98 protein-coding genes, 2 tRNA genes, 1 pseudogene and 1 riboswitch (1 of these 102 cut by a window edge) are annotated in these 114830 nt (G+C 72.4%); of the genes and pseudogenes, 41 read left to right on the forward strand and 60 right to left on the reverse strand.

From position 1 onward, the window contains the following. The 7 genes from fxsT to ACIOC1_RS06980 all read right to left on the reverse strand — a co-directional run. Positions 1–110: the beginning of an FxSxx-COOH system tetratricopeptide repeat protein gene (gene fxsT / locus ACIOC1_RS06950; RefSeq protein ID WP_355347232.1), read on the reverse strand. It extends 2899 nt beyond the left edge of the window; only the first 110 of its 3009 coding nucleotides appear in the window; it begins with the start codon at positions 108–110; the stop codon falls past the left edge of the window. A gap of 164 nt (positions 111–274) precedes the next feature. Continuing rightward, positions 275–1681: an aKG-HExxH-type peptide beta-hydroxylase gene (locus tag ACIOC1_RS06955; protein WP_355347235.1), complete on the reverse strand. Its 1407-nt coding sequence runs from the start codon at positions 1679–1681 to the stop codon at positions 275–277. Further along, a complete protein-coding gene (locus ACIOC1_RS06960; protein ID WP_401852772.1) occupies positions 1678–2895 on the reverse strand; it encodes an FxsB family cyclophane-forming radical SAM/SPASM peptide maturase in 1218 nt (405 codons plus the stop codon). The genes ACIOC1_RS06955 and ACIOC1_RS06960 overlap by 4 nt, the downstream gene beginning before the upstream one ends. A gap of 206 nt (positions 2896–3101) precedes the next feature. Beyond that, on the reverse strand, positions 3102–3521 hold the full coding sequence (gene fxsA, locus ACIOC1_RS06965) for an FxSxx-COOH cyclophane-containing RiPP peptide (RefSeq protein ID WP_401852445.1): 420 nt from the start codon (positions 3519–3521) through the stop codon (positions 3102–3104). A 122-nt stretch (positions 3522–3643) separates the two neighbouring features. After that, positions 3644–7045: an SAV_2336 N-terminal domain-related protein gene (locus tag ACIOC1_RS06970; protein ID WP_401852448.1), complete on the reverse strand. Its 3402-nt coding sequence runs from the start codon at positions 7043–7045 to the stop codon at positions 3644–3646. Positions 7046–7052: 7 nt separating this feature from the next. Then, on the reverse strand, positions 7053–8066 hold the full coding sequence (locus ACIOC1_RS06975; RefSeq protein ID WP_401852451.1) for an AAA family ATPase: 1014 nt from the start codon (positions 8064–8066) through the stop codon (positions 7053–7055). A gap of 24 nt (positions 8067–8090) precedes the next feature. Continuing rightward, positions 8091–10289 (reverse strand): serine protease, encoded by a 2199-nt coding sequence (locus ACIOC1_RS06980; protein ID WP_401852454.1) that lies wholly within the window; start codon positions 10287–10289, stop codon positions 8091–8093. A gap of 210 nt (positions 10290–10499) precedes the next feature. Here ACIOC1_RS06980 and ACIOC1_RS06985 point away from each other — a divergent pair, with 210 nt between their 5' ends. From ACIOC1_RS06985 to ACIOC1_RS06995, 3 genes are all read left to right on the forward strand, one after another. After that, positions 10500–10673: a DUF6104 family protein gene (locus ACIOC1_RS06985; RefSeq protein WP_355347247.1), complete on the forward strand. Its 174-nt coding sequence runs from the start codon at positions 10500–10502 to the stop codon at positions 10671–10673. A 908-nt stretch (positions 10674–11581) separates the two neighbouring features. Continuing rightward, positions 11582–12430 carry a DUF4097 family beta strand repeat-containing protein gene (locus tag ACIOC1_RS06990; protein WP_391161595.1) on the forward strand — a complete coding sequence of 283 codons (849 nt, stop codon included), beginning with the start codon at positions 11582–11584 and terminating at the stop codon, positions 12428–12430. A gap of 1 nt (position 12431) precedes the next feature. Then, on the forward strand, positions 12432–13421 hold the full coding sequence (locus tag ACIOC1_RS06995; protein ID WP_401852457.1) for a helix-turn-helix transcriptional regulator: 990 nt from the start codon (positions 12432–12434) through the stop codon (positions 13419–13421). A 10-nt stretch (positions 13422–13431) separates the two neighbouring features. On the opposite strand, the gene ACIOC1_RS07000 is transcribed toward ACIOC1_RS06995, so the two are convergent. Continuing rightward, the gene (locus ACIOC1_RS07000) at positions 13432–14394 is read right to left on the reverse strand and encodes a zinc-binding dehydrogenase (RefSeq protein WP_391122423.1); all 963 of its coding nucleotides are present in this window, start codon (positions 14392–14394) and stop codon (positions 13432–13434) included. A 77-nt stretch (positions 14395–14471) separates the two neighbouring features. Beyond that, positions 14472–15647, reverse strand: a complete 1176-nt coding sequence (locus tag ACIOC1_RS07005) for an NADP-dependent malic enzyme (protein WP_401852774.1) — start codon at positions 15645–15647, stop codon at positions 14472–14474. Positions 15648–16139: 492 nt separating this feature from the next. Between ACIOC1_RS07005 and ACIOC1_RS07010 the strand changes: the two genes are divergently transcribed. From ACIOC1_RS07010 to ACIOC1_RS07020, 3 genes are all read left to right on the forward strand, one after another. Continuing rightward, the gene (locus ACIOC1_RS07010) at positions 16140–17111 is read left to right on the forward strand and encodes an ABC transporter substrate-binding protein (RefSeq protein WP_355347262.1); all 972 of its coding nucleotides are present in this window, start codon (positions 16140–16142) and stop codon (positions 17109–17111) included. 109 nt (positions 17112–17220) lie between these two features. After that, positions 17221–18129 carry an amino acid ABC transporter permease gene (locus ACIOC1_RS07015; RefSeq protein WP_355347404.1) on the forward strand — a complete coding sequence of 303 codons (909 nt, stop codon included), beginning with the start codon at positions 17221–17223 and terminating at the stop codon, positions 18127–18129. Further along, positions 18129–18896, forward strand: coding sequence for an amino acid ABC transporter ATP-binding protein (locus tag ACIOC1_RS07020; RefSeq protein WP_355347265.1), 768 nt, complete (start codon positions 18129–18131; stop codon positions 18894–18896). Before ACIOC1_RS07015 ends, ACIOC1_RS07020 begins: the two co-directional genes overlap by 1 nt. Before the next feature lie 86 nt (positions 18897–18982). On the opposite strand, the gene ACIOC1_RS07025 is transcribed toward ACIOC1_RS07020, so the two are convergent. After that, positions 18983–19741 carry a methyltransferase domain-containing protein gene (locus tag ACIOC1_RS07025; protein WP_391044393.1) on the reverse strand — a complete coding sequence of 253 codons (759 nt, stop codon included), beginning with the start codon at positions 19739–19741 and terminating at the stop codon, positions 18983–18985. A 78-nt stretch (positions 19742–19819) separates the two neighbouring features. Here ACIOC1_RS07025 and ACIOC1_RS07030 point away from each other — a divergent pair, with 78 nt between their 5' ends. Next, positions 19820–20452, forward strand: a complete 633-nt coding sequence (locus ACIOC1_RS07030; RefSeq protein ID WP_401306459.1) for a CGNR zinc finger domain-containing protein — start codon at positions 19820–19822, stop codon at positions 20450–20452. On the opposite strand, the gene sodX is transcribed toward ACIOC1_RS07030, so the two are convergent. After that, positions 20356–20781: a nickel-type superoxide dismutase maturation protease gene (sodX, locus tag ACIOC1_RS07035; RefSeq protein WP_355347270.1), complete on the reverse strand. Its 426-nt coding sequence runs from the start codon at positions 20779–20781 to the stop codon at positions 20356–20358. The genes ACIOC1_RS07030 and sodX overlap by 97 nt on opposite strands. Positions 20782–20921: 140 nt before the next feature. Between sodX and sodN the strand changes: the two genes are divergently transcribed. Then, a complete protein-coding gene (gene sodN / locus ACIOC1_RS07040; protein WP_355347273.1) occupies positions 20922–21317 on the forward strand; it encodes a superoxide dismutase, Ni in 396 nt (131 codons plus the stop codon). Positions 21318–21565: 248 nt separating this feature from the next. On the opposite strand, the gene trxA is transcribed toward sodN, so the two are convergent. Beyond that, positions 21566–21901, reverse strand: coding sequence for a thioredoxin (gene trxA, locus ACIOC1_RS07045; protein WP_355347276.1), 336 nt, complete (start codon positions 21899–21901; stop codon positions 21566–21568). Next, a complete protein-coding gene (locus ACIOC1_RS07050; protein ID WP_391161600.1) occupies positions 21898–22326 on the reverse strand; it encodes a MerR family transcriptional regulator in 429 nt (142 codons plus the stop codon). The genes trxA and ACIOC1_RS07050 overlap by 4 nt, the downstream gene beginning before the upstream one ends. A 241-nt stretch (positions 22327–22567) precedes the next feature. Here ACIOC1_RS07050 and ACIOC1_RS07055 point away from each other — a divergent pair, with 241 nt between their 5' ends. After that, a complete protein-coding gene (locus tag ACIOC1_RS07055; RefSeq protein WP_401852461.1) occupies positions 22568–24592 on the forward strand; it encodes an N-acetylmuramoyl-L-alanine amidase in 2025 nt (674 codons plus the stop codon). A gap of 474 nt (positions 24593–25066) precedes the next feature. On the opposite strand, the gene ACIOC1_RS07060 is transcribed toward ACIOC1_RS07055, so the two are convergent. Continuing rightward, positions 25067–25984, reverse strand: coding sequence for a MurR/RpiR family transcriptional regulator (locus ACIOC1_RS07060; protein ID WP_355347285.1), 918 nt, complete (start codon positions 25982–25984; stop codon positions 25067–25069). Between the two features lie 127 nt (positions 25985–26111). On the opposite strand from ACIOC1_RS07060, the gene ACIOC1_RS07065 reads away from it, so the two are divergent. The 6 genes and pseudogenes from ACIOC1_RS07065 to ACIOC1_RS07090 form a co-directional block, all read left to right on the forward strand. After that, positions 26112–27056, forward strand: a complete 945-nt coding sequence (locus tag ACIOC1_RS07065) for a 1-aminocyclopropane-1-carboxylate deaminase/D-cysteine desulfhydrase (protein WP_401852463.1) — start codon at positions 26112–26114, stop codon at positions 27054–27056. Next, entirely contained in the window at positions 27053–27787 is a 735-nt protein-coding gene (locus tag ACIOC1_RS07070) for an AAA family ATPase (protein WP_401852465.1), read from the forward strand. The genes ACIOC1_RS07065 and ACIOC1_RS07070 overlap by 4 nt, the downstream gene beginning before the upstream one ends. 9 nt (positions 27788–27796) lie before the next feature. Continuing rightward, entirely contained in the window at positions 27797–28345 is a 549-nt protein-coding gene (locus tag ACIOC1_RS07075; RefSeq protein ID WP_401852468.1) for a GNAT family N-acetyltransferase, read from the forward strand. Positions 28346–28541: 196 nt separating this feature from the next. After that, the gene (locus ACIOC1_RS07080) at positions 28542–28955 is read left to right on the forward strand and encodes an anti-sigma regulatory factor (RefSeq protein WP_188283433.1); all 414 of its coding nucleotides are present in this window, start codon (positions 28542–28544) and stop codon (positions 28953–28955) included. Between the two features lie 52 nt (positions 28956–29007). Then, on the forward strand, positions 29008–29499 hold the full coding sequence (locus ACIOC1_RS07085) for a PT domain-containing protein (RefSeq protein WP_401725611.1): 492 nt from the start codon (positions 29008–29010) through the stop codon (positions 29497–29499). Continuing rightward, a pseudogene (locus tag ACIOC1_RS07090) lies at positions 29451–30212 on the forward strand (RNA polymerase sigma factor SigF); the annotation flags it as partial. The gene ACIOC1_RS07085 and the pseudogene ACIOC1_RS07090, both read left to right, overlap by 49 nt. A gap of 137 nt (positions 30213–30349) precedes the next feature. On the opposite strand, the gene ACIOC1_RS07095 reads toward ACIOC1_RS07090, so the two are convergent. Beyond that, entirely contained in the window at positions 30350–30871 is a 522-nt protein-coding gene (locus ACIOC1_RS07095) for a hypothetical protein (protein WP_401852470.1), read from the reverse strand. 48 nt (positions 30872–30919) lie between these two features. Here ACIOC1_RS07095 and ACIOC1_RS07100 point away from each other — a divergent pair, with 48 nt between their 5' ends. Beyond that, entirely contained in the window at positions 30920–31888 is a 969-nt protein-coding gene (locus ACIOC1_RS07100; protein ID WP_355347298.1) for a diacylglycerol kinase family protein, read from the forward strand. 319 nt (positions 31889–32207) lie between these two features. Further along, positions 32208–32465: a WhiB family transcriptional regulator gene (locus ACIOC1_RS07105; protein WP_031520293.1), complete on the forward strand. Its 258-nt coding sequence runs from the start codon at positions 32208–32210 to the stop codon at positions 32463–32465. A 133-nt stretch (positions 32466–32598) separates the two neighbouring features. Here ACIOC1_RS07105 and ACIOC1_RS07110 read toward each other — a convergent pair whose 3' ends face one another. Further along, a complete protein-coding gene (locus tag ACIOC1_RS07110) occupies positions 32599–34047 on the reverse strand; it encodes a histidine kinase N-terminal domain-containing protein (RefSeq protein ID WP_355347416.1) in 1449 nt (482 codons plus the stop codon). A gap of 810 nt (positions 34048–34857) precedes the next feature. Here ACIOC1_RS07110 and nagB point away from each other — a divergent pair. Then, a complete protein-coding gene (gene nagB, locus ACIOC1_RS07115; protein WP_391161610.1) occupies positions 34858–35643 on the forward strand; it encodes a glucosamine-6-phosphate deaminase in 786 nt (261 codons plus the stop codon). An 84-nt stretch (positions 35644–35727) separates the two neighbouring features. Here nagB and ACIOC1_RS07120 read toward each other — a convergent pair whose 3' ends face one another. The 4 genes from ACIOC1_RS07120 to ACIOC1_RS07135 form a co-directional block, all read right to left on the reverse strand. After that, positions 35728–37278: a glycoside hydrolase family 3 protein gene (locus tag ACIOC1_RS07120; RefSeq protein WP_355347305.1), complete on the reverse strand. Its 1551-nt coding sequence runs from the start codon at positions 37276–37278 to the stop codon at positions 35728–35730. Beyond that, positions 37275–38162 (reverse strand): ABC transporter permease subunit, encoded by an 888-nt coding sequence (locus ACIOC1_RS07125; RefSeq protein ID WP_391044377.1) that lies wholly within the window; start codon positions 38160–38162, stop codon positions 37275–37277. Before ACIOC1_RS07125 ends, ACIOC1_RS07120 begins: the two co-directional genes overlap by 4 nt. After that, positions 38159–39166, reverse strand: coding sequence for a sugar ABC transporter permease (locus ACIOC1_RS07130; RefSeq protein WP_355347308.1), 1008 nt, complete (start codon positions 39164–39166; stop codon positions 38159–38161). The genes ACIOC1_RS07125 and ACIOC1_RS07130 overlap by 4 nt, the downstream gene beginning before the upstream one ends. Before the next feature lie 91 nt (positions 39167–39257). Further along, positions 39258–40553, reverse strand: coding sequence for an extracellular solute-binding protein (locus tag ACIOC1_RS07135; RefSeq protein WP_355347311.1), 1296 nt, complete (start codon positions 40551–40553; stop codon positions 39258–39260). A 319-nt stretch (positions 40554–40872) separates the two neighbouring features. Between ACIOC1_RS07135 and ACIOC1_RS07140 the strand changes: the two genes are divergently transcribed. The 3 genes from ACIOC1_RS07140 (at position 40873) to mctP (ending at position 43662) form a co-directional block, all read left to right on the forward strand. Next, on the forward strand, positions 40873–41649 hold the full coding sequence (locus ACIOC1_RS07140) for a GntR family transcriptional regulator (protein ID WP_355347422.1): 777 nt from the start codon (positions 40873–40875) through the stop codon (positions 41647–41649). 118 nt (positions 41650–41767) lie between these two features. Then, positions 41768–42043, forward strand: a complete 276-nt coding sequence (locus tag ACIOC1_RS07145) for a DUF3311 domain-containing protein (protein ID WP_401725560.1) — start codon at positions 41768–41770, stop codon at positions 42041–42043. Next, positions 42040–43662: a monocarboxylate uptake permease MctP gene (mctP, locus tag ACIOC1_RS07150; protein WP_355347317.1), complete on the forward strand. Its 1623-nt coding sequence runs from the start codon at positions 42040–42042 to the stop codon at positions 43660–43662. Before ACIOC1_RS07145 ends, mctP begins: the two co-directional genes overlap by 4 nt. Positions 43663–43768: 106 nt before the next feature. Here the strand turns inward: mctP and ACIOC1_RS07155 are convergent, their stop codons facing one another. Beyond that, on the reverse strand, positions 43769–44722 hold the full coding sequence (locus tag ACIOC1_RS07155) for a helix-turn-helix domain-containing protein (protein WP_355347320.1): 954 nt from the start codon (positions 44720–44722) through the stop codon (positions 43769–43771). Between the two features lie 89 nt (positions 44723–44811). Between ACIOC1_RS07155 and ACIOC1_RS07160 the strand changes: the two genes are divergently transcribed. The 3 genes from ACIOC1_RS07160 (at position 44812) to ACIOC1_RS07170 (ending at position 48895) form a co-directional block, all read left to right on the forward strand. Then, positions 44812–45042, forward strand: a complete 231-nt coding sequence (locus tag ACIOC1_RS07160) for a hypothetical protein (RefSeq protein ID WP_391044369.1) — start codon at positions 44812–44814, stop codon at positions 45040–45042. 77 nt (positions 45043–45119) lie between these two features. After that, positions 45120–45265: riboswitch (cobalamin riboswitch) on the forward strand. A gap of 154 nt (positions 45266–45419) precedes the next feature. Then, the gene (locus ACIOC1_RS07165) at positions 45420–47882 is read left to right on the forward strand and encodes a ribonucleoside-diphosphate reductase subunit alpha (RefSeq protein WP_401852777.1); all 2463 of its coding nucleotides are present in this window, start codon (positions 45420–45422) and stop codon (positions 47880–47882) included. After that, a complete protein-coding gene (locus ACIOC1_RS07170; protein ID WP_355347326.1) occupies positions 47882–48895 on the forward strand; it encodes a ribonucleotide-diphosphate reductase subunit beta in 1014 nt (337 codons plus the stop codon). The genes ACIOC1_RS07165 and ACIOC1_RS07170 overlap by 1 nt, the downstream gene beginning before the upstream one ends. 93 nt (positions 48896–48988) lie before the next feature. Here ACIOC1_RS07170 and def read toward each other — a convergent pair whose 3' ends face one another. The 6 genes from def to ACIOC1_RS07200 all read right to left on the reverse strand — a co-directional run bounded on the left by def (position 48989) and on the right by ACIOC1_RS07200 (position 55497). Beyond that, positions 48989–49675, reverse strand: coding sequence for a peptide deformylase (def, locus tag ACIOC1_RS07175; protein ID WP_355347329.1), 687 nt, complete (start codon positions 49673–49675; stop codon positions 48989–48991). Positions 49676–49806: 131 nt separating this feature from the next. Beyond that, the gene (locus tag ACIOC1_RS07180) at positions 49807–50802 is read right to left on the reverse strand and encodes a hypothetical protein (RefSeq protein ID WP_188283420.1); all 996 of its coding nucleotides are present in this window, start codon (positions 50800–50802) and stop codon (positions 49807–49809) included. A gap of 192 nt (positions 50803–50994) precedes the next feature. Next, positions 50995–52329 carry an HD-GYP domain-containing protein gene (locus tag ACIOC1_RS07185; protein ID WP_401852779.1) on the reverse strand — a complete coding sequence of 445 codons (1335 nt, stop codon included), beginning with the start codon at positions 52327–52329 and terminating at the stop codon, positions 50995–50997. Between the two features lie 521 nt (positions 52330–52850). Beyond that, on the reverse strand, positions 52851–54194 hold the full coding sequence (locus ACIOC1_RS07190; protein WP_391044364.1) for an HD domain-containing phosphohydrolase: 1344 nt from the start codon (positions 54192–54194) through the stop codon (positions 52851–52853). 317 nt (positions 54195–54511) lie between these two features. After that, a complete protein-coding gene (gene rsrA, locus ACIOC1_RS07195; RefSeq protein WP_355347335.1) occupies positions 54512–54835 on the reverse strand; it encodes a mycothiol system anti-sigma-R factor in 324 nt (107 codons plus the stop codon). Beyond that, the gene (locus ACIOC1_RS07200) at positions 54832–55497 is read right to left on the reverse strand and encodes a sigma-70 family RNA polymerase sigma factor (protein WP_391044361.1); all 666 of its coding nucleotides are present in this window, start codon (positions 55495–55497) and stop codon (positions 54832–54834) included. The genes rsrA and ACIOC1_RS07200 overlap by 4 nt, the downstream gene beginning before the upstream one ends. 408 nt (positions 55498–55905) lie before the next feature. Here ACIOC1_RS07200 and ACIOC1_RS07205 point away from each other — a divergent pair, with 408 nt between their 5' ends. Next, on the forward strand, positions 55906–56505 hold the full coding sequence (locus ACIOC1_RS07205; RefSeq protein ID WP_391044359.1) for a helix-turn-helix domain-containing protein: 600 nt from the start codon (positions 55906–55908) through the stop codon (positions 56503–56505). Here the strand turns inward: ACIOC1_RS07205 and ACIOC1_RS07210 are convergent. Continuing rightward, the gene (locus ACIOC1_RS07210) at positions 56444–57151 is read right to left on the reverse strand and encodes an alpha/beta family hydrolase (RefSeq protein ID WP_355347344.1); all 708 of its coding nucleotides are present in this window, start codon (positions 57149–57151) and stop codon (positions 56444–56446) included. The two genes, ACIOC1_RS07205 and ACIOC1_RS07210, sit on opposite strands and share 62 nt — an antisense overlap. Beyond that, positions 57151–57966: an SOS response-associated peptidase gene (locus ACIOC1_RS07215; protein WP_401306498.1), complete on the reverse strand. Its 816-nt coding sequence runs from the start codon at positions 57964–57966 to the stop codon at positions 57151–57153. The genes ACIOC1_RS07210 and ACIOC1_RS07215 overlap by 1 nt, the downstream gene beginning before the upstream one ends. 108 nt (positions 57967–58074) lie before the next feature. Between ACIOC1_RS07215 and ACIOC1_RS07220 the strand changes: the two genes are divergently transcribed. The 4 genes from ACIOC1_RS07220 to ACIOC1_RS07235 all read left to right on the forward strand — a co-directional run bounded on the left by ACIOC1_RS07220 (position 58075) and on the right by ACIOC1_RS07235 (position 61945). Then, entirely contained in the window at positions 58075–58788 is a 714-nt protein-coding gene (locus ACIOC1_RS07220) for a M50 family metallopeptidase (protein WP_355347350.1), read from the forward strand. Positions 58789–59033: 245 nt separating this feature from the next. Then, positions 59034–60512, forward strand: a complete 1479-nt coding sequence (gene aroA / locus ACIOC1_RS07225; protein ID WP_391161616.1) for a 3-phosphoshikimate 1-carboxyvinyltransferase — start codon at positions 59034–59036, stop codon at positions 60510–60512. An 8-nt stretch (positions 60513–60520) separates the two neighbouring features. Then, on the forward strand, positions 60521–61522 hold the full coding sequence (rsgA, locus tag ACIOC1_RS07230) for a ribosome small subunit-dependent GTPase A (RefSeq protein ID WP_355347356.1): 1002 nt from the start codon (positions 60521–60523) through the stop codon (positions 61520–61522). 99 nt (positions 61523–61621) lie between these two features. Continuing rightward, positions 61622–61945 carry a multidrug efflux SMR transporter gene (locus ACIOC1_RS07235; protein ID WP_355347359.1) on the forward strand — a complete coding sequence of 108 codons (324 nt, stop codon included), beginning with the start codon at positions 61622–61624 and terminating at the stop codon, positions 61943–61945. A gap of 36 nt (positions 61946–61981) precedes the next feature. Here ACIOC1_RS07235 and ACIOC1_RS07240 read toward each other — a convergent pair whose 3' ends face one another. Beyond that, positions 61982–62530: a TetR family transcriptional regulator gene (locus tag ACIOC1_RS07240; protein WP_355347362.1), complete on the reverse strand. Its 549-nt coding sequence runs from the start codon at positions 62528–62530 to the stop codon at positions 61982–61984. A gap of 145 nt (positions 62531–62675) precedes the next feature. Here ACIOC1_RS07240 and hisN point away from each other — a divergent pair, with 145 nt between their 5' ends. Together hisN and ACIOC1_RS07250 are read left to right on the forward strand one after the other, a co-directional pair. Next, entirely contained in the window at positions 62676–63485 is an 810-nt protein-coding gene (gene hisN / locus ACIOC1_RS07245; protein WP_355347365.1) for a histidinol-phosphatase, read from the forward strand. 207 nt (positions 63486–63692) lie between these two features. Continuing rightward, positions 63693–64142, forward strand: coding sequence for a cyclic nucleotide-binding/CBS domain-containing protein (locus ACIOC1_RS07250; RefSeq protein ID WP_401852485.1), 450 nt, complete (start codon positions 63693–63695; stop codon positions 64140–64142). 131 nt (positions 64143–64273) lie between these two features. Here the strand turns inward: ACIOC1_RS07250 and ACIOC1_RS07255 are convergent, their stop codons facing one another. Further along, the gene (locus tag ACIOC1_RS07255; protein WP_391044803.1) at positions 64274–65725 is read right to left on the reverse strand and encodes a catalase; all 1452 of its coding nucleotides are present in this window, start codon (positions 65723–65725) and stop codon (positions 64274–64276) included. A gap of 187 nt (positions 65726–65912) precedes the next feature. Here ACIOC1_RS07255 and ACIOC1_RS07260 point away from each other — a divergent pair, with 187 nt between their 5' ends. Continuing rightward, positions 65913–66323, forward strand: a complete 411-nt coding sequence (locus ACIOC1_RS07260) for a Fur family transcriptional regulator (protein WP_355347371.1) — start codon at positions 65913–65915, stop codon at positions 66321–66323. Here the strand turns inward: ACIOC1_RS07260 and ACIOC1_RS07265 are convergent. From ACIOC1_RS07265 to ACIOC1_RS07285, 5 genes are all read right to left on the reverse strand, one after another. After that, positions 66289–67617 carry a HEAT repeat domain-containing protein gene (locus ACIOC1_RS07265; RefSeq protein WP_401306515.1) on the reverse strand — a complete coding sequence of 443 codons (1329 nt, stop codon included), beginning with the start codon at positions 67615–67617 and terminating at the stop codon, positions 66289–66291. The two genes, ACIOC1_RS07260 and ACIOC1_RS07265, sit on opposite strands and share 35 nt — an antisense overlap. Positions 67618–67892: 275 nt before the next feature. Next, a tRNA-Met gene (locus ACIOC1_RS07270) sits at positions 67893–67966 on the reverse strand. A gap of 175 nt (positions 67967–68141) precedes the next feature. Beyond that, positions 68142–70085 (reverse strand): tetratricopeptide repeat protein, encoded by a 1944-nt coding sequence (locus tag ACIOC1_RS07275; RefSeq protein ID WP_401852488.1) that lies wholly within the window; start codon positions 70083–70085, stop codon positions 68142–68144. A 249-nt stretch (positions 70086–70334) separates the two neighbouring features. Beyond that, positions 70335–70408 (reverse strand) — tRNA-Met (locus ACIOC1_RS07280). An 82-nt stretch (positions 70409–70490) separates the two neighbouring features. Further along, positions 70491–73382 carry a UPF0182 family protein gene (locus tag ACIOC1_RS07285; protein WP_355347431.1) on the reverse strand — a complete coding sequence of 964 codons (2892 nt, stop codon included), beginning with the start codon at positions 73380–73382 and terminating at the stop codon, positions 70491–70493. 132 nt (positions 73383–73514) lie between these two features. On the opposite strand from ACIOC1_RS07285, the gene ACIOC1_RS07290 reads away from it, so the two are divergent. Continuing rightward, positions 73515–74072, forward strand: a complete 558-nt coding sequence (locus ACIOC1_RS07290; RefSeq protein WP_401852491.1) for a PPA1309 family protein — start codon at positions 73515–73517, stop codon at positions 74070–74072. Positions 74073–74144: 72 nt separating this feature from the next. On the opposite strand, the gene ACIOC1_RS07295 is transcribed toward ACIOC1_RS07290, so the two are convergent. The 4 genes from ACIOC1_RS07295 to ACIOC1_RS07310 form a co-directional block, all read right to left on the reverse strand. Continuing rightward, the gene (locus ACIOC1_RS07295) at positions 74145–75218 is read right to left on the reverse strand and encodes a S16 family serine protease (RefSeq protein WP_355347383.1); all 1074 of its coding nucleotides are present in this window, start codon (positions 75216–75218) and stop codon (positions 74145–74147) included. A gap of 149 nt (positions 75219–75367) precedes the next feature. After that, the gene (locus ACIOC1_RS07300) at positions 75368–75547 is read right to left on the reverse strand and encodes a hypothetical protein (protein WP_355347386.1); all 180 of its coding nucleotides are present in this window, start codon (positions 75545–75547) and stop codon (positions 75368–75370) included. A gap of 126 nt (positions 75548–75673) precedes the next feature. Beyond that, complete coding sequence (locus ACIOC1_RS07305; RefSeq protein WP_355347389.1) at positions 75674–76153, reverse strand: molybdenum cofactor biosynthesis protein MoaE; 480 nt, start codon at positions 76151–76153, stop codon at positions 75674–75676. Between the two features lie 87 nt (positions 76154–76240). Further along, positions 76241–77344, reverse strand: a complete 1104-nt coding sequence (locus ACIOC1_RS07310; protein ID WP_355347392.1) for an SDR family oxidoreductase — start codon at positions 77342–77344, stop codon at positions 76241–76243. A gap of 167 nt (positions 77345–77511) precedes the next feature. Between ACIOC1_RS07310 and ACIOC1_RS07315 the strand changes: the two genes are divergently transcribed. Then, positions 77512–78954, forward strand: a complete 1443-nt coding sequence (locus tag ACIOC1_RS07315; RefSeq protein WP_355347395.1) for a zinc-dependent metalloprotease — start codon at positions 77512–77514, stop codon at positions 78952–78954. Continuing rightward, positions 78951–79490: an NUDIX domain-containing protein gene (locus ACIOC1_RS07320; RefSeq protein WP_391044330.1), complete on the forward strand. Its 540-nt coding sequence runs from the start codon at positions 78951–78953 to the stop codon at positions 79488–79490. Before ACIOC1_RS07315 ends, ACIOC1_RS07320 begins: the two co-directional genes overlap by 4 nt. 112 nt (positions 79491–79602) lie before the next feature. Here the strand turns inward: ACIOC1_RS07320 and ACIOC1_RS07325 are convergent, their stop codons facing one another. The 4 genes from ACIOC1_RS07325 to ACIOC1_RS07340 all read right to left on the reverse strand — a co-directional run bounded on the left by ACIOC1_RS07325 (position 79603) and on the right by ACIOC1_RS07340 (position 83446). Beyond that, entirely contained in the window at positions 79603–80364 is a 762-nt protein-coding gene (locus ACIOC1_RS07325) for an AIM24 family protein (RefSeq protein ID WP_355348694.1), read from the reverse strand. A gap of 17 nt (positions 80365–80381) precedes the next feature. Next, entirely contained in the window at positions 80382–81065 is a 684-nt protein-coding gene (locus ACIOC1_RS07330) for an AIM24 family protein (protein ID WP_188285752.1), read from the reverse strand. A gap of 6 nt (positions 81066–81071) precedes the next feature. Continuing rightward, complete coding sequence (locus ACIOC1_RS07335; RefSeq protein WP_355348690.1) at positions 81072–82712, reverse strand: TerD family protein; 1641 nt, start codon at positions 82710–82712, stop codon at positions 81072–81074. 101 nt (positions 82713–82813) lie between these two features. Continuing rightward, positions 82814–83446, reverse strand: coding sequence for a M48 family metallopeptidase (locus ACIOC1_RS07340; RefSeq protein WP_355348687.1), 633 nt, complete (start codon positions 83444–83446; stop codon positions 82814–82816). 265 nt (positions 83447–83711) lie between these two features. Between ACIOC1_RS07340 and ACIOC1_RS07345 the strand changes: the two genes are divergently transcribed. Both ACIOC1_RS07345 and ACIOC1_RS07350 read left to right on the forward strand, forming a co-directional pair. Continuing rightward, positions 83712–84905, forward strand: coding sequence for a ThiF family adenylyltransferase (locus tag ACIOC1_RS07345; protein WP_401852497.1), 1194 nt, complete (start codon positions 83712–83714; stop codon positions 84903–84905). Between the two features lie 21 nt (positions 84906–84926). Beyond that, complete coding sequence (locus tag ACIOC1_RS07350; protein ID WP_355348681.1) at positions 84927–86276, forward strand: AarF/ABC1/UbiB kinase family protein; 1350 nt, start codon at positions 84927–84929, stop codon at positions 86274–86276. A gap of 95 nt (positions 86277–86371) precedes the next feature. Here the strand turns inward: ACIOC1_RS07350 and ACIOC1_RS07355 are convergent, their stop codons facing one another. The 5 genes from ACIOC1_RS07355 to ACIOC1_RS07375 all read right to left on the reverse strand — a co-directional run bounded on the left by ACIOC1_RS07355 (position 86372) and on the right by ACIOC1_RS07375 (position 90273). After that, positions 86372–86557 carry a hypothetical protein gene (locus ACIOC1_RS07355; protein ID WP_223187396.1) on the reverse strand — a complete coding sequence of 62 codons (186 nt, stop codon included), beginning with the start codon at positions 86555–86557 and terminating at the stop codon, positions 86372–86374. Between the two features lie 105 nt (positions 86558–86662). Next, positions 86663–86911 carry a hypothetical protein gene (locus ACIOC1_RS07360; RefSeq protein WP_188283322.1) on the reverse strand — a complete coding sequence of 83 codons (249 nt, stop codon included), beginning with the start codon at positions 86909–86911 and terminating at the stop codon, positions 86663–86665. 125 nt (positions 86912–87036) lie between these two features. After that, a complete protein-coding gene (locus tag ACIOC1_RS07365; RefSeq protein ID WP_391044318.1) occupies positions 87037–87405 on the reverse strand; it encodes a WhiB family transcriptional regulator in 369 nt (122 codons plus the stop codon). A 155-nt stretch (positions 87406–87560) separates the two neighbouring features. Continuing rightward, the gene (locus tag ACIOC1_RS07370) at positions 87561–87932 is read right to left on the reverse strand and encodes a hypothetical protein (protein ID WP_355348677.1); all 372 of its coding nucleotides are present in this window, start codon (positions 87930–87932) and stop codon (positions 87561–87563) included. A 133-nt stretch (positions 87933–88065) separates the two neighbouring features. Then, the gene (locus tag ACIOC1_RS07375) at positions 88066–90273 is read right to left on the reverse strand and encodes an ATP-dependent DNA helicase UvrD2 (protein WP_401852502.1); all 2208 of its coding nucleotides are present in this window, start codon (positions 90271–90273) and stop codon (positions 88066–88068) included. A gap of 226 nt (positions 90274–90499) precedes the next feature. Here ACIOC1_RS07375 and ACIOC1_RS07380 point away from each other — a divergent pair, with 226 nt between their 5' ends. Next, on the forward strand, positions 90500–90742 hold the full coding sequence (locus tag ACIOC1_RS07380; protein WP_355348671.1) for a mycoredoxin: 243 nt from the start codon (positions 90500–90502) through the stop codon (positions 90740–90742). 95 nt (positions 90743–90837) lie between these two features. On the opposite strand, the gene nudC is transcribed toward ACIOC1_RS07380, so the two are convergent. The 4 genes from nudC to ACIOC1_RS07400 all read right to left on the reverse strand — a co-directional run bounded on the left by nudC (position 90838) and on the right by ACIOC1_RS07400 (position 100084). Beyond that, the gene (gene nudC, locus ACIOC1_RS07385; RefSeq protein ID WP_355348668.1) at positions 90838–91758 is read right to left on the reverse strand and encodes an NAD(+) diphosphatase; all 921 of its coding nucleotides are present in this window, start codon (positions 91756–91758) and stop codon (positions 90838–90840) included. A gap of 84 nt (positions 91759–91842) precedes the next feature. Further along, positions 91843–95346: a UvrD-helicase domain-containing protein gene (locus ACIOC1_RS07390; RefSeq protein ID WP_401852505.1), complete on the reverse strand. Its 3504-nt coding sequence runs from the start codon at positions 95344–95346 to the stop codon at positions 91843–91845. Positions 95347–95549: 203 nt separating this feature from the next. Continuing rightward, the gene (locus ACIOC1_RS07395; RefSeq protein ID WP_401852507.1) at positions 95550–99365 is read right to left on the reverse strand and encodes a UvrD-helicase domain-containing protein; all 3816 of its coding nucleotides are present in this window, start codon (positions 99363–99365) and stop codon (positions 95550–95552) included. A 347-nt stretch (positions 99366–99712) separates the two neighbouring features. Further along, positions 99713–100084 carry an MGMT family protein gene (locus tag ACIOC1_RS07400; protein WP_355348662.1) on the reverse strand — a complete coding sequence of 124 codons (372 nt, stop codon included), beginning with the start codon at positions 100082–100084 and terminating at the stop codon, positions 99713–99715. Positions 100085–100173: 89 nt separating this feature from the next. On the opposite strand from ACIOC1_RS07400, the gene ACIOC1_RS07405 reads away from it, so the two are divergent. Next, on the forward strand, positions 100174–103272 hold the full coding sequence (locus ACIOC1_RS07405) for a lysylphosphatidylglycerol synthase domain-containing protein (protein ID WP_401852510.1): 3099 nt from the start codon (positions 100174–100176) through the stop codon (positions 103270–103272). 114 nt (positions 103273–103386) lie between these two features. Here the strand turns inward: ACIOC1_RS07405 and ACIOC1_RS07410 are convergent, their stop codons facing one another. Beyond that, positions 103387–103977, reverse strand: coding sequence for a hypothetical protein (locus tag ACIOC1_RS07410; RefSeq protein ID WP_401852512.1), 591 nt, complete (start codon positions 103975–103977; stop codon positions 103387–103389). Between the two features lie 396 nt (positions 103978–104373). Here ACIOC1_RS07410 and ACIOC1_RS07415 point away from each other — a divergent pair, with 396 nt between their 5' ends. Together ACIOC1_RS07415 and ACIOC1_RS07420 are read left to right on the forward strand one after the other, a co-directional pair. Further along, the gene (locus tag ACIOC1_RS07415) at positions 104374–105063 is read left to right on the forward strand and encodes a hypothetical protein (protein ID WP_401852515.1); all 690 of its coding nucleotides are present in this window, start codon (positions 104374–104376) and stop codon (positions 105061–105063) included. Next, positions 105060–106163, forward strand: a complete 1104-nt coding sequence (locus tag ACIOC1_RS07420) for a hypothetical protein (RefSeq protein WP_401725631.1) — start codon at positions 105060–105062, stop codon at positions 106161–106163. The genes ACIOC1_RS07415 and ACIOC1_RS07420 overlap by 4 nt, the downstream gene beginning before the upstream one ends. A gap of 93 nt (positions 106164–106256) precedes the next feature. Here the strand turns inward: ACIOC1_RS07420 and ACIOC1_RS07425 are convergent, their stop codons facing one another. The 6 genes from ACIOC1_RS07425 to ACIOC1_RS07450 form a co-directional block, all read right to left on the reverse strand. Then, positions 106257–107159: an FG-GAP repeat domain-containing protein gene (locus ACIOC1_RS07425; protein ID WP_401852518.1), complete on the reverse strand. Its 903-nt coding sequence runs from the start codon at positions 107157–107159 to the stop codon at positions 106257–106259. Between the two features lie 260 nt (positions 107160–107419). Continuing rightward, positions 107420–108598 carry an adenylyltransferase/sulfurtransferase MoeZ gene (gene moeZ / locus ACIOC1_RS07430; protein ID WP_355348647.1) on the reverse strand — a complete coding sequence of 393 codons (1179 nt, stop codon included), beginning with the start codon at positions 108596–108598 and terminating at the stop codon, positions 107420–107422. A gap of 212 nt (positions 108599–108810) precedes the next feature. Next, the gene (locus tag ACIOC1_RS07435) at positions 108811–109743 is read right to left on the reverse strand and encodes a spherulation-specific family 4 protein (protein ID WP_401852520.1); all 933 of its coding nucleotides are present in this window, start codon (positions 109741–109743) and stop codon (positions 108811–108813) included. Further along, complete coding sequence (locus ACIOC1_RS07440; RefSeq protein WP_188283310.1) at positions 109731–110642, reverse strand: NAD(P)-dependent oxidoreductase; 912 nt, start codon at positions 110640–110642, stop codon at positions 109731–109733. Before ACIOC1_RS07440 ends, ACIOC1_RS07435 begins: the two co-directional genes overlap by 13 nt. A 167-nt stretch (positions 110643–110809) precedes the next feature. Next, complete coding sequence (locus tag ACIOC1_RS07445) at positions 110810–111733, reverse strand: hypothetical protein (protein ID WP_391052944.1); 924 nt, start codon at positions 111731–111733, stop codon at positions 110810–110812. Between the two features lie 1142 nt (positions 111734–112875). Further along, positions 112876–114609 carry a DUF3492 domain-containing protein gene (locus tag ACIOC1_RS07450; RefSeq protein WP_355348641.1) on the reverse strand — a complete coding sequence of 578 codons (1734 nt, stop codon included), beginning with the start codon at positions 114607–114609 and terminating at the stop codon, positions 112876–112878. Between the last annotated feature and the right edge of the window lie 221 nt (positions 114610–114830).

Consider the following 114830-nt stretch of genomic DNA (forward strand, 5'->3'; position numbering starts at 1 on the left):
TCGAGTCTGCTCGCGATCCACGCCGCCCAGGCCCTGTTGTAGCCCGCGTAACTGATCGTGACGATTCCCGGCCCCCGTGCTGCTGAGGCGGCGTTACGCCCTCCGGCCATGCGTGCGACTCCCTCGTGATACGCGCGTAGTGCTCTGGCGGGTCAGTGGATCGACAGTGAGCCAGGTGCGCCCGACGGCACAGGTGACTTTCGCCAGAAACTACACTGCTTTACTCCCCCGTTGACGTACGGTCATGCCGTTTCGCGCGCCCAAAGACGCCCGTTCAGACCCGCTTTCGCCGCCAGATGACCCGGGCCGTCTCGACGTACGCCGTGGCGCGCGCCAGGTGGCCTTCCGGCGGCGTGTGCCGTCCCAGCCGAGTGTGGTACGCCGCCATGGAGTTGACCAGGGTGCGGCCCTGCGGGGTCAGCCGGTTGGAGCCGAGCAGCTGCGGCAGGACGGCCTCGACCTGGAGGCGGCAGCGGCAGTGCGCGGCCCACGCGGCGTCACGCTGTGCGGGGTCCGCGGCGGCCAGTGCGACGCCGAGGTGGAAGTCGGCGAGCGCGAGGTGGGCGTACGCGCCCTGGAAGACGCCGTCGAAGGGGCGCGGGTCCTGCCGCCAGGGGGCCCAGTAGCGGGCGGTGTCGTCCGCGGTGTGCAGCGCGGTGACGCCGGCCAGGGCGAGGAGCTTGGTGTGCTGCAACTCGTGGACGAGCGCGGCGGCCATCTTCAGGCCGCCCATCGGCGTACTGCTGAGCAGCGCACCGAAGGCGTCGCCCAGGGTGGCGCTGTACTGGGCGGACGCGGCGCCGTCCAGCGGCACGAAGCAGTCGAGCAGCGCGGCCACTTCGCGGGCCCGGGTGCCGTCGCCGAGCCGCAGCCAGGGCTGGGCCTCGCGCCAGGCGGTACGCCATCTGGCCCGGTCCTCGTCGGCGAGCCGGTCGGCGGCGGACAGCCCGTACGGATTGGCGCGGCGGCCCTCCGCGCGGTACGGGTCGGCGTCGTCGATCAGCACCGGGTGACCGTCGGGGCGGTCCTCCTGCGGCCACAGCGCCTGGATCGGGCGCCAGCCGGGGGCGGCCGAGCGCCACACGCCGTCGGTTCCCCTGCGCACCTCGACCGCGTGGCGGGTGCGCTCCTCGGGGCGCAGCCAGAGCCGGTTGCCGTCGCCGTCGACCCGCATCCGGGGCGCGGCGGCGCCGGGCTTGCGCGGGGGGCCCGCGGCCGGCAGCCGGTAGCCGCCGAGCGTCGGCAGCGTCAACAGGCCGTCGCGTACCGGTACGTCGGCGCTGAAGCGCAGGCCCGCGCGGGCGGCGGCGGACGCGGCGAGCGCGCCCAGGTGCGGCAGCGCCTCCGCGGCCCGCGGCGCCTGGCCCGCCACGGTGAGCGCCCGCAGGCTGCGCTCGGCCCACGCGCCGGTCAGCGGGTAGTGCACGACGCGGCGGGCGGCTGCCGGGTCCGCGCGCTCGGCCCGCTCCAGCAGCCGCCAGTCGCCCAGCACGCGCTCGGCGGTCCCCTCGGGCAGCGACCCGGCGGGCGCGGTCCGCACGGCGTCGAGCAGCGCGCGCAGCACCAGCAGCCGCCGCCCGCGCTGGTGGCTGACCAGCAGCTCCAGCGAGTCCGGCCCGCTGCCGGTGCTGCCGAGCACCGGCAGCACCGCGTCGAGCACGGGCGCAGCGGCGGTGGTCACGGCGTCTCCCGCCGTATGCGGGACGCGGCGGGCGCCGGGGCCGCCGCCTCGGCGAGGCGGCGCGCGATGTGCCGGATGAGCAGCGCCATGTCGGCGCAGTAGACCGACGGGTTGCGGAAGCCGGAGCCCTCCCGGTAGCGGTGGACGTAGTGGCCGCCGCCGCAGACGGTGACCAGCGGGCAGGCGCGGCAGGTGGCGGCGAGGGCGGCGAGCCCGGCCTGGCGGGCGGCGACGCCGGGGTGGGCGAGCGCGTCGTCGAAGCTGTTGCGGAAGACGTCGAGCCCGGTGGCGGCGGCCCCCTCGTACGCGGACTTGAGCGAGTCGACCTGCTCGATGCTGCCGTCGGTCTCGATCACGACGGCGGTGAAGGGCTGGAGCCCGAGCCGTTCGACGGGCGACCGGAGGCCGAGCAGCAGCGCCACGCACTCCTCGAACAGCCGAATCCTGGTCTCCCGGCGCTCCGCGCCCCACCAGCGGTCGAAGACGGCGGAGAGCCAACTCCCGTACGGCGCCGGGTCGTCGGCGGACGCGGGCAGTCCCGGCGGCGGCGCGGTCCAGTTGCCGTGCGGCAGCAGCAGGTCCATCCGCGGCGGCCGGAAGGCGAGCAGCGACTCGTACACCTCGACCGGGTCGTGGGCGAGGTCGACGACGCACAGCAGTCCGCCGTACGCCTCGGGCGCGGTCTCGGCGAGCAGCCGCACCCCGGCGGAGGCGGCGGCCCAGGACGGGCGGCCCGCGTGGTCGACACGCGCGGCGTTGTGGGCGGGCAGGCCGCCGTCGAGGCTGACGCCGACGCGTATACGCGCGTCACGCAGGACGCGCAGCCGGTCGGCGGTGAGCAGGGTGCCGTTGGTCTGCACGCTGGCGTGCACGGCGCAGTCGGCGGGGACGGTGCGGCGGATCAGGTCGACGTCGGCGGCGAGCGCGTCGGCGCCGTTGAGCAGCGGTTCGCCGCCGTGCAGCACCACGGCGACATCGCGCAGACGGTGGGTCGCGGCGTGTTCCGCGATGCGTTCTGCGGTGCGCCGGGTCACCGCGTCGGGGGCGGCGCGGGGGCGGTCCCGCCAGCCGTGGTCGGGGCCCGCGTAGAGGTAGCAGTAGGTGCAGGCCAGATTGCAGCGGCTGTGCGTCTTGAGGATGAACTGCCGCAGGGGGAAGGCCCCTTCGGCCGCCGTACTGCCGGTCCGCGGCCTGTCGTCGGCCGGATGACGCACCACATCACCTCCCCCGTGTACCTCAGGCCGCCCCGTCGGCCCCAGCGGTTGTTCCCGCTGGGCGGCCGGAAGTAAACACCTCGGCAAGGAATTGGCCGTATTCGCCCTGGAGCACGGCCAAAAGCGGCGTTCCGTCAGGAGTTCACGCGATACGGGGGTACGTGGGCTGTGGTCGCGCGCGCCGGTGCCCGGTGCGCCGGGCGGCGTCAGCCGGTGGCCTCCGGCGCGCTGGGGTCGCTCTCGAAGCCCCACAGCGCCTCGCCGCCGGGACCGGCCGCGCGCGCCCGCAGATCGCTCACCAGGGCGGACAGCACCGGGTGTTCGACGGTGCGCAGCGACTCCAGGTCCAGGCCGAGCAGGTCGATGTCGGCGTCCGCCGGAATCCGGTAGGCGGGGGCGTGCTCGGGCGACACCGCCTCGGGAAGGTCCCGGTCGGAAGGTGCCCGCTCGGGGACCGCCCGCTCGGGGGCTGGCCGTTCGGGGACCGCGCGCTCGGGGGCTGGCCGCTCGGCGACCGCCCTCTCGTCAACAGCCCTTTCGTGAACGGCGCGTTCGGGTAACGCCTCGTCGTGGTGAGCGGGTTCGTCCGGGGGCCGCTCGGCCCCGCCGTACGCTCGGTCGTCCATCGTCGGCCTCAGCTCTCGTCCCGTGGTGGCTCGTGGGGGGATGCAGTTGTCGCGGCCCGGATTCGCGCGGGGTCCTGGCCGGTCGGTCCGAGGCGGCCGGACCGGGGCCGGTCGCCCCGGGCTCAGTTCGTCCGTGTCAGCGCCGCCAGCCGTTCGGCGGTCCGCTGCCGTGCCTCCTCGTCCGCGGCGCCGTCCCCTCCGTCGTCCGGCAGCCGCCGCCATTCGGCCTGCGCGGCCCGGTAGGCGTCGGCGGCGGCCCGCGGGCGCCGGGCGAATTCGTAGACCACGCCACGCCAATGATGCGCCAGCGCCGACAGCCGCACCATGGGGCCGGGTTCCGCCGACCGGTCGGCCGCCGTGCCCGCGGCCTCCGCGGCGCGGCGGTAGGCGTCGGCCGCCTGGTCGAGGCGCTCAACGCGCTGGGTGTGCGCGTAGCCCAGCCGGTGCGACTCGCCCAACTCGTACCAGATCCGGGCCACTTGCGCCGGGTCCACGGCGGGCTGCACGGCCAGGCCCAGGACGTGCTCGGCCTCGCGCAGGTCCACCAGGTCCTGTTCCGCCCGGTAGCGCAGCACCAGGGCCCGGCCGAGCATCAGCAGCCTGCCGGACAGCCTCGGGTCGCTCTCCGGGGTCTCCATCCGGCAGTCCCGCAGGACCTGCACGGCCCGGTTGACGAAGAGTTCGCCGCCGGGGAGCGCGGAGCGGCCGAGCAGCGCGTCGCCCCATTCGGCGACGATCTCGCTGTACTCGGGGCGGTCGCGCGGGGTCAGACGGCACGCCTCGGCGAACCGCCCGGCCGCCGCCTCCAGTTCACCGGCCGGGCCGCCCTCGGTGTGCCGGGCGACCCTGATCCGGCCCGCACGCAGCAGGATCGAGGCCCGCGCCAGCCGGTCGCGGGTCTCGCCGAGCGCCCGGTCGACCAGCCGCTGTGCCTCCGGCAGCCGTCCGCCGACCAGCAGATGGGCGTCGACCAGCGACAGCAGCGCGGCGGTCCGCGCTTCGAGGGCCGCCTCCTCGCGCTCCAGCGCGTCCAGTCCCGCGGCGAAGTACTCGGCGGCCTGGAGTGCGTAGACCTGCTCACGCTCCCGCTCCCCCGCCGTGCCCGCCAGCCGCAGCAAGGCGCGGCCGTGGGCGAGCGACAGCGCGCTGGGGCGGGCGTCGGACAGCGGCCAGGAGTCCGCGAACGCCTCCAGCATCCCCACGGTCTCCTGGAGCAGCCCGGCGTCGCCGCTGAGCTGCCACTGGTCCTCCAGCACCCTGACCCGCTCCAGGGTGGCGCCGAGCACGTCCTGCGGGTCGAGTCCCGGGGCGGCGCAGACCGCGCTGAACTCCCGGTCCGCGCGCCGCAGAAGCTCCAACGCGCCCCGCGTGTCCCCGTTCGCCGCCCGCTCGTCCGCGGCGGCCTGGAACACGCGGGCGCGCACCGCGCGGGCCGGTACCGAGCCCGGGTGCGCCGCGGCCGTCGCCGCCGCGTCCTGGGCCTCGCGCAGCAGCGCGGCCCCGCCGCGCAGCCGCCACAGCGTGATGAGATTCTGCGCCAGCTCGCTCCACAGGTCGGGGTCCGAGCCGCGCACCCGCTCCTCGTCCGCCGCGCGGCGCAGCAACTGCACCGCGTCCAGCAGATTCTGGACCATGCCCTCCTCGGTGAAGCGCGCGACCAACTGCCGGGCCCGCTGCACCGCGGACGACGGCAGTCCCGTACCGGCTCCCACGGCCAGCCGGTCGTGGCCGGTGTTCCCCGGCAGCGGCATGAAGCGCTCCAGCACCCGGGCGGCGACCTCCGCGAAGGGCTGCGGGGACTCGGCGACGACGGTCGACGCCTGCTCGGCGAGCGCGGTGGCGCGGGCCGCGGTGGCGACGGCGGCGTCCGCGAGCCGGTCCCCCGGCCCCTCGGTGAGCTGCGTGATGGCCAGCGCGGGGAAGTTGGGGCCGCTCTTGCCGAAACGCTGCTCGACGTACTCCGAGCAGTGCTTGAGCACCAGCAGCGCCTCGTCCCTGCCGAGCGGGCCGAGCAGCACGTCCCGTACGCCGTCGGCGAATTCGTACCAGCGGTGGTCGCGCGCGTCGTCGCCCGATATGCGCTTGAGCAGGCCGCTGAGCAGCACCTCGGACAATTCGGCGGGCCCCGAGTCGGGCAGCATCGTGCGCTGGACGAGCTGCATGACGGGCAGGAAGAGCGGGGCGGCGGCGAGGTAGACGGCGAGCTGGGCGGCGGCGGGCGAGGCGGCCGAGCGGAACCGGCCGACCAGGGCGACCGGCGGCACCGGGGACTGCCGTACGGGCGCCGGGGTCGCGGGCTGGTCGGAGCGCACCCAGCCGACGGCGGCGGGCACGCGGGCCGCGCCCGTGCCCGCCAGCAGCCGCGCCCACGCGCCCAACGCCTCGGCGGTGGGCGGCAGTACGGGCACCGGCAGCGCGTCGCCCGCGGGTGCGGCCGGCACGTAGTGGGAGGAGCCGCCGGTGCCCGAGGAGAAGCGCGGCGGCGAGGCGGGCAGCAGCCCTTCGCCGCGGTGCAGCACGCCGTACGAGACGGGCAGCCGGGTCCGGGCCCACAACCGGGCCGGGAGCGGCTGGAGTACGGCGACCGGGCCGTGTCTGGCCAGCCGGTGCAGCAGCCGGTGCGCCTGCCCCGACCGCCACAGCGGCCCCGCACAGTCGCTGACCAGCAGGGTCACCCGGCGGCCCGTGGGGTCGCTCAACTGCTCGGCGGAGCGCATCCCGACCGCCTCGGGGTCGAAGCGCCCGCTGACCGCGGGGTCGCCGTCCGGGGTGGCGTGCAGATAGCGGACCTGCACCTCGTGGAAGGCGCCGAGCCGTTCGAAGACCTGGCTCAGCTCGCGGAGCATCCGCTCCCACACGTACATCGAGGACGAGGCGTCCATGAGCAGTTGCATCGAGGCGTCACCGCGCAGCACCGGCCGGAAGACCGGCAGCAGCAGTCCGGCGGCGCGCGCGCTGTTCTCCGCGGTGGCCGACTCGTCGAGCACTTCGCGCAACGGCCGCGCGGGGCTGCGGTAGCGCTGCAACGGCCGCAGCGCCGACTGGAGTTCGAGCAGCCGGGGCAGCGTCGCCGCCTCGGGCACGGCGACCGACAGCGCGGCGGCGGCCGGTCCCGTACGCGCCCGGCCGGGGGCGCTGACGCCCGGATAGAGCTGGACGAGGCGGTCGTCGTCCGGGTCGGTGAGGCTGCGCGGCAGTACGGTGCCGCCGGGCGGGGTGGGGTCGGTGACGCCGGACAGTCCCGGGTGGTGCGCGCCGCTGCCCGTACCGGCGCCGCCGGGGTCGCGGGCCTCCCCCGCGGCGCTCGCGGGGGAGGTCGGGCGGGACCAGCGGGCCAGCCACAGCGCGTCGGCCAACTCGGTGGGTCCCGGGTCGAGTCCGGCCTCGGTCAGGGCGCCGACGACGGACGCGAGCGGGTCGGGCCGCTCGGTGGCGGTGTCGGTGTCGGTGTCTGCGGAGGGTGGTGTCCTCGGGTCGGGCGTCCTCGGGTCGGGGGCCTGCGGGTCGGGTCTCCGGGTGGCCATGGCCGGTTCACCTGGGCCGGTCGAGCCGTTGGATGAGCATGTCCGCCAACCGGCTGCGGGTGGGGGGCGCGGCGTGATGGGTGAGGAAGATCGCGTTCAACAGCTGGTCGGTGGCGAGGAGTTCGCTGCGCGACCGTTCCAGGAAGCGGGTCACCAGGTCGTCGCCGACGGTCGCCGCCTCGTCGCCGAGGTGGGCGCGGACCACGGTGGACAGCCGCTTGTGGTCGGGGCGGCCCAGCTCCAGGTGGATGCAGCGGCGCAGCAGCGGCGGCGGGAAGTCGCGCTCGCCGTTGCTGGTGAGGATGACGAACGGGAAGGCCCGGCAGCGGATGCGGCCCTCACGGAGCGAGACCTTGGCGCCGTCGTCGGTCAACACCTCGACCTGCGGCTCGCGTTCGGCCAGCCGCTCCAGCTCGGGGATGCCGAACTCGCCCTCCTCCATCACGTTCAGCAGGTCGTTGGGCAGGTCGATGTCGCTCTTGTCCAGCTCGTCGATGAGCAGCACCCGCGGCTTGGCGGTCGGCAGCAGGGCGGTGCCCAGCGGGCCGAGCCGGATGTAGCTGCCGATGCCGCCGGGCGGGGCAGTGCCGGAATTCGCCGCGATCTGGGTGTCCTGGAGGCGGGCGATCGCGTCGTAGCGGTACAGCCCGTCCTGGAGCGCGCTGCGGCTGACGATCGGCCAGTGCAGCACGCGGCCGAGGCCCAGTTCGTACGCCACCGCGTGCGCGAGGGTGCTCTTGCCGGTGCCGGGGCTGCCGGTGACCAGCAGCGGACGGCGCAGGTACAGCGCCGCGTTGACCATTTCCAGCTCCTCCGGGCTGGGCCGGTGCATCTCGGCCATGTGCCGGTACGCGCCGAGCCTGCGGGCGGAGGAACTGTCGGGCCCAGGGCCCTGCTGGACCAGTGGGCCGCCATCGAAGTCCCGCCAGGGCGGCGGCTCTGGCAGTCCGTCGATGCCGGTGTGCGGTTCTCCCGTGCCCCGGTAGATGAGCCACTCGCCGGCGGGGGTGGCGTCGGTCATCTCACTCACCTCGATACCTCGTCCTCATGGAGTCTCCAACAGCTCGTCGGTCCCCGGTAGGGGGCGAGTCGGATCGTCGTAGAGCAGGGTGATTCCCACCGACCAGAACGCCTCGGGCACGCCCGCGTCCACCGCCGCGCGCAGGACGGCGAGGGCGCGGGGCAGCCGTGCGGCCGTGCGCGCGGCGCGCACCGTACGGTTCACGCCGCGGTGGAAGTCGCCGCAGGCCGTCTCGGGGGCGACCGGTTCCCTGCGCCACACCGCGACCGGGTAGCCGGAGGTCACCAGGCGGTGCAGCTCCTCGGGGGCGGTCGCGGCGCTGCGGCAGAGCGCCGGCAGCGTGTCGCGCGCGCGGTCGCGCAGTTCGTCGTCGGCCGGGAGCGGGCCCGGCGTACCGTCGTCGCAGTCGAACAGGTCGGCGCGCGGCCGCTGTTGGTGCAGGGTGTGCCAACGGCCGTGCCTGGCCTCGGTCACCGCCGGGTCGTCGTCGGGCGGCGCGTCGGTGCGGCGTACCACGACCGGGCGTACGGCGCCGAGCGCGCGCCCGCCGGGGCCGAGCGGCCAGGTCTCGACGGGGAAGCCCACCAGGGCGCCGGGGACGGCCAGTTGCAGCGGCGCCGGGTAGCCGGGCTGGTCGCAGCGGCGGAACGCCTCGTCCAGCGGCTCGCGCAGCCGGACCGGCAGGTCGTCGAGCGCGGTGCCGCGGAAGTCCTCCTCGACGCACTCCACTTCGCCGTTCTCCGGCACGACGCAGACCCGCCAGTCGAGGCGGCCCGGCTCCCAGCCGCGCGGGATGATCTCCAGCAGGGCCTCGGGGCGGATACGGCGGTCCGGCCGGCCGCCGGGGCCCGCGTCGGCCGCGGTCGCGGTGGCCGCGTCCGCGGTCGTACCGCTGTCCGGTCCCTGATCGTCGAGGTCCGTGCCCGGGCCGCCGAAGCCGGTGCCGAGGTCGGCGCCGAGGCCGACGTCCGGGTCCGCGCCGAGTCCGGCGCCGAGGTCGCCGGTCAGGCCGGTGACCAGGGTGCCGCGGGCGCGCAGCCGGGCCTTGCGCTCGGTGACCAGGGTGTTGCGGAACAGCCGGGTCAGACCGATCGCGTCGGCGGCGGTGTCCTGCGCCCAGTGCCACAGGACGCGTTCGGCCGCCTCGTCCGCCGCGCGGGTCCTGTCGGCGGTCGCGGCCTGCACCGCGAACCGCAGCACCGCCTCCAACTCGCTGGTGCCGCGCCGCAGGTCGTACAGCAGGCCCAGGCCGTCCCGCCAGGCGCGCGGCGCGGTCGGCAGGCCCTGCGCGGGGCTGCCGCGGACCGCTCCGACGATGTCCTGGAGGCTCTTCGCGCTGGCGGGCGGCGGGAGTTGGGCGAGCATCCCGAGCAGTGCGGTGCGCTGGCCCGGGGTCAGGGCGCGGCCCGCGGCGGCGCCGATCTCGCCGTGCGCGTCGGTCCAGGTGACCTCCTGGCCGCCGACGAAGGCGTAACGGTCGGCGTGGTAGAGGTCGTGCGCCGTCATCACGCGGTGGTACAGGTCGGCGGCGGTGCCGGTGGCGGGCAGCCTGCGCAACTCCTGCACGCCGATGGCGAGTCCGCCGTCCTGGCCGGTACGGCGCGCCTTCAGCACCCCGATCACCTCGCCGCGCACGAGGTCCACGACCGGGCCGCCCGAGACGCCGTTGGGCATCTCGTCCTCATTGCCGAGCTTGAGCAGTCCGCCGCTGCCGAGCTGGCCGCTGATGGAGCAGCGGCCGTTGTACGCGACGACCTCGCCGTCCATCGGGATGTGGCCGAAGTACGCGACCTGGTTGGTGGTGTAGCCCTTGGCGGTGCGCTCGGTGAGCCAGACGCAGGGGTGGTCGACGCTGTCCAGCAGCCGGATCAGCGCGAGGTCGGGGGACGGCCAGCGGCCGGAGCCGGTGTGGCCCGCCGGTTCCGCCCACTCCACGACGCCGCTGAGCATGCGGTCGCCGTATCCGACGGAGACCTTGCGGCCGGCCGGGCCGCCGCCGTCACCGCCGCCGCCGTCATTGCCGCCGCCCTCGCCGCTCTGGGCGAGCGCGACGTGCGCGCAGGTGAGCACCCAGTTCGGCGCCACGAAGAAGCCGCTGCCCCGCAGCGGGTAGCCGGGTTCCCGGCCGTGAACGCGTACGGTCGCCTCGCTGACCAGCGGGGTCAGGATCTCGGCGGGGTCGGCGGGCTCGTCGAGCCCGCCGGGACCGCCGAACGCCGTCATCGCGCGCCCCGCCCTAATCGCGGTGCCGCGGCGGCAGCCGTCTGCGCCCCCATCCCACCCCCAGTGACTGATCGTCTCCGAAGGCTAGCCCGCGGCCAGGACCGGCGCGAGGACCTTCGGACATACTCCCTATCCTTGCGGGGTACGTCCCGTCTCGTCCCTCCCGTTCTTCCCCGTCCACCACCGTCCCACCCCGTTCCGGAGCAGATCTTGTACTTCACCGACCGCGGCATCGAGGAGCTCGCCACCCGGCGCGGCGAGGAGGAAGTCTCTTTCGACTGGCTGGCCGAGCGCTTGCGCGAATTCGTGGACCTGAACCCTGAGTTCGAGATCCCGACCGAGCGGTTGGCGACGTGGCTGGCGCGGCTCGACGACGAGGACTAGCCTCCGGCTCGGTCCTTGGTCTTTGCCTTTTCCCGCCCGCCCACCCGTGCGGGTGCTTTGTCGTCTGCGGGTGCCGCTTGTGCCTGGTCGGTGCCGGTCCGGGGCACCTCCTCGAAATGCGGCTACCTGCTCTTTGCTCATCCGGCACCGTCCCTGTCACCGCATTTCTGCGGGGGCACCCCGGCCCGTCCCCTCCCGGTACGTCGGCGTCCGCCCGCCGGTGGGGGTTGCCGGGGGAGGGGGTTCTTTCGGCGTGCCGCCCTGCGCCGGTGCCCCTCCCGGTGAGTCGGAATGCTCGGGCCCTTCCTCCAAGAGCCCAACAAAGCCCCTGCCCACCCCGCCGGAAGGCCGGGGCGCGCAGGGCCCAGACTCCCCCCACCCCCCTTCGCCCACCCGGCCGGACGGTCGGGCGCGCAGGGCCCGGGCTCCCACCCCCCTTCGCCCACCCCGCCGGAAGGTCGGGCGCGCAGGACCCGGGCTCCCACCCACCCCCTCCACCACCACCACAGCGGACCGTCAGCCGCCGACGTACCCGACCCCACCCACCCCCGCCCCGGCACCACAGCGGACCGTCGGCCGCCTCCGCACCCAGCCCACCCACCCCCTCCCGGCAACCCCCACCGGCAGGCGGACGCCGACGAGCGAGGAGGGGACGGGCCGGGGTGCCCCCGCAGAAATGCGGTGACAAGAAGGGTGCCGGATACGCGGGGCCAGGTAGCCGCATTTCGAGGAGGTACCCCGGACCGGCACCGACCCAGGCACAAGCGGCACCCGCAGACGAAGAAAACACCCGCACGGGTGGGCGGGCGGGCAAAAAAGACACCACTTGACTTGTGAGCCACGCGATATATCGTGAATGCACGAGACGCGATATGTTGCGTCCCAAGGCGCACCCGAGGAGGGGCACGATGAGCGGCATGTCGTCGGACCGGACCGTGGCGGAGCCGGAAAAGTTCGTGTTCGAGGAGCCCGTCGACACCCTCTGCGTGCGCATCGTCAACGGCGCCGTGAACGTCGTCGGCACCGACGACGGCCCCGCACGGGTCGAGGTCACCGAGATCGACGGCCCGCCGCTGAAGGTGTACCACCGCGGCGGCACCCTCACCGTGACCTACGACGACCTGCCGTGGAAGGGCTTCCTGAAGTGGCTCGACCCCAAGGGCTGGCAGCGTCACGCGGTCGTGACGCTCGCCGTCCCGCAGCACACCAAGGTCGAAGTGGGAGTCGTCGGCGCCGGCGCCGTGATCTCCGGGATCGCCGGGGAGACCAGCGTCCAGGGGGTCAACGGGGACACGACCCTCGTCGGCCTCAGCGGCCCGGTGCGGGCCAACACTGTCGCGGGTAGCGTCGAGGCCCAGTCCGTCTCCGGCAGCCTGCGGATCAACACCGTCTCCGGTGACCTCACCGTGGTCGAGGGCAGCGGCGCCGAGGTGAAAGCGGATTCCGTGAGCGGCAACATGGTGCTCGACCTCGATCCGTCCGCGGGGGCGGACGTCCGGCTCACCAGCGTCTCCGGCGAGATCGCCATCCGTATCCCGGAACCGGGCGACGCGGAGGTCGACGCCAACACCACCAGCGGCCATGTCTCCTGCGCCTTCGACGAATTGCGCGTCACCGGGCAGTGGGGGGCCAAGCGCATCACCGGCCGGATCGGTTCCGGCGGGGCGCGCCTGAGAGCCACCACCGTCTCCGGCGCCATCGCCCTGCTGCGCAGGCCGCCGCTGGAGGACGCGCCCTCGTTCCGGAAGGACATCTGACATGGCGCCCGTCTTCGCCCACGGCCGACTCCGGCTCTACCTGCTCAAGCTGCTGGACGAGTCGCCCCGGCACGGCTACGAGGTGATCCGGCTGCTGGAAGAGCGTTTCCAGGGGCTGTACGCGCCCTCCGCGGGCACCGTCTACCCGCGGCTGGCGAAACTGGAGAAGGAGGGCCTGGTCACGCACTCCACCGAGGGCGGCCGCAAGGTCTACGCCCTCACCGACGCGGGCCGCGGCGAGCTGTCCGACCGCGCCGACGAGATCGCGGGCCTGGAGGCGGAGATCCGCGAGTCCGTCTCCACACTGGCCGCCGAGATCCGCGAGGACGTCCGGGGCGCCGCCGGTGATCTGCGCCGCGAGGTGCGCGCCGCCGCGCAGGAGGCGCGTACGCCCCCGTCGCCCAAGCACGAGTGGCGCGAGCAGGCCGCGCGCGCCAAGGAGGAGAGCCGCCGGGCCAAGGAGGAGGCGCGCGACGCCCGCCGCCAGGCCAAGGCCGCGCGCGAGGAGGTCGAGCGGATCGCCCGCCAGGTCCAGGAGCAGGTGCAGTCGCACGTACGCTCCGGCGACTGGCAGGCGGGGCTGCGCGACGGTCTCGCCGAACTCACCAAGGAGCTGGGCCGGTTCGGCAAGGGCCTGGACGTACCGACCACGCCGTGGGGCGCGCCCGGTACGCCCCCGGTCTGGGCCGACGCCACGGCCGAGCCCGCCCAGGAGACGGAGAAGGAGACGGAGGAGGAGACGGAGAGGGAAGGGGACACGTCGGCGACGTCGGACGCGGACACGGAAGCGCCCGAGCCCGCGGACGACGACACCCCGCCGTCCGCCGACCCCTTCCGCGACCTCGAACGCCTGCTGGACCGCTTCCGCGACGACATCCGCGACTCGGCCCGCGACCTGGGCGTCAACGACACCCAACTGCGCGAGGTGAGGCGCCACTTGTCCGCCGCGGCGGCGCACATCGCGGCGGCCCTGCACCTCCCGCCCACGTAACGCGGACCGCTTACACGGTCAGCACGACCTTCCCGAACAGCTCCCCGGCGGCGAGCCGTTCGAAGCCCTCGCGGGCGCGGTCCAGCGGCAGTACGGAGTCGATCACCGGCCGTACGCCGCTGGCCGCGCAGAAGGCCAGCAGGTCCCGCAGCTCCTCCTTGGAGCCCATGGTCGAACCGACCACCTTCAGCTCCAGGAAGAAGATCCGGTTCAGCTCGGCGGCGGGCGGATTCTGCCCGCTGGTGGCGCCGGAGATGACGAGCGTGCCGCCGGGCCGCAGCGACTTGACCGAGTGCGACCAGGTCGCCGCCCCGACGGTCTCGATGACGGCGTCCACCCGCTCCGGCAGCCGCGCGCCCGATTCGTACACCGCGTGCGCGCCCAGTTCGAGCGCGCGTTCCCGCTTGGCCGCGTCCCGGCTGGTGGCGTGCACCCGCAGCCCGGCGGCGCGGGCCAGCACGATCGCGGCGGTGGCGACACCGCCGCCCGCGCCCTGCACGAGGACCGCGTCGCCCGGCCGTACCCCGGCGTTGGTGAAGAGCATGCGGTACGCGGTCAGCCACGCGGTCGGCAGGCAGGCCGCCTCCTCGAAGGAGAGTTCCTTCGGCTTGGGCAGCACATTCCAGGCCGGTACGGAGACCCGTTCGGCGAAGGTGCCCTGGTAGTGCTCGGTGAGGATGGAGCGGCGCTCGGTGGGGCCGACCCCGTGACCGGTCTGGCCGATCACGGAGTGCAGCACCACCTCGTTGCCGTCCTCGTCGATCCCGGCGGCGTCGCAGCCGAGGATCATCGGCAGGCTCTCCCGCCCGAGGCCCACCCCGCGCAGCGACCACAGGTCGTGGTGGTTGAGCGAGGCGGCCTTGACCGTGACGGTGGTCCAGCCGGGGCGCTCCGACGGCTCCGGCCGCTCCCCCAACTCCAACCCGCTCAACGGCTTGTCGGCGTCAATACGTGCGGCGTATGCGGCATACATGCCGTCGACCCTACGGTCGGTCCCGGCGCCCGAGGAACCGCCACGGCATGTGACGCTCCGCGCACCCCGGGCCGCGGTCAGCGGCGCGCCACCCCTTCCGCCCGCGCGGCGGCGGCGACGGCCGCGGTCACGGCGGGGGCGACCCGCGGGTCGAAGGGCGACGGGATGACGCACTGCGGCGAGAGTTCGTCGGCGACGACGGCGGCCAGCGCCTCGGCGGCGGCGATCTTCATCCCCTCGGTGATGGCCGAGGCGCGCACCTGGAGGGCGCCCGCGAAGATCCCGGGGAAGGCGAGCACATTGTTGATCTGGTTCGGGAAGTCGCTGCGCCCGGTCGCCACGACCGCCGCGTACTTGTGCGCGACGTCCGGGTGGATCTCCGGCGTGGGGTTGGCCATCGCGAAGACGAACGCGCCACGGGCCATCGTGGCGACCGCGGACTCCGGGACCGTACCGCCGGAGACCCCGATGAAGACGTCGGCGCCGTCCAGCGCGGCCTCCAACGGCCCGGTGAGACCCGCCTTGTTCGTATACGAGGCCAGCTCGCGCTTGACCGGGTTCAGGTCGTCGCGTCCGGCGTGCACGATGCCCTTGCGGTCGGTGACGGCGACGTCGCCGATGCCCGCCTCGACGAGGATCTTGGCGATGGCGACCCCGGCCGCGCCCGCGCCGGAGATGACCGCGCGCAGGTCGCCGAGGGTACGGCCGGTGAGCGTGCAGGAGTTGCGCAGCGCGGCGAGGGTGACGACGGCGGTGCCGTGCTGGTCGTCGTGGAAGACCGGGATGTCCAGCCGCTCCTGGAGCTTGCGCTCGATCTCGAAGCAGCGGGGGGCGGAGATGTCCTCCAGGTTGACGCCGCCGAAGGACGGGGCGAGCCGGACCACGGTCTCCACGATCTCGTCCACGTCGGTGCAGGCCAGCGCGATCGGCACGGCGTCGACGCCGCCGAACTGCTTGAAGAGGATGGCCTTGCCCTCCATGACCGGCAGGGACGCCTCGGGGCCGATGTCGCCCAGGCCCAGCACCGCGGTGCCGTCGGTGACGACCGCGACGACCTGGGACTTCCAGGTGTAGTCGTGCACCAGCTCCGGCTTGTTCGCGATGGCGGTGCAGACCTCGGCGACACCGGGTGTGTACGCGAGCGACAAGTCGTCGGCGTCGCGGACCGGCACGGTCGAGGTGACCTCCATCTTGCCGCCGCGGTGCAGGGCGAAGACCGGATCGATGGGGAACGCGTCGTCCGTACCGCTCATGCCGTCCGCACGGTCGGCGCCGTCCGCACTGTCGGCGCTGTCCGTACTGTCCGCGTCGGTCCGGGGATTGACGATCTCCGCTGCCACTTTTTGACCCCTTTGTCTGAATGATGAATGAGGGTACTCCGCCCGAAGGGGGTGGAGGTGGGCTCGGCGTCCGCGTCACCAGGTACGAGTGAGCAAGGTGACGGCCGACGCCAGGCGCGCCGCACGCACGCCATGGGCCCCGGATGAGGGGTGAGGACCCGTTCTACCGGAAGTCGGTTCCGGCGACGAGTGGGAATTGATCGGCATGGCCTCCGCGTGGTCCGGCCTTGGTGTGCCGGCCTGGTGGAGGCCCGGGGATCGCCCGTTATCCGATTTTGACACAACGGGAACCCTGCCCGGGGGTGTCCGGATGGCAAGATGCACAGATCACACACGGTGGCGGTACTCGATGGCGTGTGCCATGTCCACTGCACGACCCCCTCACTTCCGCAGGAGGACACAGCGATGACCGCATGTACGACCCGGCGTTCGGCCGCTCTCACTCGTCTCACCGCGGTCGCCGCCATAGCGGTCGCCGGCACTCTGGTACTGACCGGATGCGGCGACCAGACCAAGAAGGACAAGCCCGCGAACACCGTCACCCCTAGTGGGACGGGGTCCTCGGCGACCTCGGCGGTCGCCCCGCTCTTCTCGAAGCTGCCTCAGAAGTACCAGGACTCCAAGACGATCAAGGTCGGCACGGACGCCTCCTACGCGCCGATGGAGCAGACCGAGAACGGCAAGATCGTCGGCATCGACCCGGACATCGCGGACGCGCTGGCCAAGCAGCTCGGCGTCACCTTCACGTTCACCAACGGCAAGTTCGACGGCCTGATCACCTCCATCTACACCGGCCGCTCGGACATCGTGATGTCCGCTATGAGCGACACGAAGGCCCGCCAGGGCGGTCTGGACGACAAGGGCAAGAAGATCGGCAAGGGCGTCGACTTCGTCGACTACTACACCTCCGGTTCCTCCCTGCTGGTGAAGAAGGGCAACCCGAAGGGCGTCAAGTCCCTGGCCGACGTGTGCGGGCAGACCGTGGCCGTCCAGCGCGGCACGATCTACGACGACGCGTTCGAGGCCCAGAAGAAGGAGTGCGGCTCCAAGGGTCTGACGATCCAGAAGTTCGACACCGACTCCGAGGCGCAGACCCGGGTGAAGGCGGGCGGCGCGGTCGCCGACCTCAACGACACGCCGGTGGCCGCGTACATCGCGCAGAAGTCCGGCAACGGCAACGACTTCGAGGTCGCGGGCTCCCCCGCCGACGCCGGTCCGTTCGGCATCGCGGTCAGCAAGGACAACACGCAGCTCAGGGACGCGCTGAAGGCGGCCATGGACGCGATCATCGCGGACGGCACCTACGCGCAGGTGTTGCAGAAGTGGAACGCGAGCAGCGGCGCCATCGCGTCGGCCGCGATCAACGGCGGTTCCTGACGTGGCATCGGGCACACCGACCCCCTTCGAGAAACCGTCGGGCGACACCCCGCCGCAGGACGCCCCGCCCCGGGACGGGGCGCCGCGGGACGGGGCGCCGCGGGACCCGCTGCGGAAGGACACACGGCCGGCCACGCCGTACGAGGCCATCCGCGCGGTCCCGGTACGGCACTACGGGCGCTGGGTCAGCGCCGTCGTGGTGGTCGTGCTGCTGGGGTGGCTGGTCTACGCGTTCTCGCAGGGTGATGTCATCTGGGGCACGGTCGGGGACAAGGTCTTCGACCAGCAGGTGCTCAAGGGTCTGTGGCACACCGTCCTGATCAGTGTGTGCTCGATGGCGCTCGGCCTGGTGCTGGGCGTGCTCTTCGCGGTCATGCGGCTGTCGAAGAACCCGGTGACGGGGGCGGTGTCCTGGCTGTACATCTGGTTCTTCCGGGGCACCCCGGTGTACGTGCAGCTCCTGATGTGGTTCAACCTGTCGCTGATCTTCCCGGTGATCAACCTCGGGCCGATCTACAAGAACGACACCGTCGCCGTCATGACCCCCTTCGTGGCCGCCCTGCTGGGCCTCGGCCTCAACGAGGGCGCGTACATGGCGGAGATCGTGCGGGCCGGCATCCAGTCGGTGGACGAGGGCCAGACCGAGGCGGCGCACGCGCTCGGCATGACCGGCGGCAGGACCATGCGGCGGATCGTGCTGCCGCAGGCGATGCGCGTGATCATCCCGCCGACCGGCAACGAGTTCATCAACATGCTGAAGACCTCCTCGCTGGTGTCGGTGGTGCAGTACACCGAAGTGCTGCGCGCCACCTCCGACATCGGGTCCGACTCCGGCGCCGTGATGGAGATGCTGTTCGTGGCCTCCGTCTGGTACCTGGTGCTGACCAGCGTGTTCAGCGTCGGCCAGTTCTATCTGGAACGGCGTTACGCGCGTGGCTCGCTGCGGAGTCTGCCGCTCACGCCGTGGCAGAAGGTCATGTCCAACCTGTCCACCCTGCGCCGACCGAAGGTGGCCTGATGAGCGTCCAGCCGATGGTGAAGTCGGAGGCCGTCCACAAGTCGTTCGGCGCCGCGCACATTCTCAAGGGCATCGACCTGGAGGTCGCGCCCCGCGAGGTGTTCTGTCTGATCGGTCCCTCCGGTTCCGGCAAGTCCACCTTCCTGCGGTGCATCAACCACCTGGAACAGATCAACGCCGGGCGGCTGTGGGTCGACGGCGAACTGGTCGGCTACCGGCAGCAGGGCGACCGGCTGCACGAGTTGCGGGACCGCGAGGTCGCGGCCAAGCGCCGGGACATCGGGATGGTCTTCCAGCGGTTCAATCTCTTCCCGCACATGACGGCGATCGAGAACGTCATGGAGGGTCCGGTCCAGGTCAAGCGGGAGCCCAAGGCGGTGGCGCGGGAGCGCGCCGTACGGCTGCTCGACCGGGTCGGCCTCGGCGACAAGGCGGCGAACTACCCGTCGCAGCTCTCCGGCGGGCAGCAGCAGCGGGTGGCCATCGCGCGGGCGCTGGCCATGGAGCCGAAGCTGATGCTGTTCGACGAGCCGACGTCGGCGCTCGACCCGGAGCTGGTCGGCGACGTCCTCGACGTGATGCGGGGGCTGGCCGAGGACGGCATGACGATGATCGTGGTCACGCACGAGATGGGGTTCGCCCGTGAGGTGGGCGACGCGCTGGTCTTCATGGACGACGGTGTCGTCGTCGAGTCGGGTCATCCCCGGGAGGTGCTGGGCAATCCGCAGCACGAGCGCACGAGGGCCTTTCTATCAAAGGTACTGTGACGCGACGCGGGACCACAAGGGGGTACGGGCCTCGGGCCCGTACCCCCTCCGTCGTACGCCCGGCGTCAACTCCCGCGCGATCAGGGCTACTTGAGGCCGAGCACGAGGGCGTCGCTGGGCGAACTCCACACGCCCCGGGCCTCGGAGAAGCCCGCCTCGCGCAGTGTGCGCGCGTGCCATTCGAGCGGCGGGGTGTCGCCGTCGGCGTGCTCGCCGTAGATCTCGAACCGCCTGGCGGTGGGCTCGGCGAGCACCGGGTCGGCGGCGGCGAGCTGCCACCACTGGCTCCAGTCCAGGGCGCCCTCGGCCTTGGCCCGGTCCATCCGGGCGTGCCGCTGCGCGCGGTCGGCCGCGTTGAGGACGGGGGTCGCCGGGTCCGGCATGTGGTCGGCGTTGAGGAAGACCCCGCCCTCGCGCACGAGTCCGGCGAGCTGCCCGTACAGCGTCCGGAGCGCGTCGCTGTGCAGCCAGTGCAGCGCGGTCGCGGTGAGCACGGCGTCGTACGAGTCGTGCGGCAGCTTCTCGGTCCAGCGCGGGTCCTTGAGGTCGGCGGTCACGAGGGTGACCCTGTCGTCCCCGGCGAAGGAACCGGCCGCGATGGCGAGCAGCGCGGGGTCCAGGTCGACGCCGGTGCTCCTGGCCGCCGGGAACCTCCGGAGCAGCCGGTCCGTGATACTTCCGGTACCGCACGCGAGGTCCAGCACCCTGGGCGCGGTGCCGACCAGTGCCTCGACCATGTCCAGCATCACCCGAAAGCGTTCCTCGCGGTCGGGCATGTACCACTCCTGCTGGCGGTCCCAGCTCCGCTGCCAGTCCTGCCAGACACTCTCCGTCGCCACAGCCACACCAGCCTCCGTTTCGTAATACCCTGATAGCCCGTTCAGCCATTACCGAGACTAGACCGCCCCCAGTAAGGACCACAAGTGGAACTGGCTTATTACTCGGAATACGCCGTGCGCCTCGTGAACACCGAGGAGCCCAAGCGCGGCACGGACGCGCTGACCTCGGTCGAGGCCGTACGGGAGTTGATCGGCGCCGGTACGCAGGCCGCCGCGCGGGCGGTCGACGCCGATGTGGCCCGGCTGCGGGCGGTACGTATCCGGCTGCGCGGGATCTTCGAGGCCGCCGACGAGGGCGACGAGGTCCGGGCGGTGGACCTGCTCAACGCGCTGATGCTGGAGTTCCCGGTCAGCCCGCAGATCTCCGGGCACGACTATCCGGACGACGCCACGGGACGCCCCGACTGGCACATGCACCTCGCCGACCACGCGGCGAACGCCGGCGCGTCGTACTCGGCCACCGCCTGCATGGGCCTGGCCGTCCAGCTCACCACGCTCGGCGTCGACCGGCTCGGCATCTGCGAGGCCGCGCCGTGCCGCAACGCGTACGTGGACACGTCGACCAACCGCTCCCGGCGCTACTGCTCCGACCGGTGCGCCACCCGCGCCAACGTCGCGGCCTACCGGGCCCGCAAGCGCCTGGAGAACGACCGGTCGGGCCGCAGCAGCCGCACGCAGGACGCCGCCCAGGAGGCCGCCCCCGCCACCGACCGCTGAACCTCGCCCGGTGGCCGGAACCGGCCCCGCGCACGCGCCATGACCAGCTCGTCGGGCACCGCGCCGAACTCCCGGCTGTCGTTCTCGACGAACGTGTTGTCGCCCAGCACCCACCAGCCGCCCTCGCGCCGCTCCACGGCACGCTTGACGATCAGCAGGTCCTGCTGCAACGGGTGCCGCAGCACCACCACGTCGCCCTCACGCACCTGCTCGGCGCCACTGGCGATCCGCTGGATCAGCAGCCAGTCCCCGTGCAGCAGCGTGGGTGCCATCGACGGACCAGTGACCTCGACCAACTGCCACGACAGCCTGGCCCCCTGCTCCCGCATCCTGCGCCTCCTGGTTCGTTCCTCCACCGACCCCAGAGTGGCACCAGACTTTTGTCCTAAGCCACCTGGGGCACCCGAGAAAACGACTCTCCCAGGGAGTAATCTCCCACGTGGAAAGACGATCACGAGGAAGGACAGCCATGTTCACTCGCCTGTTCGCGCCCAAGGTCAAGGTCAGCGCCCACTGCGACCTGCCCTGCGGCGTATACGACCCTGCCCAGGCCCGCATCGAGGCCGAGTCCGTCAAGGCGGTCCAGGAGAAGTACCAGGCCAACGAGGACGCGGACTTCCGCACCCGTGCCGTTCTGATCAAGGAGCAGCGCGCGGAGCTGGCCAAGCACCACGTCTCGGTGCTCTGGAGCGACTACTTCAAGCCCCCGCACTTCGAGAAGTACCCGGAGCTGCACCAGCTCGTCAACGACACCCTCAAGGCGCTCAGCGCGGCGAAGGCGTCGAACGACCCGGCGACCGGGCAGAAGGCCCTGGACTACATCGCCCAGATCGACAAGATCTTCTGGGAGACCAAGCAGGCCTGACCCCCCGGTTCACCCCGGAGCGTCAACCGCCCGCGCCCGGCCGTCACCCATACGGCCGAGCGCGGGCGTTTTTCTAGTCCCCGTCATCATTCAAGAATGTGGCGTGCGCCACAGCGATGGGCTGTCACATCGTGCCGTCCGGCGCACTCTTATGTAGCGCCGGAGGAAACCGGCACGATCACAGAACGTCCCCGTCCGTCAGGTCCCCCGTACCGGCGGACGGGGGCTTTTTGTCTCGGGGCGCCCGCTCACAGGACGTCGGCCAACTCCTGGAGCAGCCGGCGCTTGGGGCGCGCGCCGACCAGCACCTTGACCGGCTCGCCCGCGCGGAACAGCAGCAGCGTGGGCATCGACATCACGCCGTACGCGGCCTGGGTCGCCGGATTGGTGTCGACGTCGAGCTGGACGATCCGCAGCCGGTGCGACTCCTCGGCGGCGATCTCGGCCAGCACCGGGGCGATCATCCGGCACGGCGGGCACCAGTCGGCGGTGAAGTCGACCAGGACGGGCAGGTCGGAGCCGAGCACCTCGGCGGCGAAGGTCGCGTCGGTGACGGCGGGGACGGATGTGGCGGTACTGGTCATGGTGAATCCCTTTCACTGACGGACAGTTCGCACATCGGCTCGGCGGCGTTCCCCACCCCGCCCGGCCCGGCCTCCAGTTCCGCGCGGGCGAGCTGGGCGGCGACCTGGGCCCGTACCCCCTGGAGCCGGTCGACGACCGCGTCCAGCTCGGCGAGCTTGCGCCGGTAGACCTCCAGCGAGGCGGCGCAGGTGTCCCCCGCCGGGTGCCCGGCGCGCAGGCAGTCCACGAACGGCCGGGTCTCCTCCAGGCCGAAGCCGAAGTCCTGGAGCACCCGGATCTGCTCCAGCAGCCGCAGATGCTCCTCGTCGTACGACCGGTACCCGTTGCCCGACCGGTCGGCCGGCGGCAGCAGGCCCAGGGACTCGTAGTAGCGGAGGGTCCGGGTGGTGGTGCCCGCCCGTTCCGCGAGTTCGCCGATGCGCATACGGACGACGTTAGACCTTGACGTACGCGTCAAGGCCAGGACGATTTCCGGCCGCGCTGGCAAAAAGTTCCAAGATTTACGTCCAGGTGGTTGCTTACTGCCAGTCCGGCTCGACAGGCTGCGCGGAGCAGTTTCTTGACGTACCCCCGACAGTTTTGCCCCGCACACCCCCGCAAACGCCCCCGAACACCCCCGGACGACAGCCCCACCACGCAGACCCACGCACACGCGAGGAGCACGGATGCACCGCCCGCTCAGACAACCGCGCAGCCGCAGAACCCTCACCGTGGCCGCCGCGCTCTCCCTGCTGGCCGGCCTCTCGGTGACCGCCGTCACCACGACCTCCGCCACGGCGGACGACCCGCGGACCGCCCGGCAGGCGGAATTCACCGCGGCGGCCCACGAGTTCGGCGTACCGCTGCCCGTACTGGAAGCCGTGTCGTTCTACGAGACCCGGTGGGAGGCACACGCCGGGCAGTCCAACGCCGAGGCCGGATACGGCCCGATGAACCTGACGAACCTCACCGCCGGGGAACTCGACGCGGACGGCCTGACCACCCAGTCGCCGCGCTACGCCGACCTGTTGAAGGCCCCGGCCGAGCACACCGCCGCCGTCGCGGCCGGACTCCTCGGCACCGACACCGCCGCCGTGCAGAGCGACGAGACCCTGAACATCCGCGGCGGCGCCGCGCTCCTCGCCTCGTACGCCAAGGGCTACGGCCACGGCAGGCTGCCGCGTGACATCGACGGCTGGTACGCCGCCGCCGCCCGCTACAGCCAGTCGACCGAGAACAAGGTCGCGCAGACCTTCGCCGACGGCGTGTGGGACACGATGCGCGCCGGCGCGACCCGCACCACGCAGGACGGCCAGCACATCACCCTCGCGCCGACCGGGCACCTGCGCCCGAACCGCGACGACGTGCGCAAGCTGGGCCTGAAGGAGGTCACTCCGCCCAAGAGCTCTCGGAAGCCGGAGTGCCCCACGTCGCTGAACTGCGACTTCATACCCGGCGCGTACACCCTGCTCGACCCGTCGGACCTGGCGGACTACGGCAGCCACGACCTCGCCGACCGTCCCCACGGCAACCTCGACGTCCGCTACATCACGCTGCACAGCACCGACGAGACGTACGACGGCACGCTCGACCTCTTCCGCGACCCGACCTACGCGGCGGGCGCGCACTACGTCGTCCGCTCGCAGGACGGCCACGTCACGCAGATGATCCCCACCAAGGACATCGCGTGGGACAGCGCGAACCGCTCCTTCTACCAGCACTCGATCGGCATCGAGCAGGAGGGCTGGGCGACGCACGGCGCGAGCTGGTACAGCGAGAACCTGTACCGCTCCACCGCCCAGCTCGTGCGCTACCTCGCGGCGAAGTACGACATCCCGCTGGACCGCGCGCACATCCTCGGCCACGACAACATCCCCGGCGGCACCGAGAGCGGCGTCGCCACCCAGCACTGGGACCCCGGACCCGGCTGGGACTGGGAGCACTTCTTCGACCTGCTCGGCGCGCCGATCCGCGCGACCGCCAAGCCGGGCAGCGCCGTCGTCGCCATCAAGCCGGGCTACGCGCGCAACAAGCAGACCACCACGTACTGCGACGACGTGCAGGGCTACAAGCAGTTCCCCGGCCCGTACCGCGCCTTCGACTGCCCGGTGACGTCCACCGACGTGCCGTCGAGCTTCGTACCGCTCCACACCGCGCCCAGCACGAGCGCGCCGCTGGTCGCCGACCCGTATCTGCACCCGGACGGCAGCGCGGGCACCACCGCGATGAACGACTGGGGCGACAAGGCACCGGCCGGTGAGCAGTACGTCGTCGCCGAGCGCAGGCCCGGCTGGACCGCGATCTGGTGGGGCGGCACCGAGGCGTGGCTCCAGGACTCCGCGCAACACCCGGCCACCGTCCCGGTGAAGGCGTCCCGCATCGTCCCCAAGGCCGGGAAGACCTCGATCCCCGTCTACACCACGGCCTACCCCGAAGCCTCCGTCTACCCGCCGGACTTCGTGGCCTTCGAGGGCGGCGTCGCCCCCCGCGCCCAGCTCGCCCGCGCCAAATACACCATCCCGGCCGGCCAGTCCTACGTCTCCGCCGGCCCCGCCGAGTACACCGACTCCTACTTCGCCATCTACTACGACGGCTCCGCCCCGTACGACCAGCACGATTTCGTCGGCACGACCAAGGTGTACGAGATCGTCTACAACCACCGCGTCGCCTTCGTGAACGCGGCCGACGTCGACGTCATCCCGGCCCACTAGCTTGGCTTGCAGCCCGCCATGTCCGAGCGCGCAGTTCCCCGCCTGGGGCGCGGGGAACTGCGCCACCAGCCCCCACCGGCCGGTGGTCCGGCCACCACCGAACTGCCCCGCCGGGGCGGGCGGTGACCTGCGGAAGCGCTTCGGCTGAGCGCGCAGTTCCCCGCGCCCCTACGGGGCGCAACCTTCCCCGCCCGGGTAAGCCGGGCTTTTCAGGGGCGCGGGGAACTGCGCGGCCAGCCCCCACCGGCCGGTGGACCGGCGACAACCAAACTGCCCCGCCGGGGCGGGCGATGACCTGCGGAAGCGTCGTGGCTGGTGGCGCAGTTCCCCGCGCCCCTTAAAGGATCGGCTCGCCCCCCAGACGAAAGACGGTGCGCCCCGTCAGGGGCGCGGGGAACTGCGCCACCAGCCCCCACCGGCGGGTGGTCCGGCGACCACCGGACTGGCCCGGCGGGGCGGGCGGCACCACCGGGGTCAGCCGGTGCGGTCGCCCTCCAGGGCGGCGTGTGTGACGCGCAGGGCGCGGCTGGATGTGTCGAAGGTGCGCTGGGCGACACAGACGAAGAAGCAGTCGACGACGACCAGTTGGCTGATGCGGCTGGCCATGGCGCCGGGACGGAACGTCGTCTCCCGGCCCGCCGAGACGAGAATGAAATCGGCGAGCCGGGCGGCGGTGGACAGCGGGTGGTTGGTGATCACCACGGTCGTGGCGCCCTCGGCGGCGGCGCGCCGCAACGGCGCGAGGACGTCACGGCTCTCGCCGGAGTGCGAGACGGCGAGGAAGACGTCCCCCGCCCCCAGGAGCACGGCGCTGGTGAGCGCCGACTGGGAGTCGCCGTGGGCGTGACAGGGCCGCCCGATACGCGCGAGCTTCTGCTGGAGGTCCTGGGCGACGAGGCCGGACGCCCCGACCCCGGCTATGTGCAGTTGCCCGCCGCCGCAGACGGCCTTCACGGCGCCCGCGAGCTGCTCGGGATCGAGCTGCGTGGCGGTCTCCAGCACCGCCTGCGACTCGGTGTGCACGAGCTTGGCGATCACCTCGGCGGGCGAGTCGTCCTCGGTGATCCCGGAGGTCAGCGTGGAGCGCGGCGCCTGCCGCGCGGCGGACGCGGCCAGCGCCAGCCGCAGCTCGGGGTACCCGGCGAAGCCCAGCGCCCGCGCGGTGCGGACGATCGACGACTCACTGGTGCCCGCCAGGGCGCTCAGCTCGGAGATCGTGCTGCGCGCGACCTGCGCCGGATCCTCCACGATCAGCGAGGCGATCCTGGCGGCGGCCGGGGTGAGCGAGGGCAGCAGCCCCCGCACCGTGGCGGTGAGCGCGTCACCGGCGTCACTGGCCGCAGTGACGCTGGCTGCTCTGGTGGCCGGTCGTCCCGGGACTTTTTCGTGCACGGGGAAAGAATGCACCGTGAATCCTCCGCGTGGGACCTGCCGGGAGGATTCTCTTGTGCCGCCAGGGGATCGTCGCGGCACCCGGCCGCCCCCGGCGAATGTCACACGTCCGGGTGACAATGTCGGCGTGACCCTTCCGCCGCCCGCCGCCCCGGAATCCACCGGCTCCGGTGCCGCCGACCCGCTGGACGCCCGGCTGCCGTCGCCGCTCGTCGAGGTGGCGGACGAACGCCTGGCCGCCCTCGGGGTGCGGCTCGCGCTCAAGCGGGACGACCTGATCCACCCCGACCTGCCGGGCAACAAATACCGCAAGCTGCGGCTGAATCTGGCCGCGGCGGCCGAGGCCGGGCACACCACGCTGCTCACCTTCGGCGGCGCCTACTCCAACCACCTGCGGGCGACGGCGGCGGCCGGTCGCCTGCTCGGTTTCCGCACCGTCGGCGTCGTGCGGGGCGACGAACTGGCCGACCGGCCGCTCAACCCCTCGCTGGCACGGGCCGCGGCCGACGGGATGCGGCTGGAATTCGTCGACCGGGCCACGTACCGCCGCAAGGCCGAGCCCGAGACGCTGGCCGCGCTCATCGACCGGTTCGGGCCCGCCTATGTGCTGCCCGAGGGCGGCAGCAACGCGCTGGCGGCCGTCGGCGCCGCCGAGCTGGGGCGCGAGCTGGACGGCGAGGCCGACGTGGTGGCGGTCGCCGTCGGCACCGGCGGCACCCTGGCCGGGCTCGCGGCCGGGCTCGGCCGGGCGGAGGCGATCGGCTTCACCGTCCTGCGCGGCGGCGGCTTCCTGGCCGCGGAGGTGCTGCGGCTCCAGGAGGAGGCGTTCGGCGGCCGACGCGGCCGGTGGCGCCTCGACGACCGCTTCCACCACGGCGGTTACGCCCGTACCACCCCCGAACTCGACGCCTTCGCCGCCGACTTCGCCGCCCGGCACGGACTGCGCCCCGAGCCGGTCTACGTGGCGAAGATGCTGCACGGCGTCCACTCCCTGGCCGAGGAGGGCGTCTTCCCGCCGGGCACCCGGGTGGCCGCGGTGATCACGGGCACCGACCCCGGAGGGACCGGATGATCATCGAGAGGGCGTACGCGCACATCCCCGCCGCCGAGGGCGACGACGAGTTCCGCGGGGACCGCTGGCCGTGGTCGGTCCCGGCCGTCGCCGGGCTGCTGCGCGACGGGCTGCGCTTCACCGCGCCCGTCACCTTCCTGGTCGGTGAGAACGGCTCGGGCAAGTCCACGCTGGTCGAGGCCATCGCCGAGGGCTTCGGCCTGGACCCGCACGGCGGCCGGGCGGGCTACCGCTACGTCTCGGACCGCCCCCGCTCCCCGCTCGGCGAGCGCATCCGCTTCGACACCACGGCGGCGGGCGGCCGGATGCTCGGCGGGCCGCGTACCGGCCGCCGCGGCTTCTTCCTGCGCGCCGAGACCGCGATGGACGCGCTCGGCCGCGAATTCCTGCCGGTGGAGTCCATGAGCCACGGCGAGGGCTTCCTGCTCGCCTTCCGGGAGCGCTTCAGCCACCCGGTGGGCCTGTACGTGCTGGACGAGCCGGAGTCCGCGCTGTCGTTCACGGCCTGTCTGCACCTGGTGGGCCTCATGCACGAGCTGGGCCGCTCCGGCGCGCAGATCATCTGCGCCACCCACTCCCCGCTGCTCACCGCGACCCCCGACGCGGCCGTCCTGGAGGTGGGCGAGCGCGGTGTGCGCGAGACGGCCTGGGAGGACCTGGCGATCGTCGACCACTGGCGTCGCTATCTGGCCGACCCCCGCGCTTACCTGCGTCACATCATCGAGCCGTAACCTGGTGGCATGATCCGCACCGCGACCCCGGACGACGTCCCCGTGATCCACGCGCTGATCCGCGAACTCGCCGAGTACGAGCGGGCGCTGGAGGAGGCGCGGGCCACGCAGGAGCAGTTGCACGCGGCCCTGTTCGGCCCCGACGCGGTGGCGCACGCGCTGATCGCCGAGGAGCCCGCGAAGCCCGTGGCGGACGGTGCGGGCGGCGGCTCAAGCGAGGGCGCGGGCTCGGACTCGGGCGCGGGCACCGTGGTCGGTTTCGCGCTGTGGTTCCGGAACTTCTCCACCTGGACCGGCACCCCCGGCCTGTATCTGGAGGATCTGTACGTACGCCCGCAGGCGCGCGGCGGCGGGCACGGCAAGGCGCTGCTGGCCGCGCTCGCGGCGGTCTGCGTGGAGCGCGGCTACGAGCGCTTCGAGTGGGCGGTCCTCGACTGGAACGAGAAGGCGCTGGGCGTCTACCGCTCCATCGGCGCCCGCCCGCAGGACGAGTGGACCGTACAGCGGCTTTCCGGCCCGGCGCTGGCCGAACTGGCCGCGCTGGCGCACGCTCGGTGAACCGGGCGGATTCTCATGCGAATTGAGTCGGCAGACCACTACCCACGGTCCGTGCTCGTGCGCTTACCATGGGTGACAGAGATACGGATACCGTACCGTTCCCCTACCGTGCGCCGTCCGGGCGACAGCGGGGTACGGATCGCGATAGCGTCGCTGCGAACCAGAGCAATCACTGTGTGCCACCGTGGAGGTGAGGGTGTCCCAGATCGCAGGCGAGCCCGGGTCGAAGGACTTCGTCGAGGTCCGGCTGCCCGCGGCGGGAGCCTATCTGTCAGTGCTGCGCACGGCCACGGCCGGACTCGCGGCACGGCTGGACTTCACCCTCGACGAGATCGAGGATCTGCGGATCGCCGTGGACGAGGCGTGCGCGATCCTGTTGCAGCAAGCCGTCCCCGGGTCCGTGCTGAGCTGTGTCTTCCGGCTCGTCGGGGACTCGTTGTGGGTGACCGTCTCCGCGCCCACCACCGACGGCAGGGCGCCGGAGCGGGACACCTTCGCGTGGACGGTGCTGTCGGCACTGGCCGGCGAGGTGGACTCCACCGTCGCCGAGGACAAGACCGTCAGCATCAGCCTCCACAAGAAGCGCGGCGCCGGTCCAGGGCTGTCGTGACTCTCGCGTGCGGGAAGACGGGGAATCGCCATGAGCGCTGAGCTATCCCGGGGTGAAGACCCCGGCACGCCCGCGGGCCACGACGAGGCGCACGACGCGCGTCAGTCGCCCGCGGTGCACGGCCGCGCCTCCGTACCGGCCCAACCCGATCCCGCGGGGCCGGCCGGGCGGCGGCACACGGCCAGGCAGCACCCCGAACCCGGCGGGGAGACCCGCACGGACGACCGTATGGACGGAATGGACGCGGCGCAGCAGGCGGAGCAGGCGGACCCCATGGAGCAGCAGGACCAGCGCGAGCAGCCGGAGCGGCCCGGACAGCCCGAGCCGCCCGAGCGACGGGACGCGCCGCCGGAGCAGCAGGCGGAGCCGGCCGGGCCCCCCTCCGCGCGCCAGGAGGCGGAGCCCCGGTCCGACGGGGAAGCCGACCAGGAGCCCGACCGGGGCTCCGACCGCGAGTCCGACGGGGAAGCCGACCGCGAGGAGCAGCGGGAGGCGCACGACCCGCACGACCGGGCGGGCGCCCGCGCCCTCTTCGTCGAGCTGAGCAAGCTGCCCGAGGGCTCCAACGAGCGGGCGGAGCTGCGCAATCAGCTCGTACGGATGCATCTGCCGCTCGTCGAGCACCTGGCCCGGCGGTTCCGCAACCGCGGTGAGCCGCTGGACGACCTGACGCAGGTGGCCACGATCGGGCTGATCAAGTCCGTCGACCGGTTCGACGTGGACCGCGGCGTGGAGTTCTCGACGTACGCGACCCCCACCGTGGTCGGCGAGATCAAACGTCACTTCAGGGACAAGGGCTGGGCGGTACGGGTGCCGCGCCGCCTCCAGGAACTGCGACTGGCGCTGACGACCGCGACCGGTGAGCTGTCCCAGCGGCACGGGCGGGCGCCGACGGTGCACGAGCTGGCCGAGCACCTGAAGATCTCCGAGGAGGAGGTGCTGGAGGGCCTGGAGTCCGCCAACGCCTACAGCACGCTCTCGCTGGACGTCCCGGACACCGACGACGAGTCGCCGGCCGTCGCCGACACCCTCGGCTCCGAGGACGAGGCGCTGGAGGGCGTGGAGTACCGCGAGTCCCTCAAGCCGCTGCTGGAACAGCTCCCGCCGCGTGAGAAGACGATTCTGCTGCTGCGCTTCTTCGGCAACATGACCCAGTCGCAGATCGCCCAGGAGGTCGGCATCTCGCAGATGCACGTCTCGCGTCTGCTGGCCCGCACGCTGGCCCAGCTCCGGGACAAGCTGCTGATCGAGGAGTAGCCCTCGCCGGGCGGGCGGCCGACGACCAGGCCCGCCCGGGCGACCGGGACCCGCACGCCCGCGAGAGACCGGCCGCGGACCGCCGGGGCGCGCGGTCCGTCAGGACGCGCGGTCCGTCAGGACGACGTCTCCGGCTGTCAGGACGACGTCCGGCTCATTCCCAGGGCGTCCGTGGTGGCCGGGTGGGCCAGGAGGACGAGGCAGGTCAGGGCGAGGGCGCCCAGGACCGCGCCGCCCGCGACGAAGCCGCCGCCGTCGCTGTGCAGCAGCGTCCAGGCGATCGGCAGCGACAGGAGCTGGATGATCAGCGCGGGCCCGCGACTCCACCGGCGGGCCTTGCGCAGCCCGTACGCGGCGCCGAGCGGAAAGCCCGCGAGGACGAGGACGAGCAGCCCGGCGAGCACGGCCTTGCCCGAGCCGCCGAAGAACATCGTGACGCCCCAGGCGAGCACGGCCAGGCCCTCCACGGCGGCGACGGCGGCAGCGGCGGTCAGCCGCAGCGGCGGCGGTCCCGCGTCCGCGTCGGCGGCGGCCTTCGCGGCGGCGGCTGCCTCCCGCTCGCGCTCGGTGGGCTGTTCGCGCATCGGCGGCACGAACTTCTGCATCTTCTCCGCCACCCGCTGAGGCGGCTTCCGCGTCTTCTTCGAGGGCTGGCTCACACCGGCCAGCGTAGCCCGCTGTACCAGACGGTAGGTACGCTGTCGACCATGCGCGCTCTCCTCGTGGTCAACCCTGCCGCCACCACCACCAGCGCGCGGGTGCGTGATGTGATCAGTACCGCACTGGCGAGCGACCTCAAGCTGGACGTCGCGACGACCGAGTACCGCGGGCACGCGCGGGACCTCGCGCGGCGGGCCGCGGAAGGCGGCGAGGTGGGCCTGGTGGTCGCCCTCGGCGGCGACGGCACGGTCAACGAGGTGGTGAACGGGCTGCTGCACCACGGCCCCGACCCGGAGGCGCTGCCGCAGCTCGCGGTGGTGCCCGGCGGGTCCACCAATGTCTTCGCGCGGGCGCTCGGGCTGCCCAACGACGCGGTGGAGGCGACCGGCGCGCTGCTGGACGCGATGCGCGAGGGGTCCTCGCGGACGGTGGGGCTCGGTCTGGTGAGCGGGACGCCGGGCACCGAGGACGAAGGGGTGCCGCCGCGCTGGTTCACCTTCTGCGCGGGTCTGGGGTTCGACGCCGGGGTGGTCGGACGGGTCGAACAGCAGCGGGAGTTGGGCAAGCGCTCCACGCACGCGCTGTATTTGCGCCAGGTCGCACGTCAGTTTCTGGCCGATCCGCACCGCAGGCACGGCACGATCTCGTTGCAACGCCCGGACGGCGAACCGGTGTCGGGGCTCGCGATGGCGATAATCTGCAACACCTCGCCGTGGACCTATCTCGGGAACAGACCGGTGTACGCCTCCCCCGGCGCGTCCTTCGACACCGCCCTCGATCTGCTGGGCGTGACAAAGATGTCCATGGCCTCTGCCACGCGTTACTCGGCGCAATTGCTCCGTTCCACTCCGGAGCGGGGACCGCGCGGGAAGAACGCGCTGGCGCTCCACGACCTGACCGACTTCACCTTGCAATCGCAGGCGGCATTGCCCTTCCAGGTGGACGGTGACCACCTGGGGCTGCGAACGAGCGCGACCTTCACAGGCGTACGCCGTGCACTGCGTGTGATTGTGTAAGTCGAAGAGCCTAAAGTCCTTTTACTCGAACGTTTAGACTGCCCTGCACCCCATGGAAGTACGGCTGTGACCGAGGCGACACCGAGGAATCCAAAAAAACTTCTCTGAAGGGGTTGTATCTCCAGCCGAGGTTTGCGAGTCTCTAGGTGGCGCTCGGGACGGTCTGACAACGACCCCCTTGAGAGCCCGAATCTTCTACCTCACTCAGCGGGACCAGCACCAGTGAAGACTGGGCGGCGTCCCGTTGCCTGCGTAGGGATTCGTGAAAGCGTTCACATTCACAAGCAACGTGCTTGTCACACAAGGAGTTGGAGCAGCCATGGACTGGCGTCACCGCGCCGTTTGCCGCGAGGAAGACCCCGAGCTCTTCTTCCCCATCGGCAACACCGGTCCTGCGCTGCTGCAGATCGAGGAAGCCAAGGCCGTCTGCCGCCGCTGCCCCGTCATGGAGCAGTGCCTGCAGTGGGCGCTGGAGAGTGGCCAGGACGCCGGTGTCTGGGGTGGCCTCAGCGAGGACGAGCGCCGCGCGATGAAGCGCCGCGCCGCTCGCAACCGGGCCCGCAACGCCAGCGCCTGACGCGCACTTACCGCTTCCCCCCGAGCCGCAGCGCGCAGCACCCACCAACACGCGCAGCACACAGCATCATGAAGGACCCCGACCTTCCAGGTCGGGGTCCTTTGCTGTGCCCTCGCGCAGGAAGGGCGAACTCTCAGCTCTCCAGGGGCAGTTCGAGGACGACGCGGGTGCCGCGCGGCTCGGCGGGGACCATGTCGAAGGTGCCGCCCAGTTCGCCGACCACGAGGGTGCGGACGATCTGGAGGCCGAGGTTGCCCGCTTCCTGGGCGTCGAAGCCGTCGGGCAGGCCCCGGCCGTCGTCCTGCACCGAGATGGTGATCCGCTCCCGCCCGCGGGTGGCGGTGACGTCCACCGTGCCCGACTCCCCCGGCCCGAAGCCGTGTTCGAGCGCGTTCTGGAGCAGTTCGGTCAGGACCATGGACAGCGGAGTGGCGATCTCGGCGGTCAGGATGCCGAACCGGCCGGTGCGGCGCGGGGTGACCCGGCCGGGTGAGATCTCCGCGACCATCGACAGCACGCGGTCGGCGATCTCGTCGAACTCGACCCGCTCGTCCAGGGTCTGGGAGAGCGTCTCGTGCACGATGGCGATCGACCCGACCCGGCGGACCGCCTCCTCCAGCGCCTCACGGGCGTTGTCGGAGTCCATCCGGCGGGCCTGGAGGCGCAGCAGCGCGGCGACCGTCTGGAGGTTGTTCTTCACCCGGTGGTGGATCTCCCGGATGGTGGCGTCCTTGGTCATCAACTCGCGCTCGCGGCGGCGCAGTTCCGTCACGTCCCGCAGCAGCACCAGCGAACCGGTGTGGACGCCCTTGGGCTTGAGCGGGATCGCGCGCAGCTGGATGACGCCGTCGCCGCCCTCGACCTCGAATTCGCGCGGCGCCCAGCCGCTGGCGAGCTTCACCAGCGCCTCGTCCACCGGGCCGCGGGCCGGGGCCAGTTCCGCGGTGGCCTTGCCCAGGTGGTGGCCGACCAGGTCGGCCGCCAGGCCCAGCCGGTGGTACGCCGACAGGGCGTTGGGGCTGGCGTACTGCACGAGCCCGTCCGCGTCCAGCCTGATCAGGCCGTCACCGGCGCGCGGTGAGGCGTCCATGTCGACCTGCTCGGCCGGGAACGGGAAGGCGCCCTGGGCGATCATCTGGGCCAGGTCGCTGGCGCTCTGCAAGTAGGTGAGTTCGAGGCGGCTGGGGGTGCGTACGGTCAGCAGGTTGGTGTTGCGCGCGATCACCCCGAGGACCCGGCCGTCGCGGCGCACCGGGATCGACTCGACCCGTACCGGCACCTCCTCGCGCCACTCCGGGTCGCCCTCGCGGACGATACGGCCCTCGTCGAGCGCCATGTCCAGCAGCGGACGCCGTCCGCGCGGCACCAGGTGGCCGACCATGTCGTCCTGGTACGAGGTCGGCCCGGTGTTCGGCCGCATCTGCGCGACGGACACATACCGGGTGCCGTCGCGGGTGGGGACCCACAGCACGAGGTCGGCGAAGGACAGGTCGGAGAGCAGCTGCCACTCCGAGACGAGCAGATGAAGCCATTCGAGGTCGGAGTCGTCGAGGGCCGTGTGCTCGCGTACGAGGTCGTTCATGGAGGGCACGCCTGTGAGCGTACCGGCCGGGGAGGGGGGTGCGGGACGAGCCGTTTTCGGAGATGATTTCGCTGGAGGGTGCATCGACTCGCCGGGGGCCTGGCGAGGAAGCGTCGCCGGGAACCGTAGACAAGGCCGAATGGTCTAGTCCACAATGAAGCGTGACACCACGCGTGGCGCGTACCGCTCGTCGAACGTGACACCTCGTGTGTCGCGTACACGCGTGGCATCAGACCTCCGTCCTCCCCGCACAGGAGGACGGACCGAGGCAAGGCGTTCTCTGCCCTGACTACGCCCTGACCTCAAGGTCGGCCCATCGCGCCGGGGGGAACCGCACACCCCGCCGGCCAGGCGCCGACGGCTGCTCCGGGCTGCGGTGCCGGCGGGGTTGAGGGTCCCCGCTGCGCACCGCGGCCCGTGGGTTTTTTCGGGGGGCTCTTTTGTGGGCGGGGGGGCTCTTTTGTGGGGGCGCCGTGGGGTGGGAGCCGTCTTTTGTGGGGGCGCCGTAATTCCCTTTTTATTGCCGCCCTCTCGCCTCCGGGCGCTTAAGCCCGGTGTCGACAGTCGATCGTGCTCGTTCGCTCGTTCCTCGCTCTCTGTGCGCGTTCTCCCTTTCAACACCGGCGCGCCCTTCGGCTCGCTGGCTACCGGCGCACCCACCTCGCGCACACGTGGCCCAGGGGCTCAGCGCCACGCGCAGCCGCACCCGAGCGGTGGCGGGCAGAGGTGCCCCGGCGCAGCGCCGACGGGGCCCTGCTCTGCTAGATTGGTCTATACCACACAAGTCCCCTCCAGAACGGCAGGCCCAGCGTGGAAGTTGTCATCGTCCCGGACGCCGCGGCAGGCGGCGAGCTGATCGCGGAGGCCATGGCCGCGCTGCTGCGCCGCAAGCCGGACGCTCTGCTCGGCGTGGCCACCGGATCCACCCCGCTGCCCATCTACGAGGCGCTGGCGGCGAAGGTCCGCTCGGGCGCCGTCGACGCGGCCCGTGCCCGCGTCTGCCAGCTCGACGAGTACGTCGGCCTGCCCACCGGCCACCCGGAGTCGTACCGCTCGGTCGTGCTGCGGGAGGTCGTGGAGCCGCTGGGGCTGTCGGAGGAGTCCTTCATGGGGCCCGACGGGGCCGCCGACGACGTGCAGGCCGCCTGCGAGGCGTACGACGCGGCGCTGGCCGCGGCCGGCGGCGTCGACCTCCAGCTCCTGGGGATCGGCACCGACGGGCACATCGGCTTCAACGAGCCCTGCTCGTCGCTCGCCTCCAGGACCCGGATCAAGACGCTCACCGAGCAGACCAGGGTCGACAACGCCCGCTTCTTCGACGGCGACATCGAGCAGGTGCCGCACCACGTGATCACGCAGGGCATCGGCACCATCCTGGAGGCCCGGCACCTGGTGCTGCTCGCCACCGGCGAGGGCAAGGCGGAGGCCGTCGCGCAGACCGTCGAGGGGCCCGTCGCCGCCGTCGTTCCCGCCTCGGCGCTCCAGCTCCACCCGCACGCCACCGTGGTCGTGGACGAGGCCGCCGCCTCCAAGCTGAAGCTGGCCCCGTACTTCCGCGCCACCTTCGCGGCCAAGCCCGCCTGGCAGGGCGTCTAGGGCCTGCCAGGCGGAACGCGAAAGAGCGCCGGACGGACTGATCGCAGTCCGTCCGGCGCTCTGTCGTGTCAGACGGAGCCCGCGTCAGACGGAGCCCACGATGGCCTCGGCGGCGGCCGTGCCGCAGACGCGCGCCGCGCCGTGGGTGGCGATGTGGAGAGCGCCGGTGGCGGGCGCCTGGGGCACGCCCATCTCCACGACGACCGTGCTTGGGCGGCGGGAGACGACCGCCGCGAGCGCCTCGGACATCCAGCGGTGCCGGTGGGCGTCGCGGACGACGACGACGATCGTACGGTCGCCGGCCTCGTCGAGGAGTCCGGCGGCGAACGCCTCGGCGCCCAGCTCCTCCACCTCGCGGCCGGGGTAGGTGCCCGTGACCGTGCCCGGCAGGAGCCTGGCGAGGTCGGCGGCGATGCCCCAGGGGGTCACGTCGCCGACCGCGATGTTGGCGACCGGCGTGAGGGCGGCGACGTAGGGCGCCTCGGTGAGCGGGGTGAACTCGGCGCGGCGGGTGATCCGCAGGGCGCGGCGGGCCGCCTCCAGGCCGATGTCGGACTCCCCTGCCGGGGCGGCGGACGCGGTCCCCTCCGCTGCGGCCGCCCGCTCGGCGGCCCACACCTGGAGGTCGCGCACCCGGGCGGCGGCGTCGGCCAGCCGCTCGGCGGGGAGGTCGCCCTCGCGCACCGCGCGCACGATGGCGTCGCGGAGGCCGAGCACGGTCTGCTCGTCGGACAGGCCGCCGCCGACGCAGATCGCGTCGGCCCCGGCGGCCAGCGCCATGACGGTGCCGCGTTCGATGCCGTAGGCGGCGGAGATGGCCTGCATCTCGATGCCGTCGGTGACGATGAGGCCGTCGTAGCCGAGGCCGCCCTGCTCGCGCGGGGCGCGCAGCAGGCCGGTGAGGACGGCGGAGCTGAGCGTGCCCGGCAGGTCGGGGTCGAGGGCCGGGACGAGGATGTGAGCGCTCATCACGGCCTTGGTGCCGGCGGCGACGGCCGCCTTGAACGGCACGAGTTCGCGGTCGCGCAGGGTGTCGAGGTCGACGTCGATGCGCGGCATCGCGTGGTGCGAGTCGACGCCGGTGTCGCCGTGGCCGGGGAAGTGCTTGACGCTGGTCGCGACGCCCGCCGACTGCATTCCCTCCACGTAGGCGGCGGTGTTGCGCGCGACCAGTTCGGGCTCGGCGCCGAAGGAGCGGACGCCGATGACCGGGTTGCCGGGGTCGGAGTTGACGTCGGCGGACGGCGCCCAGTTGAGGTTGACGCCGCACGCGGCGAGCCTGCGGCCGAGTTCGGCGGCGACGGCCCGGGTGAGCTTGACGTCGTCGACGGCGCCGAGCGCGAGGTTGCCGGGGAAGGAGGAGCCGCCGCGCGCTTCGAGGCGGGTGACGTCGCCGCCCTCCTCGTCGGCGGCCACGAGCACGTCGGGCCGTACCGCGCGCAACTGGGCGGTGAGCCGGGCGACTTGCTCGGGCGACTCGATGTTGCGGGAGAACAGCGCGACCGCGCCGAGCCCTTCGGCGAGCAGCCGCAGCACCCAGTCGGGGGCCTCGGTGCCGCGGAAGCCGGGCTGGAGGACGGTGAGGGCGTCGCGGGCCAGGACGTCCGCGGGCGTGTCGACGGTAATGACGGTCATCCCTTCACCGCGCCTGCGGTCAGGCCGGAGGCCACCTTGCGCTGGACGAACAGGAAGAAGATCACGACGGGCAGGGCGATCAGGATCGAGCCCGCCATGAGGGCCCCGTAGTCCGTACCGCGCTGTCCGGTGAACTTCAGCAGCCAGATGCTCAACGTGTACTTGTCATTGTCCTGGAGAAGTACGTAGGCGAACAGGTACTCGTTCCAGGCGGTCATCAGCGCGTAGATCGACGCGGCGACCAGGCCGGGCGCGAGCAGCGGGAGGACGACGCGGCGGAACGCCTCCATCTGGCTGCACCCGTCGACCATCGCCGACTCCTCGAGTTCCTTGGGGATGTTGACGATGAAGCCGCGCAGCATCCATACGGCGAAGGGCAGTGTGCTCGCCGCGTAGACGACGATGACGCCCCAGTACTGGTTGAGGCCGCCCATCTTGTTGAGCTGGATGTAGATCGGGATCAGCATCGAGGTGGCCGGGATGAGCTGGATCACCAGCAGCGCGATGACCAGGCCGCGGCGGCCCCAGAACTTGAACCGGCCGATGGCGTACGCCGCGAGCAGGCCGATGCCGATGGCGATCACGACGCTGCACGCCGAGATGATCACGCTGCTCTTGACGTTGTCCCAGAAGTTGGGCATGTCCATCGCGCGCTTGAACTGGTTGAACGTGACGGAGCTGGGATAGAGCTTCTGGTGGTAGCTGAGGATCTCCTGGCTCGGGCGGAGCGCGGTGATGACCATCCAGTACACCGGGAAGCCCATGATGACGGTGACGATCAGGCCGAGCACGTTCCAGCCGTTGCGCTTCTTCTTCGGAGTGCGGTAGACGACTCCGGCCGTGGGGCCCTGGGTCGCGGGGCCGCTCTTGACAGCGGTGCTCACTCGACCTCTCCGATCTTCAGAAGCTGGCGCAGGTAGTAGACGGCGACACCCGACAGCAGCAGGACGGAGACCACGGAGATGGCCGCGCCCCGGCTGAAGGAGTTGGAGATGAACGCCTGGGTGTACGCGTACAGGCCGAGCGTCTGGTAGTCCTGCTCGGGCTGGCCGCCGCGCATCAGCAGGATCTGGCCGAGCACGCCGAAGTCCCAGATCACCGACAGGGTGCTGGTCATCACGAAGACCGGCTTGATGATCGGGAAGGTGACGTAGCGGAAGATGCCGAAGCCCTTGGCGCCGTCGATCCGCGCGGCCTCCTCCAGTTCCTTGGGAACCTGGGTGAGCGCCGCGTGCAGGCTGATGGCGATGAAGGGGATGGCGCCCCAGACGACCAGGACGGCGATGATCGCCATGCCGGTGGTCGGGTTGAGGAACCAGTTGTGCCGGGTGTAGTCGACGCCGGGCAGCCGGGTGAGGAGCTGGTTCACCAGGCCGTAGTCGGAGTCGAACATGAACTTGAAGACCGAGGTGGCGACCAGCAGCGGCATCGCCCACACGGCGATCATCACGCTGCTCATGGTGACCCGGACCCAGTTGGAGACCCGTTGCATCAGCAGCGCGATCAGCAGGCCGAGCGACATGGTGGCGACGACGCAGACGACGACGAAGACCACGGTGCGCAGCACCACGGCCCAGAACTCGCTGTCGCCGAGGATCGAGCTGTACTGGTCGAAGCCGACCCAGGGCGCCGCGACGCCGTTCCAGAGGTTGTTGCGGCGCTCGTCCTGGAAGGACAGCACGATGGTGTCGACGAGCGGGTAGCCCAGCACGCCGATCATGATCAGCAGCGCCGGAGCGATCAGCAGATACGGCAGCGATCTGCTCTGCCGGTTGCGCCCGGCGGCGCGGCCCGCTGTCGTGGCGACCGGACCGGTCGAGCGCGGCGGCGGGATCTGCGGGCGGCCCCCCGTCACCGGCTCGGTGGCATGCGTGTCGGCGGCACTCATCCGCTCTGACCTTTCTTCGGTGTCCATGCCGGGATACCGGGGCGGGCGGCCCGCGACCGCGGACCGCCCTCCCCTGGTGACGACCGCCGTGTCAGGAGGCGGTGTTGATCAGCGAGTTGATCTTGTCGTCGGCGGCCTTGGTGGCGTCGGCGACGGACTTGCCCTTGAGGATGTCGAGCAGCATCGACTTGAGGATGCCCTGCTTCTCGATCGCGGCCCAGCCCGGTGCGATCGGCGTGAACCAGGCGTCCGGCACGGCGTTGGCCGCGGCGGCGGTGGCCGGGTCGGCCTTCATCGGCTCGAGCTGCTTGGTGTTGTTCGGCAGCGTCGCCTTGGTGACCAGCGCGGCTTCGTTCTTCTCGTCGGTGAAGTCCGCGATCCACTCCTTGGCGAGGTCCTTCACCTTGGACTTGTTGACCACGGCGAGGTCGGAGCCGCCGATGAAGGAGGGCAGCGCCTTGCCGTTCGGGCCGGGCATCGTGGCCGTCTTGATGACGTCCTTGAGCTTGGCGTTGCCGTTCGGCGGCGTGATGACCGAACCGGACTCCCAGCCGTTGCCGTAGATGACGCCGGCCTTCTCGTGGGCCATGACGTTGGCGTGGTCCGCCTCGTCCTTGGTCTGGTCGCCGTGGTTGTACTTCTTCACCAGGTCGATGAAGTGCTGGATGCCCTGCTGCGCCTGCGGGCTCTCCAGGTCGGCGGTCCACTTGCTGCCGTCGGTCTTGGCGATCTGGCCGCCGTACGCCTTCACGTACGACATGGCCGCGTACCAGTACTGGCCGGGGAGGTAGAGCGGCGAGTACGTCTTGTCGCCGCCCTTCTTCGCCTCGATCTTGTCCAGGGCGGCGGTCAGCTCGTCCTCGGTGGCGGGGAAGGCGTCGGAGCCCGTACCGGCCTTGAAGTCGGCGGTGTTGTAGATCGCGACGCGGGCACCGGCGTAGTAGGGCGCGCAGTAGAGCTTGCCCTGGTAGGTGCAGGTGTCCTCGAGGCCCTTGATCCAGGTGTCCGAGTTCTGGAAGGTCTTCTTGTCCAGCTCGGCGAGAGCGCCGTTGAGGATGTACGTCTGGGTCTCGGTGTTGCCCAGCTCGACCACGTCGGGGGCGCTGGAACCGGAGAGCGCGGCGTCCAGCTTCTGGACCTTGTCGCTCCACTGCTGGTACTGGATCTTGACGTTGACCTTCGGGTACTTCGCCTTGAACTGGGCGGTGGTGTTCTGTACCAGCTCGGGCCAGGCGGTCTGCGCCTCGGCCATCAGCCAGACGGTCACCGTGCCGGTCTGGTCGGCCGGCTTCTCAGCGGCCTTGTCGTCCTTCTTGTCCGACCCACAGGCCGCAATACCAGCAATCATGGTCGCGACGCCGATCGCCGCGATGAGCTTGCGCTTCACGCCACCCTCCTCAGGATGCCCGAAACTCCCCCCACCACCCGAAATGTCGGCTACCGCGAGACACGTGTGCAGCCGCGTCCTGCTCGTGGGTCTGGGATTTGGTCGTTAATGGTTTAGACCAGTACCCGGAGCTTGGCCTAGACCTTTGGGGGTGTCAAGGGTGTATAAGAACCCATGTCGGCTCTGTTATCGGACCGACACCTGAGCGGGAAGCGACCACTACCGCCTCCCCGCTCCAGGTCAGGCCGTGCCACGATGTGAGCCGCATATAACGGAGGAGCCGGTGACGGCAGCACGACAGCAGTCGGGAGTAGACGTCATGGACAGCGACGCGGGCAGTGGCGCGGAGAGTACGGCGGGGACCGCGAGCACCGCGGGCCGTACCGCACGCGTGCCCAAGTACTACCGGCTCAAGCGGCATCTTCTGGACATCACCCAGACCATGCCCCCCGGCACGCCCGTACCGCCGGAGCGCACGCTGGCCACCGAGTTCGACACCTCGCGCACCACGGTCCGCCAGGCGCTCCAGGAACTCGTGGTCGAGGGCCGGCTCGAACGCATCCAGGGCAAAGGCACCTTCGTCGCCAAGCCGAAGGTCTCCCAGGCGCTCCAACTGACCTCGTACACCGAGGACATGCGCGCCCAGGGTCTCGAACCCACGTCCCAGCTCCTGGACATCGGCTACATCACCGCCGACGACCGGCTCGCCGGGCTGCTCGACATGAAGGCCGGCGGCCGGGTGTTGCGGATCGAGCGGCTGCGGCTGGCCAACAGCGAGCCGATGGCGATCGAGACGACGCACCTGTCGGCCAAGCGCTTCCCCGCGCTGCGCCGCAGCCTCGCCAAGTACACGTCCCTGTACACGGCGTTGGCCGAGGTCTACGACGTGCGGCTGGCCGAGGCGGAGGAGACCATCGAGACCTCGCTGGCCACCCCGCGCGAGGCCGGACTGCTCGGCACCGATGTCGGCCTGCCGATGCTGATGCTCTCCCGGCACTCGATCGACACCGTCGGCGAACCGGTCGAGTGGGTGCGCTCGGTCTACCGCGGCGACCGCTACAAGTTCGTGGCACGACTGAGCCGCCCCACCGACTGAGACCGCCGGTTTGACTTCTCACGAGTGAGATCGCCGCACACATGGTGACGTGCGCTACTCCCCTCCCCTAGATTCCCGCGAGTCACACTCGTAGCTCTAGGGGACGGGAGCCGCACGTATGCCCGACGACCTATCACTTGAGGAACACCCCGCACCGCCGCGGCGGCCGGTGGTCACCGCGTCGCGCGTGATCGCCGGGATATGCCTGGTCGCGCCCTTCGTGGCGCTGCTCTGGGTCAGCTCGTACTCGCGGCTCACCCCGAGGTTCATCGGCATCCCGTTCTTCTACTGGTACCAGATGGCGTGGGTGCCGGCGGCGGCGCTGCTGACGTACACCGCGTACGTCCTGGTGCGCCGCGAGGAGCGGGCGCGCAAGGGGGGTGCGGGCAAGTGACGAACGACGTGAACGGCGTGGCGCTCGGCGTCTGCGTCTTCTTCTTCCTCCTGGTCACGGTGATGGGCTTCCTCGCCGCCCGCTGGCGACGCGCGGAGAACGCCCTGCACCTGGACGAATGGGGCCTGGGCGGCCGGAGTTTCGGCACCTGGGTGACCTGGTTCCTGCTCGGCGGCGACCTCTACACCGCGTACACCTTCGTCGCCGTGCCCGCCGCGATCTACTCCGCGGGCGCCGCCGGGTTCTTCGCGGTCCCGTACACGATCATCACCTACCCGCTGGTGTTCCTCTTCCTGCCGCGGCTGTGGTCGGTCTCGCACAAGCACGGGTACGTGACCTCGTCGGACTTCATCCGCGGCCGGTTCGGGTCGAAGAGCCTGTCGGTCGCGATGGCGCTCACCGGGATCGTCGCGACCATGCCGTACATCGCGCTCCAACTGGTCGGCATCCAGGCCGTGCTGGACGTGATGGGCGTGGGCGGCGGCGACTCCACCAACTGGTTCGTCAAGGACCTGCCGCTGCTGATCGCCTTCGGTGTGCTGGCCGCGTACACGTACTCCTCCGGGCTGCGCGCGCCCGCGCTGATCGCCTTCGTCAAGGACGCGCTGATCTACATCGTCATCGTGGTCGCGATCATCTACATCCCGTACAAACTGGGCGGGTTCGGCGACATCTTCGACAAGGCGGACGCGGCCTACAAGGTGACCAACCCCGCCACCGGCAAGCCGCGCGGCTCACTGGTGTCGGCGCCGCAGGCCCAATGGGCGTACGCCACGCTCGCGATGGGCTCGGCGATGGCGCTCTTCCTGTACCCGCACTCGGTGACGGCCGTGCTCTCCGGCAAGAGCCGCAACACCATCCGCCGCAACACCACGATCCTGCCGCTGTATTCGCTGATGCTCGGCCTGCTGGCGATGCTCGGCTTCATGGCGCTGGCGGCGGGCGTCGGAAAGGGCGTCAAGGGGTACAACGCCCAACTGGCCATCCCCCAGCTCTTCGAGGACATGTTCCCCTCCTGGTTCGCCGGGGTGGCCTTCGCCGCCATCGCCATCGGCGCGCTGGTCCCGGCGGCGATCATGTCGATCGCGGCGGCCAACCTGTTCACCCGCAACATCTACAAGGACCTGTTCAAACCGGACGCCACCCCCGCGCAGGAGACCAAGGTCTCCAAGGCCGCGTCCCTGGTGGTCAAGGTCGGCGCGCTCGTCTTCGTGCTGTCGATGGACAAGACGGTCGCGATCAACTTCCAGCTCCTGGGCGGCATCTGGATCCTCCAGACCGTCCCGGCCATCGTCGGCGGCCTGTTCACCCGCTGGTTCCACCGCTGGGCGCTGCTGGCCGGCTGGGCGGCGGGCATGGCGTACGGCACGTGGAAGGCGTACGAGCAGACCAGCGCCAGCCAGTCGCACTTCGGCGGCAACTCCGCGAAGATCCCCGGCATCGGCGAGCTCGGCTACATCGGCCTCACCGCCTTCGTCCTGAACGCGGCGGTCGCGGTCGTCCTCACCCTGGTCCTGCGCGCCCTCAAGGCCCCCGACGGCGTGGACGAGACGGCGAAGGGCGACTACGTGGTGGAGGCGGAGGAGGCGGCGAAGGAGGCGGTTCCCGCACCGGCGTAGTAGAGCGCGAGGGGGCGGGTCCCGGGGGCGCGAGGCCGCGTTGTGGTGTGCGGCCCGCGCCTTGGGGACCCGCGCCTTGGGGACCAGCGCCTTGGGGACCAGCGCCTCAGCGCGAGGCGAAAGTGCGCCGGTACCCCTGCGGCGTGGTCCCCGTCCAGCGGGCGAAGTGATGCCGCATGGTCGCCGCGTTCCCGAACCCCGCGCGGAGCGCGACGGCGTCCATGGTGTGGTCGGTGGCCTCCAGCAACTCCCGCGCCAGCAGCACCCGTTGACCCAGCAGCCAGCGGTACGGGGTGGTGCCGGTCTCCTGCTGGAAGCGGCGGGCGAAGGTGCGCGGCGACATGTGGGCGCGGGCGGCCAGCTCCTCGACGGTCACCTCGCGGTCCAGGTGCCGTTCCATCCAGGACAGCACCCCGGCCACGGTGTCGCTCTGCCCGCGCGGCAGCGGCCGGTCCACGTACTGCGCCTGGCCGCCCTCGCGGTGCGGCGGCACCACCATGCGGCGGGCGATGCCGTTGGCGACGGCGCTGCCCTGCTCCTTGCGCACCAGGTGCAGGCAGGCGTCGATGCCGGAGGCCGTACCGGCCGAGGTGATCACCCCCGCGTCGTCCACGTACAGCACGTCGGACTCGACCTTGATCTGCGGGTACCGGCTCGCGAGGCGTTCCGCGTGCCGCCAGTGCGTGGCGCAGCGCCGGTCGTCGAGCATGCCGGAGGCGGCCAGCACGAAGACGCCCGAGCACACGCTGAGCACCGTCGCGCCGCGCTCCACGGCCCGGTTGAGCGCCGTGAGCACCTGCGGCGGGAAGTCCCGGTCGATGTACGAGTCCCCGGCCGGTACGGCGATCAGGTCCGCCTCGTCCAGCCGGTCCATGTCGCAGGAGGCCGACAGCTCGAACCCGGCGTGCGTGCGCAGCGTCGGGCCCTCGCCGGAGATCACCGCGAAGTCGTACACGGGCAGCCCGTCCTCGCTGCGGTCGAGGCCGAACACCTCGCAGATCACCCCGAGTTCGAAGGGGTGGACACCGTCGAGCAGTACCGCGGCCACGTTCTTCAGCATGCTCCCGAGGATGCCACTTGGCAGGATGTCGCGGTAGTACGGCGGTCCTGCCACTGTTCGCGGGTAAGCGGTGCGAGCACGATTGACCCATGACCGTTCTCCTGGACATCGCAGCCCTCTCCGCCCTCCTCCTCATCCTCTCCTTCGTCCCCGTCCTGGGCCTGCGCGCCGAGGCCAGGATCACCCGCCAGATCCGCGCGGCCGACGCCGCCCGCGAGGCCGAGGCGACACGCCGGGCGCACGCGAGACGCGCCGCGCGCGCGGACCGCGAACCAGGCCGCGAACCGGCCCTCACAGCGGTCGCGGCCCCGCGGATCTGAGGGCGCCGGAGGGAATAAAATCCCCTCCGGCGCTTGCGCGCCGACCTCGGCGACCCGCCCTCACGACACAACATCTGGGCTTCCACGCGAACCGCGGCACTACATGTATGCTCAACTTCGCTGTCGAGCAGGGGAAGCCGGTGCGAATCCGGCGCTGCCCCGCAACGGTGAGCGGGCGTACGCCCGCACAGCCCGAGGACCTGCCGCCAGCGCGCCCGTAGCGCCCACAAGCGACGGGCGCAGTTGTGTCCGGGCCTCGCGGATTGGGCCGGCGGACGCGTCGCGGCACGCCCATGCCTGAGCAGGGGTGCGCCTCCGCACGCGTACCCGCTCCTCCCCGCCTGGCCGTCGCCGCGTTCGAGGGAGAGAGCACCACCGTGACCATCGCGCCCGCAGACCCCGCTTCAGCCGAACTCCGCACCGTCGCCCCCCGGATTCCCTCGGCTCCCCCCTCCGGACCTCTCCCCGGACCTCCCGCCGGTCCCGACGAGGGCCCGGGCGCGGACCTGCTGCGTACGCTGGTGCGGCTCACCGCCGACCTGACCGACACCGACCCCGGCCGGGTCGCCGCCGCCGCGCTGCGCGGCCGTAACGCCGCCTCCGACGCGGCCGAGATGCACAGCCTGGCCACCGAGGCGGCGGCCGGGCTGATCTCCGAGGACCCGGCGTACTCGCGGCTGGCCGCCCGGCTGCTGACCTCGACCATCGCCGAAGAGGCCGCGGGCCAGGGCGCGGTGTCGTTCTCCGCGTCCGTCTCGGTCGGGCACCGCGAGGGCCTGATCGCCGACCGCACGGCCGCCTTCGTGGCCCTGCACAAGCCCCGGCTCGACGCGCTGGTGGACGAGGCGCTGGCCGCCGGCGCGGACGACCGCTTCGGCTACTTCGGCCTGCGCACCCTGCACAGCCGCTACCTGCTGCGGCACCCCATCACCCGTCAGGTGATCGAGACCCCGCAGCACTTCATGCTCCGCGTGGCCTGCGGTCTCGCCGAGGACGACTCGGTGCGCGCCGCCGAGGAAGTCGCCTCGCTCTACCGGCTGATGAGCGCGCTGGACTACCTGCCCAGCTCCCCCACCCTGTTCAACTCCGGCACCCGGCACCCGCAGATGTCCTCCTGCTACCTGCTGGACTCGCCGCTGGACGAGCTGGACTCGATCTACGACCGCTACCACCAGGTGGCGCGGCTGTCGAAGCACGCGGGCGGGATCGGCCTGTCCTACTCCCGGATCCGCTCGCGCGGTTCGCTGATCCGCGGCACCAACGGCCACTCCAACGGCATCGTGCCGTTCCTGAAGACGCTGGACGCGTCGGTGGCCGCGGTCAACCAGGGCGGCCGTCGCAAGGGCGCCGCGGCGGTCTACCTGGAGACCTGGCACTCCGACATCGAGGAGTTCCTCGAACTGCGCGACAACACCGGTGAGGACGCGCGCCGCACCCACAATCTGAACCTGGCGCACTGGATCCCGGACGAGTTCATGCGCCGCGTGGAGACCGACGCCGACTGGTCGCTGTTCTCGCCGTCCGACGTGCCGGAGCTGGTCGACCTGTGGGGCGACGACTTCGACGCCGCGTACCGCAGGGCGGAGGCCAAGGGCCTGGCGCAGCGTACGATCCCGGCGCGCGAGCTGTACGGCCGGATGATGCGGACCCTCGCGCAGACCGGCAACGGCTGGATCACCTTCAAGGACGCCTCGAACCGTACGGCCAACCAGACGGCGGAGCCCGGCCGTACCGTGCACTCCTCGAATCTGTGCACCGAGATCCTGGAGGTCACCGACGACGGCGAGACCGCGGTGTGCAACCTGGGTTCGGTGAACCTGGGCGCCTTCGCCACCCCGGGGGGCGGCGCGGGCGGCGAGATGGACTGGGAGCGGCTCGACGAGACCGTCAGGACCGCGGTGACCTTCCTCGACCGGGTCGTGGACATCAACTTCTACCCGACCGAGCAGGCGGGCCGCTCCAACGCCAAGTGGCGCCCGGTGGGCCTGGGCGTGATGGGTCTTCAGGACGTCTTCTTCAAGCTGCGGCTGCCCTTCGACTCGGCCGCGGCGCGCGAGCTGTCCACCCGGATCGCCGAGCGGATCATGCTCGCCGCGTACGAGGCGTCCTGCGACCTCGCCGAGCGGCAGGGCCCGCTGCCCGCCTGGGACAAGACCCGTACCGCCCGCGGTGTGCTGCACCCCGACCACTACGCGACCGAGCTGAACTGGCCGGAGCGCTGGACGGCGCTGCGTGCCCGGATCGCGGCCACCGGCATGCGCAATTCGCTGCTGCTGGCCATCGCGCCGACCGCGACCATCGCGTCCATCGCCGGTGTCTACGAGTGCATCGAGCCGCAGGTCTCCAACCTCTTCAAGCGCGAGACGCTGTCGGGTGAGTTCCTCCAGGTCAACTCGTACCTGGTCGCCGACCTCAAGCGGCTCGGCGTGTGGGACGCGCAGTCCCGCGAGGCGCTGCGCGAGGCCAACGGCTCGGTGAACGGCTTCAGTTGGATTCCGGCCGAGATCCGTGAGCTGTACCGCACGGCGTGGGAGATCCCGCAGCGCGGCCTGATCGACATGGCGGCGGCGCGTACGCCATTCCTCGACCAGAGCCAGTCGCTGAACCTGTTCCTGGAGACGCCCACCATCGGCAAGCTCAGCTCGATGTACGCGTACGCCTGGAAGCAGGGCCTGAAGACGACGTACTACCTGCGGTCCCGGCCCGCGACCCGGATCGCCCGCGCGGCCCGCGCCCAGCAGCAGACGGCCGCCACCCCCGTCCCCGTACCGGTGATCGCCGACGCCGACGCGATCGCCTGCTCCCTTGAGAACCCCGAGTCCTGCGAGGCCTGCCAGTAATGACGTCCACCGACAAGAATCTGCTCGACCCGGGCTTCGAGCTGACCCTGCGTCCGATGCGCTACCCGGACTTCTACGAGCGCTACCGCGACGCGATCAAGAACACCTGGACCGTGGAGGAGGTCGACCTCCACTCCGACGTGTCCGACCTCGCCAAACTCAGCCCCGCCGAGCAGCACATGATCGGCCGCCTGGTCGCGTTCTTCGCGACCGGTGACTCGATCGTCTCCAACAACCTGGTGCTCACGCTCTACAAGCACATCAACTCCCCCGAGGCGCGGCTGTACCTGTCCCGCCAGCTCTTCGAGGAGGCCGTGCACGTCCAGTTCTATCTGACGCTGCTCGACACCTACCTGCCCGATCCCGAGGACCGCGCGGCGGCCTTCGACGCGGTCGAGGAGATCCCCTCGATCCGCGAGAAGGCGCAGTTCTGCTTCCGCTGGATGGACTCGGTCGAGAAGATCGACCGCCTGGAGTCCAAGGCCGACCGCCGCCGCTTCCTGCTCAACCTGATCTGCTTCGCCGCGTGCATCGAGGGCCTGTTCTTCTACGGCGCCTTCGCGTACGTCTACTGGTTCCGCTCGCGCGGCCTGCTGCACGGGCTCGCGACCGGCACCAACTGGGTGTTCCGCGACGAGACCATGCACATGAGCTTCGCCTTCGACGTGGTCGACACCGTCCGCAAGGAGGAGCCGGACCTCTTCGACGAGCAGTTGCGGCAGCAGGTCACCGACATGCTGCGCGAAGCCGTCGAGGCCGAGCTCCAGTTCGGCCGCGACCTGTGCGGCGACGGCCTGCCCGGCATGAACACCGAGTCCATGCGCGCCTACCTGGAGTGCGTCGCCGACCAGCGCCTCGCCCGCCTCGGCTTCCCCCCGGTCTACGGCTCGGAGAACCCCTTCTCCTTCATGGAGTTGCAGGGCGTCCAGGAGCTGACGAACTTCTTCGAGCGCCGCCCGTCCGCCTACCAGGTCGCGGTGGAGGGCAGCTTCGCCCTGGACGAGGACTTCTAGACCCCGGGTTGGAACGGTCAACGGCGAAAGGGGCGGCGGAAGGCGATGAGCCTTCCGCCGCCCCTTTCCCGTCGGGCGGGCGCGCGGGGCGGGTCAGTCGTTGGGGACCGTCTCGAACTTCGGGGTGGCCTCGGCCATTTGCTTCATGACGTCTTTGCGGTCGCGCTTGGAGAGACGGTCGATGTAGAGGCGGCCGTAGAGGTGGTCGGTCTCGTGCTGGAGGCAGCGGGCGAAGTAGCCGCTGCCGTGGACGACGATCGGCTCGCCCTTGGCGTTCTGGCCGCGCACCACCGCGTAGTCGGGGCGGGCCAGTTCCATGTAGGCGCCGGGGACGGACAGGCAGCCCTCGTTGGAGTCGTCCAGGCGGCGCCGGTCGGCGGGCAGTTCGTCCAGTACGGGGTTGCAGACGACGCCGACGTGCCGGTTGTCGTCGTCGTCCGGGCAGTCGTAGACGAAGACCTTGAGGTCGACGCCGATCTGGTTGGCGGCCAGGCCCACGCCCTCGGCGGCGCGCTGGCTGGCGAACATGTCGGCGATCAGCGCGTCCAGGTCGTCGTCGAAGGACGTGACGTCCTTGCACTCCCGGTGCAGCACCGGGTTGCCGACCACGGTGATCGGGCGGACGGTGCCGCGCTCGCGGTACGCCAGTTCGCGCGCCTGCGCGTCGGTCACGTCGTCGAGGAAGCCTTCGGTGGCCGCGTCGTGGCTGTGCGCGTGGTCGTGGTCATGCCCGTGGTGGTGCTGGTGACCGTGGCCGTGCTCGGTGTGCTGCTGGGACATCTGCGCCGTACGCCTTCCGCGAACCCGTAAACGAACCCCCCTAGGGTACGGGCCCGCGCACGACGGTGTTCCCCACACCTCGTGGTTCGTCGCACCTCGCCGTTCGGGGCACGCGGTTCAGGGCGTGCGGTTCAGCAGACCTCTTCGAGGTCCCGCCAGTCCCGGGTGTCCGGGCTGTCGGCGACCCAGCCGTCGAGCAGGCCGCGGACCAGGGACGCGGGGGCGGCGATCCCGCACTCGCGCTCCGGCGACCAGCGCACACCCGCGCTGTGGTGGCTGAGGTGGCCGGGGTGACCGGGCTCACCGTGGTCGTGCGGGTCGCGCGTGGCCATCGAGCCGTCGTCGGTGGGCATCCGGCTCTCCGAACAGGTGCGGCACAGCAGCCGGACGGACGACGACCAGTCCTCGGCCGCGTATCCGGCCTCCGCCGCCAGCCGCTCCAGCGCGTCGCGGTCGGCGGCCGTGTCCGCTTCGAGGAGCACCAGCCAGGTCGGCACCGGGGACGGCGCCCACAGCTCGATCTCGTCGAAGACGGGGTAGACCGCGCCGCCCGCGGTGTCGGCGGTGGCGCGCTCGCCGTGCGGGACGCCGTCGTGCAGCACGACCTCGCCCCAGCGGCGCCCGGACGACGGCAGCGGGATGGAGAGCACCTCGACCCGCGCCGGGTCGAGCCTGCGGCCCCACACGACCTCGGCCTCGCCCTCGGGCGACAGCCGTACGGCGGCGCTGCCCAGCGGCAGCCGTACCGACTCCTCGCCGTTGTGACTCGCGGTGCCCGCGGGCATCCGCAGGCCGTACGCCTGCCAGGCGCGGCGGGCCAGCGGCCAGTCCTGCACGGCGGTGGCGGCGATGCCCAGGTTCCACCAGTCGGGGGAGCCGACCGGGCGGTCGAGCAGCGCCACCGCGCGCAGCCCGGCGATCCGGGCCTGCGCCCAGTCGTGCCGGAACTTGTGCAGCAGCGCGAGGTTGTACCAGGACTCCGACAGCCACGGCTCCAGATCGGCGGCTCGGGTCAGCAGCGCTCCGGCGTCCTCGTAACGGCCGTCGCCGATCAGCGAGAACGCCCGGTCAGTGGCCTGCCGCCACGTGGGCGACGGCCGGTGCCGCACTCTTCCGAAGATGTTCAACGTCGTTACCCGCCTGCCCGCTCAGCCGATCACTGCCAGGACGTCGCCTTCCCGCACCACTACGATCGCGTCCCCCCGTACGACTCCAACCTTGCACATTTTGGCCGTTGTCTCAGCCCGGCCGTCGCCCCCGTCCCCCGGGGCCGGCGACCCGGTCCGTGCGGTCCGCGGCTCCCCGGTGAGCGCGCTTCCTCACTCGACACCCTTGCCACTCCCGTGGGCATCCAACCATGCCCAGGTGGGGCGCCGTGCGAGCACCCTGGTGAGTGCCGCCACCACCTGCGGATCGTACTCACGTGCGGTCGCCAACCGCAGCCGCTCGACCGCCGCGAGCCGGTGGTCGAGGGCCGCGCCCGGCTCCCCCGTCAGGTCCTCGTAGGCGTTGACGGCCCGGACGATCCGGCCCGCCAACGGCTGCTCCCGGTACGGGTGCGCCTGCCGCTCCACGATCAGCGCCACCTCGGCCGGGGCGCCGGTCTGCCGCACCACCCCGCCGCCGAGCGCGGCGATGGCGCGCTGCCGCTCGCCGTCCAGCGGCTCCGTCGCCCCGCGCGGCACCGGGTCGACCAGCGAGAGCTGGCCGATGTCGTGCATCAGCGCCGCGTACTCCAGCAGCATCAGGTGGCGGGCGGGCAGGCCCAGCTCCCTGCCGACCGCCGTCGCCAGCTCGCTCACCCGCCGCGCGTGCCCCTCCGGTGTGTACCCGGCCACCTCGGTGGCCCGCGCCAGCGACCCGATCGTCTGCCGGTACGTGGCCCGCACCGCCGCCTGGCCCCGCAGCGACATCTGCGCCAGCAGCAGTGGCGCCGCGGCCATCGGCAGCGCCCACAGCCCGGCCGTCGCGACCGCCAGCGCCATCACCACACCGCCCGCGCACACCGCGCTGGCCATTCCCGCCAGCGCCCGCACCTCGTCGCGCAGCACCGGGGCGTACGGGTGGCCGGTCCTGGCCGCGCCCAGGGCCGCCGCCAGCGCCGCGTCGCACAGCGCCGTCAGGCCGAGGACCGCCAGGAGTGCGGCGGCGTACGCGGGGCCTTCGCCTCCCGCGAAGGGTTGGGCGCACACCCCGGCGAAGGTCGCTGCCGCGACCCGCCGCACCTCACCGTCCCCCTTGGCCCCCAGCCCCCCATGCCGCCCCGAACCCGGGCGCCCCTCCCCAAAAGGTCCCGCCTCCCCAGAAGGGTGCGCCCCCGCAGGAGGGTCCGCCTGCCCAGGAGGGTGCGCCCCGAAGGGGCGCGGGGCTGCGTCTGATGTGCGGCTGCCGCCGCGCGGGCGCGCCTGCCCAGGAGGGTCCGCCCCGTAGGGGCGCGGGGAACTGCGCGGCCCGCCCCCACCGGCCGGTGGTCCGGAGACCACCGAACTGCCCCGCCGGGGCGGGTGGTGACCTGCGGGAGCGTCGTGGCTGAGCGCGCAGTTCCCCGCGCCCCTACGGGGCACCCACCTGCGCAAAGTGCCCTCACCCGCCGCACCCCTGGAGGGCACAGCCCCATCGCGGCCGGCCGCGCCCACGCGGCGGCAGCCGCACATCAGATGCAGCCCCGCGCCCCTACGGGGCAGCCACCTGCGCAAGGGACCCGCGCCCGCCGCGGCCCTGGGGGGCAGCCACCTGCGCAAGGGACCCGCGCCCGCCGCGGCCCTGGGGGGCAGCCACCTGCGTAAAGGGCCCTCACCCGCCGCGGCCCTGGGGGGTGCCCACCTGCGTGAGGAGGCGGGGGCGGCTGCGTGGCGGGGGCGGGGGCGGCTCAGGGTCAGCGGGACGGCGGCCGCGAGGGCGGAGACGGCCACGGTTTGGGCGAGGCCGTGGCGGCCCGGCGCCAGGAGGGCGTAGGCGAGAGCCGTCGCCGTGGCGAGAGGCGCGGTGTCGCGGTCGACGCCGAAGGCGAGAGGGGCGAGGGGGGCGGGAAGGCGGAAGGTGACGCCCACGGCGATGACGGCGGCGAAGGCGAGGGCGGTGCCGGGCGCGGAGAGGCCGGTGAGGGCGGTACGGGCGACGGCGGCGGCCGTCAGGGTGAGGGCGGCGCCGTACACGCCCCGGACAAGCCGGGCCCTCATCGCGGCACCGGCGCGGAGACGGCGGCCGGAAGAAGCAGCGGGCCCCGCCCGGCAGTGGTGGCGCCGACCGGCCCCGAGGCGGCCACCGGCCAGGAGTGGTGCGCCAGCGCACGGGTCAGGGCGGCGACCATCGCCGGGTCGAAGTGCGTACCGGCGCAGGCGTGGAGTTCGTCGAGCGCGGCGCGAACCGGCCGGGCGCGCCGGTAGGAGCGGGTGGACGTCATGGCGTCGAAGGCGTCCGCGACGGCGACCACGCGGGCGAATTCCGGGATCTGGTCGCCCGCGAGCCCGTGCGGGTAGCCGCTGCCGTCGAGGCGTTCGTGGTGGTGCAGGATCGCGTCCCGCGCCTCGCCGAGGAAGGCGATGCCGCGGACCATCTCGTGCCCGTACTCCGGGTGCAGCTCGACCACCCGCCGCTCGGCCGGGGTCAGCGGCCCGTTCTTGCGCAACAGGCGGGTGGGGACGCCGAGTTTGCCGATGTCGTGCAGGATTCCGGCGAACCGCAGGGCGTCGACGCGGGGTTCGGGCATGCCCAGTTCGCGGGCGATGAACACCGAGGCGCGGCCCACGCGTTCACTGTGCCCGCGCGTGTAGTGGTCCTTGATCTCGACGGCCTGGACGAGCGCGCGCACGGTCGCCCGGTGGGCGTCGCGTTCCCGGCGGGCGCGGGCGAATCCCCAGCAGGCCGCGTACATCGGCAGCGGTACGAGCACCGCGGCGAAGGCGCCGTAGCGGGCCTGCCACAGGACGGCGGTCATGAGGGCGACGAGGCCGTAGGTCAGGTGCGGGGCGAGGGCGCCGAGCAGCGGGGCGCCCCAGGCCGCGCGCGGTGTGCGGCCCTCGGCGGTGACCAGGACGGCGCCGGTGAGCGCGGTGGCGGTGACGCAGAGGACGAGCGCGGCGACGGTCGCGGGCAGCAGCGCGTACGGCAGGTCGGCGGCGGCCAGCGCGCGGGGGCCGTCGAGCAGCCGGGCGGCGAGCGCGGCAGCCCAGACGGCGACGGCCAGGTGGGCGGCGCGCCACAGCCGCCGTACGCGGCGCGGCTCCTGCTCCACGCGGCCCGCGAGCGAGCCGGGGACGGCCACCAGCGCGGCGGCGGCCGGGGGCAGCAGCAGGGCGGCGGCCAGCAGGACGGGCAGGAACGGGCCGACGGCGGCGGGCGGGTGGCGGCCCGCGGCGCGGTCGGGGAGCACGCCGGGCTCGCACAGCGCGTACAGGGCGGCGAGTACGGCGACGGTCCCCCACGCGGTGGCGGGTCGCAGGGCGGGCGCGGCGCACAGCGTCCCGGCGGCGCACACGGCGGCCACGGTGACCCGTGCGGGTGTCGGCATGGCGGACACGAGAGGCGGCCTCCTCCGTACGCGAACGTGCGCGAACGCGCGGCGGGCGCGGCCCGATCGGCTCCCGGCCCGTTGAGAGTCAGGAGGATAGGGCCGCGCCCGTCGTGGAAGAGGCGTTTGCCGGGGTTGGGCCGTCCGTGGGACCCGACGCTCACCCGCACGGGTGACGTGAGGCGTATGCGCCCTCGTCCGAACGCCCGAACCCCGTCCACAAGCGCAACGGGGTACGAGCCGGGACGAAGGGGTGCCGGGGGGTGTCCCGGCGGTGGCCGACGGCGGCGGGGAAGCCCTGGCGCGCCCGGCGGTGGAGACAGGAGCTAGCGGGCCTCGGCCTCGGTCGGGGTGGCGAGGATGTCGGGCGCCTGGTCCGGGACCGGGGCGACCTCACCGGAGCGGATCAGCTCGATCCGCATCATGACCTTCGAACGGAGGTCGGTCGGCACGTCGTCGGAGCCGCAGCACCGCTTGACGAGCTTCTTGACGGCCTGTTCGAGGCCGTACTTCTCCAGGCACGGGTGGCACTCGTCGAAGTGCTCCTTGAACTTGGCGCAGCTCTCGTCGGGCATCTCGTTGTCGAGGTACTCGTAGAGGTGGCCGAGCACCTCCGAGCAGTCCGTCTCATGTGCGTCGCCGCAACTCATGAATCCGCGCCCTTCTCATCCGCCGCGCCCGCGGGTACAAGACCGCGGTCCCGCGCATAGTCCTCCAGCAGCTCACGCAACTGGCGACGCCCGCGGTGCAGCCGGGACATCACTGTGCCGATGGGTGTTCCCATGATGTCCGCGATCTCCTTGTAGGCAAAGCCCTCGACGTCCGCGAGGTAGACCGCGATGCGGAACTCCTCGGGGATCGTCTGCAACGCCGCCTTCACGTCGGAGTCGGGCAGGTGGTCGAGCGCCTGGGACTCCGCGGAGCGCAGGCCGGTCGACATATGGGATTCGGCTCGTGCGAGCTGCCAGTCCTCGATCTCCTCCGAACCGCTGCGCAGCGGTTCGCGCTGCTTCTTGCGGTAGGAGTTGATGAAGCTGTTGGTGAGAATGCGGTAGAGCCACGCCTTGAGGTTGGTGCCCTCACGGAACTGGTGGAAGGAGGCGTACGCCTTCGCGTACGTCTCCTGGACGAGGTCTTCCGCGTCGGCCGGATTGCGGGTCATCCGCAGCGCGGCCGAGTACATCTGGTCGAGGAAGCCAAGGGCGTCCCGCTCGAAGCGCTCGGTGCGCTCCGCGCTGCTCTCCTGTGCTGCCTCACCGGACGCACTCGCGTTTTCCGCCGTGCTGTCGTCGGTGCCGGTGACCGCACCCACCTCCTCAGAAACGTCAGCGCGCCCAAAAGCGGCCACGCCTGTTCCGGAGGATATCCCGCTGGAGATCGACGTGCCGGATGCGCCCTTGCCGTCGTCCTTGACCGGCCATTCGGCCCAGTTCAGGTAGGGCGCGGCTGCGTCCGGTCGCGCGGTGGCCTGTGCGGCCTCTGCGCGGGACCGGCAAGCGGCTGAAACCATGCGGCTGCCTCTCTCACAGATCTCACGGATTGCTTCGTCAATGCGGGATCGAATCGTTCTGCCGATTCGCACAACACCGGTATCGCGCGGCTCATTCCCGGTGGCACAGGGGGCGCGCGGGCGGATCGCGCGGAAGTCGCACGGCGGTGGTCCGGAGTGCGCGCCGGGGTCGTACGGCAAACGTGCTTGCCGGTATGGCAAAATCGGCGCATGGCGGAGAAAGCACCCAAAGGCACGGACGACGGCGTCGAGCGCACTCTGGCCGAGGTCGGGCCGCGGTTGCGGGCGGCGCGGCTGGAGCGCGGGGTGACGCTGGCCGCGCTGGCGGAGGCGACCGGGATCTCGGTGAGCACCTTGTCGCGGCTGGAGTCGGGGCAGCGGCGCGCCACCCTCGAACTGCTGCTGCCGCTGGCCCGCGCGCACCAGATGCCGCTGGACGAACTGGTGGGCGCGCCCGAGGTCGGCGACCCGCGGGTGCGCACGGTGCCGCGCAAGATGGACCACATGACGGTGCTGCCGCTGACCCGGCACCCGGGCGCGCTCCAGGCGTACAAGATGATCATCGAGCCGAACAAGCCCTGTGAGCAGCGCACCCACGAGGGCTACGAGTGGATCTACGTGCTCTCCGGGCGGCTGCGGCTGCTGCTCGCCGACAAGGATCTGGAGCTGCGGGCGGGCGAGGCAGCCGAGTTCGACACCCGGCTGCCGCACTGGTTCGGGCCCGCGGGGGACGAGACCGTCGAGGTGCTCAGCCTTTTCGGCCGCCAGGGCGAGCGGATGCATGTCCGAGCCCGGCCAGCCAGTCGCTGACGGCCCCGGTCAGCACGGCCAGCGCCGCGTCCTGCGTCAACTCCGCGCGCTTGGGTACGGCGAACGAGTGATCGCCGTACGGCACCTCGACCGGTTCGTACCCGGCGGGGAACTCCGCGGGCCGCCCGAAGGTGTCGTTGCCGCCCTGCACGATCAGCAGCGGCCCGGCCGCGGCGCCCAGGTCCAGCTCGGCCGCGCGGGACTTCTCCGGCTTCCCCGGCGGGTGCAGCGGGAAGGACAGCGCGAGGACGGCCGCGGCGCCCAGCTCCTTCGCCGTACGGCAGGCCACCCGGGCGCCGGCGCTGCGTCCGCCCGCGACCACCGGCAGCCCCGGCTCCGCCAGCGCGGGCCACACCGCCGTCCACCCGGTGTCCAGCGTCTTGGGCGCGGGCGCCAGCTTCTTGCCCGCCACCCGCCAGGGCTGCTCGACCAGTGCCACGGTCACGCCGTGCGCGGGCAGCGCCGCCGCGAGCGCGGCCAGGTCGCGGGCCTCGATGCCGCCGCCCGCGCCGTGGCCGAGCGCGAGGACCGCGCGGGCGGCGCGGGCGCGGTGCCAGGTGACGCGGGCCTCGCCCGCGGGGGTGCCGACCGTTTCCACCGACCGCTCGGGGGACGGGGACGCTGTGTGTGCTGCGCGTGCTGTCATCAGAACAGCGTCTCCTCCTCGGGTGCCTCCAGCTCCGTCAGCAGCTCCGGTCCGTTGTTCTTCACACTGCTCACACCGGTGCCGACCGGATAGGCGCGCATCAGGCCGCCGGGCGGCGGGGCGAGCAGGGCGCCGAGCGTGTCGGGGTCGGTGGTGGCCGGGTCGAGCCAGGCGTTCCAGCGGTCGGGGGTCATCATCAGCGGCATCCGGGGGTGGATGTCGGTGAGCGAGCGCGGGCCCTCGCCCGCGTATCCGGCCAGGGTGTCGGTCTCGGCCGCCGTCGTGATCACCGTGCAGGTGGCCCACCAGGCCATCGGGTGGTCGTCGGGCAGCGTCCGGTCGCGCCAGAACTCGTACAGCCCGGCCATCGCCATCACCGAGCCGTCGGCGGGCGTCACGAAATACGGCTGTTTGCGGGACCGCTTCTTCCTGCCCTGCTCCTCCAGCGCGCGCTCCTCGGGCGCCGTCACCCACTCGTAATAGCCGTCGGCGGGTATCAGGCAGCGCCGGGCGGTGAGCGCGCGGCGGAAGGACGGCTTCTCGTGCACCGTCTCGGCCCGCGCGTTGATCAGCTTGGCCGCTCCTTCCGGCGACTTGGCCCACGACGGGACCAGGCCCCAGCGCAGCACGCGCAACTGTCTGACCGGTTCCGGGGAACCGGAGTCGCGCACGGGACGGTCAAGCACCGCGTAGACGTCCTTCGTCGGCGCGACGTTCCAATCGGGGGCGATGGTCTCGGTGGGGTCCCACTTACGGACTTCGAAGAGTCCTGCGAGATCCTCTGGTTTCCGGCTCGCCGCATATCGACCGCACATAGGTGCCAGACTGCCACGACCGTGGACCCGAACGGCCCACAGTCCGCCCTTTCGCAAGCCCCCGGCACTCCCCTCCGCAGCCCCCTAGTAGCAAGGACTGGCCACGTCATGAACGTCGCGAGCGTCACCGAGATGTGGGACCGGCTGACGGGGACACAGCCCGATCCCTCGCGCTGGCTGATCGGCGCGACGGCGCTGCTCGCGCTGGCGGCCGTACTGCTGCGGCGGGTGTGGCACGTCACGCGCAACGCGGTGACGATCGCGCACGAGGGCGGTCACGGGCTGCTCGCGCTGCTGACCGGGCGGCGCCTGGAGGGCATACGCCTGCACTCGGACACCTCGGGCCTGACCGTCTCGCGCGGCAAGCCGCACGGGGTGGGCATGGTGCTGACGGCCGCCGCCGGGTACACCGCGCCGCCGCTGCTGGGTCTGGCGGGCGCGGGGCTGCTGGCATCCGGCCACATCACCGCGCTGCTGTGGGGCGCGACGGCGCTGCTGCTGGTCATGCTCGTGATGATCCGCAACGCGTACGGGGCGCTGACCGTGGTGGTCACCGGCGCGATCTTCCTGTTGGTGTCCTGGCTGACCAAGGCGCAGGTACAGGCGGCGTTCGCGTATCTGGTGGTGTGGTTCCTGCTGGTCGGCGGCGCGCGGCCGGTCGCCGAGCTGCAACGTACGCGGCGCCGTGAGCGCTCCGGCACCTCGGACGCGGACCAGCTCGCCCGGCTCACGCACACTCCGGCGGCCCTGTGGCTGCTCCTGTTCTACGCGGTCGCGATCTGCTCGCTGGTGGGCGGCGCCCGGTGGCTGCTCCTCCAATAACGCGGTGACCGCGGTGACGGGAGTGACGGGGAACACCCACCGTGACGGCCGTGGCCGCCCCGGCGGAGAGAACGGCCGGAGCAACGGGGGCAGACCGGCGCACAGACCCACGGCACTGACCCCGCGCATGAGCCCGGCGCACGACCCCGGCGCATGTGGCCGAGAGTGACAGCACCTGTTTCCGGCAGATTTCGCCCCATTCGCCGTCCTATCTCCCTGTGCCTGAGCCACTACGCTTGGGCCCCATGAGCGACAGCACCGCGCAGACCGCCCTCTGGCCGGCCCCGACCGCGCCCCGCGCCGTGGACGCGACCGTCACGGTGCCCGGCTCGAAGTCGGTGACCAACCGCGCTCTGGTGCTCGCCGCGCACTCCACGGAACCCGGATGGGTGCGCCGTCCGCTGCGCAGCCGCGACACGGTCCTGATGGCCGACGCGCTGCGCGCCATGGGCGTGCAGATCGACGAGACGGTCAACCCGTCCGGCGGCGAGGCGTGGCGGATCATCCCCGCCGGGCTGCACGGCCCCGCCCGGATCGACGTCGGCAACGCGGGCACCGTGATGCGCTTCCTGCCGCCGGTCGCCGCGCTCGCCGACGGCCCGGTCCGCTTCGAGGGCGACGCGCGGGCGTACGAGCGTCCGCTGCACGGCGTGATCGACGCGCTGCGCGCGCTGGGGGCCAGGATCGACGACGAGGGCCGCGGCTCCCTGCCGCTGACCGTGAACGGCGCGGGCTCGCTGTCCGGCGGGAGCGTGTCCGTGGACGCGTCGTCGTCCTCGCAGTTCGTCAGCGCGCTGCTGCTGTCCGCGCCGCGCTTCAACCGGGGCCTCGAACTGCGGCACACCGGCCGCACCCTGCCGTCCCAGCCGCACATCCGGATGACCGTGGACATGCTGCGGAAGGCCGGCGCCAAGGTGGACGCCCCGCAGGACGGCGGCGCGCGCAATGTGTGGCGGGTGGCGCCGAGCGCGCTGCTCGGCCGGGACCTGACGGTGGAGCCCGACCTGTCCAACGCGGCGCCGTTCCTGGCCGCCGCGCTGATCACCGGCGGCCGGGTGACCATCCCGGACTGGCCGCGCCGCACCACCCAGCCGGGTGACGCGCTGCGCACGCTGTTCACCGCGATGGGCGGCTCGTACGAGCTGACCGAGCAGGGGCTGACGCTCAGCGGCACCGGCCGGGTGCTCGGCATCACCGCCGATCTGCACGAGGTCGGCGAGCTGACCCCGGTGATCGCGGCGGTCGCGGCGCTGGCCGAGGGTGAGAGCGTGCTGACCGGCATCGCGCATCTGCGGCTGCACGAGACCGACCGGCTGGCCGCGCTGGCCAAGGAGATCAACGAGCTGGGCGGTGACGTCACCGAGACCGAGGACGGCCTGCGCATCCGGCCGACCACCCTGCACGGCGGGGTCTTCCACACCTACGAGGACCACCGGCTGGCGACCGCCGCGGCCGTCCTGGGCCTGACCGTGGACGGCGTCCAGGTGGAGAACGTGGCGACGACCGCGAAGACCCTGCCCGAATTCCCCGAGCTGTGGACGGCGATGCTCGCGGGCCGCGCGCCCGCGCCGGGGATCTCCACGCCGGGCGCCGTCACCCCGGGCGCCGCCGCACCGGAGACAGCGGAGACAGCGGAGACAACCGGCACGGCGGACCCGACGGATACGGCGGACGCGACGGACACGGCAGACACAGCGGACACCACCGCACCGGGCCGGGGCTGAGGACCGCCGTGCGCCGCTACGGAAAAAACCCCGACGAGGACGACGTCAGAGTCCGCCCCAACGCCAAGGGGAACCGGCCGCGCAGCACGATCAGGCCCAAGCACGAGGACGCCGCCGAGGGCATGGTGCTGACCGTGGACCGCGGGCGGCTGACCGTGCTGGTCGACGACCGCGAGGTGGTCGCGATGAAGGCCCGCGAACTGGGCCGCAAGTCGATGGTGGTCGGCGACCGGGTCGCGGTCGTCGGCGACCTGTCGGGCGCGAAGGACACCCTGGCCCGGATCGTACGGATCGAGCCGCGCAAGTCGGTGCTGCGGCGGACGGCCGACGACGACGACCCGTTCGAGCGGGTGGTGGTCGCCAACGCCGACCAGCTCGCGATCGTCACGGCGCTGGCCGACCCCGAGCCGCGCCCCCGGATGATCGACCGCTGCCTGGTCGCGGCCTTCGACGCGGGCCTGAAGCCGCTGCTGGTGCTCACCAAGTCCGATCTGGCCCCGGCCGCGCCGCTGTTGGAGACGTACGGCGCGCTGGACCTGGCGTATGTGGTGACCAACAGGGACGACTTCCTGACCGGCGGGGTCGACCAGATCCGCGAGCGGCTGGCCGGGCATGTGACGGCCTTCGTCGGCCACAGCGGCGTCGGAAAGACCACGCTGGTCAACGCGCTGGTGGAGCGTCAGCGCACCACCGGCTCGGTGAACGCGGTGACCGGGCGCGGCCGGCACACCACCACCTCGGCGCTCGCGCTGCCGCTGCCGGGCGACACGGGATGGGTGATCGACACCCCGGGCGTACGGTCGTTCGGCCTGCACCACATCGATCCGTCGCGGGTCATCCACGCCTTCCCCGACCTGGAGCCGGGCACCGAGGAGTGCCCGCGCGGCTGCTCGCACGACGAGCCGGAGTGCGCGCTGGACGCGTGGGTCGCGGCGGGGCACGCCGAGCCCGCCCGGCTGGACTCGCTGCGGCGGCTGCTGGCCACCCGCGAGCGGCGCGAGGGAGACTGACGCGCTTTCGGCGACCGGAGGGGCGGTTTCCGGGCAGGCTGTGTGATGATCGACAGCGCACACAGGTTTCGGAGACGGAGTGGGAACGGGAGGCACCCGATGGCCTGGCTGCTCGTGGTGGTCGCAGGCATCCTTGAGACGGGGTTCGCGGTCTGCCTCAAGCTGTCGCACGGCTTCACCCGTATCTGGCCGACCATCGCCTTCGCCCTGTTCGCGCTGGGCTCCTTCGGTCTGCTGACGCTGTCGCTGAAGAAGCTGGACGTCGGCCCGGCGTACGCCGTCTGGACCGGCATCGGCGCGGCGGGCACCGCGATCTACGGCATGATCTTCCTCGGCGACGTCGTCTCCACGCTGAAGATCGTGTCCATCTCGTTGGTGATCGCGGGCGTCATCGGCCTCCAGATCTCCGGCTCGGCGCACTGACGGTTCACGGGCGGCGCCCGCGCGGACCGTGGCCCGCTACGGCTCCTCCCCCGTCGCGGGCCACGACAGCAGGCTGCGGACGAGCTGCGCCACCCGCAGACACGCCTCCTCGTCACTGGCGGCGGGCGCGATCACGTACGACAGGGTGAGCCGGATCGCCGCCTCGCAGGCCCATCCGATGTCCTGGGGCCGCAGCCGCGGGTAGCCGCGGACGAGCGCGTCGACCGTACGGGCCTTGAGGGATTCGACCAGGCCGCCCTCGGCGCCGGTGAGGGCTGCGGCGACCACCGGGCTGCGCCGGGCGGACCGCAGGGTCCAGCCCGCGGCGCCCGCGAAGCACTCCCCCGCGTCGGCGCCGACCCGGCCCGCGGCGGCCAACTCGCGGTCGACACCGGCCAGATAGCCCTCGGTCTCGCGCCGGGCGAGGGCGCGCGCGAGCCCTTCCTTGCTGCTGAACTCGTTGTAGAGGGTCTGCCGCGACACCCCGGCCGCCGCCGCGACCTCGACCATCCGTACGGCTTCCCAGGGCCGGTCGCCGAGCGCGGCGAACGCCGCGTCCAGGAGCGATTCCCGCGCTGTAGGCATCATTGCCTCCAAGGCGCCACGAGGTGTCCGCGCGATGGCGCGGACAGCGGCCGTGCGGAAAGAATTGACGCGCTGTCCTGGTCTGTCAAGGTTGCGCGCAGGGCGGAGATGACCGGGACCAGGCGAGATCGCTACTGTTCGGCTTATGCCCGAATTCAACGACGATCTGCGCCTGGCCCACGTGCTGGCCGATGCCGCCGACGCCGCGACCATGGCCCGCTTCAAGGCGCTCGACCTCAAGGTCGAGACCAAGCCCGACCTGACGCCGGTGAGCGAGGCGGACAAGGCGGCCGAGGAGCTGATCCGGGGCCAGTTGGCGCGGGCGCGCCCGCGGGACGCGGTGCTCGGCGAGGAGTACGGCAGCCAGGGCGCGGGGCCGCGCCGCTGGGTGATCGACCCGATCGACGGCACCAAGAACTATGTGCGCGGCGTTCCGGTGTGGGCGACCCTGATCGCGCTGATGGTCCGCGGCGAGCAGGGCGACGAGAGCGTGGTCGGCGTGGTCTCCGCGCCCGCGCTCGGCCGCCGCTGGTGGGCGGCGAAGGGCGACGGCGCGTACACCGGCCGCAGCCTGTCGTCGGCGACCCGGCTGCACGTCTCGGGCGTGAGCCGGCTGGAGGACGCGTCCTTCGCGTACTCCTCGCTGAGCGGCTGGGAGGAGCGGGGGCGGCTCGACGGCTTCCTGCGCCTGTCGCGCGATGTCTGGCGCACCCGCGGCTACGGCGACTTCTGGCCGTACATGATGGTCGCCGAGGGTTCGGTGGACATCTGCGCGGAGCCCGAGCTGAGCACGTGGGACATGGCGGCCAACGACGTGATCGTGCGCGAGGCCGGTGGCCGCTTCACCTCGCTCGACGGCGAGCCGGGCCCCTTCGGCGGGAACGCGGCGGCCTCCAACGGCCTGCTGCACGAGGAGCTGCTGGGGTACGTGGGCGGTTCGGACGGCGTCGCCTAGCAGGTCGGAGCGGCGCGGCGCGAGCCGCGCGCGGCGGCGGGTCACCTCGCGGCGGGAGCTTCGCGCGCCCCCTTGCCGGTCCTCCGGGGGCGTGTGACTATGAAGGTGCCCCCGCTTGTGAACTTGTGAAACCGTTCACGCGAGCGTCTCCCGGCTCGCCGGACGGCGGTCCCGTGTGAGGGCTTCACACAAGGAGGTGCCCGTCCCATGCTGGTCCGCGACGCGATGAGCACGGTGGTACTCACCATCGGCCCCGCCCACACCCTCCGCCAGGCCGCCCAGTTGATGTCCGCCCGCCGAGTCGGCGCGGCCATAGTCCTCGACACCGACACCTGCGGTCTCGGCATCCTCACCGAGCGCGACGTCCTCGACGCGATCGGGGACGGTCTCAGCCCCGACCGCGAACTCGCCCACGCCCACACCACGACCGATGTCGTCTTCGCCGCCCCGCAGTGGACCCTCGACGAGGCCGCCGCCGCCATGCTGCACGGCGGTTTCCGTCACCTGGTCGTCCTTGAGGGCCGCGATCCGATCGGCGTGGTCTCCGTCCGCGACATCATCCGCTGCTGGTCCGCGCAGCGGCCCGCGACACCGTCCGCGTCGCCGTCCGCGTCGCCGGCCACGACACCGACCGCGACCGCCCTGACCAGCGCGTAACCGCTTTTCGGAACGGCCGGCACGCTCGGCTTCGGAACGGCACACACGCGCCTTCGGTTCCGCACGCGGACGCGCCGAAGAGGCCGGAGCCCTTTGGCGTCCGGCCTCTTCGGCCAACGGCGAGCGACGGGTCAGGTGCGGAGGGCCTGGACCGCTGCCTCCAGTCGCTTGCCGTAGTCGGGGTCCGCGCGGCGGAAGTTGTCGACGGCGCGCTCGACGACGTCCTCGCGGGAGACCTTGGCGATGAAGCCCGCCAGGTTGTCGATCAGCCGGGTCTTCTCGTCCTCGGACATGAGCCGGTACAGGGTGCCCGCCTGCCCGAAGTCGTCGTCCTCGGCGTGCGCGGGCGCGGCGGAGTACCGGGTCGCGCCGGACACCTCGACGGGCTCCCACAGCGGCCGGCCGGTCTCGGCCGGGCCGCCGAAGCTGTTCGGCTCGTAGTTCTTGGCACCCTGGTGGCGGCCGTCGTAGAGGGCGCCGTCCCTGCTGTGCGTCCGCGCCTCGGTGGCGTGCGGACGGTTGACCGGCAGGTGGTCGGCGTTGACGCCGACCCGGTAGCGGTGCGCGTCGCCGTACGCGAACAGGCGGCCCTGGAGCATCTTGTCCGGGGACGGGCCGATGCCGGGCACGAAGTGCGCGGGGCTGAAGACCGACTGCTCGACCTCGGCGAAGACGTTCTCCGGGTTGCGGTTCAGCTCCAGCCTGCCGATCTCGACCGGCGGGTAGTCCGCGTGCGGCCACACCTTGGTGAGGTCGAACGGGTTGAAGCGGTACGTGGCCGCGTCCGCCGCGGGCATGATCTGCACCTGCACGGTCCAGGACGGGAACGCGCCGCGCTCGATCGCCTCGCGCAGGTCGCGCTGGTGGGAGTCGGGGTCCATGCCCGAGACGCGCACGGCCTCCCCGGTGGCGAGGTTCCTGATCCCCTGGTCGGTCTTGAAGTGGTACTTGACCCAGAAGACCTCTCCGGCCTCGTTGTTCCACTGGTAGGTGTGCGAGCCGTAGCCGTTCATGTGCCGGTAGCTGGCCGGGATGCCGCGGTCGCCGAAGAGCCAGGTCACCTGGTGTGTCGACTCCGGGCTGAGCCCCCAGAAGTCCCAGACGTTGTCCGCCTCCTGGGAGCCGGTGTACGGGTCGCGCTTCTGGGTGTGGATGAAGTCGGGGAACTTCAGGGCGTCCTTGATGAAGAACACCGGGGTGTTGTTGCCGACGAGGTCGTAGTTGCCCTCCTCGGTGTAGAACTTCAGCGCGAAGCCGCGCGGGTCGCGGACGGCGTCAGCCGAGCCGAGGTTGCCCGCGACGGTGGAGAAGCGCAGGAACGTCTCGGTCCGCTTGCCGACCTCGGACAGGAACTTCGCCCGCGTCCAGCGCGAGACGTCACGGGTCAGCGTGAAGGTGCCGTACGCACCGGCGCCGCGCGCGTGCACGACCCGCTCCGGGATGCGCTCGCGGTTGAAGTGCGCGAGCTTCTCCAGCAGGTGCTGGCTCTGGACGAGCACCGGGCCGCCGAGGCCCGCCGTCTCGCTGTTCTGGTTGTCCGCGACCGGCGCCCCGGCCTCCGTGGTCAGCGCACTCGTGGTCAGCGGACCCGTCTCCTGAACCGTCACGTGCTTCTCCTCCAGATCGTCCGGTCCCCCGGCATGCCCATCGGCTCGCGCCGGAGCCGATCCTACTCTGGACAATGTCTAAGTCAAGAAGAGAGCCAATAGAGGATGGGGGTCAGGAACAGACCCTTTCGATCCAGGTTGCCCCGCTGTTACCCTGGCTCGCATGAGCGACCTGCTGGAACGACTGCGCGAACGCGGCTGGCGGCTGACCGCCCAGCGGCGCGTGGTGGCGGAGGTCCTCGACGGCGACCATGTCCATCTCACCGCCGACGAGGTGCACGCGCGTGCCATCGCACGGCTGCCGGAGATCTCCCGCGCCACCGTGTACAACACGCTGGGCGAGATGGTGAGCATCGGCGAGATCATCGAGGTCGCCACCGACGGCCGCGCCAAGCGCTACGACCCCAACGCGCACCGGCCGCACCAGCACCTGGTCTGCTCCCGCTGCGGCACCATCCGCGACGTCCACCCGCACGGCGACCCGCTCGCGGCCCTCCCCCCGACCGAACGCTTCGGCTTCGCGGTCCAGGCGGCCGAGGTCACCTACCGGGGACTGTGCCCGGACTGCTCGTAGGCACGATCCGCTCGCAGGCCCTGCCGCCGATCCGCTCGGCGGCCCTGCGTACGGCCGGTTCCGTACGGGTCCTGCCGACCCACAGGGTCTCCACCGGGACATCGGCCGGCACCCGGGCCAGCGCCTCGAACACCTCGCGCGCCACGCCCGGATCGGGGTCGGTCGCCAACGGGCCGAGCAGGCCGACCAGTTCGGCGGGCTTGGCCAGCCGCCCGATCGCGCGGGCGGCGGCCCTGCGCACCATCGGCGGCCAGTTCTCGGCATGATCGCGCTCGCGGGGTCCGAGCAGCCGCGTCAGCAGCGCCGCGTCGGAGGCGTCCCCGCACTCCCCGAGACCGGCCGCCAGTCCCGCGACGAGCCGGGGCGCGGTCGTCCTGCCGACCTTGCGGAGCTGTCTGCGGTAGACGTCGGCGGGCGGCTCCCCGCGCCGGTACAACTGCCAACGGGCCTGCGCCCGTACCATCCGGGCCCGGTCGGCCAGCGGCGCGACCAGCCGCGTGGCGGGCACGTCGCCGGGCAGCGCGGCCACCGCCAGCTCCCGTACGCCCGCGCCGCGCGCCCACATCAACCGGCCCGCCTGGTCGGGGTCGAGCTCCAGCAGCCGCTGCGCGCAGAGCCTGCGGCAGACCTGGTCGCGGTCGTGCAGCGCGGTCCGCAGCAGGTCGCCGCGGACGTAACTGCCGAGGTCCAGGGCGAGTTCGACGCCGAAGCGGCGGGCCAGCGGGTCGGAGTCGGCGGCCAGCGCCCGCACGGCGCGGCGGTGCGGAGGCTCGCTCAGCACCGCGCGGTACGAGGCGAGCAGCCCGCCCGCCCGGCGCCTGCCGCCGAGCCTGAGCAGGACGCGGACGGCCGCGGCCACCTCGTCCGGCGCGTTGCGGGCCACCAGGGCGGCGGTGGCGCGCTCGCTCACCTCCGGCACCCAGTCGACCGTCCGCAGGGCGAGCGCGGCCACGGCCAGCGGCCCGCCGCACCCGGCCAGGCTCTCGACGGCCCCGGCCCGCACCCGGCCGTCCTCGTCGAGCGAGGCCAGCAGCAGACGCAGCGGATCGACACCGGCGTGGCCGCCGGCGGCCCAGCGGTGGGCGCCGCCGCCGTGCCAGGGCCTGGCGTGCCGGTCGAGCAGCAGCAGGAGGTCCGCGGGAGCGTCGCCGAGCGCGGCGAGCGCGGCGGCCCTGTCGTACGGCGGTCCGTCCTCGACGACGGCGCGCAGGCCCGCGAGCAAGGTCACCGCGTCCTCGCGACGCCCGCCGAGCGCGGCCTCGCACCAGCGCTGCCAGCGTCCCGTGTCCACCACGGTGACACCCGCCTCGGATCGCCCTCGCCGCCTGCGCAGCAATCCCGCCTCCTCGCCCGTCGTACCCGACCAGGATCGCGCGCGAAGGTGCCGCGCCCAAGACGGTTCGGCGGGTCTTTGCCCGAATAAGAAGCCCGCACAAGGAGACTAAGAGAAAGCGCGCGGTGCCGCCGCGCGCGCAGCGCCCAGCGACCCGGCCCCGGAGCCCGGCCGACGACCGGTGTCGCACAGGAAGAAGGCCCGGAAGCCAATGGCTTCCGGGCCTTCTCTTTTCGTAGCGGGGACAGGATTTGAACCTGCGACCTCTGGGTTATGAGCCCAGCGAGCTACCGAGCTGCTCCACCCCGCGTCGTTGTGCCCTCACTGTAGACCAGCGTTCCTGACCAGCGCAAATCCATAGGCGGGCGGCCGTCGGAGCGGGTGGCCATTCCGGCTGAGGGGTGCCCCGGGCGGGGCGCCCCTCAGCCGGAAACGGTCAGGAACCGTACGGATGACCTGGTCAACCGCCGCTGACGACCGTCGGCTCACGCGGTCAGCTCGTGCTTGACCGCGGCGGTCAGCCGGGCCGCGCGCTCGGCGACCTCGGCGGGCCCGTAGGTGACCGCGCGGGAGCACCAGTGCTGCGCCTCGGCCAGCTCGCCGCGCCGGGCGGAGAGCAGCGCCATCCGCAGGGCGGCGCGGCCGTGCCCGGCGTCCGCGGCCCGCGTCCACCACAGGGCGGCCTCGGGCTCGGCGCCCTCGCGGGCCAGCAGCAGCCCGAGGTTGAAGGCCCCGTTGCGCGAACCGGCCTCGGCGGCCTGCCGGTACCAGTGCGCCGCGTCCACCACGTCCCCGCGCTTGGCGGCGCACATGCCGAGCCGTACCTGGGCGCGGCGGTGCCCCTGCCGGGCGGCCCGCTCGTACCACTCCTCGGCCTCGACGCTGCCCGTGGCCTCCGCGCCCGCGTCGCCCTCGTCCCGCTCGCGCTGCCTGCGCTCCAGGAGCGCGCCGAGCCGGAAGGCGGCCTCCGGGCTGCCGCCGCCCGCGGCGCACCGCAGGTGCCGCTCGGCGGCGTGGTGGTCGCCGTCGCGCTGGAGCGCGATGGCCACCTGGAGGGCGGCCTCGGCGTGCCCGGCGGCGGCGGCCCGCTCGTACCAGGCGCGCGCGGTGTCGGCCTCCTCGCGCCCGGCGTGCAGGATGCCGAGGTTGAAGGCGGCGTCGATGCTGCCCGCCTCCGCGGCCTTGGAGAACCACGGCTCGGCGCCCATCGCGTCGCCGCGCTGGAGCAGCAGCACGGCCAGCGCGTTGGCGGCCTCGCGGTGCCCGGCGTACGCGGCCTTGCGGTACCACTGCTCGGCCTGGACGTTGCGGCTCTGGCCCGCGCAGAGCAGGCCGAGGTTGTAGGCGCCGTTGATGTCGCCCGCGTCCAGGGCCGTGCGGTACCAGCGCTCGGCGGTCTGCGTCTCGCCCTCCTGGGCGTGCAGCGCGCCGAGCGCGTTGGCGGCCTGGCCGTCGCCCGCCTGGGCGGCGCGCCGCCACCAGGTGGCGGCCTGGTCGATGTCGCCCGCGTCGCGCAGCAGGAACGCCAGCGCGCAGGCGGCCCGCGCCTCGCCGTCCCTGGCGGCCGTCAGATACCAGCGGCCCGCCTCCGCCTGCTCGCCGCGCTCCTCCAGGAGCGTGCCCAGGCGCAGCGCGGCCCGCCGGTGGCGGCGCGCGGCGGCCTGCCGGTACCACTGCTCGGCCTCGTGGTTCTGGCCGCGCGCGGCGCATATCCGGGCGAGGCGGTACGCGGCCTCGCGGTGGCCGTGCTCGGCCGCGGCGCGGAACCAGCGCTCGGCGCCGCTCTCGCGCCGGTGGTCGAGCAGGTCGGCCAGCGCGTACGCGCCCAGCGTGTGGCCGGACTCGGCGGCCTGCCGCAGCCAGTACTCGGCCGCGGGCTCGTCGCCGCGCTCGCGGTAGTGCCGGCCCAGCGCGTGCGCGGCGGGCGCGGAGCCCGCCACGGCGGCGGTCCGCCACCAGTCGGCCGCCTCGTCGGCATAACCGCGCTGGTGCAGCAGCAGGGCCAGGTTGTTGGCGGCGGCGCGGTCCCCGTGCGTGACGGCGGCGCGCAGGTACGGCTCCGCGCCGTCGAGGTCGCCGCGGCGCAGCAGCAGCGTGCCGAGCGCGCTCATGGCGTACGGGTCGCCGAGGTCGGCGGCGTGCCGGTGGCGCGCCTCGATCTCGGCCTCCTCGCGGAGTGCGAGTCCGTCCTCGTCGGTCGGTTCGGGAAGCCCGGGCAGGTCGTTGAGCCCGGCAGCCGGGGCCGGGGCCGCGACGGGCCCCAGGGACCGGGTGGCCACCGTCCCGGTGGACGCGGTGAGTTCGGCGGACGCGGGCTGCTCAGCCGACGGACGCGGTGCGGGCAGCAGCGCGGTCGCGGTGACGGGCACGGTCGCGGACGCGGTCACGGGCGTCGAAGCCGACTCCTGGGCCAACCTTTCGGTCGACATGTCGACATCGCCCGTAGAACCACGCCGTTCGTGGATCTGACGAGTGTTCAGCAGTCTTGCACCATCCCCCATGAGGTCCATCGTCGCACCGTCCACTACCGCCGTACACCTGGTATACCGCAACCCGATTGGTCACTTCAGCGGTTTGTCGACTTCCCGACAAGGCGGCTTGCGAAACCCCGTTCGCCGAACATCCCCCATATAAGTGAAGAGGGCCAAAGTCAGTTGACTTTGGCCCTCTTCGTACAGTAGCGGGGACAGGATTTGAACCTGCGACCTCTGGGTTATGAGCCCAGCGAGCTACCGAGCTGCTCCACCCCGCGTCGTTGTGTCCTCACCGTACCACGACGCGGAGTGTCACCCGATCAGCCCGCTTGTCGACCCATCAGGTCGATCGGCCCCGTCTTATGTCCCCTTGGCCGCCTTCTCCGCCTCCCGCGCCTGCTTCAGCGCCTCGGAGAGCTTCTTCTGCGCCTCGCCGTACGCCTGCCAGTCGCCCTTCTTCAGCGCCGCCTGACCGTCGTCGTACGCCTTCTGAGCGTCCGTCAGGGCCTGCTCCAGCGTCGCGTCGCCCGGTGGGCTGGTGGTCGGCGGGCTGGTCGTCGTCGGCGGCTGCGTGGTGTCGTCCGGCGGCGGCTTCGTCGTCGACTCGCCGTCGGGGCCGAACACCTCGTCCAGCGCGGCCTTCAGCGTGGGCTGGAAGCCGATCCGGTCGCCGAAGAGCACCACCACGCTCTTCATCAGCGGGTAGTTGTTGCCCGCGCCGCGTACGTACACCGGCTCCACGTACATCAGCCCGCCGTCCATCGGCACGGTGAGCAGATTGCCGTACTCCACGGTGGTGTCCGCGCCCGCCCGTTTGAGCTGGTTGATCTGCGGCGCGACCTTGTTGTCGGAGTTGAGCTTGGCCTGCACCTGTTTGGGCCCGTCGACCGTGGTGTTCGGCGGCAGTTGCAGCACTCTGATCGTGCCGTAGTCCTTGCTGGACGCGTCGGCGTTCACCGCCATGAACGCGCTCAGGTTGGAGCGGTCGTTCGGCGTGAAGGTGGACGTCAGCGAGAACGCCTGCTCCGACTGGTCGGGCATCTTCAGACTCAGGTAGTACGGCGGCACCGCCTTGCCCGTCTGGGCGGCCGGGTCGTCCGGGACCTCCCACACCTCACTGCCGGTGTAGAAGGTGGACGCCTTGGTGACGTGGTACTTGGTGAGCAGTTGCCGCTGCACCTTGAACAGGTCCTGCGGGTAGCGCAGGTGGTCCATCAGCTCGGCGCTGATCTTGTCCTTCGGCTGCACCGTGTGCGGGAACGCCTTCATCCACGTCTTGAGCACCGGGTCCTGGGTGTCCCACTGGTAGAGCGTGACCTCACCGGTGTACGCGTTCACGGTCGCCTTGACCGAGTTGCGGATGTAGTTGACCTGATTCTGCTGCGCGATGACGGACCGCTGGTCGTCGGTGAGCGAGTCGGTCGTGGTGTCGCCGAGCGTGGTGCGCGACGCGTACGGATAGCCGTTGGTGGTGGTGTAGGCGTCGACGATCCACTCCACCTGGCCGTTGACCACGGCCGGATACGGGTCGCCGTCGATGGTCAGCCAGGGCGCGACCGACTCCACCCGCTCCTTGGGAGTGCGGTTGTAGAGGATCTTCGAGCCCTTGCCGATCGCCCCCGAGTACAGGATCTGCGGCTCGCCGAACTGCACCGCGTACGCCGCCCGCGTCAGCGGGTTGGACAGGTCCACGCCGCTCTTGCCGGTGTACGTGAACGGCTTCTCGCCGCCCGCGTCGGTGTAGTCGATCTCCTGGGTCGGACCGCCGACGATCGAGTACTGCGTCGTCCGCTCGCCGTAGTAGACCCGCTGCTCGTACGTGCCGAGCTGGCCGGTGGTCGGCAGGTCCTTCTCGGTGAAGGCCGGTGAGCCGTCACTGGACACATCGGTGCCCTTGGCGGCGACGATGCCGTAGCCGTGGGTGTACTTGAAGTGGTCGTTGATCCAGTTGTTCTCGGGGATGCCGTTGATGTTCAGCTCGCGCAGGCCGACGACCGTGTCCTGCTCCTTGCCCTTGGCGTCGCTGTAGCGGTCGACGTCGAGCGTGGAGGGGAAGGCGTAGTAGCCCCGCGTCTGCTGCAACTGCTGGTACGTGGGCGAGACCACGTTCGGGTCCAGCACGCGCACGCTCGCCGTGGTGTCCGCGTCGGCCCGCAGCTTTTCCGTACTGGACTCGCTGGTGCCGCTGTACGGCTTCACCTGGCTGTCCTTGATGCCGTACGCGGCCCGCGTGGCATCGATGTTCTTCTGGATGTACGGCGCTTCCTTGGCCGCCTCGTTCGGCTGCACCTGGAACTTCTGCACGATGGCCGGGTAGAGGCCGCCGATCAGGATCGCCGAGAGCACCATCAGGCCGAAGCCGATCATCGGCAGCGACCAGGTGCGGCGCCAGAGGGTCGCGAAGAACAGCAGCGCGCAGATCACCGCGATGCAGAACAGGATCGTTTTGGCGGGCAGATACGCGTTCGCGTCCACGTACCGCAGACCGGTCCAGTTGTCGGTGGCCTTGAAGCCGCTGGACTTCACCGCGAGGCCGTAGCGGTCCAGCCAGTAGGCGACCGCCTTGAGCGAGATGAAGATGCCCAGCAGGACCGACAGATGCCCGGTGGCGGCGGCCGTGGCCCGGCCGCCGGGCGAGGTGATCCGCAGCCCGCCGTACAGGTAGTGCACCAGGGCGGCGGCGACCAGCGAGAGCACCACGGCCGCGAAGCCGAAGCTCAGCAGGAAGCGGTACCAGGGCAGGTCGAAGGCGTAGAAGGACACGTCCTTGTGGAACTGCGGGTCCTTGACGTTGAACTTCGTGGCGTTCGTCCACAGCAGCCACAGCCGCCACTGCCCCGAGGCCGATCCGCCGGCGATGAGCCCGACCACCGCGCAGACCCCGAGGAGCACCCACTTCTTGTACGGCGCGAGACCCATCCGGTAGCGGTCGAGGCTCTGCTGCTCCAGCGACATCGCGCTGAGCGGCGGGCGGAGCCGGTGTGCCAGATAGATGTTCACGCCGACCGCTCCGGCCATCAGCAGGCCGAAGACGAAGAACAGACCGACCTTGGTCCAGAGCGTGGTGGTGAAGACCGACGAGTAGTGAACCGATCGGTACCAGAGCCAGTCGGTCCAGAATCCCGCGAAGATCACGAACGCGATCATCAGACCGGCGAGCACGCCGATCGTGATGAGCAACGTCCGGGTCCGCCGGGATGGGCGGCCGACTCTGATCCGTGGCCCCGACGATCCTCCGCCGCGGTCCGGCATCTCGAATACCAAGGTGCGCACCTCGAATTGTCCGTATTTCTGGGGTGTCCCGGGTCGGACTCCCACTGGTGCAACTTACCTACGCTTTGGCCGGTTCCCGATTCCGGCAAGGGAAGAGGCAGGATACTGACCATGTCCAACAATGCGACCGATGGTGCACCGCTCGCGGCGAGCCCGCTGACCCGTGCCGTACTGGAAATCGACGAGTACGCGTCCGGCCTCGGCTGGGACCGGCCCGCACGGCTGTTCGCCCTTGTCGACACCGCGCAGCTCCGTACGCAGGAACCCGGCCTCGCCGATCAACTCGGCCTGACCGAGACGAACGAGACGGGGTCGCTGACCCCGATCGAGCAGGACGAGCTGCCGTCCGGCACGGCGCTCGACGAGTTCCTGGCGACGATCGCGTGGCCCGAGGCGATCGCGGGCTGCGCGCTGACCGTGGAGCGGCTGATGCTGCCGCCCGCCGCCGAGGCGGCCATTCCCGAGGGCCTGGACGACGCGTCGCTGGCCACGTGGGTGGCGGCGCACCCGCAGCGCCAGGAGGTGCGGATGACGGTCGCGGTGCTGCGGGACGGCGCGCGGGAGTCGGCCGTACGGCTGCGGGCCAAGGACACGCCGACCGAGGTGCTGACCGGTTCCGATCTGGTGCCGGGTCTGGCGGAGGCGCTGTCGGCGACCTTCGAGGTCTGAGCGCCCGGTGGCGCCGCCGGGCTGAACCGACCTGAGCTGACCGGGTCTGAGCGGACCGGGACTGAGCCGGTCTCAGCTCTTGCAGCTCGGCAGCGCCGCGTCGTTGCCCGACTTGATGTCCTTCAGCGCCGCCAAGGCGTCGTCGAGGGTCTTCACCTTCACCAGGGTGAGGCCCGAGGGGATGCTCTTGGCGGCCTCTTCGCAGTTGTCGGCCGGGGTGAGGAAGAACTGCGCGCCCTTGTCGCGCGCGCCGATCGTCTTCAGGCTGATGCCGCCGATCGGCCCGACCTTGCCGTTGTCGTCGATGGTGCCGGTGCCCGCGACGAATTTGCCGCCGGTCAGGTCGTCGGGCGTCAGCTTGTCGATGATGCCGAGCGCGAACATCATGCCCGCGCTGGGTCCGCCGACGTCGGCGAGCTTGATGTCGATGGTGAACGGGTACAGGTGCTCGACGCCCGCCTGGATGCCGACCACGGCGCGCGACGGGCCGCCGTCGTCCGAGGCGCGGGTGGTGATGGTCACCTTCCGCGTGGTGTCCAGCTTCTTCTTCGCGTCGGCGGCCGGGATGATCGTGAAGACCACCTTCTCGCCCGGCTTGTGCTTGGTGACCAGGCCCGCGACCTGGTCGGCCTTGGTGATCGCGGTGCCGTCGACGGCCTTGATCACATCGCCCGCGTGCAGTTCGCCCTCGGACGCCCCGCCGCTGACGACGGCCGCCACGATCACCCGCGAGGGCACGGGGATCTTCAGCGAGGTCAGCGCCGCGTACTTGGCGCTGTCCTGTGACTGGCTGAACTCCTCGGCGTTCTGCTGGTCGGCCTCCTGGGCCGTCTGCCCCTTCGGGTACAGCGTGTCGTGCTCCACGACCTTGTCGTCCCGCCGCGCCCAGCCGAGCAGGGACTCCACCAGGTTCATGGAGTAGTCGGCGCCGGTGACCCGCACGGTGGTCATGTTGAGGTGACCCGACGTCGCGTACGTCTTGTGGCCGCCGATCTGGATGACCATTTCGCCGTCGTAGCTCCCGAGCGTGTTCACCGTCGGTCCCGGCGACATCTCCGAGTACGGTGCGGGAGCCAGCAGCGCGATGCACAGCAGCGCTATCAGCGTCAGTGTCGAGGCGAGCAGCGTCGCGGTGCGGCGTGGCATGGCACGACCCTACGGGAACCGCCGGACAACCGGCCCGCGGGGTGAGTCCGGACGGGTACGCGGCCGTGCGGCGCCTGTTCTGCCGTCCCGGTGCCCGGTCCTCAGACCGTCCCGGTGCCCGGTCCTCAGACCGTCCCGGTGCCCGGTCCTCAGACCGTCTCGGTGTCCGGCTTCTCCGCCGACTCGGCCTGCATGGCCTGCCGGAACCGCTCGTACCCGGCGAGCGACGCGCCGTCCCCGGTGGTGCGGGTGTGCGACGCCCAGCGTGCCCAGACCGCGGCGAACACCGCGGCGACCAGCGGAATGAGCAACCAAGCGAGTGCTGCCACGTCGAACTCCCGACCCCATGTACACCAAAACGGACGTATGAGCAGATTAACCGCTCTGTGCACCAACGGCCCGGTGGGGTACGGGGTTACGCCCCCGCGCGTCGCTCACGATCCGCCGGACAGGCCCTAGACGCCGACCCATTCCTCGGTGCCGTCGGTGAACGTCTGGTGCTTCCAGATCGGGACCTCGCTCTTGAGGTCGTCGATGAAGCGGCGGCTGGCCTCGAACGCCTCGCCGCGGTGCGGGCAGGAGACGGCGACGATCACCGCGATGTCGCCGACCCGCAGTTCACCCACCCGGTGGACGGCGGCCAGCGCGCGTACCGGGTAGTCGGCGGCGATCTTCTCGGCGATCCCGCGCAGTTCGGCCTCCGCGCTGGGGTGCGCCGAGTACGCCAGACCGGTGACCTCGGCGGCCGAACCGCCGTCGTGGTCGCGTACCGTCCCGACGAACAGCGCCGTGCCGCCGGCCGCGTCGTCGCCGACCGAGGCGAAGACCTCGTCCAGCGACAGCGGGGTGTCGCGGATCGCGAGCAGCCGGATCGGACCGTCGGCGGCCCGGGCGCGGTCGGCGGGGGCGGCGTGTTCGCCGTGCGTGGATGCCATGCGGCACATGCTGCCTCATATGCCCGCGATACGGAAAGCGGCTTCCACCGCCGCGGGGCGACGGACACGCCTTCGGATCTATCGGATCTAGAGGCCGCGCCGCTTGCGGGCCCTGCGCACCAGCGCCGCCGTACCGACCAGCGCGACCGTGGCACCCGCCGCGCCCAGCGTCGTGGCGTCCTTGCGGCCGAGCCTGCGGCCCGCGAGCGAATTGCGGCCCTCGACCTCGGCGAGCAGCTCGGCCAGCACCTCCTCGTTGGACCACTGCGGGCGCCAGCCCGCCTCGTGCAGGCGGCTGCCGCTGACCACCCACGGGTGCATCGTGTACGCGAGGTCCCCCGCGGGCGACGGGGTCAGGCCGAGGCGGTGCAGCCGGGCGGCGGCGCCGAAGGCGATGGCCGCGGGCAGCTCCATGCGCCGGATTCCGGTCAGCTCCTCGATCTCCTCCTGCTCCAGCCAGCCGTCGCAGCCCACCGCCATCTCGCCGTCGACCTTCTCCAGGACGGCGTACTCCAGCGCCGACACCAGGTCCTCGACGTGGCAGAACTGCCAGCACGGCCTGCTGCCCGCCACCACCAGCAGCCGCGGCGACTCGAAGTAGCGGGTCAGCGCGGTGTCCGTGCCGCCGACCAGGACGGCCGGGCGCAGAACCGTCACATTGAGGCCGGGGTGGGCGCGCGGGGCACGGCGGCCGAGCCGTTCGATCTCCAGCAGGTCGTCCACGAAGCTGGCCTCCGAGGTGGCCCGCAGCGGGGCGTCCTCGGCGAGCGGCACGTCGTTGTCGGCCTGGGCGCCGTAGACCATCGCCGAGGTGCACAGCACCACACGGTGCACGCCCGCGGCAGCGGCGGCGGTCAGTACGGTCTGCGTACCGCGCACATTGAACGCGGACCGCGCCTTGGCGTCGGATTCCAGGTCCAGGTCGAGCGCGAGGTGGACGACGACGTCCGCGCCGCGCAATTTGTCGGCGATGACCGGGTCCCGCACGTCGAGCACCCGCCAGGTCGCACCGGGCACGTCACCGCGCCGTTCGTCGATCGCCACGACCTTCTTGACCTGGTCGGATTCCACGAGCCTGAGCGCCAGCTGGCGGCCCACGCCGGACGCGGCGCCGGTGATCGCGACCACCGGTCCGGACGCGGCCCTGCCCGCGCTCCGCTCTGGGCGAACGTGTCCTTCTGGGGAACTCACCGGGTGTCTCCCACGGTTGTTTCAAGTACGGGTGCGGCTGGCGCACGCCATCGGCGTGACGTCGGTACGCAGCCATCCTGCCTGACACGTGTCTAGGCTGGAGGTACTGCCCGTACACCGAGCCCGACACAACCCCAGCCCATCACAACACAGAGCCGAGGAATCCCGTGAGTGACAACCCATTCGGATTCGGCGTCCCTCCCGAGGAGCCCGAGGACGGGGACGACGGCCGGAAGAACAAGGGCGAAGGGGGCCAGGGCGGAGCGCCGAACCCGTTCGGCTTCGGTGGCGTCGGCGGCGGCGCCGCCGGCGACAACCCGTTCGCGGCGATGTTCGGCTCGCTCAACCCCAACGACCTGGGGGCCGCCTTCCAGCAGCTCGGCCAGATGCTGTCCTACGACGGCGGCCCGGTGAACTGGGACATGGCCAAGGACATCGCCCGCCAGACGGTCGCCCAGGGCACCCAGGACGGCGTCAAGGACGCGACCGTCGGCCGCGCCGACCGCTCGTGGGTCGAGGAGGCCGTACGGCTGGCGGATCTGTGGCTGGACAGCGCCACCTCGCTGCCGTCCGGGTCCGGCTCCGCGGTGGCCTGGAGCCGCGCGGAGTGGGTCGAGGCGACGCTTCCGGTGTGGAAGGAACTGGTCGACCCGGTCGCCGAGCGCGTCGCCGGGGCGATGGGCGATGTGCTGCCCGAGGAGATGCAGGCCATGTCCGGCCCGCTGATCGGGATGATGCGCTCGATGGGCGGCGCGATGTTCGGCTCCCAGATCGGGCAGGCGCTCGGCACCCTGGCCGGTGAGGTCGTCGGCTCCACCGATGTCGGCCTGCCCCTGGGCCCGGCGGGCAAGGCGGCGCTGCTCCCCGCGAATGTGACCGCCTTCGGCGAGGGCCTGGGCGTCCCGCAGGAGGAGGTGCGGCTCTACCTGGCGCTGCGCGAGAGCGCCCACCAGCGGCTCTTCGCGCACGTGCCGTGGCTGCGCGCGCATCTGTTCGGCGCCGTGGAGGGTTACGCGCGCGGGATCAAGGTCGACACCGCGCGGCTGGAGGAGGCGGTGGGGCAGCTCGACCCCTCGCAGCCCGAGCAGCTTCAGGAAGCGCTTCAGCAGGGCATGTTCCAGCCCGAGGACACCCCGGCGCAGAAGGCGGCGCTGGCCCGGCTGGAGACGGCCCTCGCGCTCGTCGAGGGCTGGGTGGACGCGGTCGTGCACGAGGCCGCCGCCCCGCACCTGCCGTCCGCGGGCGCGCTGCGCGAGACGCTGCGCCGCCGCCGCGCCACCGGCGGTCCCGCCGAGCAGACCTTCGCCACCCTGATCGGTCTTGAGCTGCGGCCCCGCAGGCTGCGGGACGCCTCCCGGCTGTGGGCCTCGCTGACCGACGCCCGCGGTGTCGACGGCCGCGACGGCCTGTGGGCGCACCCCGACATGCTGCCGACCGCCGCCGACCTGGACGACCCGGACGGCTTCGTGCACAGCGAGGGCGTCGACTTCTCCGAGCTGGACAAGATGCTCGGCGAGGCCGCGAGCGGCGGCGACCGCAAGCCCGAGGCGCCCGGCGACGCGGCCGACAAGGGCGAGAACCCCGACGAGGACGGCGACTCCGGCAAGTGAGCCTTCTGCACGCGGACGCGGTCGGCGTCCTGGAGCGATGGAGTGCGCCCGACGAGGGGCAGGAGCGGCTGCGCGAGGAGTATCTGGCGCACCTGGCTGCGTATCCCGACGGCATGTGGAAGGCGTGCGCCGACGGGCACATCACGGCGAGCGCGCTGGTGGTCGACCCGCCGCGCGAGCGCGCCCTGCTGACGCTGCACGCCAAGCTGCGCATGTGGCTCCAGACCGGCGGCCACTGCGAGCCGCAGGACACCACCCTGGCCGGGGCGGCGCTGCGGGAGAGCGCGGAGGAGTCCGGGATCGCCGGTCTCGGCCTGCTGCGGCCCGAGCCGGTGGCTCTGGACCGGCACCGTACGCCCTGCGCGTGGCATCTGGACGTGCAGTACGCGGTCGTCGCCCCCGAGGGCGCCGTCGAGGCGATCAGCGACGAGTCGCTGGATCTGCGCTGGTTCGGCTACGACGAGGTCGCGGCGGTCGCCGACAGCTCCGTACAGGCGCTGCTGGGCCGGATACGCGCGCTGACGCGGAGCGCCTGACACGGGCCGGAAAGAGGTGGCCGTTCATGACCCGGGTCCTGAACGGCCACCTCTTTTGTGCGGCTTTTCACGGCGTTCGTACGACGAGGTCGGCGGCTCTCGTACGGCGAGGTCAGTTGGACCAGATGTTGCCCTGGTTCTGACCGTGGCCCTGCGGGCCCATGCCGTACTGGGCGCGTACGCCCTGGCCGATCACCGCGTTCTGCGGCGGCATCAGCTCGCTGGGCTGGACCAGGACGTATCCCTGGCCGACGAAGTTCAGCTCCCAGCCCTCGCCGGTGTTGCCGCGGCGGCGGAAGACGGAGGAGCTGCTGGTCTGCGCCTGCATCTGGACGCGCAGGCTGGTCGACCAGGCGACGACGGCGTCCGCGTCGCAGGACACGTACTTGTCGGGCGTGACCGGCATCAGCAGCGGCTTGCCCGACGTCATCAGGGCGACCTTGCCCTGCCCCGAGATGTTGAGGTTGTACGCGCCCGTGCCGGACAGGCCGAACTGGCTGTCCACCGCGATCACGTCCCAGTGCAGCCCGGAGTCGAGCGCGAGGACGTACGCGCTGTCGACGGTCAGGCCCTCGTGGTCGACGTCCAGGATGTGGATCTGCTGGGCGAGGTTGGCGAGGTAGACGGTGCCCTGCCCGGAGCAGCGCATCAGGTCGAGGCCCTCGCCGGTGTGGCGGCGGGCGCCGCGCTGGCCCTGCGACTGGTACTCGCCGTCGAATTCGATCATGCCCTGGTAGGCGACCATCGAGCCCTTGCGGGCCAGGCAGTCGGGGCCGGTGTTGCCGTCGAGGCGGACCCGCAGGAGGTAGGAATTCTGCAGGGTGTAGTGGTCCTGGTTCTGGACCTCGGTGAATGCGAAAAGCGGGCTCTGCATGATGGTGTCGCTCCCCCTCAGCCCCGGATCCGGAGACGGTCAGTGCTGTCCTCGCTGGGCTGGACGACCACGAAGCCCTGGCCGGAGAAGGCGATCTGGAAGGCCTCCCCGCTGCCGCGGCCGATCAGCGCCCCGGCCCTGAAGCTGCGCTTGGCCTTCATCTTCAGCCCCGACGACCAGGCGACGAGCGCGTCCGGGTCGACGTAGGTCTCGTCGGCGCCGCTGCCGCAGTCGACCACGATCGGCGTGCCGCGGGAGGTCACCGCGACCCAGCCCTGACCGCTGACCCCGACGTTGAACAGGCCCTGACCGGCGAATTTGGCCAGCCCCTTGACCCGTTCGACACCCCAGGTGAGGTGCGCGTCGAAGGCGAGCAGATTCGTGCCGTTGACGGAGACCGACTCGTTGTTGAGATTGAGACAGACCACGTCGGCGCCGTAGTCGGCGAGGTAGAGCAGGCCGTCACCGCTGCATTTCATCAGCGGGGCGCTCTCGCCGGTCAGCCAGGCCGAGGCCATCTGCCGTACGGCGGGCGGGTTGGGCTCGTACTGCACGAAGCCCTCGTAGGCGACCATCGAGCCGGTGCGCGCGAAGAGGTCCTGGCCGGTCACCATGGCGACCTTGAGCATCGACGAGCCGTGGTTCTCCATCCGGGCGGCCACCGGTGCCGGTGCGTAGCCCGCGATCATCTGCTGGTCCATGGCGGGTCACACCTCGTAGGGCTGGACGACGATGAAATTACCGGGGGCGCCGCGGAACTGGAGGTTCACGGTCTCGCCGCTGTGGCCGGGATACGCGGTCCTGCGCAGCCGTACCTGGCTGGAGACGATCACCTGTGAGGCGGCCGACCAGGCGACGATCGCGTTGCTGTCCGCGTAGGTGGTCGGGGTGACGGGCAGCACCACGGGGGTGCCGTGCGTCTTCACGATGACCGTGCCGGTGCCCTGGAACTGCATGGTGAACAGGGCGCCGCCGGGGATGCCGTGGCCCTCGATCCTGCGCACCTCGTGCTGGAGGGATTCGTCGAAGGCCAGCACATTCTCCGCCGAGACGCAGATGGCGTCGCCCTGGAGCTCGATGGGGTGCAGATAGGCGGCGTTCTCCGCGAAGAAGACCTGGCCGCCCCCGGTGCAGCGCATGAGCTGCATCTCCTGGCCCGTGGCGTTGCCGACGATGCGGCCGGTGAAACCGGCACCCTTGTAGCCGAAATCGACTTTGCCCTGGTAGAGCACCATGCTGCCCTGCCGGGCGAGGACCGGCTGGCCGCCGCCCTGGCCGAGGTCGGCGCGCATCATCTTCGGATTCTGCTGCGTCCAGCGCTGGCCGGTGGGCGTCTCGCGGTACTTCTGCATGGCGGCGGCGAGGCCCGCGTTCTGCGCGGGGACGGCGGGGGCCGCGTAGCCGCCGCCGGGCGGGCCGGGGGGACCCGGCTGGCCCGGCACCTGGCCGAAGGGCGGCTGACCGCCGAATCCGGGGGCGGCGGGGGGCGCGCCGGGCGGCGGGACCTGGCCGAAGGGCGGCTGTCCCGGCGGGGCCTGGCCGGGCGGCGCGGTCAGGGGCGCGACCATGGTGGGCGCCTGGTGGAGGCCGGGGTTGCCGGGAGGCGGCGCGAAGCCCTGCGGCGCGGGCGCGGCGGGCGGGCCGGGAGGCGCGCCGAAGGCGGGCGCGGGAGCCGGGGGCGGTACGGGGGCGGCCGGCGCGGGTGCTCCGAAGGCCGGAGCGGGGGCCGCCGCGGGGCCGGGCGGGGGTGCGAAGCCGGGTACGGCGCCGGGCGGCGCGAAACCGGGGGCCGCGGCCTGCTCGGGCGCGGCGGGCTCGTCCTCGGCGACCTCGCCGCCGAAATTCCGCAGCAGCGCGTCGAGCCCGCCGTCGAAGCCCTGGCCGACGGCGGCGAAACGCCACACGTCCTTGAGATAGATGTCCGCGACCATCACGGCGCGTTCGGTGGTGAATTCCGCGCCGGTGAAGGCGTACCGCGCGACTTCCTCACCGCCCGCGACGAGCCGCAGATAACCGGGGGCGACCTGCGACATCTGCCCGTTGCCGTCGATCGTCGCGGTGAAGGCCAACTTGTGCACGTTCGCCGGTATGCGGTCGAGAGTGACACGGAAGGACTCGGTGTCGCCGGACTGCGCGCCGAGGAGCTGGATCGACTCCTCGGGCGACTTGGGCTGGTTGAAGAAGATGAAGTAACGGTCGTCCGACAGTTGTTCCTTGTCGTCGAGCCCGAAACAACTGATGTCGAAGGTCAGGCCGGGGCCGGAGATCTGTACACCGACATACAGATCCGTCCCCGCCGTCAGATCACTGATCTTGGCCTTGTGGCCACGCTGGAATTCCCTGGCCATGGATACGACCGTCCCCCATCCCCTCATTGCTGCGCTCGCGATGCGGCGCTTGTGCTGCCGCGCCGACGTGGCGACAGGCTAACCGGTCGTGCCGACAGCGGCTATTCCTCGCGGGAACCGGGCGGATGCGGCAGCCGGTCGGCCGCCACGACGCCCTCCAGGAAGCCGCGTGCGCGCTCGGTGCGCGGATAGCTCTCCAGCAGTCGCCAGAAGCTCGGGCCGTGTCCCGGCACGAGCAGGTGCGCCAGCTCGTGCAGCAGCACGTAGTCGATGACGTACTCGGGCATCCCCTGGAGGCGGTGCGACAGGCGGATGCTGCCCTCGGAGGGCGTGCACGAGCCCCAGCGGGAATTCTGGTTGGTGACCCAGCGGACCGTGTCGGGCACGGCCCGGCCGAGCAGATACTGCTCGGACAGCCGTTCCGCGCGGGCGGCCAGCTCGTCGTCGCCGGGCATCCGGCGGCTCTCCTGCGCCGCCAGCTTCTCCAGCATCGTGGTCACCCAGCGCTGCTCCTCGGCCGCCGACATTCGGGCCGGAATCAGCACGACAGTTCGGTCGCCGTCGCGATATGCCGAAACCGTTCGGCGCCTGCGGGCACTGCGGCGTACTTCCACCGCATTGGTCCGTAGGCCGCTTGCGGGCTGGCTGGAGAGGCTACGCGCTGGATCGGCGGACACGCCTTCGACGTTACCCGCTGCGTGTCCGGGAAGTCCCGTCTCCCGGCCGGTTCGCATGGGAATCACCTCGCTTCATACGCATATTGAACGACTATCCCCCACAACCTGTGGATAACTCTCCGGGAGTTTCGCCGGGAAATGGCATGCTGAGTTCTGTCGCTTACGGAGAGTGACGAGGGAAGTCGGAATGGGGAATTTCGCCGGGCGGGCCGGATGGACGGGACGGGCTGGCCGGTGGGCGGCTCTCCCGGTGGACCTTCTTGCGGACGTCCTGGTGGACGTCCCGGTGGATCGAGTGAACGGATGGACGGGGGTGACGGTCATGCGTCCCATGCTCAAGAGCGCGCTGCGCCGCAGTTGGCGGGACAGGGAGAGCGTGCAGTTCGGGGTGGACCCGGCGCACGCGGTGGTGCTGGAGCCGGTCGACGGCGCGGCGGCCGGTTTTCTCGACCTGCTCGACGGCACGCGCGGCGCCGACACGCTGACCCGTGACGCGGGTGCGCTGGGCCTCGGGCCCGCGCAGGTCAGACGGCTGCTGGGGCTGCTCGCCGAGGGCGGCGTGCTGGACGACGCGGCGGCGCACGGCGCGCTGGCGGAGGCGGTACGGCACCGGGCGGCGGCCCTGGACCGGCTCAGACCCGATCTGGCGGCGCTCTCGGTGGTCCACCCGGGTCCCGGCGGGGCGGCGGGTCGGATACGGCACCGCAGGGCGGCACGGGTGCGGGTGCACGGGGCCGGGCGGGTCGGCGCCGCCGTGGCCTCGGTGCTGTCGGCGGCCGGGGTGGGCTCGGTGGACGTGCTGGACAGCGGGCGCGTCGAGCCGTGGGACACCGGCCCCTGCGGCATCCCGGCCGACCACATCGGGGACCGGCGGGACGCGGCGGCCCGTGGCGCGGTACGGCGGGCGGCGCCGGGGCCGCGTACGACGCCGGGCGAGCGCGGCAGACCCGGCGCCACGGTGGTGGTGATCGCGCCGAGGGACGGGCTGGACGCCTGGGCGCCGGATCCGGGCGAGTCCCGGCGGCTGGTCGCCTCCGGGGTGCCGCATCTCTACACGGGTGTGGTCGAGGGGACGGGCGTGGTCGGTCCGCTGGTGCTGCCGGGGCGGACGGCGTGCGGGGAGTGCCTGGGGCTGCGGCTGGCCGACGAGGACCCGGCCTGGCCCCGGATACTGGCCCAGCTCAGGTCGGGGCGGCAGCCCGCGGTGCCCGCCTGCGACATCGCGCTGGCCACCTCGGTGGCCGGGCTGGCGGCCGGACACGTGCTGGCGCACCTGGATGGACGGGTGGCGCCGGGGGTAGGCGGCCGGGTGGAGATGTCGCTGTCCCGGCTCACCACCAAGGTCAGGGCGCTGCCCGGTGACAGCCGCTGCGGGTGCGGTGCCGGGACCGCCCGCGGGGCGCGGGACGGCCGGGACACCTGGGGCGACGCAGACGGGGGCAAAGCGGCGGAGCCGACGACAACCGGTGCTCGCTGGGACGGGGCGCCGGTGGCGGGGGGCACAATGGCCATGTGACCGACGGGAAATGAGGGGCGCATGTCTGATCTTCCGCGCAAGGCTGTGACCCGTACCGCGAAGCTGGCGGCGCTCCCTCTCGGGTTCGCCGGACGGGCCACGCTCGGACTGGGAAAGCGGCTGGGGGGCAGACCGGCCGACGAGGTCGCGACCGAGTTGCAGGAGCGGACCGCGGAACAGCTCTTCAAGGTGCTCGGCGAGCTGAAGGGCGGGGCCATGAAGTTCGGCCAGGCCCTGTCGGTCTTCGAGTCGGCGCTGCCGGAGGACATCGCCGGGCCCTACCGGGCGGCGCTCACCAAGCTCCAGGAGGCCGCCCCGCCGATGCCCGCCCGCACCGTGCACAAGGTGCTGGCGGAGCGGCTGGGCAAGGACTGGCGCTCACTGTTCAGCGAATTCGAGGACACCCCGGCCGCCGCCGCGTCGATCGGCCAGGTGCACCGGGCGGTGTGGAGCGACGGGCGCAAGGTGGCGGTGAAGGTCCAGTATCCGGGGGCGGGCGACGCGCTGCTGTCCGACTTGACGCAACTGGGCCGGGTGGCACGGCTGTTCGGGCCGCTGGTGCCGGGGGTGGACGTGAAGCCGCTGCTGGTGGAGTTGCGCGAGCGGGTCGAGGAGGAGCTGGACTACGCCCTGGAGGCCAGGGCGCAGCACGCGCACGCGGAGGAGTTCGCCGAGGACCCGGACGTCCACGTGCCGGATGTGGTGCACCAGGCCGACGAGGTGCTGGTCACCGAGTGGATGGACGGCGTGCCGATGTCGGAGGTGATCTCCGGGGGCAGTCAGGAGATGCGGGACCGCGCGGGGCAGCTCCTGGCGCACTTCCTGTTCGCCGGGCCCGCCCGCACCGGGCTGCTGCACGCCGATCCGCATCCGGGGAATTTCCGGCTGCTGGTCGACGACGGGCCCGCCGAGGGCTGGCGGCTGGGCGTGCTGGACTTCGGCACCGTCGACCGGCTGCCGGAGGGGCTGCCGCTGCCGATCGGCACCGCCCTGCGGCTGGCCCTGGAGAGCGACGCCGACGAGGTCTACGCGATGCTCCGCCAGGAGGGTTTCGTGAAGCCGACGATCAAGCTGGACGCCGAGGCCGTGCTGGACTATCTGCGGCCGATCATCGAGCCGGCCGGGCGCGAGGAGTTCACCTTCGACCGGGCGTGGATGCGCGCCCAGGCGGCCCGGATCGCCGACCCGCGCTCACCCGCGCACCAGCTCGGCAAGCAGCTCAATCTGCCGCCCTCCTATCTGCTGATCCACCGCGTCACCCTCAGCACCGTCGGGGTGCTGTGCCAGCTCGGCGCGACGGTCCGGCTCCGCGACGAGCTCAACGCGTGGCTCCCCGGCTTCGACCCCGAGGGCACGGCGGAGTCGGCCTGAGCGGGCACGGACGCCGGGCGGCGGCGGACGGCTGGCGCTGAAGGCTGGGTGCTGGGGCGGCCGGGCGGCTGGGCGGCCGGCGGTTGGGAGCCGCGCTACCACCACGCGGAGTCGAGGCGGCTCTCGATGCTGCGGAGGTGCTGGCGCGCGCACGTGACGCAGAAGTACACGCGGTGTCCGTTCTCGACGGAGCAGGTCCACGTCAGCGGCAGGCCATCGTGGGTCTCGCCGCAGCGGGCGCACGTGGTCGTGGTCGTGGTCTGAGAGTTCTTCTGATCCACTGGTTGACGATACCTCCGCATGCGCCGCGTTTGTCGCCGTAACGCACCGCGGGGCCGGTCCTTTCGGACCGGCCCCGCGTCAAATGTTGGTAACTGCCTGACTGGTTACTGCATGACGGCCATCGCCAGTGCCCGGCGGGCACGGAGCGAGGCGCGTTCGGCACGGCGCTGGAGTCGGCGGGCGGCGAGCAGCCGCACGGACCTTCGTTCGTGTTCGGCCTCGTACAGGCGCTGTTGCATATGGGCACGCGCCAGTGCTTCTGGCATGAGTTGCATTTCGAGGTTCCTGTTCTGGTACGACGCGGGGGCGTCGGAAGTACGGGCTGCGGGGATCTCGGTGAGTGTGGGGTTCATCGGGGCCTGATTCTTCGGGTCGAGCGTGAGTGGGCGGTCAATCGTTCCGGGCAGATGCGCCGTGGTGGCGCTTCGGGTGGTGCGGGCCTTCCTGACGTTCCGGGTCGGCCGGGTCCTCCTGGCGGTCATACCGCGACCGCGTCCTTGCGCGGACGGCCACGGGGCCGCTTGCGGGGCACGACTACACCCTGGATGAACAGCTCGCCGCCCCAGACACCCCAGGGCTCGCGGCGGTCCTTGGCCCCGGCGAGGCAGGCCTCACGGACGGGACAGGTCTGGCACAGGGACTTCGCGTACTCGACGTCCGCCGGCGACTCGGCGAAGAAGACCTCCGGGTCGTAGGTGCGGCACGGGACGGGCACGCCGAGTCGCTCGATCTCGTCGTCGAGCTCGGTGAGGGGCAGCAAGGGAGTCTCCGGGTCGTGGTGTGCTTCTGCGGGCGAGCGGTTCAGGTCGGGCTGGGGTCCGGACGGGGCGTGCTGGGCGGTAGGCACGGTTGGTTCGTTCCTCGTCTGTCGGTCCGGCCGGTGGGCCGGTTTTCTGTTTCTGCCTGTCCTGCGGAACAGGCTTTCTGTCTGGAGAGAAAACAGAAGGGCCGCGGATCCCGGTCTGGGATTCCGCGGCCCTGAGGCGCCGACCTGATGCGTTATCAGGCTGGATCACTCCAGGGTTCGAGCCCGCGGAAGGCCCACTTGCCGTACTGCTGCGTCTTCTGCTGTCCATTGCCATTGGCGAAGCCGCCGCTGGCGAAGCCGTCGATAGCGCCCTTGGCCTCGATCGCAGCCTTGGCGGTACCAGCGCCGGCGCCGTTGGCCGCCGCCGCGAAGGCAGAGGCATGCGCCAGAACCTTCGCCGCTACCGCTGCCGCGGGCGCCTGCATCGGTCGCTCGTTCCGCTCACGGATCGGCAGAACCGGGAGCAGGGCGGAAGACAGACGGGTGGCACGCGGCGAAACGCCGAGCGGGCAGGTGGCGACGACCGAACGATCGGTCATTTTCACGGTGGTCATGATGCTGATCATTGGGCTCGCCTCCTCTCGGCGTCGTAGTGCGGATGGAACGGACTGCTAGTACATCACGATCAGACCCGCTCTTGGAAGAGCCGCTCTCGACCGTGCTCCCGAAGGCTATGGGGACTTCCTCGGGATGCGCAAACTATTTTTCCGCCTCTTCTTCAGTTTCTTCGGAAGATCCTTCGGCGGCCTCGTTTCCGCCCGGTTCCTCCCCCGCGCACAGCGCCAGAACGTCCGCGCCGAACTTGTCGAGTTTCCGCGCGCCGACCCCCGCGATCTGCGACAACTCCGCCTCGCCGCCCGGCCTGACCTCGGCGATGGCCAGCAACGTCTTGTCGGTGAAGACGCAGTACGCGGGCTGGCCGAGCGCCTTGGCCTGTTCCATCCGCCACTCGCGCAGCCGTTCGTACAGCGCCTCGTCGAGATCCGAGGGGCAGTCCTCGCAGCGCATCAGTTTGATCTCGCCCGCCTCGGACAGCGTCCGGCCGCAGACCCGGCACAGCACCGGGCCGCGCCGCTTGCGACCGCTTGAGCCGCGCTCCGCGCCGCCGCTGCCGCCCGCGCCCGCGCCGCGTGCGCCGCGCGGCGCGGAGCCGGGGCGCAGCCCGTCCAGGAAGCGCGAGGGCCTGCGCCCGCCGCGCCCGCCGGGTGAGCGGGACAGCGCCCAGGACAGCGACAGGTGCAGCCGGGCCCTGGTCACCCCGACGTACAGCAGCCGCCGCTCCTCCTCGACCTGCTCGTCGGTCTTGGCGTAGGTGATCGGCAGCGTGCCCTCGGTGAGGCCGACCAGGAAGACCGCGTCCCACTCCAGGCCCTTGGCGGCGTGCAGCGAGCCGAGCGTGACGCCCTCGACGGTCGGGGCGTGCTGCGCGTTGGCCCGCTCGTCCAGTTCCGCGACGAAGTCCGAGAGGGTGGCGTCCCGCCGGGCCGCCGCGAAGTCCTCCGACAGCCGGACCAGCGCGGCCAGCGACTCCCAGCGGTCCCGTACCGCCCCGGAGCCGGCCGGCGGCTCTGAGGCCCAGCCGCGGGAGCTGAGCACCGCGCGCACCTGCTGCGGCACGGTGTTGTCGGCCTCTTCCGGGTCGGTGGACGCGCGGGCGGCGCCGCGCAGCAGCAGCCCGGCCTCGCGCACCTCCGGCCGTTCGAAGAAGCGTTCCGCGCCGCGGAGCTGGTACGGCACCCCGGCGTCGGCCAGCGCCTGCTCGTAGACCTCGGACTGGGCGTTGATCCGGTAGAGGACGGCGATCTCGCTGGGGCGTACGCCGGAGGCGATCAGCTCCTTGATCCGGCGCGCGGCGCCCTCGGCCTCCGCGGGTTCGTCCGCGTACTCGGAGTACACCGGCTCGGGTCCGGCCTCGCGCTGCGAGATCAGTTCCAGCCGGTGGGCGGCGGCCTGGCCGCGGGCCTTGCCGAGCAGGCCGTTGGCGAGGCCGACGACCTGGGGGGTGGAGCGGTAGTCGCGGACCAGCTTGACCACGGTCGCGTCGGGGTGCCGGGAGCGGAAGCCGAGCAGGAAGTCCGGGGTGGCGCCGGTGAAGGAGTAGATGGTCTGGGAGGCGTCGCCGACCACGCACAGGTCGTCCCGGCCGCCGAGCCACAGCTCCAGCAGCCGCTGCTGGAGCGGGCTGACGTCCTGGTACTCGTCCACCACGAAGTGCTGGTACTGCGACCGCACGGTGTCCGCCACGTCCGGCCGGTCCTGGAGCACCCCGACGGTCAGCAGCAGCACGTCCTCGAAGTCGATCACCCCGCGGTCCCGCTTGAGCTGTTCGTACGTGGTGTAGATCTTCGCCACCTCGGCCGGGTCGCGCGGCACGTCACGGCCGGTCTTGGCCGCCGCGGCCGCGTACTCCTCCGGCACCGTCTGCGTGACCTTGCACCACTCGATCTCGCCGGTGACATCGCGCAGTTCGTTGCGGTCCAGCCTGATCCGGCAGCGGGCTCCCGCCTCCGCCACCAGTTGCACCTTGCGCTCCACCAGCCGCGGGATCTCCCCGCCGATCGCCCGCGGCCAGAAGTACTGGAGCTGCCGCAGCGCCGCGGAGTGGAACGTCCGTGCCTGCACACCGCCCGCGCCGAGCTGCCGCAGCCGCCCCCGCATCTCCCCCGCCGCCCGCGCGGTGAAGGTCACCGCGAGCACACTCGCGGGTTGCAGGATTCCGGCCCGCACCCCGTACGCGATCCGGTGCGTGATCGCCCGGGTCTTGCCCGTACCGGCCCCCGCCAGCACGCACACCGGCCCGTGCAGCGCCGTCGCGACGGCGCGCTGCTCGGGGTCGAGTCCGGCGAGCACCGCGTCCGCGGAGTCGGGTTGCGCGGGAAAGAGCGATTCGTGGGTTGTCGCAGTCACCCCGCCACTCTGCCAGGTCCGACCGACACCCCGGCGAAGTTATCCACAGCCGCCCGCGAAACCCGCCGCGCACCCCGCCCCGGTACCTGCCCCTGGACCCGCACCCGCAAGCCGCCCCGTAACCCCCTCGCGGCCGACCGGCCGCCCCCCGGAATGCCCACTCCCGCCATGGTGTTCTACTGGCGCAGAACCCCCTTCACCCGCAGGCGACGAGGAGCGAGAAGCGATGTCGGGCACCGTGACCATGTACAGCACCACCTGGTGTGGCTACTGCCGTCGGCTGAAGAGCCAGATGGACCGCGAGGGCATCGCGTACACCGAGGTGAACATCGAGGAGGACGCGGAGTCGGCGAAGTTCGTGGAGAAGGCGAACGGCGGCAACCAGACGGTGCCGACCGTGCTGTTCCCCGACGGCTCCACCCTCACCAACCCGTCGCTGGCGCAGGTGAAGCAGAAGATCGGCGCCTGACCCGCACCGTACGTACGAGCCCGTCGTCGCCGTGAGGCGCGGCGGGCTCAGGCGTTGCTGCCGCTGGGGGCTCAGGCGTTGGCGCCGCAGCAGGCTCAGGCGTTGGCGCCGGGGCGGGGCAGGGGCTTGCCGTACCACAGCTCGATGAGCCGGGCGGCGATGGAGATGCCGAAGGGCGGCAGCACTTCGCCGGACTCGAAGGCGGCGCGCAGGTCCTCGCGGGAGAACCAGCGGGCCTCGTGGATCTCCTCGCCGTCGACGGTGATCTTCGACGAGGTGGCGTGGGCGTTGAAGCCCAGCATGAGGCTGGAGGGAAAGGGCCAGGGCTGGCTGGCGACGTACTCGACGTCGCCGACGACGACGCCCGCCTCCTCGAAGACCTCGCGGCGTACGGACTGCTCGATGGACTCACCGGGCTCCACGAAGCCCGCGAGGGTCGAGAAGCGGCCTTCGGGCCAGTGGACCTGGCGGCCGAGCAGGGCCCGGTCCTCCTCGTCGGTGACCAGCATGATCACGGCCGGGTCCGTACGCGGGTAGTGCTCGGCGCCGCAGGCGGGGCAGCGGCGGATGTGGCCCGCGGCGGCGATGACGGTGCGCTCGCCGCAGCGGGAGCAGAAGCGGTGCATCCGCTGCCAGTTCTCCAGCGCCACCGCGTGCACCATGAGTCCGGCTTCCAGCGGCGACAGCAGCCCGCCGACCTCGCGCAGCCCCGCGGGACGCGCCTCCTCGTCCATCCGGCCGGGAAGGGTGTCCTTCTGGAGCGCGAAGTAGCGCACGCCGTCCGGGGCCGTGCCCAGGAAGTAGCGGTGCGTCTCGGTTTCCGGGGCGTCGAAGGCGGGGGTCATCACCAGGGCCGTACGCCCGTCGGGCCCGTCCTCGACCAGCACCTGGCCGCCGGAGACGACGAAGACGCGGGTTGTCGGGTGGCTCCAGGCAGCGGCCAGCCACGCCTCGTCCAGGCGGTGGTGCGCGGCTCGGTCGACGCCCTCGTGGGTGAGGGCGAGCGGTTGCGACATAGCGTCGAATCCGGTCAAGGCTGCTTTCAACTCCCGGTGGTCGTGCACATACGTGCAGCCTAGCTTGGCGGGGGTGGTCCCGATTTACGCGGTCGGGCCCCGCTTTCCCGCGGTCGGGCCCAGCAGCCGCTCAAGACCCTCCCGGTCCGGCAGGTCCGGCGGCCGGATGACCGTCGCCGTGCGGATGTGGAGGAAGGCGGCGGTGACGCGGTCGAGCGGGACGCCCTGGTGCTCCGACCAGGCCAGGCGGTAGACGGCGAGCTGGAGGGGGTCGGCGTCGGTGGCGCGGCCGGTCTTCCAGTCGAGGATCTCGTAGCGGTCGCCGTCCCGGTACACCGCGTCCATCCGGCCGCGGATCACGCGGCCCGCCAGGACCAGGTGGAAGGGGAATTCGACCCGGTACGGGGTGCGGTCGGCGTACGGACCGCGCAGGAAGGCGTCCTTGAGCGCGGCGAGGTCGCGTTCGTCGGCGATGTCGTCGTCGCCCTCGATGCCGGGGAGGTCTTCGGGCCCGAAGAGCGGGCGGGCGTCGAACCGCGACTCGACCCACGCGTGGAAGCGGGTGCCGCGCCGGGCCGCGGGCGCCGGGGGGCGCGGCATGGGCCGGGCCAGGTCGCGGGCGAGACCGTCGGGGTCGGCGGCCAGCCGCAGCAGCTGCGTCGCGGTGAGCGCGGCGGGCAGCGGCACGTCCCGTACGCCCGCCCGCGCCCGCCGCAGCTCGTCGGCGAGCGCGTCGAGGTCCCGGTCCCAGGACGCCACCAGCCGCGCCTCTTCCGCTACGAGACCGGGTTCACCGTCCCGTGCGGGTTCACGTACGGGTGCGTCCTGCGCCACGGGGCCGCGCGCCGGTACGTCCTCGCGTACGCCGTGCGACTCCCGTACCGGCGGGCGCTGGGTGGGGAGCGCGTCCCAGTCCGCGACGTCGCCCATGTCACCCACGTCGTCGTACGGCGGCTCGTCGTCCGGCTGGTCGTCCGGCTCCTCGTCCGGCTGATCGTCCGGCTCGTACGACGGCTCGTACGGCAGCGGCGCCGGGGAATCCGCGCCGGGGTCGGGGCCCGCGCCGGACTCCAGGTAGGTGAGGACGGTCTTCGCCGCCCGGCGCCGCCGTTCCAGGGCGGTCGGGTCGAGGGGCAGCGGCCAGGGGGGCTCGACGGGGGCGGCGAGGGCGGGATTCTGCTCGTCCTCGGCCGGGGGCTCCGCCCAGTGCTCGATCTCGCCGTGGCCCGCCTCGCAGTGGGTGCGCAGGGCGTCGAGGAAGGCGGACGGCTCGAACGGCTTCTTCTGGGTGGGGCCCCAGCGGTGGCCGGAGCCCAGCAGCAGGGAGCGCGGGCGGGTGAAGGTGACGTAGCCGAGGCGCAGCTCCTCCACGCGCTGGTGTTCCTTCATGGCCGCGCGGAAGCCGTCGAGCCCGGCGCGGCTCCATTCGGCCACGTCCGGGAGGGTGGCCGCGTCGCCGCGCAGCCCGTGTGGCAGCACTTTCGCGTTGGCGGGCCACAGCTCGCGTCCGCGTTCGCTCGGGAAGCCCTTGGCGACCAGGCCCGGCACGGCCACGACGTCCCACTCCAGGCCCTTGGACTTGTGGGCGGTGAGCACCTTGACGGTGTTCTCGCCGCCGGGCAGCGAGCTGTCGAGGCCCTTCTCGTACTGGATGGCGGTGTGCAGGAAGCCGAGGAAGGCCAGCAGCGTGGCCTCGCCGTCGAGGGCGGCGAAGCCCGCGGCGATGTCGAGGAAGGCGTGCAGGGTCTCGCGGCGGCGGGCGGCGAGCGCGTGCGGGGACGCGGACAGCTCGACTTCGAGGCCGGTGACGGCCAGGACCCGGTGGAGCACGTCCATCAGCGGGTCGGCGAGCGCGCGCCGCAGATCCCGTATCTCCGCGGCGATCCGGGCGAAGCGGACCCGTGCCTCGGGCGAGAACGGCAGGTCGTCGTCCGGGCCGTCGCTCCCGTCGGACCCCGGGGACGCCGATGCGAGGAATGTCTCCAGCGCGTCCGCCAGCGAGATCACCTCCGCCGGGTCGACGCCCTCGACGGCCGCCGCCAGCGGATCGCGCCCGTCCCCCGCGGCCCCGTACCGCACGAGCTGCCGGGCGCGGCGGCCGAGGAGGGCCAGGTCGCGGGGGCCGATCCGCCAGCGGGGGCCGGTGAGGAGGCGGACGAGGGCGGCGTTCGCGGTGGGGTCGTGCAGGACTTCGCAGACGGCGACGAGGTCGGCGACCTCGGGCAGGTGCAGCAGCCCGGACAGGCCGACGACCTCGACGGGGATGTCGCGGGCGACGAGCGCGGCGTGGAAGTCGGCGAAGTGCGCGGCCGTACGGCACAGGACGGCGATCTCGCCCGCGGGGGTGCCGGTGCACACCAGGTGGGCGATGGAGTCGGCGAGCCAGGCCGTCTCGTCGTCCTGGGTGGGCAGCAGGGCGCAGCGCACCAGCCCGTCGCGTTCGGCGCCGGGGGCGGGCCGCAGGGCCTCGACGCCTTCGTGGCGGGCGCGCAGTTCGACGGCGAGGGTGTTGGCGAGGTCGAGCAGGCGCCCGCCGGAGCGGCGGTTCTCGCTGAGCGAGTAGCGGTCGGCGGGGCGGCCGTCGGCGTGGGCGAAGTGCCGGGGGAAGTCGTCGAGGTTGGCCACGGAGGCGCCGCGCCAGCCGTAGATGGCCTGGCAGGGGTCGCCGACGGCGGTGACGGCGTGCCCGGTGCCGCCGCCGAACAGCCCGGCGAGCAGCAGCCGCTGGGCGACGGAGGTGTCCTGGTACTCGTCGAGCAGCACCACCCGGTACTGGTCGCGCAGGATCGCGCCGACCTCGGCCCTGTCCTGCGCGAGCGTCGCGGACAGCGCGATCTGGTCGCCGAAGTCCAGCAGGTCGCGGGAGCGCTTCTCGGCCCGGTAGTCGGCGGCGAGCCCGGCGAGGTCGAGCCGGGCGCGTACCGCCTGCTTCACCTCGCGCGCCCAGGCGTAGCCGCGCGTGGCCGGGTCGATGTCGGCCAGTTCCTCGGCCAGGCGCGTGTCGTACGCCGTCAGCCGCTCGACCGGCACCAGGTGCTCGGCCAGTTCGCCTTCCAGCGCCAGCAGGTCGCCGACGAGTGTGGGCAGGCCCTTGGTGAGCGCCGGATACGGTCCCGGCGCGCGGCGCAGCACCTTCGCGGCGAGCTGGTAGCGGGTGGCGTCGGCGAGCAGCCGCGCGCCGGGCTCCAGGCCGATCCGCATCCCGTGGTCCTTCAGGAGCTGCCCGGCGAAGGAGTGGTACGTGGCGATCTGCGGGTCGCCCGGCGGGTGTTCGGGGTCGCCCTCCGCCGCCGGGTCCGGGTCGGGGTCGGTGATCCCGGCCCGCGCGAGGGCTCTGCGGACCCGCTCGGACAGCTCGCCCGCCGCCTTGTTGGTGAAGGTCAGGCCCAGCACCTGCTCGGGCGCCACCTGTCCGGTGCCGGTCAGCCACACCACCCGCGCGGCCATCACCGTCGTCTTCCCCGACCCGGCCCCGGCCACGATCACGCCCGGCGCGAGGGGTGCGGTGACGCACGCCATCTGCTCCGGGGTGAACGGGATGCCCAGCAGCTCCTTGAGCTGCTCGGGGTCGGTGAGGGGGGTTGCCACTCGGGTGAGGCTATCCGGCTCCGCCGACAGCCGTGGCGGCGGAACCCCTCATTCCGCGATCCGTACGACACCGCCGTCCGCACGCTGGGCGGCCCGTACGGCGGCCGTCGCTCACACCGGGGCACGGCCGTCGCTCGCACCGGGGCGCGGCCGTCGCTGACTCTGGGGCGCGGCCATCGCTCACACCGGGGCACGGAGGTCGTTCACTCCACCACCTGGCGTCCCTCCGGTCGCGCCGTACAGGCCGCCCGGAAGGCGCAGTTGGCGCAGTGCTGGCCGGTGGACGGGGTGAAGCGCTCGTCCAGGACGCGGCCCGCGGCCTCGGCCAGCAGCTCCTGCGCCCACTCCCCCGCCAGCGGTTCCTGGCGCTGCACGGCCGGTACGGTCTCGCCGCCTTCCTTGCGCGTCGCGCCGAGCCTGAGCTGGACGAGTTCGGCGCCGCCGGACGGCGGGCGGGTGTCGTTGAAGAGGGGGTCGACGGCGCCTTCGCGCACGGCGAGCTGGTAGACGGCGAGCTGCGGGTGGTGGGTGACCTCGGCCGCGGTGGGCTTGGAGCGGCCGGTCTTGAAGTCGACGACGTACGCGTTGCCCTCGGCGTCGGTCTCGACGCGGTCCATGCTGCCGCGGATCCGTACCCGGGCGTCGCCCGCCTCCAAGGTGACGTCGAAGCCGTGCTCGGTGGCGACGGGGGTACGGCCGCGCTCCATGACGTGCCAGCGCAGGAAGCGCTCCAGGGCCGCGCGGGCGTTCTCCTTCTCCTGCCGGGACTTCCACGGCGCGTCGAAGGCGAGGGCGTCCCAGACCGAGTCCAGCCGTTCCATCAGGACGTCGAGGTCGGCGGGGGCGCGTCCCGAGGCGACCTCGTCGGCCAGGACGTGGACGACGTTGCCGAAGCCCTGGGCGGCGGTGGACGGCGGTTCCGCCTTGACCTCGCGGCCGAGGAACCACTGGAGCGCGCAGGTGTTGGCGAGCTGGTCGAGCGCGCTGCCGGACAGGACGACGGGCTGGTCGCGGTCGCGCAGCGGAACGGTCGAGCGGGTCGGCTCGTACAGGCCCCACCAGCGGTCGGGGTGCGCGGCGGGCACGAGCGCGTACCCGTCGTCGTTGAGCGCCGCGAGCTTGGCCAGCCGGCGCGCGGCGGCGTCGCGCAGGGCGGGGGACGCGGCGGGGTCGACGGTGGTGGCGCGCAGTTCGGCGACGAGCGCCGCGACGGCCAGCGGGCGGCGCGAGCGGTGGGTGACGTCCTGCGGGGGCACGCCCAGCTCGGCCAGGAAGCGGGAGGGCTGGTCGCCGTCGTCGTTGGCCGACTTCACGGCCGTGACCAGCAGGCGCTCGCGGGCGCGGGTGGCCGCCACGTAGAACAGCCGCCGTTCCTCCGCGAGGAGCGCGCCCTGGCTGAGCGGCGGCGCGAGGCCGTCGGTGCCGATCCGGTCCGCCTCCAGCAGCGAGCCGCGCCGCCGCAGGTCGGGCCAGACGCCGTCCTGCACCCCGGCCACCACGACGAGCCGCCACTCCAGGCCCTTCGACCGGTGCGCGGTCATCAGGCGTACGGCGTCGGGGCGTACGGCCGGGCCGCCGAGCGTGTCGGCGACGATGTCGTGCGCCGACAGCTCCTCGATGAGGTTCAGCGCGCCCCGGCCGCCGGTGCGCTCCTCGGCCCGCGCCGCCGTCTCGAACAGCGCGCACACCGCGTCCAGGTCACGGTCGGCGTGGCGTCCGCCCGCCCCGCCCCGCAACGCCGCCCGCTCCAGCCTCCCCGGCCAGGGCGAGCCGTCCCACAGGCCCCACAGCGCCTCTTCCGCCGTGCCACCGCCTGCCAGCGTGTCCCGCGCGGCCCTCAGCAGCCCGCCCACCCGCAGCGCCCCCCGCGCATACGCCGGGTCGTGCGCCACCAGCCGCTCCGGCTCCCCCACCGCCTCCGCGATCAGCTCGTCCGACCCCCGCGGCACCGCGTGGCCCGCGGCCCGCTCCTCCTCCCGCAACGCCCGCCCCAACCGCCGCAGATCCGCGGCGTCCATCCCCCCCAACGGCGACGTCAGCAGCGCGACGGCGTCCTCCACCCCAACAACCACCCGCCCCACCCCCCGCCCGTCGCCCCGCGAAGACCCGTCGGGTGCCGCCGACGAAGCAGCGACCTCACCCCGCCCCTGCGGGCCGCCGAACGGCGCAGGCCCGGAAAGGGGGGCCGACGATCGGCCGGGCTCGGCGGGGCCGGCCGCCGACGCCGAGGACGCGCCGGGCCCTCCCGGCCCACCGGGCAGAGCGGGGTCGGCGGACCGCCCGCCCGCGTCCTCGCCGGACGCACCCTGCCCACCCGGCCGAGCGGCGTCCGCGTCCTCGCCGGGGATTCCCGGCCTACCCGGCCGAGCGGGTTCGGCGGACCCCCCGTCCGCGTCCTCGCCGGGCGCTCCCAGGCCGTCCGGCCGAGCGGAGTCCACGCCTCCGCCGGGCGTTCCGGGCCCACCGGGCAGAGCGGCGTCCGCGTCCCCGCCGGACGCTCCCAAGCCGCCAGGCCGAACGGAGTCCACGCCCCCGTCGGGCGTTCCCGGGGCGCCGGGCAGGGTGGGGGGCTCAGGGGCAGCCGACTCGGCTGCTAGGCGGAGGGCGAGGAGGAGGGGGGCGACGGCGGGCTCGGCGTGGAGGGGGATGTCGGGGGCGTCGAGGTGGACGGGGACACCGGAGGTGGTGAGGGCGCGGCGCAGGGCCGGGAGGGGCGAGGCGGAGCGCAGGAGGACGGCCATGTCGTGCCAGGGGATGCCGTCTTCGAGATGCGCGCGGCGCAGGGTGTCGGCGATACCGTCGAGTTCCGCGCCGGAGGTCGGATACGTGCGGACGGCGACCGCGCCGTCGGACCGTACGGCGTGCAGCGCGCGGTGCTGCCGTACGGCCGCGGCGGGCAGCTTGGGCAGCGGCATGCGGGTGGTGAGCCGCCGGGTGGCGTCCAGGAGTTCGGCCCCGGCGCGGCGGGAGACGGTGAGGACGCGGACGGCGGCGGCCTTGGCGTCGCGGGGCGGGAAGTCGGTGGGGAAGTCGAGGATGCCGTTGATGTCGGCGCCGCGGAAGGCGTAGATCGACTGGTCGGGGTCGCCGAAGGCGACCAGCGTGCGGCCCTGCCCCGCCAGCGCCTGGAGGAGCCGTACCTGCGCCGGGTCGGTGTCCTGGTACTCGTCGACGAAGACGGCGTCGTACCGCCCGGCCAGCTCCCGGTGCGTCTCGGGGCGTTCGGCGAGCAGCGCGGCCCGGTGGACGAGTTCGGTGTAGTCGATGACGCCTTGGAGATCGCTGACCTCCAGGTATTCGTCCAGGAAGGCCGCCGCCGCGGTCCAGTCGGGCCGCCCGATGCGGCGGGCGAAGTCCGCGAGGGCGCGCGGGCCGAGCCCCAGTTCGCGGCTGCGCGCGACCACCGCGCGCACCTCGTCGGCGAATCCGCGCGTGGTGCGCGCGGCCCGCAGGTCGTCCGGCCAGCGGAATTTGCCGCGCCCGTCGCGTTCGAGCATGGCCTCTCCGGCCAGCAGCTCGCGGACCAGCAGGTCCTGCTCGGGGCCCGACAGCAGCCTGATCGGGTCGGCGAACAGCTCGGGCGCCTGGTGCTCGCGGACCAGGGCGTAGCAGAAGGAGTGGAAGGTGGTGGCGTGCGGTGCCACCACTCCGCCGGTCGCGCCGCCCGGACCGTCGGGTTCCGCCGCCGCCCGCGCCGCCAGCCGGTCGCGCAGCTCGACGGCGGCCTTGCGGCTGAAGGTGAGCACGAGAATCCGGTCGGGATCCGTCCCGGCCCGCACCCGCGCGGTGACCGCCTCGACGAGCGTGGTCGTCTTGCCGGTGCCGGGCCCGGCCAGCACCAGCAGCGGCCCCTGCCCGTGCTCAACCACCGCGCGCTGTGCCGCGTCCAGCACAGGAGGCGTCGCGGCCACCGGCGGCGTCCGCACCAACCGGTACCCGCCGCCGCCCGCACCCCGGTGCGCCTGGTGCGGCACTGCCGAGGTGGCGGAGGAGGCGGAGGAGACCGAGGAGGATGTCACGTGGTTCGCCGGTTCTGTCGGGGCCAGGATCAGATGCGCGTACGGATTCGGGTGCGGGGTCGGTCGTGGGGTCGGTCACGGATTCTGCCGCGGGCTCTGGCACAAGCTCGGGCAGGAGGTCGGTCACAGGACCGGTCGCGGGATCGGTCACGGGGTCGGTCGCGGGCTCTGACGGTCGTACGGGGACGCGTACGGGACCGCGTACCGGGTCACGTACGCCGCCGGGATCGCGTTCCCGGACGGGAGCTGTCGACGCTACGCCACGCGCGGGATGTACTCCGTACGGACGGCCGATGCCATCGCGGCGGCGCCGATGACGGAAGCTGGAGGACATGAGTCCCCGGCCGTCAGCCGCTGCCGCCCCCCGCGAGGTCGGCGGCGCCCCCGTCCCAGCGGGCCCTGCGCATGTCGACGCGCGGTATGTGCCCCTCGGCGGCCGGGCCGCGCTCACGCAGCGGGGTGCCCTCGGCGCGGTACGCGTCCAGCGCGCTCAGCTCGTGGCCGGGCAGCAGCGTCCCGTCGGAGCGCACGACACGCCACCAGGTCACGCCGCCGCCGTACAGCGCCATGACCCGGCCGACCTGTCGCGGACCGCCTTCGCCCAGGTATTCCGCGACATCGCCGTATGTCATCACGCGGCCGGGCGGGATCAGTTCTACGGTGTCCAGCACCCGCTCCGCGTACTCCGTGGGGGCACCGGGGTCGTACTCCTCGCTCATCCGAACAATCCTGCCCCAGACCACCGACAACGGGGGGTTCCGGTCCCATTCGCAGACCTCTCATGCCACCATCGTCCGGGCGGTGACTGGTGATACGAGATCAAGAAGAAGAGACGGCTGGGGAGCAGCAGCCGGGCGCGGAGCAGGCCGGACCGGCCGACCGCGCCCCCGACGCGCTGCCCGCGCACCCCGCCGCGCCGGCCGCGAACGGGGCCCACAGGGCGCGCCTGTCCGACCTGCCCGTGCCCGACACCACGCGTGACGCCGTGGCCGAACCCGCGACGGACACCGGCCCGGACGCCGACCGGGCCGCCGCAGACGACACGACGCCCGAGGCCACACCCGACACCGCGCCCGGCACCGCGCCAGGCACGGCGTCCGGCGCCACGCCCGAGAAGACCCCGGACACCGCGTCCGGCACCGCCCCCGGCCCCGCTCCCACCCTGACCCCCGGGCCGGGACCCGGCACCGTCCTGGTCGACGAACCGCTGCTCGCCGCCCGCGTGCACCGCCCCGCCGACCTGATGCGCTTCCTGTTCGGGCTGCTGGGCATCGCGGTCGTGCTGGCCATCGCGGGCTTCGCGCACGCGACGACCACCGGCCTGGAGACGGACATCTCCAAGGGCGCCGACCACGCGCCCGACGCCCTGTCGTCCTTCGCGGGCCTGACCGCGAGCATCGCCGTACTGATCGTGCCGGTCGCCTTCGCGATCGAGCGGCTGGTCAAGCGGGACGGGCTGCGGATCGCCGACGGCGTCCTGGCGGCCGTCCTCGCGCACGGCGCCGCGCTCGCCACCGACTTGTGGGTGACCAGTTCCGCGCCGAATCCGATCCAGGAGGCGCTGACCCACAGCGCGCCCGGCGGCACCGGCCTCACCGACCCCGTGCACGGCTATCTCGCGCCCGTCATCGCCTATGTGACGGCGGTCGGGATGGCGCGCAGACCGCGCTGGCGGGTCGCGCTGTGGTTCGTGCTGCTGCTGGACGCCTTCGCGGTGCTGGTCGGCGGCTACACGACACCGTTCTCGATCGCCGTGACCGTGCTGATCGGCTGGACGGTCGCCTACGGCACGGTCTACGCGGTCGGCTCGCCGAACGTCCGGCCGACCGGGCAGCACCTGCTCGCGGGCCTGCGCCGGGTCGGCTTCGCGCCGCAGACCGCGCGCCGGGTCGAGCTGGACGGCCCGGAGACCGCGGACTCCGACCGCGGCCGGGCGTATCTGGTGACGCTGGAGGACGGCCCGCCGCTGGACGTCACGGTGGTCGACCGGGAGCAGCAGGCGCACGGTTTCTTCTACCGGCTGTGGCGGCGGCTCGCCCTGGTCGGCGGGATCACGCAGCGGCGCAGTCTGCTGTCGCTGCGGCAGGCGCTGGAGCAGGAGGCGCTGCTGGCGTACGCGGCCATCGCCGCCGGGGCCAACGCGCCGAAGCTGATCGCCACCTCCGAGCTGGGCCCCGACGCGGTGATGCTGGTCTACGAGCACATCGGCGGCCGGCGGTTCGACTCGCTCGCGGACGACGAGATCACCGACGACCTGCTGCGCGAGGCGTGGACGCAGGTGCGGGCGCTCCAGTCGCGGCGGATCGCGCACCGGCGGCTGGTCGGTGAGTCGCTGCTGGTGGATCGTTCCGGCAAGGTCGTGCTGACCGAGCTGCGCGGCGGTGAGATCGCGGCCGGGGACATCGTGCTGCGGATGGACATCGCGCAGATGCTGACGACGCTCGCGCTGCGGGTGGGGCCCGAGCGCGCGGTGGCCTCGGGGCTCGCGGTGCTCGGTCCCGACCGGGTCGCCAACTCGCTGCCGCTGCTCCAGCCGATCGCGCTGAGCCGGGAGACCCGGGCGCGGCTGAAGGTGCTCGGGCGGGCCCGCGCGCAGCGCGAGCGGGACGCGGTGCTCGCGGCGTCGGCGGCGGAGAAGGAGGCACGGGCCGCGGAGCGCGCGCACGGCGCGGAGGTGGCGCACGGCGGCGCGACGGCGGCGGTGCCGCCAGGGGACCTCAGAGCCGGGGACCTCAAGGCCGGGGATCTCAGAACCGGGGATCTCAGAACCGGAGACCTCAGAGCCGGGGACCTCAAGACCGGGGACCTCAAGGCGGGCAAGCTCAAGGCGGGCCGGAAGGCCGAGCGCAAGGCCGAGAGCAAGGCGGAGAAGCGGGCCATAGAGGACGCGCTGGAGGAGGCCCGCGAGGACGACCTGCTCTCCCTCATCCGCCAGCAGGTGCTGCTGATCCGTCCGCAGGCGCCGGTCGAGCCGGTCCGTCTCGAACGTATCAAGCCGCGCACGCTGATCACGGTGATCGCGGGCGCCTTCGCCGCGTATTTCCTGCTGTCCCAGCTCAGTTCCGTGCCGATCGGCGACGCCATCGCCAACGCCGACTGGCGGTGGGCGGTGATCGCGGTCCTCGGCTCCGCGGCCAGTTACGTCGCCGCCGCGTGCGCGCTCTCCGGGTTCGTACCGGAGCGGCTGTCGCTGGTGAAGACGGTCCTCGCGCAGGTCGCCGGGTCGTTCGTGAAGCTGGTCGCCCCGGCCGCGGTCGGCGGTGTCGCGCTCAACACCCGCTACTTGCAGAAGGCGGGCGTACGGCCCGGCCTGGCGGTGGCGAGCGTCGGCGCCTCCCAGCTCGTCGGCCTCGGCTCGCACGTGGTGCTGCTGATGGCGTTCGGCTTCATCACCGGTACGGAGAAGACGCCGTCGCTGTCGCCGTCCCGTACGGTCATGGCCGGGCTGCTGACCGCGGGCGTGCTGGTGCTGGTCGTCACGGCGGTGCCCGCGCTGCGGAAGTTCGTCTCGACGCGGGTACGCGCGCTGTTCGCCGGGGTCGTGCCGCGCATGCTGGACGTGCTCCAGCGGCCCGCGAAGCTGATCACCGGCATCGGCGGCACGCTGATGCTGACGGTCACCTTCGTGATCTGCCTGGACGGCTGCGTACGGGCCTTCGGCGGCCACCTCAGTTACGCGGCCATCGCCGTCGTCTTCCTCGCGGGCAACGCGCTGGGGTCCGCCGCGCCCACCCCCGGTGGCGTCGGGGCCGTCGAACTCGCCCTCACCGGTGGCCTGATCGCCGCCGGGCTGCCGAAGGAGGTCGCCACTCCGGCCGTGCTCTTCTTCCGGCTGCTGACCTTCTGGCTGCCGGTGCTGCCCGGCTGGGTCTCCTTCCACCACCTCACCCGCAAGGGCGAGCTTTAGCGGGCGGGTTGACGTACTCCGCGGCCGGCCGGTTCCCGGCGCCGTACGACGCCGGGAACCGGCCGGCCGACCCCGCCGACCGGTCCGAAGGACCGAATCAGCGGGCCCCGCGCGCTACTTGATGTCGGAGATCTTCTTCGTCGCCAGGTCCGACCGCACCTTGAGCGTCTGGTACGTCTCGTGGCCCTTCCCGCCGAACGTCAGGCGCACATTGGTGAAGGCGTGTCCCGCGCCGCTGCCCGCGTACGTCACGCGCCACGCCGTCGGTACGTCCTGGGCGCGCAGCACGCCGTCCGCGTGGTTCTTCTTCTCCCACGCGGCGAGCTTCTTCTGGAGGCCCTTGGTCAGGAAGTGCGACCGCAGGTCGGCGCCGAGGTGGCCGCTGTCGGTGTCCCAGACGGCATCGATGTAGGACCCGTAGAAGTCGGCGACGCGGCCCGTCGTGGACTGCGGGCTGCCGGAGCCGATCACCGGCTCGGCCTTGGCGCCCTTGTGGGCCTTGTGCGCCGTGGGCGCCTTGTGCGCGACCGCGTGCCCGTGCCCGGTCGTGCGGGACTGCCCGGTCGTGTGGGACGCGGTCCGCGGCTGGGACTGCGCCTGCGCCGCGGCGGCGGGTACGGCGACCGCGAGCGCCACCGCGGCCGTGGTGAGGGCGATACGGCGGACGGTACGGGTGCGGGTACCGGTGGTGCGGCTCTGCTGCATGACGTGCCTTGCCTTTCGAAGGTTCTTCGAGGGCTCGGGTGCTCCGCGCCACGCGAAGTCGTCGTGTTCTCCGCGGTGTTCGACGCGTTCGAGCCCATTCGCTGCTTTTACGGCGTTTGTTCGGGACCCACCACTTGTATCCAATAGGTCGCCGACTATCCGTTAGGAGGGGTTGTGTCCTTGCCGGGTTGCGCGGCATCCGGGTGGAATCGGCGGCTGTGCCGTCGCGGTGACCCGCACGTGACCGAACCAGCACACTTCCCCTCTCAACACGGGCCGCCGCCTTGGGTACGTTGGATTCCACTTGGATACGGGGCCAAGGGGTGTTCGGCGTTCGATGTGTTGTTCGGCCGGTGCCCGTCGGTGCCCGGTGAGCACCGATCGGGAGCGTTGACCATGCGAGTCCACTGCGGCGCCACGGCCGCCGCGTTGACGGCGACCGCCGTCCTGGCGCTGTCCGCCTGCGGCGGTGGGGGTGGCGGCTCCGACACGATCGACGGGGATGCGGCGAACACCGCCTCCCCCACCGCGACGGCCGCCTCTCCCACGGCGTCGGCGTCCGCCGAGCCGACCGCGCCGCCCGTGACGCAGGATCCGAACCTGGCGCTGCCGGGCGATCTGAAGCTGGTCTTCGACTGGCCCGCGCCGACCGGTCACGCCGAGGCCGCCGCGCTGGGCAACGCCGCCAACTTCATGCGCAGCATCGCCCACGGCATCGTGAAGCGGAATGTCAACGAGCCGCTGGTGGCGCAGTACGCGCAGCCGGGCGGCAGCGCCGCCGCGTATGCCCGTACGCAGATCGGGCAGGCGGTGGACGGCGGCTGGACCGAGACCGGCACCGACCGCTTCTACCGGCCCACGGTGAAGGTGACCTCGGCGAAGACCGCCGCCACGGTCGGCTTCTGCGACTTCCAGGGCAAGGTCTACGGCAAGGACGTCAGGTCGGGCAAGCTCCTCGGCACCGCGGTCACCGACAGCAGTTACGTGTACTTCACGATCGTCATGGCCAAGTTCCCCGCGGGGGCCGACCTGTGGCAAGCCGTGTCCGTCGATGCGAAAGCGAAGGCAACGCAATGCAAGGAGTGACCACCCCATCGGGCCCGGCAACGGGCCTGCGCCGTGCGGCTCTTGGCGCGGCCACCGCGATCCTCGTGACGGCCGCCACGGCCACCGTCGCCGCCCCGGCCTTCGCCGACGTGCCCGGCGGCAAGACCAGCGGCTCGGGTGACGACAAGGGCAATCTGAGCGCGGGCGTCCAGGTCACCTATCCCACGGACACCAGCACGAAGGGCTCGGGAGGCCATTCGCTCGGCGCCGCCGACAATGTGACGTGGACGCCGCCGCCGTGCTGGATCGGCCCCGTCGCCGGCCCCGCCGAATTCAAGAAGATGGTCGAGAAGCAGGTCAAGGAGACCAACGAGTATCCGGGCCAGGCCAATTACGCCATGCAGGCCATGGACGAGTACAAGAAGCACTATTCGGAGGGCAGGACCTGGAGCGGCAACGGCGAGAAGGCGTACAAGAACTTCAATCTCGACCAGCAGGGCAAGGGCGCTTTCTGGGGGCCGGTGACGAATCCCAACTCCGACAGCCCCGACCGCTTCGACTGCAACGGCACGCTGCCCTTCTGGGTCCCCAACGGCCAGCGCCCGCCCGCCGGTACGCCGAATGTGATCACCACGGAGATGCTGGCCAGGCTCGCCTTCGCGCACACCAAGGTGCCGGGCGTGGACATCCGGACGAATCCGGTGGGCACCCAGACCGTCAATCTGCCCACCTGGGTGACGCTGAACGAGAACTACGCGCCGGTCACCGTCAGGGCCGAACTCAACATCCCCGGCGCGCAGGCCATGTGGGCCGAGACGACGGCCACGCCGACCAGCGTCCACATCGATCCGGGGACGTCGGACGCCACCGTGTACCCGTCCTCCGCCGAGTGCCCCATCGGCAAGGGCGGCCAGGTCGGCGCCCCGTACACCGAGGGCGCCACCGGCAACCCGCCGTGCGGTGTGACGTATCGGCGCTCCACGCAGAGCACCGGCGCGTACGACCTGAACGTGACGGCCACCTGGAAGGTCTCCTGGCGCGGTTCGGACGGCGCGGCCGACAACCCGCCGCTGCCGAACGGTGTGATCACCCAGGACCACCCGGTCACGGTCCAGGAGATCCAGACCGTCAACCGCTGAACCGGACCATGTGAGAGGCCCGCCGCCCGGAGGAGTTCCGGGCGGCGGGCCTCGTTTCACGGTCGAACGGCGCGATCCGGAGGACGGCGCGGCTTAGAACAGGTAGTTGTACGTGTTCCAGCCGCCGCCGATCTTCACGCGGGCCGCGAACGGGGCGCCGGCGTTGCCGGTGCCCTTGTACAGCCACAGGACACCCGACGTGTCGCGGGCGATCAGGTCGTTGCGACCGTCACCGCTGGTGTCGCCCAGGCTGAGGATCTTGTTGTAGGTGTTCCACCCACCGCCGATCTTCGTCCGCGCGGCGAACGGCGCGTCGATGTTGCCGGTGCCCTTGTAGAGCCAGAGCGCACCGCTGCTGTCGCGGGCCACGATGTCGGGCTTGCCGTCACCGGTGAGGTCACCGCGGCCGGCGATCTGGTTGTAGGTGTTCCACCCACCGCCGACCTTGCGCTTCTTGGCGAACGTGCCGTCCGCGTAGGACAGGTAGAGCCACAGCACGCCGCTGCTGTCACGGGCGAGCAGGTCCGGGTTGGCGGCGCCGCCGACGTTGCCCGGCGTCACGAAGGCGTTGTAGACGTTCCAGCCGGTGCCGATCACGGTGCCCTCGTCGGGCGAGGCCGCCGAGAAGATCCGGAGCGTGCCGCCGAACCGCGCGTAGACGTTCACGTGCGTGTCGTTGCCCGAGTTGTTCTTGAAGAACGCGTTGGCGCTGCCCATCCCGTAGCCGGTCTGGGTGCGGGAGCCGAAGCCGTTCGCCTTCGGCGGGTAGCTCCAGATCCGGCCGCTGGAGTCGCGGCCGTCGATGCCGAACGACCAGATCTTGTCGTCCTGCGCGGCGTTCGTGGAGAACGCCGAGACGCCGGGTGCGGCGGTGTGGCTCTGCGCGTCCTTGACGGTGGTGAGCGCGGGTGAGCCGCCCTCGGCGCTGGCGGCGACGGAGGCGCCCAGCACCATGGCGAGCGTGCCCGCCGTCACCGCGGCGGCCCTGGCCTTCATTCCCCGTCCGGTCCGCCGGTTTTTCTGCGTTTTCACGTAGTGGTCCCCCTCAGTGAAATGTCCCTGCTCCGTACGGATCACTCCGCACGGGAGCCCCTGACGCTACCTCCTTCGCCCCCCGGCTCTCTCATGGGCAGGTCATGGGTCCGTCACAGTTTCGATACCGTCAAGGGCATCTGGAACAACAGGACATGACGGGACGGCGGAGGGGCCCGGTGCGTGGCACCGGGCCCCTCCGCCGTGAGACCGCTTCAACTGGCTTAGTACACCGGCTTGTCGGGCTCGATCGTGTTGACCCAGCCGATCACGCCGCCGCCGACGTGCACGGCGTCGGAGAAGCCCGCGGACTTCAGGACGGCGAGGACCTCCGCGGAGCGCACACCGGTCTTGCAGTGCAGGACGATCCGCTTGTCCTGCGGCAGGTGCTCCAGGGCGCTGCCCATCAGGAACTCGTTCTTCGGGATGAGCTTCGCGCCGGGGATGGAGACGATCTCGTACTCGTTCGGCTCGCGGACATCGATGACCTCGATGTTCTCGCCGTCGTCCATCCACTCCTTGAGCTGCTTGGGAGTGATGGTCGAGCCGAGCGCGGCCTCCTGGGCCTCCTCGGACACGACGCCGCAGAACGCCTCGTAGTCGATCAGCTCGGTGACGGTCGGGTTCTCGCCGCAGACCGCGCAGTCCGGGTCCTTGCGGACCTTCACCGTGCGGTACGTCATCTCCAGGGCGTCGTAGATCATCAGGCGGCCGAGCAGCGGCTCGCCGATGCCCGCGAGCAGCTTGATGGCCTCGGTGACCTGGATCGAGCCGATGGACGCGCACAGCACGCCGAGGACGCCGCCCTCGGCGCAGGAGGGGACCATGCCGGGGGGCGGGGGCTCCGGGTAGAGGCAGCGGTAGCAGGGGCCGTGCTCGGACCAGAAGACCGATGCCTGGCCGTCGAAGCGGTAGATGGAGCCCCAGACGTAGGGCTTGCCCAGCAGCACGCACGCGTCGTTGACCAGGTAGCGGGTCGCGAAGTTGTCCGTGCCGTCGACGATCAGGTCGTACTGGGAGAAGATCTCCATCACGTTCTCGGCTTCGAGCCGCTCTTCGTGCAGGACGACGTTCACGTACGGGTTGATGCCCTTGACGGAGTCGCGGGCGGATTCGGCCTTCGAGCGGCCGATGTCGGCCTGGCTGTGGATGATCTGACGCTGGAGGTTCGACTCGTCGACCTCGTCGAATTCGACGATGCCGAGCGTGCCGACGCCCGCGGCGGCCAGGTACATCAGGGCCGGAGAGCCGAGCCCGCCGGCGCCGACACACAGCACCTTGGCGTTCTTCAGCCGCTTCTGGCCGTCCATTCCCACGTCGGGGATGATCAGATGGCGCGAATACCTGCGGACCTCGTCAACGGAGAGCTCGGCGGCCGGCTCGACCAGGGGTGGCAGCGACACAGGGACCTCAGCAATACGGTTGGTCGGTCATCAGTCAGTACGTGCGGTACGTGCTGTCCCTGCAACACTGCCACGCCGGTCTTCATTCCAAGACACCCGGTCCGAGGACCGAGACGGAATCGGCTCACATCCCGGTCACGTCCCGGTCACGCTCCGGCCGCACTCCCCCCGCGCCCTGGCCATGCCCGGTCCGAGGGGCCGCCGCGCCGGTGCTACGTGCTCGGCGACGGCTGTTTGCGCAGCATACGGACGGCTTCGTGCCAGTATCCGGCCAGGCCCGCCCACGGGTCGGCGCCGTCCCGGTCCGTGCGGTCGGTGAGGCACACCGTGGACGCGCCCTGCCAGCGGGCGATCCGCAGGGCGGTGTCCAGATGGGACCTGGGCAGGCCGTGCACCAGGTGCACGAAGCGTTCCGGCGGGTACGCGGCCGTCCACTCCGGCGCCTCCGACCAGCGGTAACTGGTCCAGGGGCCGCAGAAGGTGACGAGCTGGTCGGCCAGTTCGGCGTATCCGGGCCACGGGTGCTCGCCGTGGCCGAGGACGATCTGGCCGCCGCCGCTCTCCGGCAGGCGCGAGGCGGCGGCTCCCGCTCTCCCGCTGTTCCCGCTGGCCCCGCTGCCCCTTCTGCCTCTGCTGTCCCCGCTGTCCGCGGCGTCCTCGTTGCCCTCCGTGCCCCCGGTGTCCTCCGTGCCCCCGGGGTCCTCGTCGTCCGCGTGCAGCAGTGCCCGCAGCGTGGTCACCACCCGGCGGCACTCGGCGGCGTCGGCGCGGCCGGTCGGGGCGCGGTCCAGGTAGAAGCCGTCGACCCGGTACCAGTCCAGGTAGTGGGAGGCGTCGGCGAGCAGGTCGCCGAAGGGCCGGGTGCCGTTGCGGCAGTCCAGCAGTCCGAGGACCGGGACGCCGTTCTCACGGACGCGGCCGACGACCTCTCCGTACAGCGGGTCGGGCCGCGTACCGGGGCCGCGGGCCACGTCGAAGGCGGCCCAGTGCAGCGGCGCCCCCGGCCGGGCCAGTTCGGCCCATTCGGTGGGGGCGACCAGCGGGTGCGCGAACGCCGGGACGCCGAAGCCCATCGCGTCCCGGCCCGCGCCCGCACGACGGCGCAGTCCCGTGCCCCACTGGTGCGGTCGCGTCAGACGCGACATGCCGCCTCCATCCACACATCGGCCAGGGACTCCTCCAGGCCGATCCGGGGCCGCCAGCCGAGCCGGTCCCTGGCGGTACGGACGTCGGCCTGCTGCCAGCCGCCGCAGCCGTCGGGGTACGGGGGCGGCCCGGCGGAGGCGGGCGTCTCGTCCAGCTCGTGCAGCGAGCCCTCGTAGCCCGCCACATGGGCGAGGGCCGCGGCCATCTCACGCATCCGGACGGCCCGGCCGCTGCCGATGTTCACCACGCCCTGCGCGGCGGACAGCGACGCGGCGTGCACGGCGCGGGCCACGTCGCGGGCGTCGATGAAGTCGCGCTGGACGCCGAGGCCGCCGAGTTTCAGCTCGCCGTCGCCGTTCTGCATCGCGCGGCGCAGGGTCTCGGCGACCCGGCCGAGCGGGGCCCCGGTCGGGGTGCCGGGGCCGACCGGGCTGAACACCCGCAGCACCACCGCGTCGAGACCTGAGCTGAGGACCAGTTCGGTCGCGGCGAGCTTGCTGACGCCGTACGGGCCGCCGGGGCGCGGCACCGCGTCCTCGCCGGTGGACGCGCCCTGCGGCGAGGGCCCGTACTCGGAGCCGCAGCCGAGCTGGACGAGCCGGGCGTCGACCTGGCTGCGGCGCATCGCCTCGCAGACGGTGGCGACGGCGACGGTGTTCTGCCGGGTCAGCTCGCGGGCACCGCCCCTGGTCGTACCGGCGCAGTTGATCACGACTCCGGGGTGCACGGCGTCCAGGAACCTGGCGAGGACGCCGGGCGCGCCGCTCGCCAGGTCGAAGCGGACGTCCGCGTCATCGCTCCTGCCGAGCGCGGTGAGCTGGACGGCGGGGTCGGCGAGGAGCCGCTCCGCGACATGCCGGCCGAGGAAGCCGTCGGCTCCGAGCAGCAGCACTCTCATCGCGTGCCTCCGAGTGCCTGCGCCGAGTGTCCCGTCGTGCGCCCGCGGGGCGGAAGGCCGTCCTCGCGGACGAGGAGGGGGCGTGCCGGGCGTCGGGCCGCGGTCGGGGTCGGGGCGGTTCGGTACCTGGTCAAGGGGTGTTCTCCTGGTCGTTCGTTCTGCTGAGGTCAGGGGTGGTGGCGCGGCGGCGGCCGGTGCGCGGAGGCACGGGGCAGCACGCGGAACGCCTGCGCGGTCAGCACGAGTGCGGCGGCGCCGCAGATGACGGCTTGCGCGGTGGCGGGGGCAGGGCCGAGGTGCAGGGGGGTCGCGGCGAGGGTCAGCGCCTCGGCGGCGCAGGCCGCTCCGAGACCGGCCGCCGCGTGGCCGGGGAAGCCGTGCACGGACAGCAGGCGCGCGGCGAAGAGCAGCAGGCCGAGGGCGGCCGGTCCGGCCAGTGGCGCGGAGCCCGCGACGGCGGTGGCCGTGTCGAGCAGGGCGATCAGCGCGACGGCGTACGCGGCGAGGGCCGCGGCCAGGCGGGGGCGTACGGCGTCGGCGAAGTCCGACAGGCCGTGGCTGGGGGCGAGTTGGGCCCTGGAACGGACGGCGAGCCAGTGCGCGCAGTACGCGGCGGGCAGCAGGGCGAAGGTGAGCGCCGCGAGGGTGGCGGCGCCGGCGGTGCGGCCGGTGGCGTGCCCGGCGTACAGCGCGTAGCCGAGCAGGCCGTACGTCCATACGGCGGCGCCCGCGCCGCGCTCGACCCGCAGCGGTCCGATCCGTACGGCGGCCCACGCGACGACGGCGACGAACGCCAGCAGCGGCAGCCGTACGCTTCCGGGGGCTCCGGCCGCCAGCGCGCACACCGCGCCCGGCACCGCCTGCGCGGCCCCGGTCCGCCAGCGCGGCAGGGCCCGTTCCCGCTCCCCCGGCGCCGCCTCCAGTCGGCGTACCGCCCTCGGGACCCGCGCGTACAGCTCCTCCGCGAGCCCGAAGACGTCCCGGTGCCGCAGGCGTCGCGCGGCTCCGTCCGTCACGCCGTGGGCTTCCAGCCCGGCCGCGATCTCCCACTCGTCCACGGCTCCCGCGATCAGCGCCTCGTGCCGGTGCATCACTCCCCGTACGGGGTCGGCGGGCCCCCTGCGCCGCGGCTCGTCCGCGGCGCCCGGCCGCGCCCCCGCCCGAAAGTCCGCCACCCGTCCGCCGGCCTGCGGCCCGCCCCGCGCGGCCCGTCGCCCGCCGTCGATCCCCACCAACCGCCCTCCGGGCCGCGCCTCCCCACCCGCCCCCGCCCCAGCACCGCGTAGCCCCGCACCCTCGGCGTCCAGGCCGACCGGCCGCGACCGACGCCCCTCGGCAGCCGGGCCGTCGTGGACCCCCGAGTCCTCTTCCACGACAGGCACTTCGCCTACGGAAGCGCCCGCGCCCGCCTCGGCCCCCTCAGCAACGCGGAGGCCCGCGCCCGAGCGGGAATCGTCGTCGGCGTCCAAGCCAACCGGCACCGGACCGCCCCGCTCGCGAGCGAGGCCGTCGAACGCGTCCGAGTCCCGGTCCACGACAGCCACTTCGGATACGGAAACGTTCGTGCCCGGGCGGGTCTCGGACCGCATGAGGCCCGCGCCGCTCACCGATGCGGCGCTGTCCGGGTCCGCGAGGCGAGCGTCAGGCAAGCCGTGCGCCCCGTCATCACCCGGGTTCGTCGGCCGGGGCTCGGGCCGCCGCGCCGAATCCGCGTGGGCCTGCGGCTCGTCGGTGACGCGGGGGCCCGCGCCTGAGCGGGGCTCGCGCTGCTCGCGAGCGGAGCCGCCAAGCAGGGCCGAGTCCCGGTCCGCGACGGGCACTTCGGATGCGGAAGCGTCCGGACTCGATGGCGCGGGGGCTCCGAACGAATCTGCGCGGGTCGGGGCGGCTGGGCGGGGCTGGGCGGCGGTCTCGGGCGCGGCGGCGGGCGGTTGCGCGTCGTCCGCGACGGCGGTCCGGGACCGTACGCGCGACGGGTCGCCGTCCGGGGGGGCCGGACGCAGCTCGGCCGGGTGCTCGTCGGAGTCCGGGTTCCGCGCCGGGAGGCGGGAGGCGCCGAAGAGGGCCGTGACCGTCTCGTCGAGGGAGTGGGGGGTGGCCTCGTCGTCGTAGGCGTCTATGTCTATGGCGGTGGGGTCGTCGGGGTCGTGGGGCGGGAGCCGCAGGGGTGAGGCGGGCGGGGCGGCCTGGGCGGTGAGGCGGGTGAGTAAGGCGTGGGCGGGGGTCGGCGTGGTCATGAGGGGGAGCCTCCGGAGGCGGACGGGGCACCTACGGGTTCGGGGGTGCGGGACCAGGCGGGGTGGGCGGGGGTGGGGGCCAGGCGGGCCGGGACGTGCGACTCGGCGGGGGCCGTGAACGGCCGCGGATCGCCCGCCGCGTCGAGCAGCGGCTCGCGCCGCACGGGATGGTGCGCGACCACGTCGAGATAGCTCTCGCGGAAGGCGTCCACGCACCGGGTGACGGTGAAGAGCGCGAGCGCCCGCTCCCGGGCCGCGGCCCCGAGCCGCGACGCCCGCTCGGGCCCGCGCAGCAGATCGACGACGGCGTCCGCCAGCGCCTTGGGGTTGCGCGGCGGCACGACGAGCCCGGTGCCGCCGATGACCTCGCGGACGGCCCCCACGTCGGTGGACACGGTGGGCCGCCCGCAGAACATCGCCTCCACCAGGCTCAGCGGAAAGCCTTCCGCGCTGCTGGAGAGCACCACGACGTCGCCCGCGGCGTACGCGTCGGCGAGTTCGGGCGCGCCGGGCGACCCGATCTCCTCGAAGCTGACGGGACTCTCACCGACGGCGTTGGCGTCGGCGGCCTCGTACGGGAAGAGCTGCGCGGCGAGCGTCCGGCAGTGCCCGAGGTAGGAGGCCGCGCGTTCGTCGGCGGCCCGCAGTCGCAGGTAGAAGATCCGCAGCCGCGCCCGCGGCTCGTCCGCGCGTATCGCGCGGAAGGCGTGCAGCAGCGCGATGAGGTCCTTGGCCGGATCGATCCTGCCGACCCAGGCGAGCGTGGGGTCGGCGTGCGCGGCGGGCGCGGTGGCCTCGGCCTCGGCGGCCTCGCCCGCGAGGGCGAAGCGCGCCGCGTCGATCCCCGGATGGATGGTCCGCATCCGGTCGCGCGGCGCCCCGCACCGCTCCTGCCAGCGCCGCACATGTGTGGAGCCGGGCGTGACGAGCGCGGCCTGCCGGTAGCTCTCCCCGGCGAGCAGCCGGTGGTAGTCGCCGAGCACCACCCGTACGGCTCCGGCCAGTCCGGCCGCGCGGTTCCCGAGCAGCGCCTCCCGTACCCGCACGGTGTACTCGGTGACGATGAGCGGCGTTCCGCAGAACCGTTTGGCCAGCAGGCCGGGCAAGGCCGCCGGGCCCCCGGAGACGGCGTGGCAGACATCGACGGCGCCCAGTTCGCTCGACCCGTACCAGGGCGCGGACAGCGGCCTGAGCTGGCGTTCCAACAGCTCGGCGACGGCGAGGAGTTCGGTGACGACGATGTCGCCGAGCACGGGACGCACGCCGGGGGCGCGGCACGCCGACTCCAGGGCGGCGAGCGCGTCCTCGCCGCGCAACAGGTCGGGCAGGCCGCCGTGTTCTGCGGCGACCTCGGCGAGACCGTACAGCCCGGAGGCGAAACGGTCCGCCCGGTCGGCGGAGCCGAGCCCGGCGCCGCCGGCCAGCGCCGCGACCAGGTCGCGGTAGTGGGTGAGGAAGTCGGCGCGTCTGGCGCGTCTGGCCGCCCGGCCGCCGCCGCACGTCGGCGCGAGGGCGGCGGCCGGGGGCTCCCCCCAGAGGCGTTCCGCGCGGAACCGCCGTACGTGCGACGGCACTTCGACGCGGCCCCCCGCCTCCGTCCGCGGTGACCGGCTGAGCGCGTACACGTCGAATTCGTGGTGCGCGAGACCGCGGACGAGCCGGTCGCACCACGCACCCCCTTCACCTCGCGCGTACGGGTAACCACCCTCGGTGAGCAATGCGATACGCACGTGTACGCCCCCTTTCTCCCTGGCTCGGCCACAACGGAATGTCGGCCGGGTGGCGCCCACGGGACCTGCGTCCGCCCGGCGCGAAGACGTTATTCCGGTACGGCGGTGGGGGGGGGGGGGGGGGGGGGGGCCGGCCCCCCCCCCCCCCGGGCGGCGGGGCCAGTAACAACACAACCACCCGAAATTTTTGAACTTAGGGGTGTGGAACCAACAAAAACAAA

The sequence above is a fragment of the Streptomyces sp. NPDC088197 genome, assembly GCF_044741185.1.
Lineage (GTDB): Bacteria > Actinomycetota > Actinomycetes > Streptomycetales > Streptomycetaceae > Actinacidiphila.

Coding starts and splice junctions, on each gene's coding strand:
- ACIOC1_RS07275 (WP_401852488.1), bottom strand. CDS start 70,085: ATGTCGACCGAAAGGTTGGCCCAGGAGTCGGCTTCGACGCCCGTGACC.
- nudC (WP_355348668.1), bottom strand. CDS start 91,758: ATGTCGCAACCGCTCGCCCTCACCCACGAGGGCGTCGACCGAGCCGCG.
- ACIOC1_RS07050 (WP_391161600.1), bottom strand. CDS start 22,326: ATGCGCATCGGCGAACTCGCGGAACGGGCGGGCACCACCACCCGGACC.
- ACIOC1_RS07100 (WP_355347298.1), top strand. CDS start 30,920: ATGCGCGCTCTCCTCGTGGTCAACCCTGCCGCCACCACCACCAGCGCG.
- ACIOC1_RS07380 (WP_355348671.1), top strand. CDS start 90,500: ATGTCGGGCACCGTGACCATGTACAGCACCACCTGGTGTGGCTACTGC.
- ACIOC1_RS06970 (WP_401852448.1), bottom strand. CDS start 7,045: ATGGCCACCCGGAGACCCGACCCGCAGGCCCCCGACCCGAGGACGCCC.
- rsrA (WP_355347335.1), bottom strand. CDS start 54,835: ATGAGTTGCGGCGACGCACATGAGACGGACTGCTCGGAGGTGCTCGGC.
- sodX (WP_355347270.1), bottom strand. CDS start 20,781: ATGCGGGAGCAGGGGGCCAGGCTGTCGTGGCAGTTGGTCGAGGTCACT.
- ACIOC1_RS07130 (WP_355347308.1), bottom strand. CDS start 39,166: ATGAGTGCCGCCGACACGCATGCCACCGAGCCGGTGACGGGGGGCCGC.
- ACIOC1_RS07370 (WP_355348677.1), bottom strand. CDS start 87,932: ATGATCAGCATCATGACCACCGTGAAAATGACCGATCGTTCGGTCGTC.
- ACIOC1_RS07205 (WP_391044359.1), top strand. CDS start 55,906: ATGGCGGAGAAAGCACCCAAAGGCACGGACGACGGCGTCGAGCGCACT.
- ACIOC1_RS07220 (WP_355347350.1), top strand. CDS start 58,075: ATGAACGTCGCGAGCGTCACCGAGATGTGGGACCGGCTGACGGGGACA.
- ACIOC1_RS07075 (WP_401852468.1), top strand. CDS start 27,797: ATGATCCGCACCGCGACCCCGGACGACGTCCCCGTGATCCACGCGCTG.
- ACIOC1_RS06980 (WP_401852454.1), bottom strand. CDS start 10,289: ATGACGGCGTTCGGCGGTCCCGGCGGGCTCGACGAGCCCGCCGACCCC.
- ACIOC1_RS07160 (WP_391044369.1), top strand. CDS start 44,812: ATGACCGTTCTCCTGGACATCGCAGCCCTCTCCGCCCTCCTCCTCATC.
- ACIOC1_RS07425 (WP_401852518.1), bottom strand. CDS start 107,159: ATGAAGGCCAGGGCCGCCGCGGTGACGGCGGGCACGCTCGCCATGGTG.
- ACIOC1_RS07020 (WP_355347265.1), top strand. CDS start 18,129: ATGAGCGTCCAGCCGATGGTGAAGTCGGAGGCCGTCCACAAGTCGTTC.
- ACIOC1_RS07105 (WP_031520293.1), top strand. CDS start 32,208: ATGGACTGGCGTCACCGCGCCGTTTGCCGCGAGGAAGACCCCGAGCTC.
- def (WP_355347329.1), bottom strand. CDS start 49,675: ATGTCCCAGCAGCACACCGAGCACGGCCACGGTCACCAGCACCACCAC.
- ACIOC1_RS07240 (WP_355347362.1), bottom strand. CDS start 62,530: ATGCCTACAGCGCGGGAATCGCTCCTGGACGCGGCGTTCGCCGCGCTC.
- ACIOC1_RS07145 (WP_401725560.1), top strand. CDS start 41,768: ATGCCCGACGACCTATCACTTGAGGAACACCCCGCACCGCCGCGGCGG.
- ACIOC1_RS07325 (WP_355348694.1), bottom strand. CDS start 80,364: ATGCAGAGCCCGCTTTTCGCATTCACCGAGGTCCAGAACCAGGACCAC.
- ACIOC1_RS07345 (WP_401852497.1), top strand. CDS start 83,712: ATGCGTCCCATGCTCAAGAGCGCGCTGCGCCGCAGTTGGCGGGACAGG.
- ACIOC1_RS07185 (WP_401852779.1), bottom strand. CDS start 52,329: ATGTGCGGCTGCCGCCGCGTGGGCGCGGCCGGCCGCGATGGGGCTGTG.
- ACIOC1_RS07350 (WP_355348681.1), top strand. CDS start 84,927: ATGTCTGATCTTCCGCGCAAGGCTGTGACCCGTACCGCGAAGCTGGCG.
- ACIOC1_RS07335 (WP_355348690.1), bottom strand. CDS start 82,712: ATGGCCAGGGAATTCCAGCGTGGCCACAAGGCCAAGATCAGTGATCTG.
- ACIOC1_RS06990 (WP_391161595.1), top strand. CDS start 11,582: ATGAGCGGCATGTCGTCGGACCGGACCGTGGCGGAGCCGGAAAAGTTC.
- ACIOC1_RS07410 (WP_401852512.1), bottom strand. CDS start 103,977: ATGCAGCAGAGCCGCACCACCGGTACCCGCACCCGTACCGTCCGCCGT.
- ACIOC1_RS06975 (WP_401852451.1), bottom strand. CDS start 8,066: ATGACCGACGCCACCCCCGCCGGCGAGTGGCTCATCTACCGGGGCACG.
- ACIOC1_RS07010 (WP_355347262.1), top strand. CDS start 16,140: ATGACCGCATGTACGACCCGGCGTTCGGCCGCTCTCACTCGTCTCACC.
- ACIOC1_RS07005 (WP_401852774.1), bottom strand. CDS start 15,647: ATGAGCGGTACGGACGACGCGTTCCCCATCGATCCGGTCTTCGCCCTG.
- ACIOC1_RS07070 (WP_401852465.1), top strand. CDS start 27,053: ATGATCATCGAGAGGGCGTACGCGCACATCCCCGCCGCCGAGGGCGAC.
- aroA (WP_391161616.1), top strand. CDS start 59,034: ATGAGCGACAGCACCGCGCAGACCGCCCTCTGGCCGGCCCCGACCGCG.
- ACIOC1_RS07435 (WP_401852520.1), bottom strand. CDS start 109,743: ATGTCGCGTCTGACGCGACCGCACCAGTGGGGCACGGGACTGCGCCGT.
- ACIOC1_RS07120 (WP_355347305.1), bottom strand. CDS start 37,278: ATGACCGTCATTACCGTCGACACGCCCGCGGACGTCCTGGCCCGCGAC.
- ACIOC1_RS07340 (WP_355348687.1), bottom strand. CDS start 83,446: ATGCGAACCGGCCGGGAGACGGGACTTCCCGGACACGCAGCGGGTAAC.
- ACIOC1_RS07445 (WP_391052944.1), bottom strand. CDS start 111,733: ATGCACCGGCACGAGGCGCTGATCGCGGGAGCCGTGGACGAGTGGGAG.
- fxsA (WP_401852445.1), bottom strand. CDS start 3,521: ATGGACGACCGAGCGTACGGCGGGGCCGAGCGGCCCCCGGACGAACCC.
- sodN (WP_355347273.1), top strand. CDS start 20,922: ATGTTCACTCGCCTGTTCGCGCCCAAGGTCAAGGTCAGCGCCCACTGC.
- ACIOC1_RS07215 (WP_401306498.1), bottom strand. CDS start 57,966: ATGTGCGGTCGATATGCGGCGAGCCGGAAACCAGAGGATCTCGCAGGA.
- ACIOC1_RS06995 (WP_401852457.1), top strand. CDS start 12,432: ATGGCGCCCGTCTTCGCCCACGGCCGACTCCGGCTCTACCTGCTCAAG.
- ACIOC1_RS07110 (WP_355347416.1), bottom strand. CDS start 34,047: ATGAACGACCTCGTACGCGAGCACACGGCCCTCGACGACTCCGACCTC.
- ACIOC1_RS07210 (WP_355347344.1), bottom strand. CDS start 57,151: ATGACAGCACGCGCAGCACACACAGCGTCCCCGTCCCCCGAGCGGTCG.
- ACIOC1_RS07295 (WP_355347383.1), bottom strand. CDS start 75,218: ATGCCACGCCGCACCGCGACGCTGCTCGCCTCGACACTGACGCTGATA.
- ACIOC1_RS07330 (WP_188285752.1), bottom strand. CDS start 81,065: ATGGACCAGCAGATGATCGCGGGCTACGCACCGGCACCGGTGGCCGCC.
- ACIOC1_RS07290 (WP_401852491.1), top strand. CDS start 73,515: ATGTCCAACAATGCGACCGATGGTGCACCGCTCGCGGCGAGCCCGCTG.
- ACIOC1_RS07305 (WP_355347389.1), bottom strand. CDS start 76,153: ATGGCATCCACGCACGGCGAACACGCCGCCCCCGCCGACCGCGCCCGG.
- ACIOC1_RS07260 (WP_355347371.1), top strand. CDS start 65,913: ATGAGCGACCTGCTGGAACGACTGCGCGAACGCGGCTGGCGGCTGACC.
- hisN (WP_355347365.1), top strand. CDS start 62,676: ATGCCCGAATTCAACGACGATCTGCGCCTGGCCCACGTGCTGGCCGAT.
- ACIOC1_RS07250 (WP_401852485.1), top strand. CDS start 63,693: ATGCTGGTCCGCGACGCGATGAGCACGGTGGTACTCACCATCGGCCCC.
- ACIOC1_RS07440 (WP_188283310.1), bottom strand. CDS start 110,642: ATGAGAGTGCTGCTGCTCGGAGCCGACGGCTTCCTCGGCCGGCATGTC.
- ACIOC1_RS07140 (WP_355347422.1), top strand. CDS start 40,873: ATGGACAGCGACGCGGGCAGTGGCGCGGAGAGTACGGCGGGGACCGCG.
- ACIOC1_RS07235 (WP_355347359.1), top strand. CDS start 61,622: ATGGCCTGGCTGCTCGTGGTGGTCGCAGGCATCCTTGAGACGGGGTTC.
- ACIOC1_RS07285 (WP_355347431.1), bottom strand. CDS start 73,382: ATGCCGGACCGCGGCGGAGGATCGTCGGGGCCACGGATCAGAGTCGGC.
- ACIOC1_RS07415 (WP_401852515.1), top strand. CDS start 104,374: ATGCGAGTCCACTGCGGCGCCACGGCCGCCGCGTTGACGGCGACCGCC.
- ACIOC1_RS07000 (WP_391122423.1), bottom strand. CDS start 14,394: ATGTATGCCGCATACGCCGCACGTATTGACGCCGACAAGCCGTTGAGC.
- ACIOC1_RS07170 (WP_355347326.1), top strand. CDS start 47,882: ATGACGTCCACCGACAAGAATCTGCTCGACCCGGGCTTCGAGCTGACC.
- ACIOC1_RS07155 (WP_355347320.1), bottom strand. CDS start 44,722: ATGCTGAAGAACGTGGCCGCGGTACTGCTCGACGGTGTCCACCCCTTC.
- ACIOC1_RS07055 (WP_401852461.1), top strand. CDS start 22,568: ATGCACCGCCCGCTCAGACAACCGCGCAGCCGCAGAACCCTCACCGTG.
- ACIOC1_RS07400 (WP_355348662.1), bottom strand. CDS start 100,084: ATGAGCGAGGAGTACGACCCCGGTGCCCCCACGGAGTACGCGGAGCGG.
- ACIOC1_RS07360 (WP_188283322.1), bottom strand. CDS start 86,911: ATGAACCCCACACTCACCGAGATCCCCGCAGCCCGTACTTCCGACGCC.
- trxA (WP_355347276.1), bottom strand. CDS start 21,901: ATGACCAGTACCGCCACATCCGTCCCCGCCGTCACCGACGCGACCTTC.